We start from the raw sequence: 111,073 nt of genomic DNA on the forward strand, positions 1-111,073 counted from the left end.
CTCGGCGGCGTCATCGCCGCGCCGCTGCCCCCGCTGATGCCGGAGCCGGTCCCGGGCCCGCTGGTCCGCAAGTACTGATCGCAATTCCCAACGTTCGGACGGCCGGCGGCGCGGAGGTTTCCTCCGCGCCGCTGGCGTTTTGGGGAATGTTCGACGGTCACGGTGACGCACCGTTAGGGTTAAGCCGTTCATAACATCTTGCGTCTACAGTCTTGACAGGATGTGCGCGGGTGTTTCGCGCACGGCGTCGGAAACCGATCCATGCGTGCGTTCGCCCTCGTTCCCGCCTGCCTCGCCGCGCTGACCGTGACGGCGGGCGCGGCGGACCTGCTGCCGCCCCCGCCGCCGCCGGTCGTCGTCGCGCAGCCGGTCGGCACCGGCTGGTACCTGCGCGGCGACTTCACGCGGACCTTCTTCGACGCGCCGAGCGACGGCCTGCGGCCCGATACCTACGACCCCGACCGGCCGGCGCTCGTCGGCCTGCGCCTGAACGACACCAGCGGCGGCGGCGGCGGCGTCGGCTACCACGTCACCCCGTGGCTGCGCCTCGACGTGACGATCGATCAGCGCGCATCGAGCCGCTTCGCGGGCTTCTCCTCGCGCTCGGCCTTCGCGACGGGCGGCAACATCGAGACCGGCCGCGCGGACGTGCTGACCGGCCTGTTCAACGCCTACGCCGACCTCGGCACGTGGTGGGGGCTCACCCCGTATGTCGGCGCCGGCATCGGCTTCTCCGACACCCACGTGAACGGCGCCTTCACCCAGACCGCCTGCGCGGTCGACGCCTGCGACGGCGCCCCGGGCATCGGCCCCCGCATCGCCGTGCTCCGCCCGAGCCGCTCGGTCGCCTCGTTCGCCTACGCGCTGACCGCCGGCGTCTCCTTCGCCGTCGGCTACGGCTTCAGCATCGATGCGGCCTACCGCTACGTCGGCCTCGGCCCGATCAAGACGGGTGCCGACAGCTACGGCTACGCCACCCGCCTGAAGGACATCGCCGCCAACGAGTTCCGGATCGGCCTGCGCTACGACATCCCGGGCTTCGGCGACGTCGTCCGCGTCGGCTCCAACCCCTACGGCAACTGACCGCCTCTCGAGCTCGTCCCCGACCGGCCGCGCGGGCCCGGCATCCCCCGCCGGGTCCGTGGTCGTGCGCGCGTCCGCCCCGGCCTCTTCCGATCCGCCTGGCCGTATCGGGATGGTAACGGCCCCGGTCGCGGAACGGTTGATTAAGGTTACTCAGGTATCACGATCGGGCGGTCCGATCAGGTGCAAGTCCGGACACGCCGGGGACGGTTCCGATGCGTGCGCTCACCCTGTCGCTGCTGGCGGCCCTCGGCCTCGGCGCCGCGAGTACGGCCCGGGCCGCGGATCTCGACTACGATTACCTGCGCGGCGCGGATTACGACCCGGCGCCGGTCGCGGTGCTGGACTGGAGCGGCGTCTATCTCGGCGGTCACGGGGGTTACACGTCCGCGGCGGTGGGATCCAAGGGAACGCTGCAGTCTCTGATCTATCAGAGGAGCCACGACTCCACGGCGGAAACGGATTTTAGAGCTTCGACGCTCATCAATCCGAGCAACGCGCGCGTCGGAGACGTGACCTTCGGCGGGTACGTAGGCTACAATATGCAGTTCGATCAGTTCGTATTCGGAATCGAAGGCGATTACACATCTTTTGGACGTATGGCGGTGTCCGGCGATAGAATCGGTCGGTTCGGAACTAGTAGCACGGGCCTTTTTGAGACGGTAAGCCTGAACGGATACAGCGCAACACGGGTCAACGATTACGGCACGATACGGGGCCGCGCCGGGTACGTGCTCGGCAGCTTCATGCCTTATGTGACCGCCGGCTTGGCGATCGGCCGTGCCCGCATCGCCGACACCGTGGCCTATCGGGATTACGGATATAGTCTGACGGCCTATAACGCGACGCTCGCGGGTAATGCGACGTATGTCGATCGCTTCGGCTACACGAGCTTCAACCCCGCGTCGCCAGCGGATGGGACACCGGCGGTCAGCCTGCTGGCGCGGACACGCACCAGGGTGGTGGCCGGTTTCGCGGCAGGCGTCGGTCTTGAATATGCCGTCACCCCGAATATCCTGCTGCGCGGTGAGTACCAGTACGTGCTCCTGAACAATTTCGATGGGCGTAAAATCAATCTGAATACCGTCCGCGGCGGCGCGGCGGTCAAGTTCTGAAACCGTGACCGCTCGGACCGCCCGGGTGTCCGCACCCGCACGTCATCGCGAGCGGAGCGACGCGACCCAGGGCGGCGCGCGGCCGGCGGACGTGGCGCGACCGAACGGCTTCGCTCCGCTCGCAAGGACGGCGCGCGAGGTCGAACCCTCGAACCGGAGCCCCTGAGATGCCCGCCCGGAGCCCAGCCACGACCGCCCGCGCGCCGCGACCCCGCCGGGCGCTCGCCGGCCTCGCCGCCCTGCTCGTCGGCCTCCTGCCCCTGGCGGCGACGGCGGCGGACGATCCCTTCGGGGATCCCGGTCCCCGCCGGCTCCGCCAGCGCCGGCCGCCGCCCGCGCTGGTGCCGCCGCCACCCGGCCCCCCGATCATCTCCGGCTACCTGCCGCGCAACAACGCGGTGCCGATGTACAACCAGCCGCCGCGCCGGGCGCCGGTCTGGTAGCGCGCAGGCCTTCCGTCGCGGCCATCGACGCGGCACGCCCGGCTCTCAGCTCTCCAACTCGCTGTCCCAGTACAGGTAGTCGAGCCACGTGTGGTGGTACTGCCGGTGGTCGAACTCGGGCTGGCGGTGGTGCAACTCGTAGCGGGTCGGGCGCCGCGGGGCGTTAAGCAGCGGCATGGCCGCCTCGTCCGGGGTGCGGTTGGCCTTGCGCAGGTTGCAGGGGCTGCAGGCCGAGACGACGTTCTCCCAGTTCGACAGGCCGCCGCGGGAGCGCGGGATCACGTGGTCGAAGGTCAGGCCGCCCGAGGGCAGGCGTAGGCCGCAATACTGGCAACTGAAGCCGTCGCGCAGGTAGATGTTGTAGCGGGTGAAGGCCGGGGCGCGGGCGAGCGCCACGTAGTTCTTCAGGGCCACGACGCTCGGCACCTTGAGCGCGCGCGAGGGCGAGCGCGCCTCGATGTCGTAGCTCGCGACCAGGGTGACCCGGTCGAGGAACAGCGCGGTGAAGGCGTCCTTCCAGGACCAGAGCGAGAGCGGATTGTACGAGAGCGGCCGATAATCCGCGTTGAGCACGAGGGTCTGGAGATCCATCATCGGCGCGACTCGTATCCGGCTATCTCTGGCGCGCGCGGCGCGCGGGACGCCTGCCCGCCCGCGCGTCGCCACCCGGCGGGAGACGGCGCCCGGGGCGCCGGCTGGGTTGCGGCAGGGTTTGCTTCGCGATGAGCAACAGGGGGAGGGGCCGGCGCTGAGGGGTGCCGGTCGGGGCGGTCGCATCCGGTGCGCGGCCGGGCCGGGGCGGTGACGCCCCCGGCCGCGCCCTCTCGCGTGACGACGAAAAGGCCCTGTCCATCGGGGCTTAATCTAATCCCAGCGTGACACCCTTGTGAAGCTTTTCGCCCGGGAAGCGGCGACGCACCCACAGCCGCGGGTTCGGCGCGGGCGCCGGCGCGGGGTGGCGGCGGCACGCTTTCGCCCTATTGCTGGACCAAAGCCCCGCCCCTCCTCCCGCCCGCCGGACGCGAAGCCGCCGGGCCTTCCGGTGCCGGGCCCCGCGCCAGCGCGTCCGCCCCGACGAGAGGCTGCCCATGTTACGATTCCTGGACCGCGCCGCCTTCCTCCGTGAACGGCGGCAGGACGCCAGTCTTTGCAATCAGAAGCTGCTCACCCGGCGGAGTACCCCTGCGCGTCGGCCGGGAGCCGCGGCGTCCGGCCTCCTCGCCGCCGTGGGTCTCGGCATCCTGGGGCTCGGCATCCTCGATCTGGGAGCGCCGGTGCCCGCCCTGGCCCAGGGGGCGCCCGCGCAGGCCCCGGCCGCGCAGCCCGCCGAAGCAAAGCCGCACGAGTCCAAAGCCCACGAGTCGAAGGCCCCCGAGTCCAAGGCTCAGGACGCCAAGCCCCAGGACGCCAAGCCTCAGGATCCCAAGGCACAGGAGGCGAAGCCCACCCCGGCCAAGCCGGCGCTCCCGAAGCCCGAGATGTCCGACGCGCTGAAGGCGGTGCGGGCGCAGCTCGACGCCGCCAAGGGCGAACTCGACCGCAGCGAGAAGGCGCTGTCGCGCCCGGACCTGACCGCCCCCGAACTCTCGGCGATCCGCGACACCGCCGCCGCGGCCGGCGAGGAGATCCGGGCGCTGGTCACCCGCCTCGACGCGCCCCTGGAGGCGGCCCGCGAGCGGCTGACCCAACTCGGGCCGAAGCCCAAGGACGTCGAGGAGAGCGCGGACGTCGCCCAGGAGCGCGCGGAGCGCGAGGCCGCGGTGACCAGCATCGACGAGACCCAGCGGCTGGCGCGCTCGCTGGTGGTGCAGAGCGACCAGATCATCGACCGGGTGTCGAACCGGCGGCGCGAATCGTTCACCCGCGACCTGTTCCAGCGCTCGCAGCCGCTGGTCAGCCCCGGCCTGTGGACGAAGGTCGCCGCCGACGTGCCGCGCGACACGCGCTCCCTCCAGAGCGCGCTGGCCGATATCGGGCTGCTGTATTCCCGCAACGGCAACCTCGGGAACATGCTGTTCCTCGGCCTCGCCTTCGGCGTCTCGGTGGCGCTCTACTTCGGCCGCCGCAACATCGCCCCGCGCGCCGCCCGCCGCGACGCCGGCACGACCGAGCCGTCGCGCCGCGCCCGGCTGCTCGGCGCGTGGCGGGTGATCCTGCTCGGCACGGTGCCGGCGGTGGCGGGCTCCTACGCGGTCTACTACGCCCTCGACTCGACCAACCTCCTGCCCTCGCGGCTGCTGCCGGTGGCCGGCGCGATCCTCGGCGGCCTCGCCTTCATCGCCTTCGTCGAGGCGCTCTGCGACGGCCTGCTGTGCCCGGACAAGCCGGCGTGGCGGCCCACCCCGGTGAGCGACGCCGCCGCCCTCCGGCTGACCCGCCTCGCCGTCAGCATCGCCGTGGTCGGCACGGTTGTGAAGTCGGTGGAGGCGCTCAATTCCGGCATCTCGGCGGCCCTGCCGATCTCGATCGCCACCCGCGGCCTCGGGGCCGTCGCCACCGCCCTGATCCTCGCCATCGGCCTGCACCGCTTCGCCGACACCGACCAAGAGGAGGAGGCCTGCTTCGGCCCCTACGTGCCGACCAAGACCACCACCGGCATCGGCGGCCCGGCCCGGCTGATCGGCTGGGCCGCGGTCGGGGTGATCGGCGCCTCCGCCGTCGGGGGCTACGTCGCGCTGGCGACCTTCCTGATGGACCAGCTCGTCTGGGAGGCCTGCGTCCTCGTCCTGCTCTACCTGCTGGTGCAGAGCGTCGACGTGTTCGTCGGGCGCGCGCTCACCGAGGAGACGCGGCTCGCCACCGCGCTCCAGGCCAATACCGGCCTGCGCAAGCGCTCCCTCAACCAGATCTCGGTACTCGCCACCGGCGCCACCCGCGTCGTGCTGATCCTCGTGGCCGCGCTCCTCGTGCTCGCGCCCTGGGGGCTCGATTCCACCGACATCGTCTCCTCGGTCCGGCAGGCCTTCTTCGGCTTCACGGTCGGCGGCGTGACGATCTCCCTGTCCGCGATCGCGATCGGGATCGGCATCCTCGGCCTCGGCGTCGTCGTCACCCGCGCGGTGCAGCGCTGGCTGGAGGGGACCTACCTCCCGGCCACCGACCTCGATGCCGGCCTGCGCAACTCGATCTCGACGGTGGCGGGCTATTGCGGCTTCCTGCTCGCGCTGGCCTTCGCCTTCTCCTATCTCGGCCTCAGCCTGGAGAAGCTGACCATCGTCGCCGGCGCCCTGTCGGTCGGCATCGGCTTCGGCCTGCAATCGATCGTCAACAACTTCGTCTCCGGCCTGCTGCTCCTGTGGGAGCGGCCGATCCGGGTCGGCGACCAGGTGGTGATCGGCGATTCCGAGGGCATCGTGAAGCGGATCTCGGTGCGCTCCACCGAGATCCAGACCTTCGATCGCTCTGCGGTGATCGTGCCGAACTCGAACCTGATCTCGGGGATCGTCAAGAACCGCGTGCGCGGCGACCGCACCGGCCGGGTCAGCCTCACCGTCAGCGTGCTGCGCAACCAGGACCCGGTGAAGGCCGCCGAGATGATCACCGGCTGCGCGCAGGCGCATGCCGACGTGCTGAAGGAACCCGCCCCCCGCGTCGTGTTCAAGAAGATCGGCGACCCGTTCCTGGAGTTCGAGCTGCTGGTGTGGATCTCCGACGTCAGCCTCGGCCAGAAGGTGCTGACCGACCTGAACTTCTCGGTGTTCGACACCCTGTCGGGCGCGGGTTTCATCCCCCCGCTCGGCCCCGGCTCCAGCGTCGTCACGGTCCAGGGCCTCGACGGGATGCAGCAGGCGATGGGCGAGATCGCGAGCCGGTTCGCGCAGGCGCCCGCGGATGGCGGGGAATCGGTCCGGCGCGACCGCGCCCTGCGCAGCGCCGGCGCGTGAGCGCTCAGCAGGCGTCGAGGCGGACGGCATCCCGGCTGGTCACGGGCGGCGTCGGCCGCGGCACGACCGGACGCTCCCGCGACCCCGCCGATGCACGGTGAACGGCATCGGCGACGGAACCGGAACGGCTTTCCGGGTCGCGATGTTGTGGATGGGCCGTCGAGGGACTGGGGATCGCGCGCGGACAGCCGTCGTTCGGCCCGGCGCGGCGGGCTTGAGAGGCGTGCGGCCGCGGCGGACCGTCCCTATATGTCGGACGTGCGGAGACCGGGGGACGGTGGGCGACATGGCTGATCGGGGGACGGCTTCGGGGGGCGTCGGGCGGGGCGGCGTGCCGCGCCGGCTCGCGGCCCTCGCGGCCCTGGCCGGGACCGCCCTGCTCGGCGCCTGCACCACCGAGGCGCCGCGGACCACCGGCGCCCTGCCGAGCCTCTACCTGCCGCTCGCCAACGACACCGCCCACATCGACGTCGAGGCCGCCCGGGACATGATCTCGGCCTACCGCCGCAACCGCGGCGCGGCGCCCCTGGCCGTCGACCCCGACTTGCAGCGGCTGGCCGAGGCCGAGGCCGCCGCGATGGCCGCGGCCGACCGGCCGAGCCGGGCGCAGACCGTCAAGGCCGCCGTGTCCCATCTCGGCTACGCCGACGTGGGCGCCAACCTCTCGGCGGGCTACCACACGCTCGCCGAAGCGTTCTCCGGCTGGCGCGAGAGCCCGCCCCACGACGCGACGATGCTCGATCCGAAGGCGACGCGGATGGGCATCGCCACCGCCTACGCGCCGGGCTCGAAGTACAAGGTCTACTGGGCCCTGCTGACGGCGAAGTAGGCGGATCCTCGCCGCTTTGCAGGCGGCCCGGGTCGGCCTAACGTGCGCCGGTCCCGCAAGCCCGAGGCGCAAGGTCCCGGCGCAAGTCCCAGGCGCACGTTCGAGGTACAGGTGGCGGATCCCGAACTCGACGCCGTCGTCGCCGCGCTGCGGGCCTCCCCCCGGCCGGCCGATCCGGAGGGGCGCCGCGCCCGCATGGACGCCATCGGCGCGCGCTACCCGCTGCCCGCCGACATCCGCGTCGAGCCGGTGGCGGCGGGCGGCGTCCCGGCGGAGTGGACGTCGGCGCCGGGCGCCGACCCGGCGGCGGCGATCCTGTTCCTGCACGGCGGCGGCTACATGGCCGGCTCGCTCGCCAGCCATCGCCACGTCGCCGCGCAGGCGGCCCAGGAGGCGGGCGTGCGCACCCTCGCGCTGGCCTACCGGCTCAGCCCGGAGCACCCGTTCCCCGCGGCCCTCGACGATGCGCTCGCGGGCTACCGCTTCCTGCGCGCCTCGGGCATCGCGGCGGAGCGCATCGCGCTGGCCGGTGAGAGCGCCGGCGGCGGCTTGGCGCTGGCCGCGGCGATGGCGCTGCGCGCGGCCGGCGAGGCGCTGCCGGCCTGCCTGTGGCTGTCGTCCCCATGGGTCGACCTCGCCCTGACCGGCGCGAGCCTGCGGACCAAGGCGGCGGTCGATCCGCTGCTGCAGACGCCCTACCTCGCCGAACTCGCCGCCGCCTATCGCGGGCAGACCGACGCGCGCGACCCGCGCCTCTCCCCGCTCTACGCGGATCTGTCCGGCCTGCCGCCGACCCTGATCCAGGTCGGCTCCAGCGAGGTGCTCCTCGACGATGCGGTCCGCATCGCGGGCGCCGCGGGCGCCGCCGACGTACCGGTGACGCTGCGGATCTGGCCGCAGATGATCCACGCGTGGCACCTGTTCCACCCGCAGCTCGCGGCCGGGCGCGCCGCGCTGACGGAGGCCGGCCGCTTCGTCCGCGGGTGGATCGCGCCGGCGTGAGGGCGACCCTCAGGGCAGGGCGCGCACCGGCACCGGCGGCGCCTCCTTCAGGAGCGTCACGGTCACCCGGCGGTTGGCGGCGAGGTAGGGGTTGTCGGGGAACATCGGCTCGGTGTCGGCCTTGCCGGCGACCGAGGCGAAGCGGTCGTCCGGCACGCCCGCGCCGGCCAGGATCTCGCGCACGGTGATCGCCCGGTTGGCGGACAGTTCCCACGGCGGGGCAGGGGGGCGCTGCCCCGGCCGGCTCGTGGCGGTGAAGCCGGTCACCGCGATGCGGTTGGGCATCTGGCGCAGCGTCGGCGCCAGCGTCTCGAGGAGGCGCCGGGTCCGCTCGTTCGGCCGGCTCGACCCCTCCGGGAACATCGCGCGGCCGTCCTGATCGACGATCGAGACGTCGAGCCCCCGGACGGTGGGCACAATCATCACGTGCTTCGACACTTCGGCGAAGTCCGGCAGGTCCTGGAGCGCCTGCCGCAGCGAGGCCGCGGCGAGCCCGAAATTCTCCGGCTCGCCGCGATCGGTCAGCCCGACCTCGCTGGACTTGTCGATCTTGGGTGGCGTGGTGCGGTCGCTCGCCTGCTCCGGCGGCACCTCGCGCAGGTACTTCACGTGGTCGGCGGTCGGCAGCCCCTCGGACTCGACGATGCCGGCGAACCGCGACTCCCGGTTCACGCCGAAGGCGTCGCGCATCGAGCCCGCCACGGCCTGCATCTTCTTCTGGTCCTGCGTCGAGTAGGCGGCGATCATCACGAAGAAGCTCATCAAGAGCGCCATCAGATCGGCGAAGGTGACGAACCAGCCGTGACCGCCGTGGGCGCCGCCGCGCTTCTTCTTGGCCATCTCAGGCCGCCGCCTCCAGGAGCGACTCGCGGTGGTTGTGCGGGAGGTAGGCGACCAGCATCTCGCGCACCAGCGTCGGGCTCTTCTGGTCGCGGATCAGCAGGATGCCGTCGATGATCAGCGAGCGCGACACGTCCTCCTCCTCGACCTTCACGTGCAGCTTGTCCGCGATCGGCAGGGCGACGAGGTTGGCGATCAGCGCGCCGTACAGGGTGGCGAGCAGCGCGGTCGCCATCGCGGGCCCGAGCTTGGAGGGGTCGGACATGTTGGCGAACATCGTCACCATGCCGAGGATCGTGCCGATCATGCCCCAGGCCGGGGCGCAGTCCCCGAACGCCCGGTAGATCTTCGAGCCCTCGTCGAGATGCATCAGGAAGTTGTCGCGGTCGCGCTCCATCGTGTCGCGGATGAATTCGCGGTCGTAGCCGTCGGCGATGTAGCGCGCCCCCTGCGCCAGGAACGGGTCCGAGATCTCCATGTTCTCCAGCGCCATCGGGCCGCTCTTGCGCACCGTCTCGGCGATCCGGGTGATCTCCTCGATCAGGTCGTGCGGCTTCACCGCGCGCATGGTGAAGGCGTAGCGCAGACCCATCGGCACGCCGTGGGCGATGGTCGAGAACGGGAAGCGGATCACGGTGGCCATGACCGAGCCGCCGAAGATGACGATCACCGCGTGCTTGTCGAAGTAGGCGGCGAAGTTGCCGCCGTCGATCATGATCAGCGTGAACACCACGCCGACGCCGCCGAGCAGCCCGACACCGGTTGCGAGATCCATGGTGACGCCTGTCGCGATCCGTGCCGGGTGTGGCGCCCGTGCCGTTGCGGAGCGCGCGGGACCAGCCTTAGGAAAACGTGCTGAACGAACCGTAAAGACCGGCCGCTCCCTGCACGCGCCCGTCATCGCCCGTTCAGGCGGGCCCGCGCATAAGCCGTGCGGTCAGAGGGGGTTGGCGGTCCGATTCGGGTCGCAGGCCCGTAAAGGTTGAGCGCGAGACCCGGGTAACACGGGCCGCGCGAGGGTCGGCGTCGGAGCGGTGGCGATGGTTCGTCTGTACGGGCGGGTCCTGGGTTTCCTCCAGGCTGAGCGGGGACTGGCGGTGGCGCTGGCCGCCGCCAACGTGGCGCTGGCGGTGGCGGCCTTCGCCGAACCGCTGCTGATGGGCCGCATCATCGACGGGCTGACGCATCTCAAGCGCGGCGGCGACGCGATGGGCTCGATGCTGCCGCTGATCCTCGCCTGGGTCGGCTTCGGCTTCTTCACGATCGGGGCGGGGGTGTTCATCGCGCTCCACGCCGACCGGCTCTCCCACCGCAACCGGCTCTCCAGCATGGCGAGCTACTTCGAGCACGTGCTCGACCTGCCGCTGGCCTTCCACTCCGCCAACCACTCGGGCCGCGTCCTGAAGGCGATGCTGGAGGGCACCAACGGCATGGCGTGGCTGTGGCTCGGCTTCTTCCGCGACCACCTCGTCGCGCTGGTCTCGCTCGGCGTGCTGCTGCCGATGACCCTGTTCATCAACTGGCAGCTCGGCTCGATCCTCGTGGTGCTGGTGCTCGCCTTCACGGCGCTCACCACCTTCGTGATGCGCCGCACCGAGACGCTCCAGGGCCAGGTGGAGATGTTCAACTCGGGGCTGGCCGCGCACGCCTCCGACGCGCTCGGCAACGTCGCCGTCATCCAGTCCTTCACCCGCGCCAAGGCGGAGAAGGAGGCGATGCGCGACATCATCACCAACCTGCTCGCCGCCCAGATCCCGGTCCTGTCGTGGTGGGCGCTCGCCAACGTGGCGACCCGCGCCTCGGCGACGATCACCATGACGGCGATCTTCGTCACCGGCATCTCGCTCTACCAGGCCGGCACCACCACGGTCGGCGAGGTCGTGGCCTTCATGAGCCTCGCCACCGCCTTCGTCTCGCGCCTCGACCACGTGGTCGGCTTCGTCAACGGCCTGTTCCAGCAGGCGCCGAAGATCGCGGAGTTCTTCGAGATCTACGACACCGTGCCCGCCGTGCGCGACCGGCCGCACGCGAAGCAGGTGGCCCGCTTCGAGGGCGAGGTGTCCTTCGACGCGGTGACCTTCTCCTACGACGGCCGCCGCCGCGCCCTCGACGGCGTGTCGTTCTCGGCCAAGCCCGGCGAGACCGTGGCCCTGGTCGGCACCACCGGCTCGGGCAAGTCGACCACGCTCGGCCTCCTGCACCGCAGCTTCGACCCGGCCTCGGGCGCGATCCGGGTCGACGGGATGGACGTGCGCGACATCGGCCTCTCGTCCCTGCGCCACAACATCGGCGTGGTGTTCCAGGAGCCTATGCTGTTCGCTCGCTCGATCCGCGAGAACCTCCAGGTCGGCCGCCCCGACGCCACCGACGCCGAGATGCTCGACGCGCTGGAGCGCGCCCAGGCCGGCGAGTTCATGGCCCGCCAGCCGAACGGGCTCGACACGGTGATCGGCGAGCGCGGCCGCTCGCTCTCGGGGGGCGAGCGCCAGCGGCTCTCGATCGCCCGGGCGCTCCTGAAGAACCCGCCGATCCTGATCCTCGACGAGGCGACCTCGGCGCTGGACGCCGCCACCGAGCGCAAGCTCCAGGGCGCGCTGGAGGCGGTGATGGAGGGGCGGACCACGTTCGTGATCGCCCACCGCCTCGCCACGATCCGCGACGCCGACCGCATCCTGGTCTTCCACGAGGGCCGGATCGTCGAGGCCGGCACCTTCGACGAGCTGGTCGCGCAGGACGGCCGCTTCGCCGACCTCGCCCGCGCCCAGTTCATGGCGGCGCAGGCCGACGAGGACGAGCCGGGTTACGCGCTCGCCGCCTGAGAGCCGGGGGCCAGGGACGAGGGGGCCGTGCCGCGGGCCCCGCCCGGAGACGGGCGGGGCCCGAACGGCGTGCGGGGCGACGGATCCTGCCGGGTGTTGCCGTTTTCCCGTCGCCTCGCCCGCGGCGATGTGTGACAACCGACAGCCGAGCCTGCCCCAGGCCTGTGAACCGCCCCGCTCCCCGCCATGCACGCGCCCCAGCTCATCGTCCAGCCGGACCACGGCATCGAACCGGTCGTCGCGCTGATGCGCAGCGCCGGGCGAGAACTCCTGCTGAAGCAGTTCACCTTCGACCACCCCGTCCTGCTCGACGAGGTGCTGGCGCGCTACAGCCGCGGCGTGGCGGTGCGCGTCCTCTTGAACGGGGCCAAGGCCACGGGCGAGCGGATCAACGACGGCACCTTCACCCGGCTGGAGGCGGCGGGCGTGCCGGTGCGGTGGACGCCGCAGCACTTCCTCGTCACCCACGAGAAGTCGATGGTCGTCGACGGCGCCCGGGCGATGGTCGCGACGTTCAACTTCATGGAGAAGTACTTCACCAAGACCCGCGACTACGCGGTGGTCCTGTCCGATGCCGCCCGGGTGGAGGGCATCCGGAACTGCTTCGAGGTCGATTGGGAGGGGGCCACCTCCGAGCCCGACGGCGAGGCCGGCCTGTCCTGGAGCCCCGGCGGCGCGCGCGCGGTCCTGTGCGACCTGCTCGACAGCGCCGAGCGCAGCATCGACATCGCGCACCCGAAATTCGCGGAGCCGGTGATCTTCGAGCGGATCTTCGCCGCCCTGGGCCGCGGCGTCCGCGTGCGCCTGCTGTGCGGCGGCAAGCACGGCCTCCACCAGCCGGACATGATGTACTCCTTCGCCCTGTGGCGGCTGTTCCGCGAGGCCGGCGGCCGGCTGCACAAGCAGCGCGGCCTGCGCAGCCACGGCAAGATCGTGATCGTCGACGAGGAGCGCGTCTATCTCGGCACGCAGAACCTCGACCAGGCCGCCTTCGACCTCCGGCGCGAACTCGGCGTGACCGTGACCGACATCTCCGTGGTCGGGGCGATCTGCGCGGTCTACGAGGCGGACTGGGCGGAGTCGCGCCGCTACGAGCCGCCCTACCCGATCGAGGCGCCGGACGCGGCGGAGAACGCGGAGTTCGAGGCGGATGCCGACCTCCGGCACGGCTGAGGCCGCCCCGTCCGCGCCCGCACCCAGCCTTCAGGAGCTGTTCTGGCTGTTCAGCCGGCTGACGATGGTCAGCTTCGGCGGCGGCCTCACGGCCTGGGCGCGCAAGCTGATCGTCGAGGACAAGGGCTGGCTCGACGACGCCGAGTTCCTGAGCGCCTACGCGCTCGCCCGGGTGCTGCCCGGCGCCAACCAGGCGAACTTCGCGATCTACGTCGGGCACCGCTTCCGCGGCGTGCCCGGCGCGGTGGTGTCCCTGCTCGGCCTGACGCTGGTGCCGTTCTGCATCGTGGTCGGGCTCGCCTGGGCGTATTTCGGGTCCGGCGCGGCGCCCGCCGTGCAGGACGCCCTGCGCGGCGTCACCGCCGGCGCGGTCGGACTCGCCCTGGCCGCCGGCCTGAAGACGGGGGAGGCGTTCGCCCGCCAGCCCATCGCGCTGGGCTTCATCGTCCTGGCGTTCGGCGGCTCGATCCTGCTGCACCTGCCGCTGCTCGCCGTGCTGGCGATCCTCGCCCCGCCGGCCTTCCTGCTGGCGTGGCGGCAGGCGCAGCACAGCCGCGGAGAGGAGCCGTGAAGGTCTCCGACCTCCTCGCGCTGGCGACCTTCTTCAGCACCCTGTCGATCCTGTCGATCGGCGGCAGCAACAGCGTCGTGCCGGAGATGGCCCGCCACGCGGTGGGCGAGGCGCACTGGCTGACCAGCGACGCCTTCTCGGACATCTTTGCGATCTCCCAGGCCGCGCCGGGGCCGAGCAACCTGATCGTCGCGATGATCGGCTACAAGGTCGCCGGGATCACCGGCGCGGTGGTCGCGCAGGCGGCGATGATGCTGCCGGCGGGGCTCCTGATGATCGTCGTGTCGCGGATCTGGCAGTCCACCTCGGGCAGCGCGTGGCACGTCGCCCTGGAGCGGGCGCTCGGGCCGATCGCGGTGGGGCTGATCCTGGCGAGCGGCTGGACGGTGGCCGAGGGCGCCGGCTTCTCGATCCGCGGCTACGTCGCCGCGGCCCTGTGCACTCTGCTGTTCTGGCGCACCAAGTTCAGCCCGCTCCCGGTGCTGGCCGCCGCGGGCGTCCTGGGCTGGGCCGGCATCATCTGAGGCGCTGACCCTCAGGCCCAGCCGATCCGCGCGAAGAAGCCGCCGATCTCCGTAGCCGCCCGGTCGGGGTCCTCCCGGTGCGGGAAGTGGCCGACATCCGGGAACGGCGCGAGATCGAGGTCGGAGAAGGTCTCGCCGAGCCTGTCGGTCCAGGCGTAGGGGAAGAGCGGGTCGTGCTCGGCCCAGCGCACGCAGGTCGGCACCGCGATCGGCGGCAGCGGCGGCGCCTCCCCCGCCATCATCGCCACACGGGCCCCGTGCGAGGCGCGGTAATGCGCGAAGCCGCCCGCGAGGTTGCCGGGCTTGAGGAAGGTGTCGACGAAGGCGTCGAGCGCCGCGCCCTCCGCCCAGGGGCGGTGCGACCAGTGCCGCAGGATGTGGCCGATGTAGAGGGCGCAGGTCTCGCGGCTGGCGCCGACGAGCGCCGGAGCGAACGGCATCTGGTTGAAGGACTGATACCAGATCTCGTTGAGGCGGTCGGGCGCGCCCATCCGCGGGCCGATGCCGGGGTAGACGAAGTCGAACAGGAACAGGCCCGCGCAGCGCTCGGGCGCCGCGCGGGCGAGCGGCTGGATCACCCCGCCGCCGACATCGTGGCCGACGATGCCCGCGCACCCGATGTCAAGGACGTCGAGGAGCGCCACCATGTCGGCCGCGTGGTCGGGGGGGGCGAACGGGCCGTCCGGCTTGTCGCTGTCGCCGAAGCCGCGCAGGTCCGGGGCGATCAGGGTGTGGCGGGAGGCCAGGCGCTCCATCACCGGCTCCCAGGTCCACCAGAATTCCGGCCAGCCGTGGAGCAGGAGCAGCGGCGGCCCGGAGCCGAGGCGGGCCACGTGGAGGTTCGCGCCGTTGGCGGCGACGCTCAGGTGTTCGACCGTCATGCCCCCTCCCGTGTCGGTCCGGATGAAGACCCCGGTGCCGCGCCCTGCGCCGCCCCGGGTGCAGCCCCGGGGGCAGCCCCTTGCGCCGCCGCCTGCCGCGCCCGCATCCGCGCCTGGAGGCGGGTGCGGCGCGCCGCGATCACCGTGCCGTTCACCTCGCCGCCGAACAGGAACATGGCGGCGAGCCAGTAGACGAACACCAGGAACACCATCGCGGTGGCCAGCCCCCCGTAGGTGGAGGCGTAGGCGTTCGAGAACCGCTCCAGATAGTAGCCGAAGCCGAGCCCGGCGAGGAACCACAGCAGCAGCGTCACCGCGATCCCCGGCAGGACCGAGAGGATCGAGCGGCGCCCGGCCGCCACGAACTTGTGGGCGATGACGAGGATGACGGCGAGCAGGAGCGCGGTGATCCCGATCCGGGCGATGGCCACCGTCAGGCTCAGCGGCTCCAGCCCCGGCGCGACGAGCACGACGTTGCGCCAGATCAGCGGCCCGAGCACCACGAGCAGCGCGAAGGCCAGCATCGCGAAGGCGCCGCAGACGACGTAGCCGATCGATTCGAGCCGGGTCAGCCACCACGGCCGCATCTCGCGCAGGCCGTAGGCGCGGTTGAGCCCGACCCGCAGCGACTCGACCCCGGAGGAGGAGAAGTACAGGGCGAGGGCCGCGCCGAGCGTCAGCACCCCGCCGCGCTGCTCGGTGAGCACCCGGTGGACCTCCCCCGCGATCGGCCCGGCGATCTCCCGCGGCCACGCGTCGAAGATCAGGGTGCCGGCCTCGTCGGCCAGCGACTGCGTGCCGAACAGGCCGGCGAGCGCGGCGAGCAGGATCAGGAACGGGAACAGCGAGGTCAGGATCGACAGGGCGATGTGGCTCGCGATCGCCCAGCCGTCGTGGGCGACGAAGCGCTGCGCGGCGAGCCCCGCGACTTCGAGACCGGAGCGGAAGGGTTTCACGCGCTCGAACCGTCCTCGCGGCTCCGCGGCACCGTCGCGCCGCTCCGCGCCCGTCGATGGCCGCGGCGGGGCCGGCCCGTCAATGGCGCCGGGCGGCGCCCGGCGCGATCGGCCGGCGGTGACGCCTCCCGGCAACGCCGGGCCGCAGACGCCCGGTTCTGTCGCGGGGCGGGCGCGAACGCCGTTGCCGCCGGGCCCGGCGCCGTGCAGGCGTCGCCCCCGACATGCTCCGCTCCCCGATCCTGCCGCGCCGCGCCGCGGATCTCGCCCCCGGCCTGTTCGTCCTGATCTGGGCGACCGGGTTCATCGTCGCTCGGGGCATCGCCCCGCACATGGACGCCTTCACCTTCTCGGCCCTGCGCTTCGCGGCGGTGACGCTGGTGCTCGGCCTCGTGGCGCTCGCGGCCGGCGCGCGCTTCCCGGGCACCGGGGCGCGCTGGGGCGGCCCGCTGGTCGCCGGATTCCTGATGCAGGGGGTCTACCTGTGCGGGACGCTCTGGGCCGTGAGCCGCGGGCTGCCCGCGGGCATCGCCGCCCTCGTCGGCAGCCTGCAACCGCTGATGACCGCGGGGCTCGCCGGCCCGCTGCTCGGCGAGCGCGTCAGCGGCCGGCGGATCCTCGGCATCGTCCTCGGCTTCGCCGGGGCGGGCCTCGTGCTCGCCCCGAAGGTCGGCGCCGCGGACCCCGCCGGGATCCCGCCGACGGCGCTCGCCGTCTCCTTCGCGGCGGTCGTCGCGCTCACGCTCGGTACCCTGTGGCAGAAGCGGGCCGGCGGGGGCGGGGACGTGCTCGCCGACGCGGTGATCCAGTTTCTCGGCGGCCTTGCCTGCGCCGTGCCGCTCGCGCTCCTCCTCGGCAGCCGGACGATCGATCCCGCCCCGGCCCTGTGGTTCGGGCTCGGTTGGGCGGTGGTCGTCAACTCGGTCGCCGGAATCCTGCTGCTGCTGGCGTTGATCCGGCGCGGCGCGGTGGCGGGGGTCGCCTCGCTGTTCTTCCTCGTGCCGCCGGTCGCCGCGGCGATGGGCTACGCCCTGTTCGGCGAGGCCCTGACGCTCGTGCAGATCGGCGGCATGGTGCTGGCGGCGCTCGGCGTCGCCGTGGCGAGCCGGGGCTGAGCCGGCGCCGCATCGTCGCGGGTCGGCAACCTCCGCGGCGTCCGGGACTTACTGCGGCGGAACCGGGCGCGCGGGCGCCCGGCGGGGAGGGGGCGTCGAGGGCGCATGCCGCAGGAGATCCGGATCCGGCTCGATGCCATCCCCCTCGGCGGCAAGGCCGAGGGCGCGTCCGGCGACGACAAGGTCCTGTTCGTGCGCGACGCGGGGGGTGTTCGTGCCTTCCAGGCGACATGTCCCCATCTCGGCGCGCCGCTCGCCAAGGGCGAGATCTGCGGGAGCCGCCTCTACTGCCCCTGGCACAAGGCCGCCTTCGACCTCGCCGACGGCGCCCTCGCCGAGCCGCCCGCCCTCGAACCGCTGACCCGCTTCCCCGTCCGGATCGAGGGCGACGAGGCGGTGGCGACCCTGGCGCCCGAGCCCGCCGCCCCGAAGCCGGCCCGCGCCGAGGCCGGCAGCGTGCTCGTCGTCGGCACCGGCGCTGCGGCCGTCGCCTGCGTGACGAGCCTGCGCCGCGCGGGATTCGCGGGTCCGATCACGATGGTCGGCCGCGAGCCGCATCCGCCCTACGACCGGACCAAGCTGTCCAAGCAGTTCCTGGCCAAGCCGACCCCGCCGGAAAAGACGTGGCTGGAGCCCGACTTCGCCGCCGCGCACGGGATCGAGCGGATCGTGGCCGAGGCGGTCCGGATCGATCCCTCCGCCCGCAGCGTCGGCCTGGCGGACGGGCGCACCCGCGCGGCGGACGCCCTGGTGATCGCCACCGGCAGCCGCGCCGCGATCCCCGATTTCCCCGGCACCGACCTGCCCGGCGTGATGACCCTGCGCAGCCTCGACGACGCGGTCCGCCTCAGCGCGGCGGCGGAGGAGGCGAAGCGCGTCGTGGTGGTCGGCGCCGGCTTCATCGGGCTTGAGGCCGCGGCCTTCCTGACCAAGCGCGGGCTCGACGTGACCGTGCTCGCCCGCGAGCCGGTCCCGTTCGCCCAGCGGTTCGGCGAAGCGGTCGGCGCGGCGCTCAAGGCGTATCACGCCGGCAACGGCGTGCGCTTCGAGACCGGGCGCGTCGCCCGCGTCACCGGGAGCGGGCGCGTCGCGGCGGTGGAGACGCAGGACGGCCGCGCGCTGCCGGCCGACCTCGTTTTGATCGGCGCGGGCGCCGCCCCGGAGACGGGGACCATCGCAGGCCTCGCCCCCAACGAGAGCGGCGGCCTGCCGGTCGGCGGCGATCTCCGGATCGCCGAGCGCGCCTGGATCGCCGGGGACATCGCCGCCTTCCCCGAGCGCGGCAGCGGGACGCGGGCGCGCATCGAGCACTGGCGCCTCGCCCAGCAGCACGGGCTGCACGTCGCCCGCGCGATCCTCGGGGATCGGAGCGACTTCGCGGGCGCGCCGTTCTTCTGGAGCAACCAGGGCGACAAGCGCCTCGACTACGGCGGCTACGCCCCGGGCTTCGACCGGATCATCCTCCAGGGCGACGCGGACGCGCTCGACTTCATCGCCTTCTACGTCCGCGATGATCGGGTGACGGCAGCCTGCAGCATCGGGCGCAACGCCGCCTTCACGGCCTTCCTGCACCTGCTCGGCGAGGGACGGGTGCCGAGCCCGGCGGCGATCGAGGCAGGCGCCGACCTGCGGGCGCTCGCGTGACCGACATCCGGGGTCCGGCCGCCGGGCCCCCGCAAGCGCGCTTCGCGCGGGAGGAGACCGCATGAACTCCATCGTCGTCGTCGCCCTGGTCTGCGCCGCCTCGGTCCAGGCCCCGGACTGCTCGCGCGAGACCGCGCTCGACGTGATCACGGGGCCCGCCCACACCCTCCAGGAATGCCTGATCCAGGGGCCGGTGCTCGCCGCCAATGCCGGCTTCAAGGGCGAGGACGGGGCCTACGTGAAGACCCGCTGCGAGCCCAAGCGCTGACGCGCGTCTTCAACTTCAGTTCAAGACCAGAGCAACGGAATCTGTTTCGGGCCCGGCGCCGGACGCGGTAGAAGGCGCCCGAACAGATCGTCAGACGCGAGCCAACGCCATGTCCGCATCCCCCGCCGTCCAGTCCGAGCCGCAGGACGTCGTCGCCCTCGTGAGAGACGCGGGCCAGAGCGCCAAGAAGCTGGTGGCCGAGGCCACGCGGCGCGTGCGCGCCCGGGTGCTCGGCACCGACGGGCGGATCGACGCCGCCAAGCTCGAAGCGCAGCAGCACGCCGCCCACGGGCTGGCGTGGCTCGCGACCTACGCCGAGGCGGTGGCCGAACTCGGCGGCTACGCCGAGCGGCTGACCGCGGAGGGCCGCTTCGGGGAGACCGAGGCGCTGCTCGTGCGGATCGGCGCGGGCGAGTACCTGGAGCAGCTCTTCTCCGGCATCCCGATGAGCCAGGGCGAGATGGTCCGCCCGACCGGCTCGATCGGCCTGTCGGCGAAGGAAGTGGCGCAGTTCCGCACCGATGCGGTCGAGGCGGTGATCGCCGAGGGCAACACGCCGGAGAACCGCGCGGCCCTGGTCGCGCTGATGCGGGACGGCGGCGGCGCGGCGACGGTGGGCGCCTCCGGCCTCGACGAGGACATGGAGGCGATCCGCTCCGAGATGCGCCGCTTCGGCAAGGCCGAGGTGGTCGATCAGGCGCACGAGTGGCACTTGAAGAACGCCTACATCCCGATGTCCGTCGTCGAGAAGATGGCCGAACTCGGCGTGTTCGGGCTGACGATCCCCGAGGAGTACGGCGGCATGGGCATGCCCAAGGCCGCGATGTGCGTGGTCTCGGAGGAATTGTCTCGCGCCTATATCGGCGTCGGCTCGCTCGGCACCCGCTCGGAGATCGCCGCCGAGCTGATCCTGTGCGGCGGCACCGAGGAGCAGAAGAGCCGCTTCCTGCCGCGCATCGCCTCCGGTGAGATCCTGCCCACCGCCGTGTTCACCGAGCCGAACACCGGCTCCGACCTCGCGAGCTTGCGCACCCGCGCGGTGAAGGAGGGCGACGCCTGGAAGATCACCGGCAACAAGACCTGGATCACCCATCCCGTCCGCGCCGACATCATGACGGTGCTGGTGCGCACCAAGCCGGAGGAGAAGGGCCACAAGGGCCTCTCCATGCTGATCGCCGAGAAGCCGCGCGGGGACGACGCGAACCCCTTCCCGGTCGACGGCCTGTCGGGCGGCGAGATCGAGGTGCTCGGCTACCGCGGCATGAAGGAGTACGAGCTGGCCTTCGAGGGGTTCGAAGTGCCCGCCGCCAACCTCCTCGGCGAGGTCGAGGGCAAGGGCTTCGCCCAGCTCATGCAGACCTTCGAATCGGCCCGCATCCAGACGGCGGCCCGGGCCATCGGCGTCGCGCAGGCCGCCCTCGACGTGGCCTCGCGCTACGCCGAGGAGCGGGTGCAGTTCGGCAAGGCGCTGGTCAACTTCCCGCGCGTGTCCGACAAGCTCGCGATGATGGCGGTGGAGATCAACATCGCCCGCCAGCTCACCTACTTCTCCGCCCGCGAGAAGGACGCGGGCAAGCGCTGCGACCTCGAAGCGGGAATGGCCAAGCTGCTCGGCGCCCGCGTCGCCTGGGCGGCCGCCGACAACGCCCTCCAGATCCACGGCGGCAACGGCTTCGCCCTGGAGTACCAGGTCAGCCGCCTGCTCTGCGACGCGCGCATCCTCTCGATCTTCGAGGGCGCGGCCGAGATCCAGGCACAGGTGATCGCCCGGCGGCTGCTGGAGACCGCCTGAGGCGGTAAGGCCCGTCCCGGCCGGCCGGGGCGGGCCAACGGGCTTCCTACTTCGTCACCTTCACCGAGACCGGATCGCTCGACGGGAACGTCTCCTCCAGCGCCTCATCGAGCCGCTCGTTCATCTTCTCCTGCTTGTTGTCCGGGTTGGTCTTGTCGCCCGGCTTGGCGCTGCCCTGCTGGAAGCCGGGCTTGTCGGTCTGCGCCTTCTGATCGTCGGTCATCGCGTCTCCTCGGGTCGTCACGGGGGCACCCGCGCGGGGGGGCCGGTCGCGGTTCAACGCGAGGCGGCGCCGGTGTTTCCGTTTTTTCGGGGGACGCGGCGTTCACGCTGCGCCGCCGTCGGCGTGCCGGGTCAGGCGGGCACGGGCGCGGAGGCGTGGCGGGCCGGCGCGCCGCGCACGGTCGCGCCGCGCATCACCGCCTCGTAGACCGCGCTCAGCCGGTCGAGATGGGCGTCGGGGGTCAGCGGCGCCGCCCAGTAGCGGGCGTGCGCCGCCCGGCCCATCCGGCGGCTCACGCCGTCGTCGGACAGGCGGCGCAGGTGGGCGGCGAGCGCGTCCGCGTCGCCCGAACGGAACCAGAAGCCGGTCTCCCCGTCGACCACCGCCTCGCGGCCGGCGCAGGCGTCGCTGACGATCACCGGCGTCCCGCAGGCCAGCGCCTCGTAGACGGTGAGCGGCTGGCCCTCGTACCAGACGCTCGGGAAGACCAGCGCGCGGGCCTCCCGCATCAGCGCCTGCACCGCGCCCGCGTCCCGCCAGCCGAGCATCACCGCCTCGGGATAGCGCGCCTCCAGGTCCGCCCGCTCGGTGCCGTCGCCGACGAACACGGCCCGGACCCCGGCCCGACGCGCGGCCTCCGCGAAGACCGGCGCGCCCTTCTCGGTCGAGACCCGGCCGACGAACAGGAAATCGCCCGGCGCCCCCTCGCCCGGCGGGGCGGGCGCCACGGAGATCGGGTTGTCGACCCGGTGGAAGACGGTGCCGCGCGGCAGCAGAGGCCGGATCACGCTCTCTTGCAGGTCGCTGATCGTGATCACGTCGTGGAACAGCTCCGGGAGCCGCGCCACCTGCGCGAGGCCGACGTGGCGCAGCATCCGCGCCACCTTGCGGGGATAGCTGCGCATGTCGCAGTCGGTGGTGACGCAGGACGCCGACATCGGCGCCCGCCGACAGATCGCCTCCGCCCGGTAATCGTAGAAGCCGCCCGTGGGGCAGACCATGAAGAACTCGTGCATCGTGTAGAGGCACGGCAGGCCCGAGGCCCGCAGCGCCGGGCCGATCGCCGGCGACAGCGCCTTGGCGAAGGCGTGGACGTGGACCAGCGTGTCGCGGGCGTCGTACCGGGCGAGCTCGGCGGCCAGAGCCCGGGCCGCGCGCCCGTTCCAGATCGCCTGGGCGGCGAAGGCCAGCTTGTTGCGGGCGGTCGTCACGTCGTCCTGGTCGAGGCAGACGACGCGCACGCCGGCGGGCTCGAGGCGCGGATCGACCGGGCCGACCGCCGCGAACAGGCTGACGCGCACGCCTCGGCCGGCGAGGCCGAGGGCGGACTCGATCGCGACCTTAGCCTGGCCGCCGTTGATCGCGGCGTGGTCGGCGACGAGGACGACGTGCACGGCTTCGTTCCCCGTCCCGGTGGCTCCCGCGAGCGTAATCCCGGCGCGGTTGATCCCCCGTAAACCGGCCGCGCCTAGGCTGAAGGCACCTGTCCCCGGGGCGCCGCATGCACGTCGTGATCCTGGCCGAGTTCGCGTCCGCCAGCGGCGGTGCCGAGAAGGTCGCCCTCGAATCCGCCCGCGGCCTCGCCGAGTCCGGCGTCGACGTCACCTACATCCAGGGCATCACCGGTCCCGTGGACGATCTCCTCGACCACGCGCGGATCCGGCGGGTCGAGCTCGGGCTGCCGGACATCTGGTCGCTCGGGGCGGCGCGCGCGGCGGCGGCCGGGATCTGGCACGCGGCTGCCGCCGCGCGGCTCGCCGCCGCCCTCGACGGGCTGGCCCGGCGGCCGGACTGCGTCCACCTGCACCAGTGGACCCGCAGCCTGTCACCCGCCGTGTTCCCGGTCCTGTACCGCCCCGGTGCGCCGGTGGCGGTGACCCTGCACGACTACTTCCTCGCCTGCCCGAACGGCGTCTACTACCGGTTCGACCGGGGCGAGCCCTGCGCCCTGCGGCCGCTGTCGGCGGCCTGTCTCGCCGCGCCCTGCGACGCGCGCAGCCGCGCGCACAAGCTGGTGCGCGTCGCCCGCACCGCCGTGCTGAGCCGGGTCCTGGCGGGCCGGCCGCTCCACGCGGTGCACGTCTGCGACGCCAGCCGGCGTCGGATGGGCGACCTGCTCGGCGGCTACCGGCTGACCCATCACCGGATCGACAACCCGGTGCGGGCCGCGGACGGGCCGCCCGCGGCCCCGGCCTCGGGCGACGCCGTCGCCTATGTCGGCCGGCTCACCCGCGAGAAGGGCGCCGACCTCGTGGCCGAGGCCGCCCGCGCCGCCGGGCTGCCGGCCCTGTTCATCGGCGACGGCCCGCTCGCCGACGACCTGCGCGCCCGCCCCGGCGTCGCGGTGATCGGCTGGCAGAAGCCCGAGGCGGTGTGGGAGATCCTGCGGCGGCGCGCCCGCGCCCTCGCGGCACCCTCGCGCTGGTACGAGACCGGCCCGCTCACCGTCTACGAGGCGCTGGCGGCGGGCATTCCGGTGGTCGCCTCGGAGCGGTCGGGCGCCGCGGAGAAGGTCCGGCACGGGCAGACCGGGTTCGTGGTGGCACCGGAGGTCGGCCCCCTGGCCGAGGCCTTCGCGGCCCTGCGCGACGACGGGCGGGCCGCCGCCCTCGGCGCCGCGGCCCGGGAGTGGTTCCGGCGGGCGCCGATGGACCTCGCAACCCACGCCGCGGCGCTGCGGACTTTCTATGAGGGCATGGGATTTCGGTCTGACGCGGTGCAGCATGCGGCGCGCACCCTCGGACCAGCGGCGCCGCCAATCGGAATGCCCTAGTCGATCGCGCGCAAACTTTTTCGTGATCTCGCGGGCGCCCCCGGAGATCCGGGGACGCGGGATCACCGCCCTATTGCGGGTTCCAGCGGTCAGATCTCTCTAGGGCCGGCGCCAAGCCAGGGCGTTCTCGCCCGTGATCTGCGGGCGCGCTGCTCACGACTGTGTGAGACTGAACACCCATCCACCAAATCAGCCTCCGGCGAGGAACCGACGTCGAAATGGGCTATTGACATCCATTTTGCGCTGCAACATAACGGCCGGCGTCACCTCAGGGCGCTCGATCGCGCCCGGCAACGAAACCGTTCAGGAGACCGCCATGCAGACCCCGAACTTCGAGATCCCGGCCGAGATGCGCGACTTCGCCGAGAAGAGCGTCGATCAGGCCCGCACGGCCGTCGGCACCATGATGGCGAACGCCATCAAGGCCGCTGAGCAGGTCCAGACCAACAGCCAGACCTTCCAGTCGACCCTGGGTGCCGCGGTGGCCAAGGGCCTCGACCACGCCCAGACCAACGCCAACGCCACGTTCGATTTCGCCCAGAAGCTCGTCCGCACCAAGGACCTGCGCGAGGCGTTCGAGCTGCAGTCGGACTTCGTCCGCAGCCAGTTCGCCGCCCTCCAGGCCCAGGCCAAGGACATCGGCAGCCTCGCCCAGAACGCCGCGCGCTGAGGCGCGCCGCTCCGCATCGGCGGATCGACCTGAGCGGCGCTCGGCCCGGCCCACCGGACCGGGCGCCTTTTTTTCCGCGCCGCGCCCCGTGCGGGCCGGGCGGAATGGCCGTATCCTCGATGTCGCGGAGCCGTGACCCGACCTGACCGGGCCCGCGGCTTCGAGCCCTTTTCGATGCGCTCCCGCGCGCCGAACCGGCATGAGCCGCGGCGGGGAGCGCTCCAGGCCCCGGCCCGCGCCGGCGCGAGCCCTCTTCCGGTCCCCGACGCCCGGGACCGGCACGGGCTGCGATGAGGAGAACGCCCGATGGGAAAGCCGCGTCGACCGAGAAGCCCGCGCCCGGCCCTGGCGCCGAACCAGCCCTTCGAGGGGGATCCGCAGACGGAGACCGCCCTGCCGGCCGAGGCCGTCGGCGCGTCGGAGATCGCGCTCCCGCCCGAGCCTCCGTTCGAGGCCGAGCCGGCCCCTGCCTTCGAGGCGGCGCTGGAGGCGGCGACCGAGGGTGCAACTCACGACGCGCCGGCCGACACGATCCTGCACGTCGAGGCCGCCGCCGGGCAGCTCCCCACCGCCGAGCCCGCCCTTCAGGATCCCGCCGTTCCGCACGAGGCGGCGTCCGACGCGGTCACGTCCGACGAGGCGGCGTCCGAGGAGCCGGTCCTGCATGCGGTGGCCGACGACGCGCCGCGGCCTGAGACGGTGGCCGGCGAGCCGACCTTCACCGAGGCGCCGGTCCAAGAGTCCGCGGTCCAGGAGCCCGTGAGCGACGCTCCGGTCGCCTCCGAGCCCGCCGAAGCACCGGTCGCGGCCGCCGAGCCGGAGCCCGTCGCGCCGCCGGCCGTCCCGGAGCCGGTCCTGCCCGGGATCGCCCCGCTCGCGGCCGCGTTCGCGCCCGATGCCCAGGCCAAGGCCGCGTTCCAGTTCGTGTTCCTGCCGGAGCCGCCGGACTTCAGCGGCATCTACGCCGCGATCACCCGCTACATGCGCGGCGAGAGCGAGGCCGCGGCCGCCCACATGCGGGCGCTCGGCGAGGCCCGGTCCCCCGCCGACCTCATCCGGCTCCAGGTCGGCGAGTTCCAGCGGGCCGCAGACGCCTCGCTCACCTGCTGGAGCACCGTCGCCCACAAGGCCGGCTACAGCTTCAACGGCTTGACCGTCCGCTGAGGCGGTCACCGCGTCCCGCCCGGGCGAGTCCCAGTGCGGGGCGACCGGCGGGGCGTCGTTCCGGGGAGCCGGCACGGCGCCCCGCGCGCGTCCGGCCCCTGTCGCGCCCGGGCCACAACGCGGACCGGATCGAACCGGACGCGGTAAACTCCGGTTAACCCTGTCGGTCCTATGACGTAACCGAGGGCACGGGAAACGACACCGGACCGATGCCGAGCCGCGCGCACCTGATCCGCTCCGCCTGTATCGGCCTCGGTCTCGCCCTGGCCACCCTGTGCGCCGCGCCGTCGCGCGCGCAGGACGGGGTGAAGGCCGAGCATCGCGGCGAGGCGCCCGCCGTGGCCATCGCCGCCGAGCTGACCGGCCAGCCGGGCGGCAGCCGCCTGACCCTGGTGCTGTCGAAGGCGATCGAGGCGCGCGCCTTCGTGATGGAGCGGCCCGACCGGGCGGTGATCGACCTGCCCGAGGTCAACTTCCAGCTCGACGCCGAGACCGGGCGCCGCCGCGACGGCCTCGTCCAATCCTTCCGCTACGGCCTGTTCGCCCCCGGGCGCTCGCGCATCGTGATCGACCTCGCCGCGCCCGCGACCGTCGGCCGGATCGAGACCGCGACGCGGCCCCGCGACGGCGCGGTGGTGCTGACGATCCCGCTCCAGCGCGTCGACCGCGACGCCTTCCGCAAGGCCGCGGCGGTGAGCGATCCCGCGCCGGCGCAGGCGCGGGCCCCCGCCGCCGAACCGTCCGACCAGCGCCCGCTGATCGTCGTCGATGCCGGGCACGGCGGCACCGATCCCGGGGCGATCGCCGCGGGCGGCGTGTTCGAGAAGGACATCGTGTTCGGCTTCGCCCAGGACCTCGCCGACAAGCTCCGGGCCGCCGGCCGCTACCGGGTGCAGATGACCCGGGACCGGGACGTGTTCGTGCCGCTCGGCGAGCGGGTGCGCATCGCCCGGGACGCCAAGGCGGACCTGTTCGTCTCGATCCACGCGGACTCGATCTCGGCGGCGCCGCAGGTGCGGGGGGCGACGATCTACACGGGCTCGGAGAAGGCCACCGACGCCGAATCCGCCAAGCTTGCCGAGCGCGAGAACCGGGCCGACGCCGCCGCGGGCGCGGACACCGCCGAGGCGCCCCCGGACATCGCCGACATCCTCCAGGAGCTGACCCTGCGCGAGACCCGCGGCTTCTCGGCGGGCTTCGCGCGCAACCTGATGAAGCAGCTCAGTCCGGTGATCGAGATGAGCGTCAAGCCCCACCGCGAGGCGGGCTTCAAGGTGCTGCGCTCGCCGGACGTGCCGAGCGTGCTGGTGGAACTCGGCTACCTGTCGAGCAAGCGCGACCTCGAAATGCTCCAGAACCCCGAGTGGCGCGCCGGGGTGACCGGCTCGATGGCCAAGGCGATCGACCTGTTCTTTGCCGGCCGCGCCACCCTCGGGCGGCCCGCCTCCGGCACCCGGCGGGCGGCGGCCATCGCCCCAGTTTCACCATAGATCCGGTGTCGATACGGGGCGTCCGAACGCCCCGTCCATCGACGCCGCAGGACGGTATCCGACGGGGCTCCGAGAGGCGCGTCCGGGGCCGCCCAGCGTCGCGGGCTCCTGAGCCGGACGGGCCCCACCGGCCGCGCGGCCGGGCCAGCGACGAGCGGAACACCGGATGCGTCTGATCCTTCGTTTCTTCGGGATCCTGTTCAGTGCCGCCGCGGTGCTGTTCATGGTCGCCGCCGCGGCCGGAGGGTACTTCTACTGGAAGTACAGCCAGGACCTGCCGGACCACGCCGCGCTCGCCAACTACGAGCCGCCGGTGATGACCCGCATCCACGCCGCGGACGGCTCTCTGCTCGCCGAGTACGCCCGCGAGCGCCGGCTCTACCTGCCGATCCAGGCGATGCCGAAGGTCGTGGTCGCCGCCTTCCTCTCGGCGGAGGACAAGAACTTCTACAAGCACGGCGGCATCGATCCCGAGGGCATCGTGCGCGCGGTGCTGACCAACGCCAAGAGCGGCAAGAAGCAGGGCGCCTCGACCATCACCCAGCAGGTCGCCAAGAACTTCCTGCTGTCGGCCGAGCAGACCTACGACCGCAAGATCAAGGAGGCGCTGATCGCGCTCCGGATCGAGGCCGCATACTCGAAGGACAAGATCCTCGAGCTGTACCTCAACGAGATCTTCCTCGGCACCATCGTGCCGGGCCGCAACCTGCACGGGGTGGCCGCGGCCGCGCTCGACTACTTCGGCAAGTCGGTCCACGAGCTGACCATCAACGAGGCGGCCTACCTCGCCGCGCTGCCGAAGGGGCCGAACAACTACCACCCCTACCGCAAGACCCAGGCGGCGCTCGACCGGCGCAACGAGATCATCCGCCTGATGCGCGAGAACGGCTACATCACCCGCGAGGAGGAGGAGAACGCCAGGAAGCAGCCGCTCGGCGTGAACCCCCGCGTCGCCTTCCCGAACGCCGCCAACGCCAACTACTTCACCGAGGAGGTCCGCCGCGAGATCTCCGAGCGCTACGGCGAGAAGAAGCTCTACGAGGGCGGCCTCTCGGTGCGCTCGACACTCGACCCGAAGATGCAGGGCTGGGCGCGCAAGGCGCTCATCGACGGCCTCGTGCGCTACGACCAGTCGCACGGCTGGCGCGGGCCGGTCGCCCGCGTGGACCTCACGGGCCGCGACTGGGGCATGGCCGCGGTCGAGGTGCCGGCGCTCGGCGACGTGGCGCCCTGGCGGCTCGCGGTGGTGCTCGGCACCACGGGCGCCGGCGTCCAGGTCGGCCTCCAGCCCAAGCGCGAGGTCGGCGGCCAGATCTCCAAGGACCGCGACACCGGCGTGATCCCCCCCGAGGGCATGCGCTGGGCCGGCCGGCCGAACCTCCGCCCCGGGGACATGGTCTACGTCGAGGCGATGGACGGCGGCCGCGGCCAGTTCCGCCTGCGCCAGAAGCCCGAGGTCTCCGGCGCCATCGTCGCCATGGACCCCAACACCGGCCGCGTGCACGCGATGGTCGGCGGCTTCTCCTACGACGAGTCCGAGTTCAACCGCGCCACCCAGGCGATGCGCCAGCCCGGCTCGTCGTTCAAGCCGATCGTCTACTCGGCGGCGCTGGACAACGGCTACACCCCCTCGTCGATCGTGCAGGACTCGGCCATCACCATCGAGGCCGGCCCGGGCCAGGAGGCCTGGACCCCGTCGAACTACGACGGCAAGGCCGGCGGCCCGCACACCCTGCGCTACGGGATCGAGCACTCCAAGAACCTGATGACGGTGCGGCTCGCCAAGGACGTCGGCATGCCGCTCATCGCCGAGTACGCCCGCCGGTTCGGCGTCTACGACGACCTGCTGCCGGTGCTGCCGATGTCGCTCGGCGCGGGCGAGACGACGGTGATGCGCATGGTCACCGCCTACTCGATGCTCGCCAACGGCGGCCGGCGCATCCGCCCGACGCTGATCGACCGGATCCAGGACCGCACCGGCGAGACGATCTATCGGCACGACAACCGCAAGTGCATCGGCTGCGACGCCGAGAAGTGGTCGGGCCAGGACGAGCCGAAGCTGGTCGACGATTCCGAGCAGGTGCTCGATCCGCTGACTGCCTACCAGATGGTCTCGATCATGGAGGGCGTCGTCCAGCGCGGCACCGCCACGATCCTCAAGCAGATCGGCAAGCCGCTGGCCGGCAAGACCGGCACGACGAACGACGCCAAGGACGCGTGGTTCGTGGGCTTCTCGCCGGACATGGCGGTCGGGATCTATATCGGCTTCGACAAGCCGCGCTCGCTCGGCGACCGCGCCACCGGCGGCGGCCTCGCCGCGCCGATCGCCCTCGACTTCCTGAAGGTCGCCCTCAAGGACAAGCCGCCGACGCCGTTCCGCGTGCCCCCGGGGATCAAGCTGATCCGCGTCAACCTGGGCTCCGGCACCCGCGCCGGCTCGGGCGAGGGCGGCGGCACCATCCTCGAAGCGTTCAAGCCCGGCACCGCGCCGCCCGACGGCTACGTCGCCCCGGCGGGCGGGCAGGCGGCGGCTCCCGCCGCGGCGCCGGCCGATGCCGGCCGGGCCGCCCAGGCCGGCGGCGTGTACTGATCCCGGTCGCGCCGGGCGGGTGCAGGCCCGCCCGGCGCTGACACGGCGGCGCGCCCGGCTCGGGAGCGTGCATCCGAGCACGTCCGCCGCGACGGAATCGGTTCAGGATGAGCCCGCTCGAGGAGGTTCCATCCATGGCCGACATCGCCCCTTCCGATTCCGAGAAGCTCGTCCGCTTCGCGCTGTTCCAGGAACGCACCAACCCGGGCGGCATCGGCAACGAGTGCACGCACTTCGTCTACGCCGGGCTGCTGGAGATCAGGGCGTTGGACGGGATGGTCCGGAAGGACCCCCAGGTCGCGACCGACAACAACGCCGCCGCCCTGAGATGGGGCCGGAAGGTCGACGCCGCCGAGGCGATTCCCGGGGACGTCGTCCAGTACCGCGACCAGAAGGCCAGCATCGTGGTCTACTCGTCGCTCGTGGGCAGCGGCAACCTCTACGCCGCCTCGCGGATGCGCGGCCCGCAGCACACCGCGATCACCTACACGCGGCCGTATCAGGGCGACCTCATCGAGTTCGAGTGCCACCTCTCGAACGACGGGCCGGATCAGGCGAGCTACACGAAGATGCAGGTCCGCGAGAACCGCGTCTTCGTCGAGTCCTACGCCATCGAGATAGGCGAGGCGGCGCTCAATCAGCCGTCGAGTCTGATGACCTACATCCGCAACACCGGCGGAACCCCCGAGGCGCTGTTCCGGGCGGTCAACTGGGGCGCGCTGCGCCAGAACTTCACGCCGTCGGCGGCGCGGCTGGCGGAGATCCGGCGGTCGATCAAGGCCGGCCAGACACCCGCGGGCGTGGGCATCTTCTTCGAGGTGGTCGTGACGGGATCGACGACCTTCTACCGGCCGCAGATCAGCAATGAGCGCCGCACGATGGCGCCCGCCGCCCTCCAGGCCGAGAAGGCCAAGGTGGTCGACCGGATGAAGAAGACCGGCCGCAAGGGATCCGCGGCGACCGGCGATTCGAAGACGGATCGCATCGCGGCGGGAAGCTTCAACTGGGAGTTCCGGGACCAGTGAGCCCGGCCGGATGCGCGAACGCGGCAAGAAAAAAGCCGCCCGGTCAGGGGCGGCTTATGAGAGTCGTCAGGGAGGCATCAAACAGAGTGGACGGAAGGGTCACACTCGACATCCAGGAATCTGGATGTCTTCTTCATGATCTGAAAACGTTAAGGGACCCTTAACAGCCAGTGCCCCCGCCGAATCGCGGCCGGATCCGGGAGGCGTTGCCCCCGAACGCGTTGCGCTCCAGGGCTCCGAACTCGGTTTGACGCAGGCGTGGCAGCGGCGTTTGCGAGCGGCCCCGTCATTCCGGGACTGCGCAGCAGGGCCCGGAATCCAGAACCGCCCGGGCGTGCCAGGCATGGCGTAAGCCTCTGCGCGCAAGACTCGGCACTGTCGGCGGTTCTGGATTCCGGGCTCGCCTGCGGCGCCCCGGAATGACGGACTGAGTTTGAGAGAAGAGGTTGCATCCCTCACGGGTTGCAGGTCGTGAATCCGAGTTCCGAACCTTGCACTGCGCTCGACCGCAGTTGAAATCTCAGATTGATTAACATACCTCAGGTTGGTTTCAGGGCGACGGCTGCCCTGACCACCGGAGGGAGGCAAGCATGAGCACGTGCCGCGACAGCAACGGCGATACCTGGGAGATCTACCAGAGTTCGGGCGAATGGCGCTGGCGCCGCATCGCCGCGAACGGACGGATCGTCGGCGCATCGACCGAGGGGTACACCAACCGCTCGCACTGCATCGAGAACGCGCGCCGCAACGGAATGACCTGCACGCCCGCCTGACCCGCGCGGCGGCCCGAGCGCGCTCCGGGCGGGTTCAGGCCGCGAGGCTGTCGAACAGGCCGCGACCGCCGGTGCCGCCGATCAGGCCTTCGACGAAGTTCTCCGGGTGGGGCATCATCCCGAGGACGTTGCGCGCCTCGGAGAAGATCCCGGCGATGGCGTTGAGCGAGCCGTTGCGGTTGGCCTCGACGGTGATCTTGCCCGAGGCGTCGCAGTAGCGGAACGCCACCCGGCCCTCGCCCTCGACCCGGGCCAGCGTCTCGGGGTCGGCGAAGTAGTTGCCCTCGCCGTGGGCGACGCAGACGTCGATCACCTGACCGGCCGTGTAGGCGCTGGTGAAGCGCGTGTCGGTCCGCTCGACCCGCAGGGTCTGGCGGTGGCAGATGAAGCGCCGGTCGACGTTGCGCATCAGCACGCCCGGCAGCAGCCCGGATTCGCACAGGATCTGGAAGCCGTTGCAGATGCCGAGCACGAGGCCGCCGCGGGCGGCGTGGGCGCGGACCGCGTCCATCGCGGCGGCGCGGCCGGCGATGGCGCCGCAGCGCAGGTAGTCGCCGTAGGAGAAGCCGCCCGGCAGGACGGCGAGGTCGGTGCTCGGGGGCAGCGCGCTGTCGGCGTGCCAGACCTTGGTCACGCTGGCGCCGGACAGCCGCAGGGCGCGGACCACGTCCGCCTCGCGGTTCGAGCCCGGGAAGACGACGACCGCGGCGCGCATCAGGCGATCTCGATCGTGTAGGTCTCGACGACGGTGTTGGCGAGCAGCTTCTCGCAGGCGGTGCGCAGCGTCGCCTCGGCCGCGGCCCCGTCGGGGGCCGACACCTCCAGGTCGAACACCTTGCCCTGGCGCACGCTCTCGATCCCGGCGATGCCGAGCGACTTGAGGGCGGCCTCGATCGCCTTGCCCTGGGGGTCCAGCACGCCGGTCTTCAGGGTGACGGTGATGCGGGCTTTCATCGGCGCTCGGGACTCGTGCGGGACGGGGCGGGGCTCCGCCCTTGCGGCGTTGTTACGCGGGCGACCCGCGGTCTCTAGCAGGATCGTGCCGGGCCTGTCGAACCCGCTCTCGCTCCGTCCGCGTGTCCTAGCGGTGGGATTCGCGCGGCGCGCGCAGCGGCTCGATGCTCGTCGCCCGCCGCCAGAGCTGGACCATGATCCAGGCGGCGAACAGGCTGAACAGGCCCATCAGCACGTGGCCGATCCGGTCGCCGAGGTCGAACAGCCCGGCGATCGCCCACCCGGCGGCGATGGCCACGGCGAACACCTCGGTGCCGACCAGCACCATCATGCTGACAATGGTGAGCGTGTTGCGCGCGTTCACGGGCACCGTCCGGACGGAAAGACCGCCCGGACGGGCGTCCGGGCGGCCTGGAGCTAGCGCAGATGGGCGGGCGGGCGCAACCGAGCGCGTCGGCGCGGGGCGCAGATCAACGCGGGGCGCGCTTGGCGAGGATCCGCTGCAGCGTGCGCCGGTGCATGTTGAGCCGCCGGGCGGTCTCGCTGACGTTGCGGCTGCACAGTTCGTAGACGCGCTGGATATGCTCCCAGCGCACCCGGTCGGCCGACATCGGGTTCTCCGGCGGGTCGGCGCGCTCGCCCGGCTGGGCCATCAGCGTCCCGTGGATCTCGTCGGCGTCGGCGGGCTTGGCGAGGTAGTCGAACGCGCCGAGCTTCACCGCCGTGACGGCGGTGGCGATGTTGCCGTAGCCGGTGAGGATCACGCCCCGCGCCTCGGGTCGGCGCTCCTTCAGGCGGGCGATCACGTCGAGGCCGTTGCCGTCGCCGAGCCGCATGTCGATCACGGCGAAGGCGGGCGCGCGCGCCTCGACCGCGGAGACGCCCTCGGCCACGCTCTCGGCGACCTGGACGTGGTAGCCGCGGCCTTCCATGGCGCGGGCGAGCCGCGTGGAGAACGGCTTGTCGTCGTCGACGATCAGCAGGCTGCGGTCGGCGAAGGCGGCGAGCGGGTCGGTATCGGTGAGGACGGCAGCGTCGGCGGCCGCCGCGGTCCCGGTCTGCGTGAGCATCGGGGGATCCTTCTGAGCGGGTGTTCTCGATACGGTCTCATATAGGGAGCGACTCGCGCGATGGCAGGGGCGGAGGCAACTCCGGTTCGGGCGAGTGGCGCGGCACGGCCCCGCGCTCGAAGATGTGGCGGGCCCAGGAGACGCGCACCACGGCGCCGTGCCCGTCCTCAGCTCCGGACCCGTTCGACAGGGCGATCTGCGCGCCCGAGCGCTCGATGAGCGTCTTGGCGATGAACAGGCCGAGCCCGAGCCCGGCTCCGACGGTGCCTGCGCCCTGCGGCCGGTCGCTGCCGCGGCTCTCGGCGCCGCGCGTGGTGACGTAGGGCTCGCCCGCCCGCAGCAGCACCTCGGTGGAGAAGCCCGGGCCGTCGTCGCGGATCTCGATCCACACCCGGTCGTGGCTCCAGCGGCCGTCGACCGTGACGCGCGCGCCGGCGAAGTCGACCGCGTTGTCGAGGATGTTGGCGAGCCCGAACATCACGCCGGGGTTGCGGCGGCAGGCGGGCTCGGGACCGTCGCCGCGGGTCGACACGTCGAGGGCGATCCCCAGCGCCCGCTGCGGCGCCACCAGCTCCTCCACGAGGTGGCTGAAGGTGACGGTGGCCAGGAACCCGGCGCCGTCGCCGTCGAGCGAGGTGAGCTTGCCGAGGATGCCGCGGCAGCGGTCGACCTGCTCGCGCAGCAGGTTCAGGTCCTCGGCCACCGCGGGCGAGGCGGTCGGCCCGAGTTGCCGGATCAGCTCCTTCGACACCACCATGATCGTGCCGAGCGGGGTGCCGAGCTCGTGCGCGGCCGCCGCCGCCAGCCCGTCGAGCTGCGACAGGTGCTGCTCGCGCGCCAGCACCAGCTCGGTCGCCGCGAGCGCCTGGGCGAGCAGCCGGGTCTCCTCCGCCACCCGCCACGCGTAGACGCCGGTGAAGGCGGTCCCGAGCAGGATCGCGGTCCAGACCCCGGAGACGTAGAGGAACGGCAGCTCGATCCGCCCGTCGGCGAACCAGGGCAGCGGCCGGTGCACCAGGGCGAGCAGCGTCGCCAGCCCGATGGCGAGGAGGCCGAGCGCCAGGGTCCGCTCCGGCGGCAGGGCGGTCGCCGAGATCAGCACGGGGGCGAGGAACAGCAGCGAGAACGGATTCTGGAGGCCGCCGGTGAGGAACAGCAGGGCGGCGAGCTGGATGATGTCGAAGGCGAGGAGCAGCGCGGCCGAATCGTCGCTGAGCCGGTAGCTCGCCGGGAATCGGATCCGCAGGGCGAGGTTCAGCCAGGACGAGGCGGCGATCACCAGGAAGCACCAGCCGAAGGGCAGGGCGAGGCCGAGGCCGAACTGCGCCCCCACCACCGCCGCGCTCTGGCCCGTGATCGCGAGCCAGCGCAGGCGCACGAAGGTGTCCAGGCGCAGGTGCCGCGCGCCGCGGCCGAGGCCGGCGAGGTCGATGTCGTGCATGCCGGGGATCGTGAGAGCGTCACCGGGCAAGCGTCCGAGCGGGGCGGATGTTCCGCCCCCGTTCATCCCGGAACCTTATCCTCGCCCGCCCGGTTGCCTCTGTCTCCCCGAAAAGCCCCGGATGCGAGACCGCGCCGCCGTCACGGCGGCCCGGGGCCGCCGCCGCGTCGGGCGCCCCGCCGCGGGCGAGCGTGGCCGGGCCAGGTGCCCGGGCGAGGGGGGCGGCAAGGGGGCAGGAAGACAGTGCAGGAGAGACCGCGATGCTGATGGCCTACGCCATGTTCGAGGGCGCCCGCGCGATGATGGCGCCCGCGCGCCTCGCCGCGGACATCACCCGCTACAGCCTGAACATCCCCGGCAACCCGATGGCCTACTCGCCCTACGCGCGCTCGGTCGCGGCGGGCTGCGAGATGTTCGAGCGCGCCACCCGCCGCTACGGCAAGCCCGCGTTCGGGCTCGACGCCACGGTCGTCGACGGGCGGCGCGTGCCGGTCACCGAGCGGGTCGTCTGGGAGCGGCCGTTCTGCCGGGTGATCGGCTTCGACCGGGGCTTCCTCCAGCCGCCCGCCGCGCCCCAGCCCAAGCTGCTGATCGTCGCGCCGATGTCGGGCCACTACGCGACGCTCCTGCGCGGCACCGTGGAGGCGATGCTCCCGGACCACGCGGTGTTCATCACCGACTGGACGGACGCCCGGATGGTGCCGCTGCTCGCCGGCCGCTTCGACCTCGACACCTACATCGACTACCTGCAGGACATGTTCCGCGCCCTCGGGCCGGACCTGCACGTGATGGCGGTGTGCCAGCCCGCGGTGCCGGTGGCGGCCGCGGTGGCGCTGATGGAGGCCCGCAACGACCCGGCCGTGCCGGTATCCATGACCCTGATGGGCGGCCCCGTGGACACCCGCCGCTCGCCGACCGCGGTGAACTGCCTCGCGCAGGAGCGGGGACAGGCCTGGTTCGAGCGCAACACGATCAGCCTCGTGCCGCCGGTCTTCCCGGGCGCCCTGCGCCGGGTCTATCCGGGCTTCCTGCAACTCTACGGGTTCATGGCGATGAACCTCGACCGCCACGTCACCGCCCATTCCGACATGTTCGACCACCTCGTCACCGGCGACGGCGACTCGGCGGAGAAGCACCGGGACTTCTACGACGAGTACCTCGCGGTGATGGACCTGACGGCGGAGTACTACCTCCAGACGGTCGAAACCGTGTTCGTGGACCACGCCCTGCCGCGGGGCCTGATGCGCCACCGCGGCGAGCCGGTCGACCTCGCCGCCATCCGCCGCTGCGCGATCCTCGCGGTCGAGGGCGAGAACGACGACATCTCCGGGGTCGGGCAGACCAAGGCCGCCCTCGACCTGACGCCGAACCTGCCCGACGCGCGCAAGGCCTACCACCTCCAGGAGAAGGTCGGGCATTACGGCGTGTTCAACGGGTCGCGCTTTCGCGCGGTGATCGCCCCGCGCATCGCCGCCTTCGTGCGGGAGATGGCGGCGCAGCCGGCGGCGCGCATCCCGCACCTGCGCAGCGTCGGCTGATGCGCGCGCCGATCCGGCGGCCGTCCTAAAAAGAGGTGCCCGCCGGCCTCAGGCCGCCAGCGGCGGGGCCGCCGCTGCCGGGCCGGCGCCCGCCGGCTCCGATGACGCCGGGCCGAACAGCGACTGATAGAGGGCGGCCGGGGTGCGGGCGCGCCCGCAGCCGTCGACGATCAGCACGTCGGCCATCCCCGCCGCGAGGAGGCTCAGGCCCTGGTCCAGGGCGCTCAGCGCCGAGGCGTGACGGTAGTCGTAGCGGCCCGCGGCCCCGCGACCGGTGACGGTGAAGTTCACGACGTGATCCCGATGCGGCGCCGCGCCTCGACCGAGGGGCGCCCGTTGGACGATGGGGGAGGCCGGTGCGAGCACCGCGGCGGCACAGCCCATCGCCCGGGATAGCGGCGAGTCCTTGACGAAATCTTGGCCTGGGGGCGGGCGCGTTACAGACGACGCGTCCTGAAGACTGTCGATCGCTCCGCCGGGAGCGTCAGCCGGGGCTCCGGGCGTAGCGGCCGTCGTAGCGGCCCTCGCGGATCATCCGCAGGGCCTCGGCCTCCCGCGCGTCCTGGGCGCGCACCGCCTCGATCAGGGTCGGGGCGAGCGCGGGCGGGAAGGTCACCACGCCGTCGGCGTCGCCCACCACCACGTCGCCGGGATTCACGATCCAGCCGCCGACCGAGACCGGGCCGTTGATCGTCCCCGGGCCGACCTTGTAGGGGCCGCGGTGGATCGCGGCCCGGGCGTAGCAGGGGAAATCGGAGGCGGCGAAGGCGGCCACGTCGCGGATCGCCCCGTCGATGACGAACCCGGCCACGCCCCGGCTCTCGGCGATGGCCTTCATGATGTCGCCGACGAGCGCGCGGCTCGCGTCGCCGCCGCCGTCGACCATCAGCACGTCCCCCGGCCGCGCCTCCTCCAGAGCCTGGTGGATCGCGAGGTTGTCGCCCGCCCGCACCTGCACGGTCAGGGCCGTGCCGAGGAGGCGGCCGCCCCGGTGGAACGGGCGCAGGCCGACCGCGCCGGGCAGGCGATCGAGGTTGTCGCTGATCGTGGCGGTGGCCGCCTCGCGGAAGGCGGCGAGGATCGCGGGGTCGACGGGCGGAGCCGGCGGGTTGCGGGTGATGCCGGCCATGACCTCGATCCTCCCCGGACGACCGGGCCGCGCGCGGCCCCGCGCGGCTGCAACCGCGCTGCGAAGCGGGGTAGCACCCCCGTCACCGGCGCGGAAGCGCCGTTTCATTCGCCCCGCGATGGGGCCGCGGGGCCGTCCGGGCGGGAGACCGCCGGGACCGATCCGTGCGATGGAGGCGGGGCGGTTCAGGGAGGACGCGGATGGCGGCGGATCGGTCCGGACAGGGCGGGCGCGTGGCCTGCCTCGGGGAGTGCATGCTGGAACTGCGCACCCGGCCCGACGGGCTGCTGTCGCGGGCCTTCGGCGGCGACACCCTGAACACCGCGGTCTACCTCGCCCGCCTCGGCGTTCCGGTCGACTACGTCACCGCGCTCGGCGACGACGATTTCAGCGCCGAGATGCTCGCCGCCTGGGCGGAGGAGGGGGTCGGCACGGCCCAGGTCCAGCGCGTGCCGGGTCGGCTGCCGGGGCTGTACATCATCGAGACCGACCCGGCGGGCGAGCGGCGCTTCCTGTACTGGCGGGACGCGGCGCCGGTGCGCCAGCTCTTCGACGGACCCGGGGCGGAGGCCGCCGCCGCGGCGCTGGCGGGAGCGGGGCTCGTCTACCTCTCCGGCATCACCCTCTCGCTGTTCCGCGGCGAGAGCCGGGCGCGGCTGTTCTCGGCGCTGGAGGGCGCGCGGGCGGGCGGCACCCGGATCGTGTTCGACACCAATTTCCGCCCGCGCGGCTGGCCGGACCTCGCCGAGGCCCGCGCCGCCTACGCGCGGACCATCGCCCTCAGCCACACCGTGCTCGCGGGCTGCGAGGACTACGCCCTGCTCGACGGCGACGGCGCTCCCGAAGACATCCTGGCGCGGCTCGCGGCGGCCGGCGTCGCCGAGGCGGTGGTCAAGCTCGCCGAGCCCGGCTGCATCGTCGCCGCCGACGGCACGACCGAGACCGTCCCGGTGCCGGCCGCCGTGGTGCCGGTCGATACGACGGCGGCGGGCGACAGCTTCGCGGCGGCCTACCTCGCGGCGCGGCGCGCCGGGGCGCCTCCCGCCGAGGCCGCGCGCGCCGGCCACCGCCTCGCCGGCGCGGTGATCCGCCACCCGGGCGCGATCATTCCCCGGGCGGCGATGCCGCCGATCACGGAATGATGTGGACGGGCACGCAACCCTCGACGGGGTGCCGCTGTTTCCGGGGTCCAGAAACACGCCCGAAACAGGGATACCCCGCCATGATCACCCGTCTCACCGCCGCCGCCGGCTGGCTGGCGCTCTCGACCGGCCTCGCGCTGGCCCAGTCCGCCTCGCCGGGCACCGCCGCCCCGACCACGGGCACCGCGCCGCCCGCCACCGCCCCGTCCACGACCGCCCCCGCCACCCCCGCGCCTTCCACCACCGCGCCCGCCACCCCCGCGCCGGCTCCCGGCGCGCAGGCGACGAAGGCCACCGACGACATGAAGGAGTGGCAGGTCGCCAAGCTCGCCAAGGTGAACCTCGCCCAGGCGCTGACCACCGCCGAGTCGCAGGGCGAGGAGAAGGGCGGCCGGGCGATCGACGCCGACTTCGAGAAGGCCGACGGCAAGGACCCGGCCCATTACTCCATCAAGGTCGTCTACCCGAGCGGCAAGCTGGTCGAGTACGGCATCAACGCCGACACCGGCGCCGTCTACAAGACCGAGAACCAGCCGATCGAGCGCTACTTCACCTTCCTCAAGCCCGCGAACTTCAACGAGGCGAAGACCTCGCTGAAGGACGCGCTGATGATCGCCGAGCAGAAGGCCGGCGGCGGCAAGGCCTACGAGGCCGAGGTGTCGAAGGACGGCAAGGCGGTCCAGTACGAGATCAAGGTGGCCGGCGCCGACAAGGAGCAGACCGTCAAGATCGGGCCGGACGGCAAGGTCATGGACTGACGCGCCGCCGGTCCCGGTCGCCGCTCACCCGGCGGCCGGGGTCGGGGGAGCGGTGATCCAGCGGGTCGCGTCGCCCCGCGGCGCGACCACGTCGGTGTCGGTCCGCAACTGCGGGCTGAAGGCGGGGTCCTCCCGCAGCACGTCCCCCCAGCGCCGCAGGAAGCGCGCTACCTGCGCCCCCGGCGCGACGTTGGCCTGCCGCGAGGCGCTCTCGTGGTGGGTCATCTCGGCGAACGGCGTGTAGACGATGCGGTAGCCGAGCATCCGCAGCTTGAAGCACAGGTCGACGTCGTTGAAGTCGAGGGAGAACGTCTCGTCGAAGCCGTTCACCGCGTCGAGGACGGCGCGGCGGGTGGCGAACAGCGCCCCCGTCACCGCCGAGCAGTCCCGCTGCGCCAGCGCCCAGTCGCCGTAGGTCGGCTCGGCCGCGTCGCGGTTGTACCAGGGGTGGGCCACCACGTCGAAGATGCCGCCGGTCATGCCCGCGTGCTGGATCTTGCCGGTGGGGAACAGCAGCCGGCCGCCGACCCCGCCGACGCCGCGGTCGAGGGCGAAGGTCAGGAGCGCCTCGATCCAGCCGGGACGGCGCACGACGAGGTCGTCGTTCATCAGGATCACGAGGTCGGTCTCGGCCGCCCGCCACAGGCGGTTCATCTTGGCCGCGTAGTTGAACGGCTCGCCCGGCGGCCGCGCGGTCAGGATCCGGCGGACCGCGAACCGGTCGGAGCGGCCGCGGTAGATCGCGTCGTCCTCGCGGTCGTCGCCGACCAGCACGGTGACGCGGTCGAGCGGGTAGGTGCTGCGGCCGAGACTGTCGAGGAAGTTGAGCACGTGCGGCCGGCCCGCGTTCGGGCCGTCCTTCGGCGCGCTCTGGGCGGTCGGCACCACCAGCGTCACCGGCGGCGGGTCGGCGAGGGCGCGGCGGATCTCCAGGGTGTCCGGCGTCAGGCCGGCCCGGGCCTCCAGCGGCGCGCCCGCGGCCTTGAACCACGCGCCGAGGGCGCGGGCGCGGGCCTCGCGCGGCGCCTTCGGGCGCTTCCCCGCCGAGGCGATCAGCGTGTGCGGGATGCGGTCGATCCCGACGCCGGCCGAGAGCGCGTCGAGGCAGAACCGGAACCACGCGGCGCCGGCGTTCCGGCGCGGGAAGTCCGGCCGGGCGCCGGTCAGGGCCGAGGCGCGCACGACCAGGGGGAAGCCGACGTAGTCGTCGGCCATCATCAGCGCGCGGTTGAGGGCCGGCTTGCAGTGGACGCCCCGCACCCCGCCCTCGCGGTCGAGCACCGCGTCGTCGCCGTAGAAGATCCCGATGTCGGGCCGCCCGGCCATCGCCGCGGCGATGAGGGCGAGCAGGTCCGGGTGGAGGTCCGCCGCGGCGGGGGCGACGAACAGCGCCTGCCCGGGAGCGAGATGGGCGAGCCGCGCCGGGTCGAGGGGCCGGAACTCCGCGTCGAGCGGCAGCGGCACGAGCGCCTCGGGCCAGGGGATCGCGCCCCACGCGGTGGAGGGGGCGGGGACGGGCTGTCCCGCGGCGAGAGTCTTGAGGGCTTTCATGCGTGCTTGATCCGGAGCAGGCGGCCGAGGCTCGCCTCCATCGCCGCGGCAACCGCCTCCGTCGACAGCCGCTCGCGGATCCGGGCGCGGGCGGCCGCGCCGATCCGGGCCGCGTCCCCGCCGGTCACCGCCCGGGCGGCGTCGGCGAGCGCCCGGGCGAGGTCGTCCTCGTCCACCTGCCCCCACTCGGCGCCGCGCAGGTAGGGCCCCCAGGTCTGCTCCAGGGCCGTCACCTCGGCCCGGACCGGGAAGCCGCAGGTCGCGTCGAGGAAGTCGCGGCTGCCGCCGTAATCGGTGGCGACCACGACCTTGCCCATCTCCATCGCCTCGGCGATCGTCAGCCCGAAGCCCTCCGAGGAGTGCGAGGAGGCGTAGACGTCGCACAGCTCGAACAGGGCCGAGAGCTCGTTCTGGGAGAGCGGCTGGTCGATCACCCGCACGTCGCCCGAGGTCCCGACGAGGTCGAGCAGGCGCTGACCCTCCTCGGGCAGGTCGAAGACGTGCTTGGTCTTGAGCACGAGCTGCCAGCCGGCCTTGGCGAGGCCGGCGGCGCGGAACGCCCGGATCAGCGCGTGCGGGTTCTTGCGGGCGAGGTAGCTCGACCCGTCGAAGGCGTAGAGGATCACCCGCTTGGACGGGTCGACCCGGAACGCGTCCCGCAGGCGCGCCTTGGCGGCGGCGCTGGCCGGCTCGCCCGCCTCGGTCTCGACGACGTAGGGCACCACGTCGACCGGGATGTCGGTGATCTGGCGGAAGATCTGCGCGCAGAACTCGGTCGGCGCCCAGATCGCGTCGAGGCGGTCGACGGTGGGCAGCCAGCCGGCGGGCACGTAGGAGGTCTCCCACACGAACAGCCCGACCCGCAGCCGCGCCCGGGCGGCGAGGTCGAGATGCGCCTCGCTCATCAGCGCGTGCCAACTGTCGCCGTTGAACTGCACCAGCGCCACGTCCGCCGGCCCGGAGAACGTGCGCGCCTGCCAGTCCGGCGCGACCCGGGCGTGGACGTGGAACGGCCGCTGCATCGGGTGGACGTTGACGCTCCAGGGGGTGCGGTGCAGCGCCCGCACGTAGCTGCGCGCGGCGACGCCGAGGCCGTTGGCGAAGTTCATGGGTGCGATGAACGCGACGCGCGCCGCGCGCGTCGCGGCCACCGGGCGTTCGAGGTCGGCGCGAACGCTCGCGCCCGGGTAGACGTAGGTCGGCTCCAGGCGGTCGAGGTCGAAGCCGCGCTCCTCGATCGCCGCGCGCACCGCGGCGCCGCCGAGCGCCACGTGCTCGCCGAGCAGCGAGCGCTTCACGAAGGGGAAGCCCTGGCCGAGCAGGTTCTCCCAGTCGAACAGCGTGCGGTTGTTGCGCGGGTCGTTGCGCAGGGTCATGTGCTTGTTCTGCGTCGAGAACAGGCTCCGGGTGTTGAGCCCGGCCGCGCGCATCCGGCCGGTGAAGGTCAGCTCGTACTCGGTGATGATGGCGTTCTTGTCGGGCCAGCTCGTGATCGACTGGATGTAGGTGTTGAACGCGTAGGAGGACAGGCAGCGCTTCTTCAGGGCGAGGAAGAAGCTCTGGAGGTGCGGCGTGTAGTAGAAGTTGTCGGCCAGTCCGACCACGTCCTCGGAGCAGGCGTCGATCCGGGCGAGCAGCCCCGCGAAGTCGTCGCGGTCGAGGGGGCCGACGAGGCTGTCGTTGACGAGGTACAGGGTGCCGGCGTCGAGCAGGCTCTCGTCCTCCAGCAGGATATGCGCCCAGGCGTTGAAGTCGAAGCCGCGGTTCTCGCGGACATAGACGGAGGCGCACAGGTCGATGAGCGTCTGCGGCACCGCGGTCTTGCGCTGGTCGGCCGCCGCGATGAGGACGAGGTCGACCCCGTTCTCGGAAAACGCCCGCAGGTAGGGCTCGACATGACCGCGGATGCGGCCTTCGGGGGCGTGGGTGATGAACAGCGCGACCCGGCCCTGCCGACGGGGCGCCCGCTTCAGGCAGGTCAGCGGCGCGGCGGCCGGCTCGGTCGAGTCGCGCTCGGTGCCCGGGACGCGCCGGCTCCGGCACCCCTCGGTGAGGCCGAGGGTGACGTAGTGGACGAGCGGGTTGAGCCCGAGCGCCGCGACCCGCGGGTGGCGGCCGAGATACCAGGGCGCGTCGAAGCGCGGCGACGGGCTGGTGGTGCGGCCGCCGTCGGCGAGGAAGTGGGCGAGCGCGTTCTCCTCCGAGTCCGCGGCGAGATAGGTCTTGGCGTACCAGCGGGTGTCGAACCACGGCCCCGGATCGTGCCCGGCGGCGGCGCCGTGCTCTAGGAAATGCACCAGCGGGTTGAGGCTCTCGGCCAGGATCTCGGGGGCCTGGGCGGCGTACCAGTCGGGGTCGAACAGCGGGTGGGGCGCGTGGCGGCGGTGCCCGCCGGCCATCACGTAGTGCTCCAGCGGCTCCAGGCCGCTGCTCTCGGCCTCGGGGCAGCGCTGGCGGTAGAACGCCGGGTCGAAGATCCCGGAGGCGCGGATCAGGTCCACGTGCCGGGACAGGCCGGCGAATTCCTCGGCGTTGCGCAGGTAGCCCTGCTGCCGGCCGGAGATGAAGTAGTGGGCGAGCGCGTTGACCGGCTCGCGCCGGGCGTCGGGGTAGCGGCCGCGATACCACGCCGTGTCGAAGGCCGACGACGGGTCGGTCTCGCCGCTCTCCAGGAAGTGGAACAGCGCCCGCGCCCGCTCGGAGCGCCCGCCGAGGTAGCGCTCGGCGTACCAGTCGGGATCGAACAGCGGGTTCGGCGCTTGCCCCGCGGCGGCACCGTGCTCGACGTAGTGCAGCAGCGGGTTGATGCCCTCGGCCCGGAGCGTCGGGTTGGCGGCGAGGTAGAGGTCGCCGTGGAACAGCGGGTGCGGCCAGCGTCCCTCGCGGCCGCCGTGGACGGCGTAGTGCGTGGCCGGGTCGAGCCCCTCGGCGACCACGTCCGGGTAGCGCCGCCCGTACCACGCCGCGTCGAACAGGCCCGACTCCCGCACCATCCGGGCGAGGTCGGCGTGGCGGGGCGCGCCCGCGCCGCGGCGCGGCCGCCCGATCCGGCCGATCAGCGGCAGGGTCACGGCCTGCGCGGCGGCCGCAACCAGGGGCCCGGTTCCCGACGACCAGGCGACGAACGCATCTCGAAGGCTCATGGCATGTCCGGCAGGCGCGGGCTGTCCGCGGCGCGTCCTCTGGTCCTTGCGCGGGGATCCGGGCCGGAGGAAGGCGCGGCGAAGCGTCCCGGTCCGAGGGGTGGCCCTTCCTACCGGCGCCGGCGGCGGGAGCCAAGGCCCGGCGGCCCGGCGACGCTCTCCCGGCGGCGGGGCGTGCGGCGATGCCGACCTTGCCAGCCCGCCCGAAACCGGCCCACACTCGCGCCTTTCCTTCGGCCTTTCCCGAGCCCGCGGGTACGGAGACGGACAGCTTCATGACGCAAGCGGCGAGCCCGGCCACCAGCCTCGACGACGGCATCGTCGCCACCGCCGAGAGCTGCCTCGCGGCGGTGGGACAGGCCCGCGAGGCGATCCACGGGGTGATCTTCGGCCAGGAGCGCGTCGTTGACCTCGCCCTCGTCACGGTCCTCTCGGGCGGCCACGGCCTCCTCGTCGGCCTGCCCGGACTCGCCAAGACCAAGCTCGTGGAGACGCTCGGCACGGTGCTCGGGCTCGACGCCCGGCGCGTGCAGTTCACCCCCGACCTGATGCCCTCCGACATCCTCGGCACCGAAATCCTGGAGGAGGATGCCGAACGCCGCCGCGCCTTCCGCTTCGTGCAGGGGCCGGTGTTCACGCAGCTCCTGATGGCCGACGAGATCAACCGCGCGAGCCCCCGCACGCAGTCGGCCCTGCTCCAGGCGATGCAGGAGGGCCACGTCTCGGTGGCGGGCGAGCGCCACGACCTGCCGCGGCCGTTCCACGTGCTGGCCACCCAGAACCCGATCGAGCAGGAGGGCACCTACCCGCTGCCCGAGGCGCAGCTCGACCGCTTCCTCCTGGAGATCGACGTCGGCTATCCCGACCGGGCGGCCGAGCGGCGGATCCTCGTGGAGACCACCGGCGTCGAGGAGGCGCGGGCGCGGCCGGTGATGACCACCGAGCAGTTGCTCACCGCCCAGCGCCTCGTGCGGCGCCTGCCGGTGGGCGAGGCGGTGGTCGAGGCGATCCTCGACCTCGTGCGCGCCGCTCGGCCCGACGGCGGTGACGGGATCGTGAAGGGCAAGCTGCTCTGGGGGCCCGGCCCCCGCGCCAGCCAGGCGCTGACGCTCGCCGCCCGCGCCCGCGCGCTGATCGAGGGCCGCGTCGCCCCCTCGGTTGCCGACGTGAAGGCGCTGGCCGAGCCGGTGCTGAAGCACCGCATGGCGCTGAGCTACACCGCCCGGGCGGACGGCGAGACGATCGAGGGCCTGATCGCCCGCCTCGCGGAGAAGCTCTGATCCAACAGCATTTTCGAGTCAGGTGGATGCCGGCTAACGTGAAGAAAATGCGTGGCCCTGAGCCATACGCAGCGCGGACCGGTACGCGGGGGCTGCGCTGCGTATGATCGCGACCCGCGCCCTCGACGCCGCACGGCGGATCCCCGGGCGAGGGGAGAGCGAGGCCGCCGCGGCCTTATCGGAAAAAATGCCGCGGCTGGTGCTGGAGGCGCGGCGGGTGTCGAGCCTGCTCGCCCACGGCCTGCACGGGCGCCGCCGCGCCGGCCCCGGCGAGAGCTTCTGGCAGTTCCGCCCCTTCGTCACCGGCGAGGCGGCCGCCCGGGTCGACTGGCGCCGCTCCGCCCGGGACGACCGGCTCTACGTGCGCGAGCGCGAGTGGGAGGCCGCCCACAACATCTGGCTGTGGATCGACCGCTCCGCCTCGATGGGGTTCTCTTCGGACCTCGCGTCGGCGCCGAAGGTCGAGCGCGCCCTGGTGCTGGGTCTCGCGCTCGCCGACGCCTTCGTCGAGGGCGGCGAGCGGGTCGGCCTGCTCGGGCTGACCCGGGCGACCGCCTCCCGCGGCATCGTCGAGCGGATCGCGCGGGCGCTGGTCGCGGACGCGGCCGGCCTCACCCGGGACCTGCCGCCCCGGGCGCACCCGGCCCGGTTCGACGAGGTGGTGCTGATCGGCGACTTCCTGTCCCCCCCGGCCGCCGTCGCGGCCTCGGTCCAGGATCTCGCCGGCCGCGGCAGCCGCGGCCACCTCCTGATGATCGTCGATCCGATCGAGGAGACCTTCCCGTTCTCGGGGCAGGCGGTGCTGCACGACCTCGAAGGCACCCTCGCCCTCGACATCGGCGACGCCGACGCCTGGGGCGCGCGCTACCGGGCGCGGATCGCGGAGCACCGCGCGGCCTTGCAGGACATCGCCCGCGGACAGGGCTGGACGCTGACGCTGCACCGGACGGACCGGCCGGCGAGCGAGGCGGCCCTGCGGCTCGCGACCCTCGTCGCCGCCCGCGGGCAGGGATAGGCCGCCATGCTCGGCCTCACCTTCGCCGCGCCGCTCGCGCTCGCCGCCCTGATCGGCCTGCCGGCCCTGTGGTTCCTGCTGCGGGTGACGCCGCCGCGCCCGCGGCGGATCGACTTCCCGCCGCTCAAGCTCGTCGCCGACCTGATCCCGCAGCGGCAGACGCCGGCGCGCACGCCCCCCTGGCTCCTGATCCTGCGGCTGCTGATCGCCGCCGCGCTGATCCTCGCGGTGGCGGGGCCGGTGTGGAACCCCGGCGGCGTCGGTGCGGGCGGCGGGCGCAAGGCGCTCCTCGTCCTCCTCGACAACGGCTTCGCGGCCGCCCACGACTGGCGCGACCGGCTGCGGGTGGCGACCGATGCGGTCGAGGGCGCGGCCCGCGACGGCCGGCCGGTGGCCCTCGTCGGCCTCGCCGAGCCCGCCGCCGCCTTCGACGCGAAGACGCCCGCCGCGGCCCTGGAGCGGCTGCGGGCGCTCGCGCCCCGCCCCTATCTGCCGACCCGGGACGCACACCTCCAGGCGATCGGCGCCTTCCTGGAGAAGAACCTCGGCGCCGGAATCGTCTGGATCTCCGACGGGGTGGCGGGGGCGGGCGACGAGCGCTTCGCCAAGGGTCTCTCCGACCTCGCGGGCGAGGCCGGGGCCGCGCTGACGGTGCTCAAGGCCGACCGGCCCCCGGCCCTGGCGCTGGCGGGCGCCGAGACCGGCGGCCGGCTCACCGCCCGGGTGCTGCGCGCCGCGCCGAACGGCCGCGACGCGGGCGTGATCCGGGCGCTGGACCAGAAGGGCCTGCCGCTCGCCGAGCGCGACTTCGCCTTCAAGCCGGACGCGACCGCGGCCGAATCGACCTTCGAGATGCCGGTGGAGCTGCGCAACAGCATCAGCCGCCTGGAGGTCGCGGGCGAGCGCTCGGCGGGTGCGGTGGTGCTGATGGACGAGCGCGGCAAGCGCCGCCGGGTCGGCCTCGTCTTCGGCGGCACCCTCGATCAGGCGCAGCCGCTGCTGGCGCCGACCTACTACCTGTCGCGGGCCCTGCAACCCTTCGCCGACGTGCAGGAGCCGCGCGGCGCCAAGGGGACGGCCGAGTCGATCAACCAGCTCCTCGACAATCAGGTCTCGGTGCTGGTGCTCGCCGATGTCGGCGCGCTGGACGAGCGGACCACGGCGCGGGTGGAGAAGTTCGTGCAGGACGGCGGCCTGCTCCTGCGCTTCGCCGGCCCGCGGCTCGCCGCCGGGCACGACCCGCTGGTGCCGGTGCGCCTGCGCCGGGGCGGGCGCAACCTCGGGGGCACGCTGTCCTGGGACGCGCCGAAGACGCTCGCGCCCTTCGCCCCCGAGAGCCCGTTCGCCGGCCTCTCCCCGCCCGCCGATATCGGCGTGCGCCGCCAGATCCTCGCCGAGCCCGACGGCGACCTGCCGGGGCGGACCTGGGCCTCCCTCCAGGACGGCACGCCGATCGTCACGGCGCAGAAGCGGGGCGACGGCGAGATCGTGCTGTTCCACGTCACCGCCGACACCACGTGGTCGAACCTGCCGCTGTCCGGGCTGTTCATCGACATGCTGCGGCGGGTGGTGGCGCTGGCCGGCAGCGCCCCGCAAGGGGCCGGTGCGGGGCCGGGCGGGGAGGGCGCGCGCGCACCCGCCGCGGTGCTCGCCCCGCGCCTGACGCTCGACGGGTTCGGGGCGCTCGGCGCGCCGCCGCCCTCGGCCACCGCGGTGCCCGCCGACTACGCCGATCGCGCCGGTCCCGAGCATCCGCCGGGCTTCTACGGGCCGCCCGAGGGCGGCATCAGCGTCAACGCCCTGAAGCCCGACGACCGGTTGGCGGCGCTCGACTTCGCGGCGCTCGCGGGCGCGCGGATCGGCTCGCTCGCCGGCGCCGAGACCCTTGACCTGCGCCCCGGGCTCTTCACCTTGGCGCTGATGCTGCTCGCGCTCGACACGCTGGCCGGCCTGTGGCTCGGCGGCTTCCTGGGACGGCTGTCGCCCGCCCGCCTGCGCGGCCGGCCGGCGGTGCTGGTGCTCGCCGGCCTGCTGCTGGCCGGCGCGCTGCCGACGGGGCCGGCGCGGGCGGAGGAGCCGCCGGCCAACCGCCCGAACGGCATCGAGTCGGCGCTCGTCACCCGCCTCGCCTACGTGATCACCGGCGACGCGGCGGTCGACGAGGCGAGCCGCGCCGGGCTCACCGGCCTGACCCAGATGCTCGCCTCGCGCACCGCCCTGGAGCCCGGCGAGCCGGCCGGGATCGACCCCGCCAAGGACGAGCTGGCCTTCTACCCGCTGATCTACTGGCCGATCGCCCCAAGCCGGCCGCAGCCCTCGGAGACCGCGATCCGCCGGATCGACGCGTTCATGCGCAACGGCGGCACGGTCCTGTTCGACACTCGCGACGCGCTCACCGCCCGACCCGGCGGCCCGCCGACGCCGGAGGGCGCCTACCTGCGCAAGATGCTCGCGACCCTGGAGGTGCCCGAACTGGAGCCCGTGCCCTTCGACCACGTGCTGACCAAGGCATTCTACCTCGTCGACAGCTTCCCCGGCCGCTACAGCACCGGCCAGACCTGGGTCGAGGCGCTGCCGCCGGCCCCAGAGGGGGGCGAGCGCCGCCCGGCGCGGGCCGGCGACGGGGTCAGCCCGATCCTCATCACCGGCAACGACCTCGCCGCCGCCTGGGCGGTGGGCCGGCGCGGCGAGCCCCTGTACCCGATCGTCGGCGGCGACCAGCGCCAGCGCGAGATGGCCTTCCGTGGCGGCGTCAACATCGTGATGTACACGCTCACCGGCAACTACAAGGCTGATCAGGTCCACGTGCCGGCGCTGCTGGAGCGGCTGGGCCAGTGATTTTTTCGAGGGATATGCGAAGCGCCGCCACGCTCCCTCCCCCCTCTGCGGGGGAGGGTACCCTGCGCAGCAGGGGGGGAGAGGGGCGGCGCGACGAGAGCGGGCTCGGTCTCCGGCACGACCTCTCCGGATACGGCGTTTCCCTCTCCCGACCCCTGCTGACGCAGGGGCCACCCTCCCCCACGGATCTCGGGCTTGCCCGAGATCCGCAAGGCAGCCCAAGTCGGGCAAGCCCGACTTGGGTGGGGGGAGGGGTGCGCTGCGGGTCTGATCCATGCTGAGCCTCAGCTTCACCCCCCTGCTGCCCTGGCCGGTGCTGGCCGGGCTCGGCGTGCTGGTGCTGCTGCTCGCCGGGCTGGCGCTCGCGAGCCGCGGCCGCACGGCGCTCCTGCGCGCCCTGGTTCTGGCCCTGGTGCTCGCCGCGCTCGCCAATCCGGCGCTGGTGCGCGAGGATCGCGAGCCGGTGAAGGATGTCGCCGCGATCGTGGTCGACCGCTCCGGCTCGCAGGGGCTCGGCGACCGGCCGCAGATGACGGACCAGGTCCGGGCCGAGTTGCAGCGCCGCTTCGGCGCGCTGACCAACATCGAGCCGCGCTTCATCGACGTGCCCGACGCCCGCGAGGGCGACGACGGCACCAAGCTGTTCACGGCTTTGGGGCAGGCGCTCGCCGACGTTCCGCCGGAGCGGCTGGCGGGCATCGTCATGCTCACCGACGGCGTCGTGCACGACATCCCCGCCGCCATGGCGGCGCTGGGGTTGAAGGCGCCGCTGCACGTCCTCGTCACCGGGCGGCCGGACGAGCGCGACCGCCAGATCAAGCTGCTGGAGGCGCCGCGCTTCGGCATCGTCGGCAAGGACGTGACGGTGCGCGCGGAGGTGATGGAGCGCGGCGGCACCGGCCACGCGGTCGTGACCGTGCGCCGCGACGGCGAGGAGATCGGCCGCCGCGACGTGGCCACCGGCAAGCCGTTCACCCTCACCACCCGGATCGAGCACGGCGGCCCCAACGTCGTCGAGATCGAAGTCGAGCCGCTGCCGGGTGAAATGACGGGCGTGAACAACCGCGCGGTGCTCCCGATTGAGGGCATCCGCGAGAAGCTGCGGGTGCTGCTCGTCTCCGGCGAGCCGCACCAGGGCGAGCGCACGTGGCGCAACCTGCTGAAATCCGACGCCAACGTCGATCTCGTCCACTTCACCATCCTGCGCCCGCCGGAGAAGCAGGACGGCACGCCGATCTCCGAGCTGTCGCTGATCGCCTTCCCGACGCGCGAGCTGTTCGTCCAGAAGATCAAGGACTTCGACCTGATCATCTTCGACCGCTACGCCAACCAGAGCGTGCTGCCGGCGGCCTATTTCGACAACATCGCCCGCTACGTGCGCGAGGGCGGCGCGCTGCTGATCGCCGCCGGTCCCGAATACGCGGGCGCGGCGAGCCTCGCGCGCACGCGGCTCGCCGGCATCCTGCCCGGCGATCCCGACGGGCGGGTGGTCGAGCGGCCCTACAAGGCGACGCCGACGCAGGTCGGGCAGCGCCACCCCGTCACCCGCGCCCTGCCGGGCTCCGACGCGAGCCCGCCCGCCTGGGGCGACTGGCTGCGGATCATCCAGGCGCGGATGCGGCCGGGCGTGCAGCCGATCCTGTCGGGCGCCGAGGGGCTGCCTCTGCTGGCGCTGTCCCGCGAGGACAAGGGCCGGGTCGCCCTGCTGCTCTCCGACCACGCCTGGCTCTGGGCCCGGGGCTACCAGGAGGGCGGGCCCTATCTCGACCTGCTGCGCCGCCTCGCCCACTGGCTGATGAAGGAGCCGGCGCTGGAGGAGGAGGCGCTGCGGGCGCAGACCACGGGCCACGGCCGCGAGGTCCGCGTCGAGCGCCAGACCATGGCGGACACGGCCGAGCCCGTCACCGTCACCGGCCCGACCGGCGCGGTCGAGACCCTGACCCTGAAGCCCGCCGAGCCCGGCCTGTTCACCGCCACGTTCGACGCGAAGGAGCTGGGGCTGCACACCCTGCGCTCGGGCAACCTCGTGGCGTTCGTCAGCGTCGGCCCGGCCAACCCGCGCGAGCTCGCCGACGTGTTCAGCGACACAGAGCGCCTGCGGGCGGTGGCCGAGGGCTCCGGCGGCTCGGTGCGGCGCGTCGCCGAGACCGGCGGCGGCATCCAGGTGCCGCGCCTCCAGTCGGTGCGCAGCGGGCGGCTGGCGGGCGCCGACTGGATCGGCTTCCGCCCGAGCGACAGCGCCAACATCCGCGGCGTCGAGGTCTATCCCCTGGCGCTCGGCCTCGCCGCGCTCGCCGCGCTCGCGGCCGCGGTGCTCGCGATGTGGCTGGTCGAGGGCCGGCGCGGCCGCGCCGCCTGATTTCGCCCCGTCTCGCGCACAAGGTCTGACCGGACGCACCCCAAGTCTTCCGACACGGGCGTTGCCTCGCGGCTGCGATATGCCTATCTCCGGGGTGCGATCACGGTCGAACTCTTGACCTCGTGGCCGCGCCAGCGATTCGGTTGCACGGGAAGTCTGCGCAGGGCGCGGGAGCCTGATCATCGGATCGATGCTCGAAGACGTGGGGTGATCGGTCGGTGCAGCGAGAGGGCGACGACGGCTGCTACGAGCCGTACGAGGACCCGCGCGACCACTTGCGGGCGGCGCTCGATGCCTCCGGCGTGGTCGGCGCCTGGGACTGGGACTGCGTGCGCCACACCGCGCGCTACGATCGGGGCGCCGCCGGGCTGCTCGCCGGGGATCCCGATCTCGCCGGCCAGGACCTGCGCGCCGCCGCCGCGATGGCGTGCATCCACCCGGAGGACATGGGCTGGCTGCGAGCGAAGACCGAGCGCGCCATCGCCGACGGCGGCCTGATCCTCGCCGAGTACCGGATCCTGGTGCGGGGCCGCGGCATCCGCTGGGTGCTCAGCCGTGGACGGGTCTACCAGGACCAGCACGGCCGGCCGGTCCGCTGCAAGGGCATCCTGATCGACATCACCGAGAGCCGCGACGGCAGCCGGGGCTACCTCGCCCAGGCCGCGCCCGGGACGGCGAGCGGGATCGACTTCCTCGGGGAGGACCCGTTGAGCCGCGCGGCGGCGCGCTGCCTGGAGGCCCGCGACGCCCTCGACGCGGCGGACCGCGCGGCGCCGGATCACCTGCGCCTGATCCTCGACATGGCCCTCTACGAGATCGGCCGCCAGCTCGCGCGGCGCGCGCTGATGTGAGGCCGCGGCGACCGGTCCCGCTGCCGCACTCGACGCCCGCCCCCGACCCGTCCTAAGACCGCTGGGCTCGGCGGCCTCCCGGTCCGCCAGGATGGGAGACAGCCTGCCCGTGACGCCGCACGCCGTGACCGGACGCCGCCCGGAGCCCTCTTCGCCGCAACGGTTTCCGGCCCGGCGCGGGAGAGCGCGGCGCGGCGCCGCCCTGGCCGCGCTGCTCGCCGCGACCCTGCTGACGCTGCCGGCCCGGGCGCAGGCGCCGGCCACCCTGCCCGCCGCCGACGGCCAGTGGCGGCACGCGATCACGCTGATGGGCGAGCCGAAATACGGCCCCGGTTTCAAGCATTTCGACTACGCCGACCCGAACGCCCCCAAGGGCGGTCTCGTGCGCCTCGGCGCGCAGGGCGGCTTCGACAACTTCAACATCGTCGTGGCGGGCCTCAAGGGCGACCTCGAAGGCGGGATCCAGCAGATCTACGACACGCTGCTGACCGACTCGTCCGACGAGCCCTTCACCTCCTACGGGCTGCTCGCCGAGGCCGTGCGCGTCGCCCCCGATCTCGGATCGGTCGCCTACCGCCTGCGCGAGGGCGCCCGCTGGCACGACGGCCGGCCGATCACCCCGGAGGACGTGGTCTGGTCCTTCGACGTGCTGAAGGCGAACTCGCCGTTCTACGCCGCCTACTACCACACGGTCGCCAAGGCCGAGGCCACGGGCCCGCGCGAGGTGACCTTCACCTTCTCGGAGAAGGGCAACCGCGAGCTGCCGCAGGTGATCGGCCAGTTGCGGGTGCTGCCCAAGCACTGGTGGACGGGCAAGGACGCGCAGGGGCGCAGCCGCAGCGTCACCGAAACGACCCTGGAGATCCCGCTCGGCTCCGGGCCCTACAAGCTGGAGAAGTTCGAGCCCGGCCGCACCGCGACCTACACCCGCGTCGCCGATTACTGGGGCAAGGACCTGCCGGTGAACGCCGGCCGGTTCAACTTCGGCACCGAGCGCTACGAGTACTTCCGCGACGGCACCGTGCTGGTCGAGGCGCTGAAGGGCGACCTCTACGATTTCCGGGTCGAGAACATCGCCCGCAACTGGGCCACCGCCTACGACGACTTCCCCGCGGTGAAGGAGGGGCGGCTCATCAAGGAAGCGTTCCCCGACCGCGGCATGGGCATCATGCAGGCGTTCGTGTTCAACGCGCGCCGGGACAAGTTCAAGGACGAGCGCGTGCGCCGGGCGTTCAACCTCGCGCTGAACTACCAGGAGATGAACAAGGCGCTGTTCTACGGCCTGTACAAGCGCATCGACTCGTACTTCTTCGGCTCGGAACTGGCCTCGTCCGGCCTGCCAGAGGGTCAGGAGCGCGAGATCCTGGAGAGCGTCCGGGACAAGATCCCGGCCTCGGTCTTCACCACGCCCTACACAAACCCGGTCAACGACTCGCCGGAGGCGGTGCGCAAGAACCTGCGCGAGGCGGTGGGGCTGCTGCGCGAGGCGGGCTACGAGCTGCGCGACGGCAAGATGGTCGACAAGGCCACGGGCGAGCCGCTGACCGTCGAGTTCCTGGAGTTCCAGAACACCTTCGAGCGGGTGATCCTGCCGTTCTCGGCGCAGCTCAAGCTGATCGGCATCGGCACCACCCTGCGGGTGATCGACCAGGCGCAGTACCAGAACCGCATGCGCAACTTCGACTTCGACGTCACCACCGGCTCGTGGGGCGAGTCGCTGTCGCCCGGCAACGAGCAGCGCGAGTACTGGGGCTCGGCCGCCGCCGACAAGCCCGGCTCCCGCAACCTCATCGGCATCAAGGATCCGGGCATCGACGCGCTGATCGAGCGGGTGATCTACGCCCCCGACCGGGCGGGGGTGGTGGCCGCCACCCGGGCGCTCGACCGGGTGCTGCTCGCCCACAACTACGTCGTGCCGCAATGGGCCTCGAACAGCCAGCGGACGCTGCGCTGGAACCGGTTCGCCCACCCGCCCGTGCTGCCGCTCTACGCCAGCTCCGGCTTCCCGACGACGTGGTGGTACGATCAGGCGCTCGCCGCCAAGACCGGGGCGCCGCGTTGAGGCGCCGTCCCGGGAGCCCGACCCGCCGGGGCGTCGTCCTCGGCCTCGCCGCCGCCGGCCTGCCGTGGGATCTGCGCGCCGAGGATGTGCACGCCGAGGCGGGCGAGCGCCACGGCCTCTCCAGCTTCGGCGAGCTGAAATACGCGAAGACCTTCGAGAGGTTCGACTACGTGAACCCGATGGCGCCCCGGGGCGGGCGCTTCTCCGGGCAGCTCGCGTCGACGATCGGCAATCAGGCGCTCAACACCTTCAACACGCTCAACATCTACGTGCTGCGCGGCGAGGGTGCCGCGGGCATGAACCTCACCTTCGACAGCCTGATGACCCGGGCGCTCGACGAGCCGGACGCGGTCTACGGGCTCCTCGCCCGGGGGGTGACGGCGAGCCCCGACGGGCTGACCTACGCCTTCTCCCTCCGCCCGCAGGCTCGGTTCAGCGACGGTTCGCGGCTCACCGCCCGGGACGCCGCCTTCAGCCTGCTGCTGCTGCGCGAGAAGGGCCACCCGGAGATCAGCCAGGTCATCCGCGACATGACCGACGCGCGGGCCGACGGCGACGGGCGCCTCGTCGTCACCTTCGCGCCCGGCCGCGCCCGCGACCTGCCCCTGATCGTCGCGCAACTGCCGATCTTCTCCGCCGCCTATTACGGGGCGCGCGACTTCGAGGCCTCGACCCTCGAAGCGCCTCTCGGCTCGGGGCCCTACCGGGTCGGCGCCGTCGATCCCGGCCGCTCGATCGCCCTGGAGCGCGTGCCTGATTACTGGGGCGCGGACCTGCCCGTGAACGTCGGCCGGAACAACTTCGAATCCATCCGCTACGAGTACTTTCGCGACCGCACCGTGGCGTTCGAGGCGTTCAAGAGCGGCGCCTTCACCTACCGGGAGGAGTTCACCGCCCGGGTCTGGGCGACGGGCTACGATTTCCCCGCCGCCGCCGAGGGGCGGGTGACCCGCGAGACCGTCCCCGACGCGCGACCGACCGGAACCCAGGGCTGGTGGATCAACACCCGGCGGGACGCGTTCCGCGATTCCCGGGTGCGCGAGGCGATCGGCCTGTGCTTCGACTTCGAGTGGGCCAACCGGAACCTGATGTTCGGCGCCTACACGCGCACCGCCTCGTTCTTCGAGAACTCGGACCTCAAGGCCACCGGCAAGCCGTCCGCCGCGGAGCTGGCGCTGCTCGATCCGCTCAAGGACCTGCCCCCGGAGGTGTTCGGCGAGGCCTGGACGCCCCCCGTCTCCGACGGGTCGGGCCAGGACCGGGCGCTGCTCAAGCGCGCCGACGCGCTCCTGCGCGAGGCCGGATGCACCCGCTCGGGCAACGCCCTGCTCCTGCCGGGCGGCCAGCCGCTCACGATCGAGTTCCTCGACGACGACCCCGTCTTCCAGCCGGTCACCCAGCCGTTCATCCGCAACCTCGGGTTGCTGGGCATCCGGGCCTCGATCCGCCTCGTCGACGCCGCCCAGTACCAGTCCCGCCTCAAGGATTTCGACTTCGACCTGACGCCGCGCCGCTTCGGCAGCGGCGTCACCCCCGGGGCGGAGCTGCGCGAGACCTACGGCGCGCGGGCGGCGCGCACGGCCGGCTCCAACAACCTCTCGGGCATCGCCGACCCGGCCGCCGACGCGCTGCTGACGGCGGTCGCCGACGCCGGCTCGCGGGACGCGCTGACCACGGCCTGCCGCGCCCTCGACCGGGTGCTGCGCGCCGGCCGCTACTGGGTGCCGATGTGGTACGCGAGCCAGCACCGGCTGGCCCTGTGGGACATCTACGGCCGCCCCGCCAACCCGCCGCGCTACGACCTCGCCGCGCCGACCACGTGGTGGTTCGACGCCGACAAGGCCCGGCGGATCGGGCGGATCTGAGAGCATGCTGAGCTACATCCTCCGCCGGATCGGCCTGATGATCCCGACCCTGTTCGGGATCATGCTGATCACCTTCACGATCGTGCAGTTCGCCCCCGGCGGCCCGGTGGAGCGGGTGCTCTCGCAGATGCAGGGGCAGGGCGAGGGCAGCCTCTCGCGCATCACCGGGGGCTCGGGCGACCTCGGCGGCGGCGGGCGGCCGGTGGGCGGGGGCGAGGCCAATTCCCGCTACCGCGGCGCGCAGGGGCTCAGCCCCGAGTTCATCGCCAAGCTGGAGAAACAGTTCGGCTTCGACAAGCCCGCGCCCGAGCGCTTCGCCAAGATGCTGTGGGACTACGTGCGGTTCGATTTCGGCCGCAGCTATTTTCGCGATGTAACGGTGATCGACCTGATCAAGGAGCGGCTGCCGGTCTCGATCTCGCTGGGGCTGTGGATGACGCTCCTGTCCTACGCGATCTCGATTCCCTTGGGGATCCGCAAGGCGGTGAGCGACGGCGGCCGCTTCGACCGCGCGACCTCCGCCGTGATCATCGTCGGCTACGCGGTGCCGGGCTTCATGTTCGGGCTGATGCTGATCATCCTGTTCGCGGGCGGCTCGTTCTACCAGTGGTTTCCGCTGCGGGGGCTGACCAGCGAGGGCTGGGAAGGGTTCAGCCTCTGGCACAAGGTGACCGACTACGCGTGGCACATGGCCCTGCCGCTCACCGCCCTGGTGATCGGTGCCTTCGCCACATCGACCCTGCTGACCAAGAACTCGTTCCTCGACGAGATCCGCAAGCAGTACGTGATGACCGCACGGATGAAGGGCAACACCGAGGCCCGCGTGCTCTACGGCCACGTCTTCCGCAACGCGATGCTGATCGTCATCGCCGGCTTCCCCGGGGCCTTCATCTCGGCCTTCTTCACCGGCTCGCTCCTGATCGAGACGATCTTCTCCCTCGACGGGCTCGGCGAATTGTCGTTCCGGGCGATCGTCGGGCGCGACTACCCGATCGTGTTCGCGACCCTGTACATCTTCTCGTTGATCGGGCTCGCCGTGAACCTGCTCTCGGACCTGATCTACGTCTGGATCGACCCGCGGATCGATTTTTCCGCGCGGGCGACCTGAGGCTCGTCGGCAGCGGCGGTCAGCGCAGCGGCGAGCCCGGCTCAGGCAGGGCGACGGCCGAATGCGCCTCGGCGATCTGGTCCGGCCCGCCCTTCGGCGGCCAGTGGCCCGACGCGTAGGCCTCACCCCGCAGCCGGGCGCGCTCCTCGACGCTGGCGAAGCCCCAGATGTGCGTGATCCGCGGCGGACCGTCGAGGGCGTACAGGTTGACGACGAGGTGGTCCGTGTACGGCTTCGCCGCGGGGTAGGCCGCCTCCCAGGCCGCCAGGGTCGCCGGCAGGCCCCCGGGCTTCAGGCGGTAGGTCCGGAGCTCGTAGACGGCGCCGCGCTCCCCCGTGCGGAGCGGCGGCAGGAACGGGAACGGCGCGTAGCTGTCCATTTCCAATCCGGTCAGCACGTCCCCGGCATTGAACGGGTTTGCGCTCATCAGGGCCCGTCGGCGCTCGGCGGTCATGTCCTCGGGCGCCTCGAAGCCGCGCAGGATCAGCAGGCGGCCGAGCGCGCCGATCTCCGTCCGCCAGCAGCCGACCAGCGTGCCCTTCGCCTCGGGGTCGTCGGTCCAGGCGCGGGCGGCCGCGGAGACCGAGGCGACCGACAGCAGGGGGCAGGACAGCGCGGCGAGTTCATAGAGCATCGGGCGGGTCTCCGCTTCGTCACGGCGGGAGATGGCGCGCCGGGTTGCCCGCGCCCAGCACCCGCTCCACCGTCACCCGCAGCGCCTGCGGGCTGCGGTAGCCCACCGCCGCCGCCACCGCCCGCGGCGCCTGCCCCTCGGCGCCGAGCGCCAGCGCGCGGATCACCCGGGCCCGCGCCCGCCAGTCGCCGAAGCTGAGCCCCGTCTCCGCGCGAAAGCCCCGCGTGAGAGTGCGCCGGCTCGCGCCCGCGCGCTCGGCCCAGGCATCGAGGTCGCCGTCGTGCCCCGGATCGGCGATCAGCCCGAGGCAGACCTTCCGCAGCCGCGCGTCGCGGGGCAGCGGCAGGGTCAGCGGCGTCTCGGGGGCGCGGCCGATCTCGTCGAGGATCAGCGCCGCGAGATGGTCGCCGCGGGGGCCGTAGAGCACCGGCTCGGCCCCGAGCGCCGCGAGCGCGGCGGCGAGCAGCGGCGACACGGCGATGACCCGGCAGCGCGCGGGGAAGCCCGGGACCGCGGCCGCGTCGATGTAGGCCGAGCACATCGCCACCGGCCCGTGCATCGCCACCGCGTGCGGCAGCCGCGGCGGGATCCACAGGGCGTGGCCCCCGGGTACAACCCAGGTGCCGTCCTCGGCGGACGCCATCATCAGCCCGGCGGTGGCGTAGAGGAGCTGCGCCCGGGGATGGTGGTGGCGCTCCACCCGGGCCTGGGCCGGGTAGTGCTTCGGCATCACCGCCACCGCGCGCGGCACGTCCTGGTAGGCGGCGGCCTCGGTCGAGCGCGGCTCGGCGGAACTTGGCCCGTTCGCGTGCATCTGCGGCCCGACACCATCGATCGGGTCAGGCTACAACGCGTTCCGGAGGATCGCCAGGATGGATTCGGAAACCCTGTCCCGCCGCACGCTGCGCTTCGTCAACGTCGCGCACGCCCTCGACCACTTCGTGCTGCTGATCTACCCGACGGCGGTCATCGCCATCGCCGAGCAGACGGGGCTCGGCTACGGCGATCTGATCGGGCTCGCCACCGGCGCCTTCGTGGCCTTCGGCCTGTGCTCGCTGCCGATGGGCTCGCTCGCCGACCGGTTCGGGCGGCGCACCATGCTCGCGATCTTCTTCCTCGGCTACGGCGCGTCCTGCCTTGGGGTCGCCACCGCCACGGGCCCGCTCGCCTTCGCCCTGTGGCTGTGCGTGCTGGGGCTCGCCTCGGCGATCTACCATCCGGTCGGCTCGGCGATGCTCGTCACCCACGCCCGGCGGCTGGGGCGCGACCTCGGCGTCAACGGCGTGTGGGGCAATCTCGGCGCGGCCTCGGCCTCGGGCGTGACGGCGCTTCTCGCCGCGACCCTCGGCTGGCGGGCGGCCTTCGTGGTGCCGGGCCTCGTCTGCCTCGCCTGCGGGGCGGCCTTCATCGCCCTGGTGCCCGGCGACGGCGACGCGGCCGGCGCGAAGGGGCAGACCAAGGCGGTCATCCCGGTGGCGCGGCCGGTCGCGCTGATCGCGATGTTCGGGCTCGCGATCTTCGCGGGCGGCCTGACCTTCAACATGACGACGATCAGCCTGCCGAAGGTGATCGACGAGGGCGTCGGCCACGCCATGCCGCTGGCGCTGATCGGCTCGCTCGCCACCCTGGTGTTCCTGTTCGGCGCCCTGACCCAGCTCGCGATGGGCCGCCTGATCGACCGCTACAGCCTGCCGAGCCTGTTCGTGGCGCTCTCGGTGCTCCAGCCGCTCGGCCTCGGGATCGCGGCGGCGACCACAGGCCTGCCGCTGCTGGCCGGCCTCGTCCTGGCGATGGCGGCGATCTACGGGCAGGTGGTGATCAACGACGCGATGATCGCCCGCTACGTGCCGCCCGCCTACCGGGCGCGGGCCTACAGCCTGCGCTACTTCGTCGGCTTCACCGCCTCGGGCTTCGTGGTGCCGGGCATCGCCCTGCTGCACGAGCGCGGCGGGTTCACCCTGGTCCTGGGGGTCGCGGCGGCCTGCGGCGCGGTGATCTGGCTCTCGGCCCTGGGCTTCCGCGCCTTCGCCGGGGCAGGGCCCGCACCGGCGCTCGCCCCGGCCGAGTAGGCGAAGCCCTTGACGGGGCGCCCGACCGGGCGCCTCCTGCCGCGGGAGGGGCGAACGCCCCCGAGCCTCGTCCGGGAGGGGGCCCGTGTTCCACGCTTCGGATGCCGCGGCCGCCTGCGCGTGCTGCACCCCGCGCCGGGGCTTCCTGCGCGCCGCCGCTCTCGGCACCGCGGCGCTCGCCGCCGGCGGGGCCCGGGCGCAGCCGGCGCGTCCGCGCTACGACGGCCTCGTGGTCGATTGCCACGGCCACTACACCACCGAGCCGGCGGCGATGCTCGACTGGCGCAAGCGCCAGATCGCGGCGCTCAACGATCCCGGCCAGACACCGTCCCCCGACGCGCTGAAGGTCTCCGACGACGAGATCCGCGCGAGCGTCGCGAACCGGCAGCTCAAGCTCCAGGCGGAGCGCGGCATCGGACTCGCCCTGTTCTCGCCCCGGGCCGGCGGGATGGGCCACCATATCGGCGACGCGCGCACCAGCGCCGACTGGTCGCGCGTCTCGAACGACATGGTCTACCGGGTGGCGGGCCTGTTCCCGAAGAACTTCGCCCCCGTGTGCCAGTTGCCGCAATCCCCGGGGGTCTCGCCCGCCAATTGCCGGGACGAGCTGACCCGCTGCGTCACCGAACTCGGCTTCGTCGGCTGCAACGTCAATCCGGACCCGACCGGCGGCTACTGGCGCGACCCGCCCCTCTACGACCGCTCGTGGTATCCCCTGTGGGAGCGGATGGTGGAGCTCGACGTGCCGGGCATGATCCACGTCAGCGCCTCGGCCAACCCGAACTTCCAGGCCACCGGCGCGCACTACATCGCGGGCGACACCACCGCCTTCATGCAGTTCATCACCTCGGACCTGTTCCGGGATTTCCCGACCCTGCGGCTGATCATCCCGCACGGGGGCGGCGCGGTGCCCTACCATTGGGGCCGCTACCGGGGCCTCGCCCAGGACATGAAGCGGCCGCCGCTCTCGGACCTCCTGCGCAATGTCTGGTTCGACACCTGCGTCTATCACCAGCCGGGCATCGACCTGCTGACCCGGGTGATCCCGGCCGACAACATCCTGTTCGCCTCCGAGATGGTCGGCGCGGTCAACGGCGTCGATCCGGAGACCGGCCACGCCTACGACGACACCAAGCGCTACGTGGACGCCGCCGCGCTCTCGGATGCCGACCGCGCGAAGGTCTTCTCCGGCAACGCCCGCCGGGTCTACCCACGGCTCGCCGGGCGCCTGCCCGAATAGCCCCGCCACCGGCGCGCCGCCGCGGCGGGCGCGGGGGATCGCCTCGTCCGCGGTTTGCGGCCCTGGCCCGGCGCTGCTAGGCCACCGGCGTTCCGCCCAGGTCCGAAGGCAGCCGTGACCACACTCTCCCTCGTCCTGCGCCCCGAGCGGCCGGAGGATGACGCCGCCATCGGCCGGCTCGAAGCCCGCGCGTTCGGGCCCGGCCGCTTCGCGCGCACCGCCTACCGCCTGCGCGAGGGCGCGCCGCACCGGATCGACCTCGGCGTCACCGCCTCGGTCGGCAGCTTCCTGGCCGGCTCGGTCCGGATGAGCCCGGTGCGCGCCGGATCGGCGGCGTTCCTGATGCTCGGGCCGCTCGCCGTTGATCCGAGCTTCGAGGGCCGCGGCATCGGCACGGCGCTGACGACGGCCGCGATCGAGGCGGCGCGGGCGGCGGGGGAGGGGCTGGTGACCCTGGTCGGCGACGCGCCGTACTACGCCCGCTTCGGCTTCTCCGCCGTGCCGACCGGCCGCCTGACCCTGCCCGGTCCGGTCGACCCCGCCCGCTTCCTCTGGCTGGAGCTGGCCGAGGGCTTCTGCGCGGGCGTCTCGGGCCTCGTGGAGCCGGCGCGCTGAACCGGATCCCGCGCTGCGCGCGAATCCCGAGACCGATCAGGCCCGGCGCAGCGCCAGCGCGGCGATGAGCCCGGCGGCGAGCAGCGCCAGCGCCACGGGGGCTGCGGAGGTGGCCGGCCACGCGGTCGCGGCCGCCGTGAACACGGCGCCGAAGCTCATCTGCGTGAAGCCGTACAGGCTCGACGCCGAGCCGGCGGCGTGCGGATCGACGTTCATCAGCCCGGCCACCGCGTTCGGGCTGAGCAGGCCGACGCCGACCGCGTAGACGAACAGCGGGGCGATCAGGGTGACGACGGTGAGCATCCCCGTGCGGTCGATGGCCAGCAGCGCCAGCGCGGAGACGATGCACAGCAGGTTGCCGCCCCGCGCGGCCCGGCGGATCGGCACCCGCGCGGCGAGCCGGCTCGCGAGCACCGCGCCGCCGACCATCCCGAACACCACGATCAGGCAATCGAACCCGACCTCCTGGGCCGAGCGCCCGAGCCGGTCCACGAGCAGGAACGGCGCCACCGCCAGGAAGGCGTAGAGGCTGGTGCCGCCGCAGGCGCCGGCCACGAGGTAGGCGCGGAACGCCGGCACCCGCACGAGCCGCAGGTAGCCCGACAGGATCGCCGCCGCCCCCGGCAGCGCCACCTTGTGGCGGTTGGTCTCGGGCAGGGTGAACACCACCAGCGCCCCGAGGCCGGCGACGATTCCGGCGAGCACCACGAACACCGCCCGCCAGCCGAACGCCCCGCTCACCACGCCGCCGATCGCCGGGGCCAGCGCCGGCGTCAGGGTCATCGCGGTGGTCAGGATCGCGAGCTTCTTCGCGGCGTCCTCGCGGGTGGACACGTCGCGCACCATCGCCCGGCCGATCACCAGCGAGCCGCAGGCGCCGAGCGATTGCAGCACCCGCGCCACCAGCAGCAGGCCGATATTGGTGGCCGGGATCGCCAGCAGCAGGCCCGCGAGGTAGAGGGCCAGCCCGCCGATCAGCACCGGCCGGCGCCCGTAGCGGTCGGAGAGCGGCCCGTAGAGGAGCTGCCCGCCCGCAAGCCCGACGAGGTAGACGGTGATGGTCGCCTGCGCCGCCGCGGCGGTGGTGCCGAGATCGGCGGCGGCTGCCGCGAGCGCCGGCACGAAGATGTGCAGCGCCACCGTGCCGGTCATCGTCACCGCCACGAGGAGCGGCAGCGGGGCCTTGCGGTCCGCCTCGGGCCTTGCCTCCGGCACCGGGGTTCCTCGCGTGTCGGGCCGCCCGGGGCCCGGGGTGGACACGGAAAGGGCCGGGCTCTCGCCCGGCCCCTGACCGACGATCCCGCGGATCCTACGGCTTCGGCGCGTTCCCGTCCTGGGGCGCCTGGGGTTGAGGCACCGTGACGTCGAGTTCCTTGGCCCGCTCCACCGCCTCGGGGTTGGCCTGGGCCGGCGGCTCCACGGCGGCGGGCGAGGAGGGCGCGGTCGGCTCGGCGGGGATCAGGCTCGACGGGGTGCCCTGCTGGTCGCTGGCGTTGGCGTCGGCGGGCGGGGCCGGCGCGTTCTGGTCGTTCGGCTCGCCGCTCGGACGCGGGCTGCCCGGGGCCTTCGCCGGGCCCGGCTTGGCGGTCGAGGTGTCGGCGGGCTTGGCCGGGCTGTCCTTGCCCTCGGAGGGCTTGGCGGCGGCGGGCTGGTTGGCGGTCGGCTTCGCGTCGCCGGCCCCGGCGGCCGGGGCCGAGGGCTGGGCCGCGGGCTGAGCCGCCGGCTTCTCCTCGGTCTTCTCGACCGCGGGCAGCGGCTTCGGGTTGTCCGACAGGGTCCGCAGGTAGGCGATGACGTTGGCGCGCTCCTGCGGCGAGGCGATGCCGGCGAAGGCCATCTTGGTGCCCTTCACGTAGCCCTTCGGGTTCGTGAGGAAGGCGTCGAGGTCGGCGTAGGTCCAGTCGCCGCCCTTCTCCTTCAGGCCAGCCGAGTAGTCGAACCCGGCATGGCCACCCTTGTGGCGGTCGACCACGTCCCACAGGTCCGGGCCGACCTTGTTCGGGCCGCCCTTCTCGAAGCTGTGGCAGGCGTGGCACGCCTTGGTGCCCGCCTGGCCCTTCTCGACGTTGGCGCTCGCCAGACGCACCGCGATCGGCTCGACCTTGGCGGCCTCAGCCGGGGCGGCGGCGGTCTCGGGCTCCGGCTCCGGCAGGTCGTAGCCGGCCTTGCCGGCGGGCCTGGGGTGGTACAGCAGCTCCGCCACGAAGCCGGATCCCGCCGCGAACAGCAGGGCGCCGAGGATGGCGCCGGCGATCTTATTCACCTCGAACGCGTTCATGCGCCTCTCTCGGACTTGCAGGCCCGCGCCCCTTACGGCCCGCGCCCCTCGCGCGCCCGAGGCCGGCCGACGGGCCCGGGCACCGCACACTGGAAGGTTTCGAGGCTGCCCTTAGCCGCTCAGGGCCGACCTTGACAATGCCGGCGCGGGGTTCCGCGCGCCCGTGCCGCGATCGGCGCCCCGAATCCCGGGGCTTGTCACCCGTTCGCATCTGGCCGCCGTCCGGGGCGCGGGGGGAGGACATGAGGAGAGGACGCCGTGGAGGACAGCAGGGGAGGACAACCGGGGCCGCGCCTGCTAGACACCCGGCGCTCCCGCAAGGCCCCGCCCGTCCCCGCCGACCACGCATGTCCGATCCCCTCGTCCTGATCCCGGCCCGGCTCGCCGCCACCCGCCTTCCGGACAAGCCGCTCGCCGAGATCGCGGGCGAGCCGATGATCGTCCACGTCTGGCGCCGCGCGGTCGAGGCCGGGATCGGCCCCGTCGTGGTCGCCACCGACACGGACGCGATCGTCCGGGCGGTCGAGGCGGCGGGCGGGCTCGCGGTGATGACCCGCGCCGACCACCCGTCCGGCTCCGACCGCCTCGCCGAAGCGCTGGAGACCGTCGATCCGGAGGGCCGCCACGACGTGGTGGTCAACGTGCAGGGCGACCTGCCGACCATCGACCCGGCGATCATCGGCGCCTCGGTGGCGCCGCTCGCCGACCGGGGCGTCGACATCGTCACCCTGTGCGCGGCGATCACCGACCCGCACGAGGCCGACAACCCGAACGTGGTCAAGCTCGTCGGCCACGGGGTCGGCCCGCGGCGGCTGCGCGCCCTGTACTTCACCCGCGCCCGCGCCCCGTGGGGCGACGGGCCGCTCTGGCACCATATCGGCCTCTACGCCTACCGCCGCACGGCGCTGACCCGCTTCGTCGCCCTGCCGCCGGGCGAGCTGGAGACCCGGGAGAAGCTGGAGCAGTTGCGCGCGCTGGAGGCCGGCATGCGCATCGACGCCGTGATCGTCGACGACCTGCCGCTCGGCGTCGACACCCCCGCAGACCTGGAGCGCGCCCGCGCGCTGATGCGGGCCCGCCGCCTCAACTGACAGCCACGAGCCATGAGCACGCGAACGATCTCCTACCAGGGCGAGCCCGGGGCCAACTCGCACATCATCTGCGCCGAGGCGTTTCCCGACTGGACGCCGCTGCCCTGCGCCACCTTCGAGGACGCCTTCGCGGCGGTCACCGAGGGACGCGCGGGCCGGGCGATGATCCCGATCGAGAACTCGATCGCCGGGCGGGTCGCCGACATCCACCACCTGATCCCGACCTCGCCGCTGCACATCGTGGCCGAGCACTTCCTGCCGATCCACTTCCAGCTCCTGGTGCTGCCGGGCACGAAGCCGGACGCGCTGCGGACGGTCCACAGCCACATCCACGCGCTCGGCCAGTGCCGCCGGCTGATCCGGCGCCTCGGGCTCAAGGCGGTGATCGCGGGCGACACCGCGGGCGCCGCGCGCGAGATCAAGCAGGCCGGCGACCCGAGCCGGGCGGCGCTGGCGCCGGCGCTGGCGGCCGAGGTCTACGGCCTCGACATCCTGGAGCGCGACGTCGAGGACGAGGCGCACAACACCACCCGGTTCGTGGTGTTCTCCCCCGAGCCGGAGCCTGTCGCGGCCGACGCGGGCGCCTGCGTGACGAGCTTCATCTTCCGCGTGCGCAACATCCCGGCGGCCCTCTACAAGGCGCTCGGCGGCTTCGCCACGAACGGCGTCAACATGTCGAAGCTCGAGAGCTACATGATGGAGGGCGAGTTCACCGCCACCCAGTTCTACGCCGAGGTCGACGGCCACCCCGACGACCCGGGGCTGGCGCGGGCGCTCGACGAGCTGCGGTATTTCTCGCGCGAGTTGCGGGTGGTGGGGACGTATCCGGCGCACCCGTTCCGCGAGGCGGCGCGTCCGGCGGCGGAGTAGGGACTTGGATCCGCGGCAGGCGGGCACCAGGAGCCTTGCGTAGCGACGGAACGTAACTACACTCTGCCATGGGTTTTCAGTGGGATCCGGACAAGGATGCGGCCAACCGGGCCAAGCACCTCGTCGGTTTCCGGCAGGCGGTCGAGATCTTTCGCGGCTTCCGTCTGGAGCGTGAGGACACCCGTCGCGATTACGGCGAGCGTCGCTTCATCGCCCTGGGAGAGTACGACGGGGTCATTCTGCGCGTCGTCTACATGCACCGTGACGGCGACATCCGCATCATCTCGGCGTGGAGGGCGAGTCGGCATGACAGGCAAGTCTACGCGGCAGCGCGAGCGGCACGTTCGGTTTGACAGCCTGGACGACGTGCCGGCGGCCGAGCCGCTGCGTGCCGATGTCCGGGCCTTGGACGACGCGGAGATCGAGAGACGCGCGGCGGAAGATCCCGACGCGGGTCTCGTCCCGCCCGGCTTCTGGGACGAGGCGCGCGTCGTCCCACCCGAGCCGAAGGAACAGATCACGCTACGGCTCGACGCGGATGTGCTGCGGCACTTCCGGGCCTCGGGCAAGGGCTACCAATCTCGCATCAACGCTGTGTTGAAGAGCTACGTCCTGGCGCAGGAAAAGGCGTCCTAGGAACTACTCCCGCCGCAGCACCCGGTCGACCATCGCGTCCGACCAGAAGCCCGGCCGGAAGTCGCGCTTCAGCGCCTCCGGGTCGTAGACGGTCTCGACCCAGGTCAGGAAGTCCAGCCCCCGCGCCTCCCCCTCGACCCGGTAGCGGGCGAAGAAGGCGTCGAGGATGCCGGTCTTGGCGAAGCGGAAATGGCCGTAGCGGGCCGAGAGCTGGCGGGCGGCCTCGGCGACGGGGCGCCCCTCGTGCAGGATCAGGTAGAGGGCGGAGGCGAGGCCGGCGCGATCGGCGCCCGACTTGCAGTGCATCACCGCCGGGTAGGTGATCCCGTCGAAGAACGCCTTGGCGGCGAGGATCGTGGCGCGGTCGGGGGCCTCGCGCGAGCGCAGCACGAACTCGACGAGCGTGAGCCCGTGGCGCTCGCAGGCCTCGCGCTGGAGCGGCCAGGAGCCGTGCTCGCGGCCGCCGCGCAGCGAGATGATCGTGCGCACGCCCTCGGCGCGGAACCGGGCGAGGTGGTGGGGGCCGGGCTGGGCCGAGCGCCACAGGCCGCGGGTGCCGACCGCGTGCCGGTTGAGATAGGCGAGGCGGAACACGCCGTGGTCGATGAGCAGCATGTTCGCCCAGGCCCGCAGCCGCGCGCCCGGCCCGTCGATCGGGCGCTCGAAGCGGGCGATCCGGGCCATGCGCCGGGCGTAGCGCGTCTCGGGCTTGAGGAAGCGGTTGAACACGGAGCTTTCGGGCGGCGGGGGGCGCCCGGCTCTACCAGCCGCCCCCCGCACGGGCAAACCGCGGCATAGCGGATCGGGTGTCCCGCACCGCCTTGGCCGCGGCACCGCCATCCCTTGTCAACCCGCGCGGCCGGACCCGAAAAAACGGCGCCGTTCTTGCCAGGAGTCCTGCCTCGGGTTCCCGCCTCGGGTTTGCCGGCATCGGGATCGAACCTCCGGCGGCGGGAACGGTTGTCAGCCGGACGAGCGAGGGAGGGGCGGGGGCCATGAGCACGCGCACGACGAGCATCCGCCGGGCCCGGGAGGGGGATATCGGCGGCGTGTCGCGGGTGTTCGATGCGGCGTGGCGCGAGGCCTATCGCGGGATCATCCCGGGGGTCGCCCTGGAGCGTCTGATCGCCGGACGCGACCGGGCGTGGTGGCGCGGCGCCCTGCGGCGGGGGCGGCCGGTGGCGGTGGTGGAGACCGGCGAGGCGGTGGTCGGCTACGCCTCCTACGGGCGCACCCGCAGCCGGACGCTAGCGAGCGACGCGGAGATCGACGAGCTGTACCTGATGCCGGAATACCAGGGCGTCGGCCTCGGGCGGCGCCTGTTCCGGGCGGTGCGCAACGATCTGGCCGACCACGGTCTGACCCGGCTCGGGGTCTGGAGCCTGGAGGACAACGTCCGGGCGGGCGCGTTCTACGAGGGTCTCGGCGGCCGGGCCGGCCCGCGGACGCTCGACCGGATCGCGGGCGTGCCGCTGCCGAAGGTCGGCTACCTGTTCGGCTGACGTTTCCCCGCCCCCGTCGCCGGGCGCGATTTGCATCGCCCGGCGGTCTCTCTAAGAAGCGGGCGGAAGGGGCGCGCAGACGCGCGCCCGGGAGCGGAACGCCATGAATCTCGACGCCATCTCGATCGGCAAGAACCCGCCGCAGGACGTCAACGTGGTGATCGAGGTGCCGCTCGGCGGCGAGCCGATCAAGTACGAGATGGACAAGGATGCCGGCACGCTGGTCGTCGACCGGTTCCTGTACACGCCGATGTTCTACCCGGGGAACTACGGCTTCATCCCCCACACCCTGTCGGGCGACGGCGACCCCTGCGACGTGCTGGTGGCCAACACCCGCGCGGTGATCCCCGGCGCGATCATCAGCGCGCGCCCCGTCGGCGTGATGGTGATGCGCGACGAGGGCGGCGAGGACGAGAAGATCATCGCCGTGCCCTCGCGCCACCTGACCAAGCGCTACGACCGGGTGGAGAACTACACCGACCTGCCCGAGATCACGATCCTCCAGATCCAGCACTTCTTCGAGCACTACAAGGACCTGGAGCCCAACAAGTGGGTCAAGTTCGTCCGCTGGGGCGACAAGGAGGAGGCGCAGCGCCTGATCCAGGAGGGCATCGAGCGTGCCAAGGCGGGCAAGAAGTAAGGCGACCACAGCCTTGCCCTCTCCCGCGGACGGGAGAGGGAGACCGGTGCCGGCCTACAGCTTCTCCCCCCGCAGCAGCCGCGGCGACGCGCCGCCCAGGCCCGCGGCCTCGGTGGCGAAGAACCGCTTGAGGCCGGGCATCCGGTCGACGAGGCCGAGGCCGAGGTCGCGGGCGAGCCGCACCGGCAGGGCGTCGTTCGAGAACAGCCGGTTCAGCCCGTCGGTCATCGCGGCCATCGCCACGGTGTCGAAGCGGCGCGCCCGCTCGTAGGCGCGCAGGGTGCCCGGGCCCCCCGGGTCGAGGCCGAGCCGCAGCGCCTCGGTCACCGCCTCGGCGAGCGCGGCGGCGTCGGCGAGCCCGAGGTTGAGGCCCTGGCCGGCGATCGGGTGGATGACGTGGGCGGCGTCGCCGAGCAGCGCGAGGCGGTCGGCGGAGAAGCGCCGGGCGATGCCGACCGCGAGCGGATGGCGGCTCGGACCGTGCTCAAGGCCGAGCTGCCCGAGGTCGAGGGTGAAGCGGCGCTCGATCTCGGCCAGCACCTCCCCCGGATCCCCGGCGAGCAGCGCCTCGGCGTCCGCCGCCCGCTCCGTCCAGACGATCGAGGAGCGGTGGCCGAGCGCGCCCCCGTCCGGCAGCGGCAGGATCGCGAAGGGCCCCGACGGCAGGAAGTGCTCGAAGGCCCGGCCGCCGTGCGGGCGGGCATGGCCGATCGTGGCGACGATGCCGACCTGGCTGTAGTCCCGCCCGACCCAGCCGATCCGGGCCGCCTCGCGCAAGGCGGAGCGGGCGCCGTCGGCGGCCACCAGCAGGTCGGCGGAGCGGGTCCCGCCGCCCGCCAGCGCCGCCCGGATCGCCGCGCCCTCGACCCGCGCGGACACGACGGATGCGGCCTCGATCGCGACGCCGGCCGCGACGCAGGCGTCGCGCAGGGCCGCGGCCAGGGGCTCCGCCTCGACCATGTGGGCGACCGGCTCGTCCCCGCCGCGATCGGCCTCCGCGCCGAAGGTCAGGAAGACCGGGCGGATCGGGTCGGCGAGCCGGCTGTCGCTGACGATCATCTCGGTGATCGGCTCGGCCGCCCCGGCCAGACGGTCCCAGATTTCGAGCCGCTCCAGCATCCGGCGCGGGCCGGGGGCGACGGCGTAGGCGCGGCCGCGGTGGCGCGCCGGCTCGGCCCCGCCGGGGTCGAGCACCGTCGCGTCGAGCGCCGGCCCGTGGGCGCGCTTGAGCGCCAGCGCCAGCGCCAGGGCGGGGAGCCCGCCCCCGGCCACGAGCACGGCGCGGCTGCCGGGGCGGGGCGTGCTGGCCGTCATCGTCGCGGATCTCCTCCAACCGTCCCGGCGCTGCGATCGTGGACCGCTGCGCCGGCTCAACCTATGTCGCGCGGGCGTCCTGAACGAAAACCCCGCCGCGCACGAGTCTTCCAGCCATGCCCGATACCGACGCGATGACCGAGGCGGTCACCGAACTCCTGGCCGTCCTCGACCTAGAGCGGCTGGAGATCGACCTGTTCCGCGGCGGCAATCCGAAGACTGGCTGGAAGCGGGTGTTCGGTGGGCAGGTGGTGGCGCAGGCCCTGGTCGCGGCGACCCGGACGGTGCCGGACGACCGCCCGACCCATTCGCTCCACGCCTACTTCCTCCTGCCGGGCGATCCGCGGGCGCCGATCGTCTACGAGGTCGAGCGCATCCGCGACGGCCACAGCTTCACCACCCGGCGGGTCAAGGCGATCCAGCACGGGCGCGCGATCTTCGCCACCACCGTGTCGTATCAGGTCGTCGAGGACGGGTTCGCCCACCAGCCGCCGATGCCGGCGGTCGCCGATCCGGAGGGGCTGGCGGACGGGCGGGATCTGGCGCGCGACGGCCGCATCCCCGCGGCGGTGGCCGCCTATTTCGGCCGGCCCCGGCCGATCCTGCTGCGGCCGGTGGACCTGCGCCGCTACAGCGACGGCGAGGCCCGCGAGGCGGCGTTCAGCGTCTGGCTGCGCGCCGCGGCAACGCTGCCCGACGATCCCGCCCTGCACCGGGCCGTGCTGGCCTACGCGTCCGACATGACCCTGCTCGACGTCTCGCTGATCCCGCACGCCAAGTCGGTGTTCGACGCCGACGTGCAGGCCGCGAGCCTCGACCACGCGCTGTGGTTCCACCGGCCCGCCCGCGCCGATGACTGGCTGCTCTACGCGCAGGACAGCCCGGCCGCGGGGGGCGCCCGCGGCTTCGCCCGCGGGCAGATCTTCGACCGCGCGGGCAACCTCGTCGCGTCGGTGGCACAGGAGGGTTTGATCCGTCCGCGCGGGGAATAAAGCTCGTCGTCCGACGTGCGTTGCGTTCCTGCCACAGGCTGGGATGCGCCGTTTCGTGCAAAATGCCTACTCTATGGGCATAATTCCGCCTGCCGCGATCGTCGCGCGCCCGGCGAGGCCAATTCGCGGGCAGAATCGCACCCCTCCGAAAAGTTCCCGGTCGAGCTTGGGTGGCATAGTCCTTGAATAGGACGGCGCGACCGCGGGGCCATTCCGGCCGCGCGGGCTTCCCGGACCGGGGCGCCGTGCGGCCACGGCAACGGTTCCCAAAGACTCTGAAAGGGGCGCCGCCCATGAAGATCGTGATGGCCATCATCAAGCCGTTCAAGCTGGAGGAGGTGCGCGACGCGCTCACCGGCATCGGCGTGCACGGCCTGACGGTGACGGAAGTGAAGGGCTACGGCCGCCAGAAGGGCCACACGGAGATCTACCGCGGCGCCGAGTACGCGGTGAGCTTCCTGCCCAAGCTCAAGATCGAGGTCGCCGTCCCCTCCGATCTCGTGGCGAGCGTCATCGACGCGATCGCGGGCGCCGCCCGCACCGGCCAGATCGGCGACGGCAAGATCTTCGTGATGCCCCTGGAGAAGGCGGTGCGCATCCGGACCGGCGAGACCGACGCCGACGCCCTCTGACGCCCCGGTCCGCCGGCCCCTCGCACCAGCCCCCGCACGATCCCCGCAGCGGCGTCCCCGCCGCGCGGAGACCCCTCGAACGCCCCTCGAACACCCTCACGCGACAGCGCGATCCGGAGCCCCGTGCCCATGAAACCACGTCACGCCCTCATGCTCGGCCTGGGAGGTGCGGCGCTCGCCCTCCTCCTGGTCGAGCCGTCCCTGGCGCAGACGCCGACGATGGAGGCCGCCTCGGCCCCGCCGCCGGCCGCGCCCCTGCCCAACAAGGGTGACACCGCCTGGATGCTGATCTCCTCGGCGCTCGTGCTGATGATGTGCGTGCCGGGGCTGGCCCTGTTCTACGGCGGCCTCGTGCGCACCAAGAACATGCTCTCGGTGCTCACCCAGGTCTTCGCGATCGTCTCGATCGTCGGCCTGCTGTGGGTGTTCTACGGCTACAGCCTCGCCTTCACCAACGGCGGCGGCCTCAACGACTTCATCGGCGGCTTCTCGAAGGCGTTCCTGAGGGGCGTCGACCCGAACTCGACCGTCGGGACCTTCTCCAACGGCGTCGTCATCCCCGAATACGTCTACATCTGCTTCCAGATGACGTTCGCGATGATCACCCCGGCGCTGATCGTCGGCGCCTTCGCCGAGCGGATGAAGTTCTCGGCGCTGGTGGTGTTCATGATCCTCTGGGTCACGATCATCTACTTCCCGATGGCGCACATGGTCTGGTACTGGGCCGGCCCCGACGCGCTGGGCAACGCGGCGAAGGCGCTCGCCGCCGCCACCGACGATGCGAGCAAGGCGACCGCCCAGGCCGCGCTCGACGCCGTCAACAAGGATGCGGGCTTCCTCTTCCAGAAGGGCGCGCTCGACTTCGCCGGCGGTACCGTGGTGCACATCAACGCCGGCATCGCGGGCTTCGTCGGCTGTCTGCTCCTCGGCAAGCGCATCGGCTACGGCCGCGACCTGCTCGCCCCACACTCGCTGACCATGACCATGATCGGCGCCTCGCTGCTGTGGGTCGGCTGGTTCGGCTTCAACGCCGGCTCGAACCTCGAAGCCAACGGCACCGCCGCGCTCGCCATGCTCAACACCTTCGTCGCCACCTGCGGCGCGGCGGTGGCGTGGCTGTTCGCCGAGTGGGCGCTGAAGGGCAAGCCGTCGCTGCTGGGCATGGTCTCGGGCGCGATCGCCGGCCTCGTCGCCGTCACCCCGGCCTCGGGCTTCGCCGGCCCGATGGGCTCGATCGTGCTCGGCCTCGTGGCGGGCGTGGTCTGCTTCGTGATGTGCTCGACGGTGAAGAACGCGCTCGGCTACGACGACTCGCTCGACGTGTTCGGCGTCCACTGCGTCGGCGGCATCCTCGGGGCGCTCGCCACCGGCATCCTCGTCGATCCGAGCCTCGGCGGCGTCGGCATCCCGGACTACACCTCGAAGCCCGGCGAGCTCGCGGTCGGCGCCTACAGCATGATGGGGCAGGTCATCACCCAGGCGGAGGCGGTCGGCCTCACCCTGCTGTGGTCGGGCATCGGCTCGGCGATCCTCTACAAGCTCGTCGACCTGACGATCGGCCTGCGCGTCACGCAGGAGGAGGAGCGCGAAGGCCTGGACATCGCCGATCACGGCGAGCGCGCCTACAATTACTGATCCGGCGCGGCCCCATGCGGGGCCGCTCCCACGGTCCGAACGAGAGAAGCCCCGGCTCGCCAGAGCCGGGGCTTCCTTGCGTTCCGGTCGCCGCCTGCCTCGGACGGGCCCTGTTCCGTCCTACCCGGCGACGACGCGCTCCAGGCGCATGCGGGTGATCGCGGCGATCTCGTCGAGGGCGGTGGCCTCCTCCTCCGCCCGCCCGCGCGCCAGCCGCTCCTCGAACAGCGCCAGGATCTCCGTCCGTCCGCGGCCGCGCACGGCGACGATGAACGGGAAGCCGAACTTCTCCCGGTAGGCCGCGTTCAGCCGGTCGAAGGCGGCGGCGTCCGCGGCGGTGAGCCGGTCGAGGCCGGCGCTGCCCTGCTCGGATTCCGAATCCGCCGTCATCGCCTTGGCCCGCGCCTCGGGGCCCGCGAGCTCCGGGTGGCCGTTGAGGAAGGCGAGGCGCGCCGCCTCCGGCGCGGCCCGCACCGCCTCCATCATCGCGTCGTGCAGGCCTGCGCGGTCGGCGAAGGGCCGGGCCGCGTGCGCCGCCTCGGCGACCCAGGCGGCGTGCTCGAACACGCCGCCGAGCTTCGCGACGAAGGCGTCCCGGTCGAGCCGGTTGATCGCGTCGAGATCGCTCAATGCTCAGCTCCCGCGGTAGGTCGCGCAGTTGCCGGGCGTGCACAGCATCGGCACATGGTAGTGCTGCTTGGCGTCGAAGATCGCGAAGCGCACGACCGGGTTGTCGACGAAGATGTCGGCCTCGCTGATCCCCGGCTTGCCGCGCAGGTACGCGTCGATGTGGAATTCGAGCTGGTACTGCCCGACCTTCGCCTCGTCGCCGGGCAGGATCGGCTTGTCGGTGCGCCCGTCGGCGTTGGTGACGACGCTCTTCACGAGGCGCCACGCCCCGTTCTCGAAGGCGGAGAAATCGATGCGCACGCCGGGCGCCGGGCGCCCCCGGTCCGCGTCGAGCACGTGGGTGGTGATGCCGGCCATCGGTTTCGGATCCTGAGCGGGGCGGGCGGCGGGCCGCGCGTGGAGCGAACTCCGCCGACGGGAATACCGGTCCGGCGCGCGGGAGCGCCGGGGCGAAGGGGCTAGCTGCCGCGGTAGTAGGAGTAGCCCCAGGGCGTGAACAGCACCGGCAGGTGGTAGCGCTGGCCCGCGTCGCGGATCTGGAAGCGGATCGGCACGAGGCCGAGGAAGTTGGGGCTCGGCAGCTTGACCCCGATCTTGGCGAAGTACTCCTCGAAGTGCATCAGCAGCTCGTAGCGGCCGACCTTGACGGCGTCGTCGACGAGGATCGGCTCGGCGGTGCGGCCGTTCGGGGCGGTGGTGACCGTCTTGATCGGCTTGTAGCCGGACCCGTCGTGCATCGACAGGTCGCAGATCATCCCGGCGCCGGGCGTGCCGTGGAACTGGTCGATCGCGTGCATCGTCAGCCGCGGCCCCAGGCCCGCCTGCGAGACCGGGGCCGTGGTGAGCGCGCCGGGCTGGGCCGGGGCGTTGGCGGGCGGGGTTCCTTGGGCGAAGGCCGCCGAGGTTGCGGCCGCCGCCGCGACGCCGCCGAGTCCGGCCCCGACGAGGCTGCGGCGCGTCAGGGCGTGCCGGTCCGAGGGGTGATCCAAAGGGAACTCCTGTCGCGAGGGGATGGGGCCGCCGGGTCCGATCCGGGCGGGCGCGTTCAAGCGGGCTCGATTCAAGCGGGTTCGTGGGCGGCGCGGGCGGCGGCGCGCCGCTCCAGCTCCGGCGTCGCCCGCGGGACGAAGGCGAGGATCAGCACGAGGGCCAGCGCCTCGACGGCGGCCACCAGCCACAGCCCGGTCGAGACGGAGCCCGTGTGCTCGCGCAGGTAGCCCATCACCGCCGGCGCGCCGAAGCCCGCGAGGTTGGCCACCGAGTTGATCAGGGCGATGCCGGCCGCCGCCGCCGAGCCGGCGAGGAAGCGGCCGGGGATCTGCCAGAACACCGGGATCGCGCTCATCGTGCCGACGATCGCCACCGCCAGCGCGACCATCGCCAGCCCCGGGCTCGCCGGCACGAGGAAGCCGAGGATCGCGATGGCCACGGCGCCGACGAAGGCCGAGATGCCGCAATGCAGCCGCGCCTCGCCCGAGCGGTCGGAGTGGCGGCCGTTCAGGATCATCCCGGCGCCGCCGCACAGGTAGGCCGCCGACATGATCCAGCCGACGGTGAGCGGGTCGGTGAACCCGGCCTCGCGCACCACGCTCGGGCCGAAGAAGGTGAGCGCCGAGTTCGCGGTGATGACGCAGAAGAAGATCGCGATGCACTGCCAGACCCGGACGTCCTTCAGGGACGCCATGATCCGGTGCTCGCGGGGGCCGAGCGCCGCGGCGTCGCGGGCGAGGTCGGCCTCGATCAGGGCCCGCTCCTCGGCGCTGAGCCAGCCGGCCTTGGCCGGCCGGTCGGTGAGGTAGAACAGGGTGGCGACGCCCGCGAGCACCGAGGGGATGCCCTCCAGCAGGAACACCCACTGCCAGCCGGCCCAGCCGTTGACCCCGTTCATCCCGGTCATGATCGCGCCCGCGAGCGGTCCGCCGATCACCCCGGCGAGCGCCGAGGCCGACATGAACAGCCCGAACACCTTGGCCCGCCGCTCGGTCGGATACCAGTAGGTCAGGTAGAGGATCACGCCCGGGTAGAACCCGGCCTCGAACACGCCGAGCAGGAAGCGCAGCACGTAGAACAGCGTCGATGTCGTGACGAACATCATCGCCACGCAGCAGATCCCCCACAGGAAGGTGATCCGCGCGATGGTCTTGCGGGCGCCGATGTGTTCCAGCAGCAGATTGCTCGGCACCTCGCAGAGGAAGTAGCCGATGAAGAAGATCCCCGCGCCGATGCCGTAGACCGTCTCGCTGAACTTCAGGTCGGACAGCATCTGAAGCTTGGCGAAGCCGATGTTGACCCGGTCGATCCAGGACAGGATCCACAGGACCATCAGGAACGGCAGCAGGCGCCACGTGATGCGGCGGTAGGTGGCGTCGAGGGTGGGGGGCGCGGCGGTGGCCATCACGCGACGCCCAGACCTGTCGCGCGGCGCGGACCGGCCGCGCGCGCCCTCGAACCCCGTCCCATGTCGCCCCCTCCGGCGTCGGAACGGCGCGCGACATCAGATCTCGCGCCGAGCCGGGGGAAGGCTAGGCAATTCACGCACCACGAACAAGCTGTCGCGGCCGGACACCGCAAGGCATCCGGCCGCGCTTGTCACTCCGGCGGCGCCTCGTCCACGGGATGCGCCGGATCGGCCGCCCGGCGCTTGTCGCGCTCCGAGCGCAGCTCCCGCTCGGCCAGCAGCCAGAACTCGATCTCCAGGCCCTCGGGCCGGTGGTTGCGCTCCCACAATTCGTAGGCGCGCTCGCGGATCTGCTCGAAGGTGAGGGCGTCCGGGTTCCGCGGGCGCGGCGCCTCGTGTCGGCTTGCTTTCGCGTCGTCTGCCACCGGCATCTACCCCGCGCGCAGCCCGCCCGCGCGGGGGCGAGCGGCCACCGTCATCCGTCGATCCTGTCCGGCGCGCGCCGTCAGGGGGCCGGCCGGTCGAGGTAGGCGGCGATGCTGGTGATGCGCTTGCCCACCATCGAGACGGCCTTGCGCAGGCGCTGCTCGGTGACGCCGAAGCGCTGTGCCCAGGCCTCGCGGGAGGCGCGGTCGTAGATGTCGATGTGGGTCTTCGCGCGTGTCTCGGTCGACATGGCGGTTCGCTCTGGTGCTGAGGGGAAGCCCGGCCGGACCGGGCGATCTGCAAGGACAAACACGCGTCGCGGCGTTCGGTTTCCGTTCAGGAAGCGCGCGGATCGGTCCGGCCTGTGGATGGTGGGGAGAGCGCCTCCGGTACGGCCTCGCAGACCAGCAGCGAGCCGGTCGGCAGGGGCGGCGCGAGGACGCCCCGCCAGCGGCCGTAGGCCCAGGGGCGATACCACGCGGCGCCCGCGGGCGGGCGCTCGGGCACGAGGTCGATGCCGTGGGTGCCGAACGGCCCGCAGCGGCAGACCCGCGCGAGACCCATCCAGGCGCCGGGCCAGAGACCGTGGCGGGCGATCGCCTCGTCCGCGTAGGCCGAGCAGCTCGGCCAGTGCCGGCACTGGCGGCCGACGAGGCCCGACAGGGTGAGCTGGTAGCCGCGGATCGCGAGGTGCGCGGCCCGGCGCGCGAGGCTCACGCCGCCTGCCGCTTGGCCGCGATCTGGTCGAGCGCGTCGACCACCGCGTCGAAGGTCAGCAGCGTGGAGGCGTGGCGCGCCTTGAAGTCCCGCACCGGCTCCAGCACGGCGAAGTCGGCCCACGGGCCGCCGGGCGGGGGCGCCCCCTCCTTCAGCATCGCCCGCACCGCCGCGCGCAGGGCCCGCAGCTCGTCGGCGGAGGCGCCGACCGCGTGCCGGCCCATCAGCGAGGAGGAGGCCTGCCCCAGGGCGCAGGCCCGCACCTCCTGGGCGAAGTCGGCGACCCGGTCATCGGGCCCGAGCGCGAGGTCGACGGTCACGGTGGAGCCGCACAGGCGGGAATGGGCGGTGGCGCTGGCGTCCGGCCGCTCCAGCCGCCCGAGCCGGGGGATGTCGGCCGCCAGTTCGAGGATGCGGCGGTTGTAGATGTCGTCGAGCATCGGGTCCTCGGCTCGGGCCGCCGGAAAAATCGCGCGGCGCCCGCCCACGGGGCGCTGCCGCGCGGAGGGCGCATTGCGCCTTTGCCCGCGAACGATGATATAGGCCGCAGGCGGCCCCTTCGCGAGGAGGCGGCCCGTCGACCGGGTCCGCGCCCAGGGCCAAGGTCGGGTCGCGCGGGTTGCGTTCCTTAGCCCGCGTCCATCCGGGGCACCGGCCCGGAACCGTTCCGGGCGCGGGTCCTTCCCTGATCCGGCAATGGTCCGGCAAGCCCGACTCGGTCCGACGATGTACGCCAAGCCCGACAGCTCCACGATGAAGTCCCGCGTGGCCCGGGCCGGAGATGCCATGGATGCCGCGCTCAAATCCCTGTCCTACCGCGTCGACGACCGCGATCTGACGGGCATGCGCAACGACAACGCCCCCACGGACAACGCCCCATCGGACAACGCCCCCACGGACGAGGCCCCCGCGGAGATCGCTCCGGAGCCCGCCTCCGCCACGCGGGTGCCGCAGGGGCTGGCCGCGGGCCGCCCGAGCCGCGAGGAGGCCGAGGCCGCCGTGCGGGTGCTCCTGCGCTGGGCCGGGGACGACCCGGCGCGCGAGGGGCTGGTCGACACCCCCGCCCGGGTGGTGAAGGCCTACGAGCAGCTCTTCGGCGGCTACAAGGTCGATGCCGACGCCCTGCTCGCGCGGGTGTTCGAGGAGGTCGAGGGCTATTCCGACATCGTGCTCGTGCGCGACATCCCGTTCTACTCCCACTGCGAGCACCACATGGTGCCGTTCATGGGGCTCGCGCACATCGCCTACTACCCGACGCGCGGCGTGGTCGGCCTGTCGAAGCTCGCCCGGGTGGTGGACACCTTCGCCAAGCGCCTGCAGACCCAGGAGACGATGACCGCCCAGGTCGCCGACGTGATCGAGAGCGTCCTCAAGCCCCGCGGCGTCGCGGTGATGGTGGAGGCCGAGCACCTGTGCATGGCCATGCGCGGCGTGCAGAAGGCCGGCGTCTCGACGATCACCACCCAGTTCCGCGGCGCCTTCAAGGACGATGCGAGCGAGCAGGTCCGCTTCCTCTCGCTGGTCCGCGGCGGCAGCAAGTAGGCGTTCGGGATCGGAGCGATGTCCACCCGCGCAGCCGCCTTCGACGCGCCCGGCGCCCGCGCCGAGGTTGAGGAGGGCACCGCCTTCACCCCGCGCTTCGACCGCGACGGTCTGGTCGCCTGCATCGCGGTCGACGCCCGCGACGGTCGGGTGCTGATGCTCGCCCACATGAACGCCGAGTCCCTGGCGCGCACCCTGGAGACCGGCGAGGCGTGGTACTGGTCGCGCTCGCGGGGCGAGCTCTGGCACAAGGGCGCCACCAGCGGCCAGATCCAGCGCGTCGTCGAGATGCGCACCGACTGCGACCAGGACGCCCTGCTGATCACCGTGGAGGTCGGCGGCGACGGCGGCTGCTGCCACACCGGCCGCCGCGCCTGCTTCTACCGGACGGTGTCCTGGGACGCCGCGGCGGGGCGGGCCGCCCTCGCGCCCGCCGGGGCATGAGCCGGACCGGAGGCGCGGCGCGCGCGGCCCGTCCGGACGACGCCGGCATCCCCCACGGCGCGGTCGAGCCGGTGCGGCCGGCCGCCTCCGGCCCGCGGCTCGGCCTCGCGCTCGGGGGCGGCTCGGCCCGGGGCTGGGCGCATATCGGGGTGATCCGCGCCCTGGAGGAGGCCGGCCTCGCGCCGAGCGTGGTGGCGGGTTGCTCGATCGGCGCCGTGGTCGGCGCCTGCTACGCCGCCGGGCGGCTCGACCGGCTGGAGGCCTTCGCCCGCTCGCTGACCCGGCGCCGGGTGGTCGGGCTGATCGACCCGCGCCTGCCGGGTGCGGGCCTGATCGCCGGCAACCGCCTGCGGCGGCGGCTGGAGGCCGATCTCGGCGCGCGCCGGATCGAGGACCTGCCCGTGCGGTTCGCCTGCGTGGCCACCGAGTTCGGCACCGGCCGCGAGATCGGCCTCGACGACGGCCCGGTGATCGACGCGGTGCGCGCCTCCTACGCCATCCCCGGCCTGTTCCCGCCGGTTCCCCACGGCGGCCGGCTGCTGATGGACGGGACGCTGGTGAACCCGGTGCCGGTGGCGCTCGCCCGGGGGCTCGGGGCGGAGATCGTGGTCTGCGTCAACCTCAACGGCGACACCGGCGGCCCGGTGATCCGCGAGGTGCCGGCCCCCCGCCGCGGCCTGCTGCACGCGGTGCGGGCCCGCCTGCCCGGGCGGCCCCGGGCCCCGGCCGAGGCGGCCCTGCCCGGGGTGGCGCGGGTGGTGCTCGACGCCTTCAACATCACCCAGGACCGGATCTCCCGCGCCCGCCTGGAGCGCGACCCGCCGGACGTGGCCGTTGGGCCGGATGTCGCCGCCTTCGGCCTGTTCGACTTCCACCGGGCCGCCGAGGGGATCGCCCTCGGCCACCGGGCGGCGCGGGCGGCGCTGCCGCGGATCCGCGCGGCGCTGGAGGGCGCGGCCGCGCGGGTGTGACGGCGCCTCGGCCCCGCCCGGACGGCGCTCAGGCGGTGGTGATGTAGTCGCGCAGCGCCTGGTGCTCGGCCTCGACGGTGGCGATGCGCCGGGCGACCACGTCGCCGATCGAGATCAGGCCCGCCAGCCGCCCGTCCTCGCAGACCGGGACGTGGCGGAAGCGCTCGTTGGTCATCATCTCCATGACCTCCTCCATGGTCGCGGACTTGCCGCAGGTGGTGACCTTGGTGGTCATGTGGTCCGAGACCGGGGCATCGAAGGTGGCCGCCCCGTGCTGGGCGAGCGCGCGCATGATGTCGCGCTCCGAGATGACCCCGGCGACCGAGCCGTCGGGATGGGCCACCACCAGGGCGCCGATGCGCTTCTCGGCCAGGATCTGGATCACGTCCTCAAGGGTCTTGTCCGGCGCGACGGTGGCGACGGAGCTGCCCTTCTCGGCGAGGATGCGTGCGACGGTCATGAACCTCTCCCTGTGAACGCGGGTCTGGCGCGCCTCAGCCCGGGGCGCGCCGGTTGCGCTGGCGGCCGGGTTGCGGCCCCGGCTCGTCGGAATGCGGCGAGTGTGTGGCCGTTCCCGAAGGTTGGCAAGCGCCGCCGCGGCGTTCGCGCGGGATCGGCGGCCGTCCTTCAGCGCGGCGCCGTCGCCCGCGGCGGCTGCCGGGGATCGATGTAGGGGAACAGCAGGAAGCCGGCGACGAACCCGCCGAGATGCGCGTCCCAGGCGATCGCCGAACTCTCGGTCAGCAGCGGCATGCTGACCACGCCGAACAGCAGGTTGGTGACGAGCCAGATCGCCAGGAAGGACACCGCGGTGCGGTTGCGCAGCAGCTCGGGGATCGTCTCGGCGGGCCGGTGCGGGGGCGTCTGCCCGGGCGGCGCGTAGGCCGAGACCGGCGGCTGGAACACGAACCGCGCGGCGGCGGCCATCAGCGCCGAGACCCCCGCCGAGGCGCCGATCAGCGGCGCGGCGCTCAACGGGTCGATCGCCACGTGCAGGAACGCGCCCGCCACCGTCCCGGCGAGCCCGATCAGGCCGTAGCGCCACGCGCCGCAGCGCCGGGCCACCGGCGAGCCGAAGGCGGCGAGCCAGACGGTGTTGAAGATCACGTGCATCCACGAGCCGTGCAGCAGCGCGTAGCTCGCGAGCGTCCACGGCTCCAACGCGTGCTCGCCGGCGATGTAGCGGGCGAAGGCCTCGCGCGCGGCGGCCATCTCGGGATCGCCGGCGCCGGCCGCCTGGATCACCTCGGCGGCGCGGCCGGGATCGAACCACACCGTCCAGCGCGCCGGCACCAGGGCGAGGTCGAGCACGACGCGGATGTCGAGGGTGTCGGGCAGCAGGTACTCGCGCACGCCCTGGATGGCCAGCAGCACGCCGATCGAGGCCGTGACCACGCCGGGCATGTTGAACACGGGGGCGCGGCGCTGGCGCGGGAAGTCGGGGGAGGCGTCCATGCGCCACCATGTCGGGACGCGGCCCGCGCGGGCAAGCCCCGGCGCGCGTCCCGGCCCCGATCCCAGCTCCCGATCCCAGGTCCCGATCCCCGGCCCCGATCCCCGGCCCCGATCCCAGGCACGCCCCGTGCGACCCGGCCTCCCGAACGCCCCGGATCGCCCCGCCGCATCGCCCGATGTGCCGGAACGGGCCGGCGGCGGACCATCCGGCGTACCGTTTCGGGGCACCCATGAAGCATCCCACGAGCCGCAAGCTGCACGCCTACTGGGAACGCCTGCGCGGCGAGCGCTCGGCGCCCGAGCGGGCCGAGATCGAACCCGGCGAGATCCGCCACCTGCTCGCCGACAGCCTGATCCTCGAACTCGACATGGCCGCGCGCGAGGCCACGGTCCGGCTCGCCGGCACCCGGGTCTGCGCACTCTACGGGCGGGAGCTGAAGGGCCTGCCCTTCGCCCAGCTCTGGGGAAGCCCGGCCGCCGAGCCGTGGCGGCTCGTCGAGATCGTCGCCCAGGACACGCTCGGCGTCGTCGCGGGCCTGCGCGGCACCAACGCGGCGGGCGAGTCGCTGGACCTCGAACTGCTGCTCCTGCCCCTGCGCCACCGCGGCCGCACGCAGATCCGGGCCCTCGGGACGCTGACCCCGGAGGGGACGCCGCACTGGATCGGCCTGCGGCCGCTCGCCCGGGCCGACACCACGTCCCTGCGCATCCTGGCCCGGCCCGAGCCGGCCGACGTCCGGCCGGATCAGCCCCCGGCCAACGACACCGGGCCGATGCGCCGCGGCCACCTCCTGGTCCATACCGGGGGACGCGCCTGACGGGATGGGCGTCGCCGCAAGGCAGGTTCGCCCGTGACGGACATCCATCTGCGCCTGAGCAGATAAGTTGTAGTAACTCTGGGTTGTGCAACCATTCCGTGCAGCAACGCGTGGCCGGACACGTGCAACCGTCTAAATTCGACCCCCGCGGCCCTCTCGGAGAAGGCTTTCGTAACCTTGCAGGGTTTAGCGTCCGGCTCCTCACCCGCCCGCGAGGCCAGCCAAGCGTTATGAGCGCGGTCTACGCCACAGCAGCCCTGCTTCCGAGGGGCCCCGTCGTCGGCGGCGATGCCTCGGACCAGCGCCGCCACCAGCGGGTGCGGGTGGCGCTGCTCGGCCGCTACATGCTCGCCGACCGGCGCGAGTTCCCCTGTCAGACCGTGGACATGTCGCCGGGCGGCGTCCGCCTGACCTGCGCCGTGGCGGGCGAACTCGGCGAGCGCGTGGTGCTCTACCTGGAGCATATCGGCCGGCTCGAAGGACTGGTGGTGCGCCAGACCCGCGGCGGCTTCGCGGTGCATCTGGCCGGGAGCCCCCGCAAGCGCGACAAGATCGCCTCGCAGCTCACGTGGCTCGCCAACCGCGACCTGCTCGGCCTGCCCGAGGGACGCACCCACGAGCGCCTCGTCCCCCGGCAAACGGCGGTGATCCTGCGCCTCGCCGGCCGCGACGTCCCGGCCCGCCTCGTCGACATCTCGCCGTCCGGCGCGGCGCTCGCCTGCGAGGTCCGGCCGCCGCTCGACACCCTGGTCACGGTCGGCAGCACCCCGGCCCGGCTGGTGCGCTACTTCGACGACGGTTTCGGCGTGCAGTTCCTGCTGCCGCTCTCCCCCGACCGCTTCCACGCCGGCATGGTGCTGTGAGGGACGGCCGCCGCGCCTGCGCGCGGCGGATCGGATCGGCTCAGATCTTCTTGGTCAGATCTTCTTGGCGAGCTGCGCCGCGGTCTGCTCGGGCGGCCGCGAGAGGTCGAGGGCGCCGAGGAAGCGGTTCTGGGCGTCCATCACGTAGACGAGCGCGGTGTGCTCCATCACGTAGTCGCCGTCCTTGCCCGGGACCCGCTTGGCGTAGCCGCGATAGGCCTTCACCGTGGCGGCGACCTGCTCCGGGCTGCCGGTGAGCCCGGTGATGCGCGGATCGAAGCTCGACAGGTAGGTCTTCAGGCTCGCCGGGTCGTCGCGCTCGGGATCGACCGTCACGAAGGCCACGCGCATGCCCTTCGCCCGGGGGCCCAGCGCGGCGAGCACGTCGGAGATCTGCTGGAGCGTCGTCGGGCACACGTCCGGGCAGTGGGTGAAGCCGAAGAACACGAGGTGCGTCGCGCCCAGGAAGTCCCGGTCGGTGACCGTGCGCCCGTCCTGGTCGGTCAGCGTGAAAGGACCGCCGACCGACGGGGTGCCGATCGGCGCCTTGTCCGGGATGAAGGCGAACACCGCCGCCCCGGTGATGCCGACGAGGCCGAGACAGAAGGCGAGGAGGGGCACGAGGGCGCGTCGCATGGGTCCGGACCGGGTCTCTTCGCGCGCACGTCGCGCGCAAAGTCTGGGGGATGCGCGACGCCGTGCGGGCGCGCGAGGCACAGCACGGATCGCCCGGGCGGGGCAAGCCGGCCGGGTGCCGCGGCTTTGACGGCGGCTTGCGCCCGGGCGATGGCTCGGCATGCTCCGCCTCGCCCTCTACCAGCCCGACATCCCCCAGAACGCCGGCACGATGCTGCGCATGGCCGCCTGCCTCGGCCTCGCCGTCGAGATCGTCGAGCCGGCGGGCTTCGACGTCTCCGACCGGCACCTGCGCCGCTCGGGCCTCGACTACCTCGACCATCTCGCCGTGACCCGGCACCGGTCCTGGGCGGCGTTCGAGGCGTGGCGGCGGGAGGCCGGCCCGCGGCTGGTGCTCGCCACCACCACGGGGGCGACCCCCTACACCGCCTTCGCCTTCCGCCCCGGCGACTGCATCTTGGTCGGGCGCGAATCGGCCGGCGTCCCCGACGCCGTCCACGCCGCGGCGGACGCGCGGGTGGTGGTGCCGATGCGGCCGGGGATGCGCTCGCTCAACGTCGCGGTCGCCGCGGCGATGATCGTCGGCGAGGCGCTGCGGCAGACGGGGGCGGCCGGCTGACCCGCGCCCTCCGCCGCTCACTCCTCCGGGAGGCCCTCGGCCGCGCGCCGCCGCGCCTCGGCGTGGCCCGCGTCGATGGCGAGGTCCATCAGCCGCCGGGTCAGCCGGAAGGCCAGGACGAACAGGACGAGGCAGAAGACGACCGCCGCGGCGGCCTTGAGCGGGTCCACGATATGCCCTCGGGAAACGTCATCGGCTCCGCGGCGACGCGGCGGCTTCGCGCGCGACCGGCGGCATCCTATCTCTGCCGCTCCTCATAGAACGGGCGGACCCGGTTGCGCGAGACCTTCCACATCGAAGTCATCGGTCCCGACGGCGCCGAGGTCGTCACCCGCGTCTCGGTGCGCGTCGGCAGCCTGGAGGGCGCGCAGGAGCGGGCGCTGCGCCTGTTCGCCCGCGCCCGGGTGCCGCAGCGCCGGGAGGAGCCGGCCCAGGCGGTGCGGGTGATCGACGGCGCCGGCCGCGAGGTATTTTTTCGGAGTCGCTTCGACGAGCGGGACTGAGCGCTCACCGAGCGCCTCGCCGGGCCCGGGCGACGCGCTCGCGCGCGCGCTCGAGGGCCGCCGCCACCGGGAACAGCGGGTCGCGCCCCGCCTCGACGAGGAGGTGGGCGATGTCCCGCCGCCCGGTCCAGAAGGTGGTGCCGAGGGCGAAGTCCGGCGGCGCGCAGGAATCGATCCGCGCCCAGGCGGGGTCGGCCAGCGCCGCTTCGGTGAGGCGGTGGACGAGCTGAACCCCGGGGGCGGCCTCCGGCTCGGTCTCGTCGTGGGCGATCTTCAGGACCCAGCCCTCGGAGCCGGTCAGCGGCACGATCGCCGAGGCGAGCGTGCGGTCCCCCCGGCGCAGGCGCGCGATCCGCATCCGGCCCTCCGCCCCGAGATCGGCGGCGAGCGCCCGCAGGAAGGCGGCCTCCTCCGGCCGCTGGCCGAGGCCGGTGCCGGCCCGGCCCTTCCAGCCCGCCGCCTCCAGGGCGACGTGGTCGTCGAGCGCCGCGCCGAACGCCTCGGGCGCGTCGAGGATCTCCAGGGTCACCGGCCCGCCCGCCTCCAGGCGCTCGCGGGCGAGCCGCAGCTTGCGCCGCCGCTTGCCCGAGAGGTGGCCGAGATAGCCGGCCCGCGCCGCGGGCGTCAGGCCTTCGAGGTCGAGCATCCCGCGGGCGTGCGGCCAGTAGGCGGCGCGGCGCGCGCCCAGCCGGTCGAGGAGCGCGGGCAGCGGCCCGTCCGCGGGGGCGTTGGGCATCAGCAGCCGCGGCGGCAGGCCGAGCGCCCGGGGCGCGGCGAGCAGGGCGGCGAGCGCCCGCTCGGGCGCGGCGGCATCGAGCAGCGGCGCCCCGAACGGGCCGTAGCCGTGCGTCCAGCCCATCAGCAGCGGCAGCGGCAGGCCCCAGCGGCGCCGGTCCCGCCGGAACGGCCACGCGGCGACGATCCGCGCGCCCGACTCCTCCGGCGGCCGGTCGGCGACGAGGAGCAGCCGCACCCCCGCGCCGAACGCGGCGCGGGCGGCGAGCGCGCAGCCCGCCTCGTAGAACGGGTTGGGGATCGCCGCCGCCCGCCCCAGCGCCCGCCAGGCCGGGATCCACGGCGCGCCGGGATCGAGCGGCCGGACCGCCGCGACGGCGCCGCCCGGCAGCGGGGCGTGAGCCGCGCCGGTCACGAGGCGAGCCGCCGGCGCAGCGCCCCCGCGAGGCCGAGCACGTCGTAGCGCCACGCGACCATCAGGGCGCCCCCCGCGAGCACCGCCAGCCGCAGCACCTGCCCCGCGGCGGTCAGGCCGCCGGGCAGCAGGCCGATGGCGACCACGGTCAGCCCGCAGGCGAGCGCGCCGCCGGCGATGCCCGCCATGTCCGCGAGCGGCAGCGGCAGGGCGGTGCCGGCCCGGCGGGCACCGAGCACCAGCACGAGGCAGGCGGCCGCCTGCCCCCCGGCGAAGGCGAAGGCGGCCCCCATCGCGCCCAGCGGCGGGATCAGCGCCAGCGACGCCGCGGCGACGGTGGCGAGCGTGGCGAAGGCGGCCCAGGCCTCCAGCCGGCTGGAGCGGGTGAAGTAGATCACCTGCCCGAAGTAGTAGGCGCGGAACATCATCAGGATGCTCGCCAGGATCAGCACCGGCGCCAGCGCCTGGGCCTCGGCGCGGTAGTCGGGCCCGAGCAGCACGCCGATCACGAGGTCGTCGAAGCACAGGAAGAACACCGCGCCGAAGGCGGCGATCAGGCCCATGGCGCGGGCCGCGTCGCGCAGCACCCCGCCCGCCGCGGCCATGCCCCCCGCCCGCGCCTCGCGCTTGGCGATCGAGATCAGCGACAGGGCGATCGCCTCGCCGAACACGACGAAGCTCTGCTTCAGGAAGTCGGCGATGGCGCCGTAGGCCCCGAGCCCGGCCGGCCCGACCGTCTCGGCGACGATCAGCCGGTCGAGGGTCTGGCCGAGCGCGGCAGTGCCGAAGGACAGGACCAGCGGCCAGCCGTAGGCGAACAGGCGCAGCGCCTCGGCCCGGCTGCCGCGGCCGGGCATCAGCGGGATGATGGTCAGCGCCGCCGGCAGGGCGCCGAGCGCGTTGGCGCAGGCCACCGCCAGGGCGAGGTGCAGGGGATCCCCCGAGGCGTGGAGCGACAGGCTGCCGAGCCCGAGGATCAGCACGGCCCGGCTGATCACCGAGGCCGCCACCGCCCCCGCCTTGAGCCGGGTGCGGGCGATCTCGGTGGAGCCCTCGAACAGGGTGGTGCCCATCGCCAGCGCCAGGATCGCCGCCGCCGCGCGCGGCGAGACCAGCCCGAGGGCGGAGGCCGCCGCCGCGCCGAGGCCCGCGAGCAGCAGGGTGCCGCCGAGGATGCGCACGACGGTGCCGACCTGCGCCGGCTCCCGGGCCTCGTCGTAGAGGGCGAAGAACGCGAATTTCGGCCACTGGCAGGTGGCGCCGTAGAGCACCAGCGCCCAGGACAGCAGGTAGAGGTAGCCGCCGTAGCTTTCCACCGGCGCGAGCCGGGTGAACACCGCCACCGAGCCCATGTTGAGCGCCGCGGCGAAGCCGCGCGAGCCGACGTAGATCAGGCTGTGCCGGGCGATCATCGGCGCGCGCCCGCGCGCGCGCCGTCCCGGTTCGGGGCGGGGCTGTCCCAGATCGGCACGGGGGGCGAGGGCGAGCGGCATGGCACGGCCGGTGGTTGCAGGCGCCGTGCCCGCCGGACCGCGCCGGGACGGGCCGGCGCGCCTACTCCGCGGCGGCGCCCACCGTGTCGGCCATGTGCGCCTCCCGGGTGCCCAGCGGCTGCGGGGCGCCGACCGTGGTGTCCTCGGCGGTCTGGTGCTCCATCTCGGCGTTGAGCTGCGCACCGGCGAGGATGATCGTCGTCGAGAGCCAGATCCAGGTCATGAACCCGATCGCCGCCCCGAGCGAGCCGTAGGTCTTGTCGTAGCTTCCGAAGTTGGCGACGTACCACGAGAACAGCAGCGAGCAGACGAGCCACAGCCCGGCGGCGAGCAGGCCGCCGGGGGTCACCCAGCGCCAGCGCGGCGCGTCCCGGCTCGGGCCGTATCGGTAGAGGACCGCCAGCCCGAGCAGCACCGCGAGGAGCAGCGCCGGCCAGCGCAGCAGGGCGAGCCACCACCCGCCCTCACCGAGGCCGATATAGCGCAGCGCGATCGGCACGGCGACGACGGCGGTGAGCGCCAGGATCAGGAACAGCAGGGCGCCGGCGGTGAAGGCGAGGGAGATGAGGTTGAGCTTGATGAAGCCCCGCTTCTCGCGCTCGTTGTAGACGAGGTTGAGCGCGTCGAACACGTGCTTCACGCCGCCGTTGGCGCTCCACACCGACAGGGCGATGCCGGTGACGAGGCTCAGGCCCAGCGTGGCGTCGCCCTTCTCGTTCAACCGCCGGACCTGCTCGCCGACGATGTCCAGCGCCCCCTGCGGCAGCACCCCCTGCAGGCTGGCGAGCTGGTCGTTGATGGTCGCGGCGTCGGCGATCAGCCCGTAGGAGGAGACCAGTGCGGCGATGGCCGGGAAGATCGCCAGCAGGGTGAAGAACGTGACCCCGGCCGAGACCAGGGTGACCCGGTTCTCGCCCACGTCGCGGTAGGTGCGTAAGCCGATGTCCTTCCAGCCCTTGGCCGGGATCTCGCCCGGGTGCGCGGCGCGGCGCCCGCGGTCGGCCTCGGCGTGGGCGGTCGCCCGGGCATCCGAGCCCGCGTGCGAGGGCGCCGTGCGGCGGGCCGCATCATCGCCCTGAGGCGATCTCGCGGAGCGCCGGGGCGCGGCGTCCGCGCCGCCGCGACGGGGGAGGGCGACGAGGCCGAGCAGCGCCGTGGCCAGCGCCAGGGTCCACACGGTCGAGGCGCGCGCGTCGGCGCGGTCCGGGCGGGGGGAGGGCATCGACGGGTCCTTGCCTCGCGTTCAGGGTGCGGCTGCAACGACGAAACAACTTCTTCGGGACGCTCCCGTATCCTCGCGCTTCGCGTCCTTCCTGCGCCGGGCTTTTCCGGCGGGAGACGGCGGCCGCGCGGATCGCCGCAGGCCGGATCGGCTGGCGCCGCCGCGGGAACAGGTGTTCCCCGGGGCGGGTTCGCCGACCGTGATCCGGATGCGGACGGGGGACGGGCATGGCGCATCTGCGCGGCAGGACGGTGGTGATCACCGGGGCGTCGAGCGGGATCGGCCGCGCCGCCGCGGAGGCCTTCGCGGCGCGCGGCGCCCGGGTGGTGCTGGCGGCCCGCCGCGGCGCGGTGCTCGACGACATCGCCGGGGCGATCCGGGCCCGCGGCGGCGCCGTGCAGGCGATCCCGACCGACGTCACCGATCCGGACGCCGTCGCCGCCCTGGCGGAGGGGGCGCTCCGCGCGTTCGGCGGCCTCGACGTCTGGATCAACAACGCCGGCGTCGGGGTGTTCGGCCCCTATCTCGACGCGCCCCTCGACCTGCACCGGCGCACCGTCGAGGTGAACCTGTTCGGCGCCATGCACGGCGCCTACGCCGCCCTGCCGCATTTCCTGCGCCGGGGGCGCGGCACGCTGATCAACACCGTCTCGATGGGCGGCTGGGCGCCGACGCCGTTCGCGGCGGCCTACACCGCGAGCAAGTTCGGCCTGCGCGGCTTCTCGGCGAGCCTGCGCCAGGAACTCGCCCGCCACCGGGACGTCCACGTCTGCGCGGTGTTCCCGGCCATCGTCGACACGCCCGGGCTGGAGCACGGCGCCAACGTCTCGGGCAAGCGCCTCAACCCCGGCCACCTGTACTACGCCCCCGAGGACGTGGCCCGGACCTACCTGCGCCTCGCCCTGCGCCCGCGCGACGAGACGGCGGTGGGCTGGCCGGCCCGCCTCGCCCAAGTCGGCTACGCGCTGGCCCCGTACCCGACCGAGCACCTGATGGGCCTGGGATTCCGCCTCGCCCTCGACCGGGCCGATCCCGGGCCGCGGGACAACGGCGCCCTGCGGGAGCCGGTCGCGCGGGGCACGACCGCCGACGGCGGCTGGCGGGCGCGCAAGGGCGTGCCCTCGGCCGGGGCCCTGAGCGTCGGGCTGCTCGCGGCCGGCGCCGGCGCGGCCCTGCTGCTCGGCGCCGCGCTGGGCGCCCGCCGGGCGTGAGCCGCGACGCCGCATCCCGCGCGCCTGGATCCCGCGCGCCTGGATCCCGCCCGTGGCCCGTGCGATCTTCTGGTTGTGGGACGGCGCGAGATGGGCGTGGGCGGGTCGAGGCTTGAGCACGCGCGCCACCCGCTCTGGGTGCGCGCCGCCCACTGGATCGGCGCCGCCGCCTTCCTCGGGCTGGCCGTGAGCGGGGTCGCGATCCTGCTGGCGCTGCCGAAGCTGTTCTGGGGCGAGACCGGCGCCAACGACGCGCCGGCCTGGGTGAGCCTGCCGCTGCCGGTGAACCTCGAACAGACCGGCTGGGGGCGCAACCTGCATTTCCTCTCGGCCTGGGCCTTCGTGATCGCCGGGGGCCTCTACCTCGCGGCCGCCGCCCTCGGCGGGCGCCTGTACCGGCGGCTCTGGCCCGACCGCGACCAGGTCCGCCCGGCCCATCTCGCGGGCGAGGTCCGCGACCACCTGAGCCTGGGGGGCGACCCGCGGGCAGCCTACGCGCCGCGCTACAACGCCCTCCAGAAGCTTGCCTATCTCGCGGTGCTGCTGGTGCTGGCCCCGACCATGCTGCTGTCCGGGCTGACGATGGCGCCCGGGGTGACGGCGGCGTTCCCCGAGCTGTTCACGCTGTTCGGCGGCCGGCAATCGGCGCGCACCGTCCACTTCCTCACCGGGTGCGGGCTGGTGCTGTTCCTGGCCGTCCACCTCTGGCAGGTGCTCGCCAACGGCCCCCGCGCGCTGATGCGGGCGATGATCCTGGGACGGCCCGAGCGGAGGGACCGGCGATGAGCGATGTGACCCGCCGCGGGCTTCTCGTCGGCGCGACCGGCCTCGCGGCGGCCGGGCTCGGCGGCTGCGACCTCGTCGCGGACGGGCCGGGCCGGGGCGGCCTCTACGGCGCCAGCGACTGGCTGACCTTCCACGTGCAGCGCTGGCTGCTGCGCCACCAGCCGCTGGTGCGCGAGTTCGGCCCCGAGGCGATCTCGGCGGTCTTCCCGACGATCAACACGGTCGACCCGGACGATCCCGCCTATCGCCGCTCGAAGGCCGCGGGCTTTTCCGACTGGCGCCTGCCGGTGACCGGGCTCGTCGCGCGGCCGATGGCCTTCTCCCTTGCGGACCTGAAGGCGATGCCGGCCCGCACCCAGATCACCCTGCACGCCTGCGAGCAGGGCTGGTCGGCGATCGGCCAGTGGACCGGGGTGCCCCTGTCGCAGGTGCTGCTGGCGGCGGGTCTGAAGCCGGAGGCGCGCTTCCTCGTGATCCGCACCGTCGACGGCTGGTGGGACACCTACGACCTGTTCGACGCCCTGCACCCGCAGACCATCCTCGCCTACGGCATGAACGGCGGCGACCTGCCGGTGAAGCACGGCGCCCCGGTGCGGCTGCGGGTCGAGCGCCAGCTCGGCTACAAGTCGCTGAAGTACCTCGCCAGCATCGAGGCGGTGGACCGGGTCGACGGGATCGGCCAGGGCCGCGGCAGCATGGTCGGCGAGCTGGGCTTCAGTTGGTACGCGGGGATCTGAGCGCCCCTCACGGCCACAGCCGATGGACCGGCGCCCCCGCGTCGTGGACGTAGGCGGCGGCGCGGTCGAGCGCGTAGTCGGGGCCGGGCTGCCGCAGGTAGGTGGCCAGGTCCCGGATCAGCCGCTCCAGGGGGTGGGTTTCGAGGAAGCCCTGGAGGCCGACCGAGCGCTGGGCCAGCGCGATCGCGTCGAGCCCGGCGCGCTCCACCGCCCCGCGGGCGAGGTTGACGTAGGCGACCACCCGCTCGGGATCCTCGTCCGCCTCGGCCGCGGCGATCCGCGCCGCGCCGCGCACGAACAGCCGGGCGGTCTCGGCCGCCTGCGCCGCCTGCCCCAGCCGGGCGCGCTGGTGCGGGTCGCCGCCCCGGCCGGTGGCGCGCAGGTGCGCCCGGTGCGCCTCGACCACCGCCTCGATGCCGCCGAGCTGGACCGCCAGGAAGCGCCACGCCCCGGCCGAGAAGAACGGCTGCCGGAAATAGGCGTCCGGCTCGCCGACCGCGTGGGCGTCGGCCGCGCGCAGGCCGGAGAAATCCACCGTGCCGGTGGCGGAGGCACGCATGCCGTGCGCGCGCCAGTCGGCGAGGTCGGCGCGCGTTCCCCGCTCCAGCGGGACGACCAGCATCTGCCGCCGTCCGTCGGGGAGCCGGGCGGTGACGAGGGGGCGCGTGACGTGGCCCGCCCCCGAGGCGAGGCTCTTGGCGCCCGCGAGCTCCGGACCGTCGAGGGTGAGACCGCCGGGGTCGGGCTCGGTGTTCCAGACGCCGAACAGGTGGCCGTCGCGGGCGTCGCGGGCCAGCGCGTCGCGGGCGTCGTCCGACCCGTAGCGCAGCACCAGGGCGAGGGCGTTGACGTGGCCCTCGTAGAGCCGGCCCAGGGCGAGGCTGCCGCGGCCGACCGCCGCGAGCACCGCCGCCAGGGCGTCGGCCGAGCCCGCCTCGCACAGCCCGGCGCCGCCGAGCGCCACCGGCAGCGGCGCGGCCAGCAGCCCGGCCTCGCGCAGGCCGTCGATGTCCTCGCGCGGGAAGGCGCCGTGCCGGTCGTGCCGCGGGGCGCGCTCGGCGAAGACCGCCGCCGCGGCCTCCGCGGCCCGGACGATGGCCGGGGGTGGGAGCATCGCGGGGATCATCCGCGACCCCGACCGGCGCGACGGCCGCGCTTCGCCCCCGGGTGCCGCCCGAACGCCTGATCCACCCCCATCCCCGTCCCCCCGAAGCGCCGCGTCCCCTCAGGTCTCGCCCTCAGGCCTCGCCCTCAGGTCTCGGCGCGCAGGCTCTTGATGAAGCGCCGCGCGATCGCCCGCACCGCCTCGTCGTCGCGCGCCGTGCCCTCCGACTTGTCCCACAGATGGTCGAGACTGCCGTCGAGGGCGTCCAGCAGCTCCGGGTGCCGGGCCGCCACGAAGCGGATGGTGCCGAACAGCAGGTGCTCCACCGCCATCTCGCGCCGGCGCGCGTCGACCACCTCGCCGGCGATCGCGTCGGGATCGGGATCGAGGGTTGCAGGATCGGTGGTTGCATGAGCGCTCATGGCCGCACAACCGGCCGCGGACCGTCCCGGTTCGCACGCCGTTCGAACGCCGATGCCGCACCCCGCGCGTCAGCGGGCGCGGTCGCGGGCGATCTCCTCCGGCACCTGCTCCGCCGCGTCCTGGCGCCGGATTAGGGCGTCGAGGGTCACCGGCCGGTCGTCCCAGGCGTCGACGCCGACGTCGCAGGACATCCGGGTGTCGGGCAGGGTGGCGTGGCTGTGGCCGTAGAGGTGGCGCGTCTCCCGCCACAGGCCGGGCCAGGCGCGGTGGGCGTAGTGCGCGAGGTAGAGTCGCCGCTCGCGGCCCCCGCCATCGGCCACCGTGATCCGGGCGCTCTCCACGGGCGGCGCGGCCCAGGGCAGGTCGAGCACCCGGTTGGTGTCGTGGTTGCCCCGCACCAGGAACTTGCGGCCGTTGAGGGCGGAGAAGATCTCGGCGCAGCGGGGGCGGCTCGCCCCGGCGGCGAAGTCGCCGAGGTGCCAGACCGTGTCGTCGGGCCCGACGACCGCGTTCCAGGCGGCGATCAGGCCGGCGTCGTGCGCCTCCAGGCTCGCGAAGCGCGCGGCCCGGTGGCGGAGGATGTGGGCGTCGCCGAAATGCGTGTCGGCGGTGAAGAAGGTCGCCATCTGCGCCGAACGCTCGGGGGCGCGGCGGCTCAATTGCGCAGCGGCTTGGCGCCGATCTCCATGCGGTAGACCGTGGTCGGGAACTTCACCGCCGAGGCCTCGCCGCCGTTCATCGCCGGCGTGCGGTTCATCTGCGCCGCGGGGATCCACAGGCCGCCCGTCTCGTCGATCCACAGCGCGTCCACCCAGACGAGGCGCGGGTCCTGCACCAGCGTACTCGTCGTGCCGTCGGGGGCGATCTTCAGGATCCGCAGGCCGTCGGTGTCGCTCGCGTAGATCGTCCCGTCCGCGTCGATCGCGGTGCCGCCCGTCGCCACGGTGGGGGCGAAGAGCTTCACGTGCCGGGCGCGCTCGGCGTCGCTCGCCCCCGCGTCGTCGAGCCATCGGGTCTCGATGCTGTAGAGCGGGCCGGTGCAGGCCTGATAGTAGAACGTCTTGCCGTCGGGGGAGACTTCGAGCTGGTCGGCGTGGATGAACAGGAGCTTGCCCTTGTCGTCCCGCAGCACCCGGCCCTGGCCGGTCAGCGGGCGCTGGGCGATGGTCGACCAGTGCCCGTCGAGGACGCGCCGCGTCCGGCCCGAGTCGAGGTCGAGCACCACGAGGCCGGGCTGGCCGGCATCGGTCAGGTAGACGTTGCGGCCGTTGAAGCGGAAATCGTCGATGAAGCTCCGCTCGGTGGTCGCCGCCCCGAGCGGGTAGACCCGCCGCACCGTGTTGCCGGCGAGATCGATCTGCACGAGCTTGGGGCCGCCGGGCAGCGGCGCCTCGCCCATGCCCGGCGCGCCCTTGTCGACCACCCAGAGGTCGCCGTCCGGGCCGATCCGGATGGCGTTGACGGCGACGAACGCCTTGGCCGGGTCGTCGCCGGGCTTCCAGGCGTTCCAGGCCTCGTCGGGGTAGGCGACCGGCTTGCCGTCGCGCCACTCGCCGAGTTCGAGCCCCTTGCCCTTCGTCTGCCGCTGGAACGGCGAGAACAGCCGCCCGTCCCGCGACCGGGTGATGCCGTTGAACACGAGGTCGTCGCTGCGCAGCATCGGCTTCAGCGCGTCGGCGCCGGGCTGCGCCGTTTGCTGCGCGGCGTCCTGCGCGGCGTCCTGGGCCGCCTCCGCACCCCGGCAGACCGGGGCGAGCGCGAGGGTCACCAGGAGAGCGGCGGCGATGCGGAGCATGGGCTGTCTCGCGTCCGGAGGGGGCGTCCGGCCCGGCAATCGCGCGCGGGCCCGCCCTGTTCCGGCGGCCCGGCCGCGGGCCTCGCGGCATCGGGACGCTCCGGCAGGACCGCCGGCCCGCCCTTCGTCCGACCGATCGTGCGGAATCCCGGATTGACGGCGTGCTACTGGGCCGGCGCGGCCTTCCCGGCCGGAGGGGTCTTCGGAGCCGTCCCAACGGCGGGTCTGGCCGCCCATTCCGGGTCGAGGCGGGGGCCGTCCGGCGCGCCGGTGGCGCCGCGGAGCTGGCCCGGCGCGGGCTCGGTCACCCGCGTCCAGGTCTGCGAGCCGCAGAACACCGTCAGCATGCAGCCCTTCACCGTCAGCGCGGTGGGGGTCTCGCTCCACACCGTCACGTCGTAGAACTTGCCGTTGTCGCCGTTGTAGATCCGGCCCGCGTAGCGCCCCTCGGCGGTCGCGCCCAGGCCAAGCAGCATCTGGTGGCCGAGGACGGGGCGGGCCTGCCGGCGCGGGTCGGGGTTGTAGCGGTCGCGGCGCGGCCGGCCGTCCTCGTCGAGGGGCTTCTGCAACCAGACGACGGTGCCGCACAGGCGGGCGGCGTCCGCGGCGCAGGGCTCTGTCCGCACCCGGGCGCGCCCATCCTCCGTCAGCCACGTGCCGACCGGCTCCGCGGCCCGGGCCGGGCCGCCGCAGGCATAGGCCAGGAGCGCGACCAGGGCGGCGGTGGCGAAGCGGGTGAGGATCGGGGTCAATCGGTTCTCCGTCGAAGGGGCCGCCGTCATCGGGCGGCGGAATGCGGTAGCGGCGCGCTCCCCGCCTCGTCGCGGGGGCCGACCAGGCGGCCGAGGCCGCGCCCGAGCCGGCGCGACAGGCCGTCGACCAGCAGGAACACCGCCGGCACGAACACCAGCGAGAGCAGCGTCGAGACGATCAGGCCGCTGATCACCGCCACCGCCATCGGCGCGCGGAACTCGCCACCGACCCCGAGCGCCATCGCCGAGGGCACCATGCCGGCGGCCATGGCGATCGTGGTCATCACGATCGGCCGCGCCCGCTTGCGGCCGGCATCGACGATGGCGGTGACCGGATCGACGCCCGCGCGCATCTCCTCGACGGCGAAGTCGACGAGCATGATCGCGTTCTTCGTCACCAGCCCCATCAGCATCAGGATGCCGATCACCACCGGCATCGAGATCGGCATGCCGAGCAGCAGCAGGCCGAGGATCGCCCCGCCGATCGACAGGGGCAGCGAGAACAGGATGGTCAGCGGCTGGAGGAAGTTGCCGAACAGCAGCACCAGCACGGCGTAGACCATCATGATCCCGGCCCCCATCGCCATCAGGAAGCCGGAGAACACCTCGCCCATGATCTCGGCGTCGCCGGTCTGCTTGATCGTCACGCCCGGCGGCAGGGCCTTGGCGGTCGGCGTCGCGAGCGCCTGCTGGATCAGCGAGCCGAGCGCGTCCGAGCCCTCCATGTTGGCCTCCACGGCGACGCGCACGGCGCGGTCGTAGCGGTCGATGGCGCCCGGGCCCTGGTCGAGGGCGATGTCGGCCACCGCGGCCAGCGGCACCGCCGCCCCGTCCTTGGCCTGGACCTTCAGGTTCTCCAGCCGCGAGACGGCGCCGCGGGCGCTCTCGGGCAGTTGCACCCGGATCGGCACCTGCCGGTCGCCGGCGTTGAACTTGGCCAGATTCATGCCGATGTCGCCGATCGTGCCGACCCGGACCGTCTCGGCCAGCGCGTCGGTGGTCACGCCGAGGTCGGCGGCCGCGCCGGGCTTCGGGCGGATGCGGATCTCGGTGCGGTCCAGCGGCGCCGTCGACATCACCGCCACGAGGTGCGGGATCGCGGCCATGTCGCGCTGGAGGCGGGCGGCCACGTCCTTGACCACCCCCGCGTCGGGGCCGCTCACCACGAGCGCGAGGTCGCGGTTGCCGTTCTCGCGCAGGGTCCAGGAGCGGATGTCGGGCTCGTCGGCGAGCAGGCCGGCGACCTCGGTCTCGACCGCGGCCTGCGACTTCGCCCGCGCGGCCTTCGGCGTGAGGTTGACCACCAGGGTGGCGAGCCGCGTCTCCTTGCGGCCCCCGGCCTGCCGGCCGCCGTCGACGAAGACCGAGGTCACCTCCGGCAGGGCGCGGATCCGCGCCGCGAGCCGGTCGGTCACCGCGATCGTGTCGGCGAGGCGGGCTCCGGGTGCCAGCTCGACCATGAACAGGGTGCGGGCGTTGTCCTGCTTGGGCAGGAAGCCCGAGGGCAGCAGCGCCGTCGAGGCGAGCGAGGCGGCGAACAGGCCGAGCCCGGCGAGCAGCGTGATCACCCGGTGGCGCACCGACCACCCGACGATCCGGCCGTAGGCGCGCATCACCGGCCCCTCGCGCTCGTGCTCCGGCCCGTGGTCGCGCAGGAAGTAGGCGGCGAGCATCGGCGTGATCAGGCGCGCCACCAGGAGCGACATGAACACCGACACGGCGATGGTCAGCCCGAACTGGACGAAGTAGCGCCCGGCGATGCCGCCCATGAACGAGACCGGGGCGAACACCGCGATCAGGGTGGCGGTGATGGCGATCACCGCGAGCCCGATCTCGTCGGCGCCCTCGATCGCCGCCCGGTAGGGGGATTTGCCCAGCCGCATGTGCCGGACGATGTTCTCGATCTCGACGATGGCGTCGTCGACGAGGATCCCGGTCACGAGCGTGATCGCGAGCAGGCTGATGCCGTTGAGGGTGAAGCCCAGCGCGTCCATCGCCCAGAAGGTCGGGAAGACCGAGAGCGGCAGGGCGGTCGCGGCGATCAGGGTGGCGCGCCAGTCGCGCAGGAACAGCAGCACCACGATCACCGCGAGCACGGCCCCCTCGACCAGGGTGTGCATGGCCGAATCGTAGCTGCCGAGCGTCGCGGCGACCGAGGAATCGATCCGGTCGAACCGGATCTCGGGGAATTCCGCGCGGAAGGCGTCGATGCGCGCCTCGACGCCTTCGGCCACCGCGGCGTCGCTCGCCCCCGAGCCGCGCGAGACCGCGAAGGCGACCACCGGCTCGCCGTCGAAGCGGGCGAAGGTGCGCGGCTCCTCGACCCCGTCCTCGACCCGCGCCAGCTCGTCGAGGCGGACCTTGCGGCCGCCCGGCAGGACGATCGAGGTGGCCTTCAGGTCGGCCACGCTGCGGGCGGCGGCCAGCGCCCGGATCGACTGCTCGCGGCCGCCGACCTCGCCGCGCCCGCCCGCCATGTCGGCGGCGGTCAGGCGCACCTGCCGGTTCACGTCCGCGGCGGTGATGCCGAGCGCGAGCAGCCGGTCCGGCTTCAGGACGACGCGGATCTCGCGGGCGACGCCGCCGAGCCGCTCGACGCCGCCGACCCCCTTAACCCCCTGGAGGGCGCGGGCGACCCGGTCCTCGACGAACCACGACAGGTCGGCGGGGGTCATCGCCGGCGCCCGCACCCCGTAGGTCAGGATCGGCAGGCCGGTGATCTCGACGCGCTGTATCACCGGCTCGTCGATGGTGCGCGGCAGGTTCACCCGGATCTTGGAGATTGCGTCCTTCACGTCGTTGACGGCGCGGTCGGTGTTCACCTCCAGGCGGAACTCGACGGTGGTGACCGACGAGCCCTCGGTGATGGTCGAGGTGATGTGCTTCACCCCGCGCACGCCCGCGATCGAGTCCTCGACCCACTTCGTCACCTGGGGCTGAAGCTCGGACGGCGCGGCGCCCGCCTGCGTGATCGACACCGAGACCACCGGCACGTCGACGTTCGGCATGCGGGTGACGGCGAGCCCCCGGAAGCTCACGAGGCCGAGCACGACCAGCACGAGGAACAGGACCAGGGGGGCGATCGGGTTGCGGATCGCCCAGGCGGAGACGTTCAGGCGCATGGCGACCCGTTCGAGACGATGACGAGGGGAGGGGCGCGCCGGCTCAGGGCGCGGCGGCGTCGGCGGTGTCGCCGGGGGCGGGCGCGGCCGCCACCGCGGGCGGCGACAGGGCCTCCAGCACCGGGCGCACCCGGTCGCCGTCGCGCAGGAAGGAGCCGGCCCGCGCCACGATGCGCTCGCCGGCGCTGAGGCCGCCGCGGATCTCGACCGCGTCGTCGTCGGCGAGCCCCGTGCGGACCGCGCGCGCCTCGACCCGGTCGCCCGCGACGACGAGGACGCTGCTGCGCGTCGTGCCGCCGGTCGCGCCATAGAGCACCGAGGCCTGCGGCACGGTCACGCCGCGGACCCGGGCCAGCTCGACGGTGCCGCGGGCGAAGGTGCCGATGCGCAGGCGCGGGTCGGCGTCGAGGCGGACGCGGACCTTGCCGAGCCGGGTCGCCCGGTCGACCTCCGGGTAGACCGCGCGGACGCGGCCCTGGACGCGCGGCCCGTCGCCGATCTCGATCTCCGCCGGGGCGCCCTCGCGCAGCAGCGGCAGCCGGGTCTCGACCACCTCGCCCTCCAGCTCGATCTCGCCGCGGGCGATCAGCCGGAACAGCGGCTCGGCCGCGGCCGAGGCGGTGAGCCCGACCCGCGCCGTGCGGCGGCTGACGATTCCGGCCTCCGGCGCGCGGATCTCGGTTCGGGCGAGCCGCAGGGACAGCTCGTCGCGCACCGCCCGGGCCTGGGCGAGTTCGGCCTTGGCGATCGCCAGCCCGTTGCGGGCGAAGGCGACCCGGCCCTCGGCCTGGCGCAGGGCGGAGGTGCGGGTCTCGATGACCGCCGCCGTGGTGTTGCCGGTCTGCATGAGCTGGCGGGCGCGGTCGAAGGCGAGGCGCGCCTCGGTCTCGGTGGCCTCGGCCTGTTCGATGCTGCTCTGGGCCTGCGGCACGGCCGCCGCGGCCTTGTCGAGCAGCGCGTCCTGCTGGGCGATCTGCCGGTCGATCAGGTCGTGCGACAGGCGCGCCAGCACCTGCCCGCGCGCCACCCGCGCGCCCTCCTCGACCAGCACCTCGGTGATCCGGTAGCCGTCGATCTCCGGCGTCACCAGGATCTCGTCGCGGGGCACCAGCGTGCCGGTGACGACGACGCTCTCCACCACCTCGCGCCGGGCCGCCTCTACGACGCTGACCGCGGGGACGAGGGCGGCGTGCGAAGGGGTGGGCGAAGAGGCGGACGAAGGGGCGGGCGACGCGGCAGCGGGGACGGGCAGCGCGAGGCCCAGCGCCAGCAGCGCCGGCGCGGCGGCCGTGCGCGTGGGCCTCATCGGACCGCCTCCCCGGCGGCGGGACCGGTCAGGCCCGCCTCGATCAGCGCGCGGAGTTCGGCCACCGCCGGTCCGACGTCGTAGCCGGCGTCGAGGGCCTTGTTCACGAGGATCCCCTTCATCAGCGGGTTGAGCGCCGCGTAGAGCGCGGCGGCGTCGCAGCCCGGCGCGGCGAGCGCCGCGAGCGTCTCGGTGAACCACGCGCGGGCCTCGTCCTCGCCCTGCTGGACGATGGCGGCGATGGCGGGGTTGCGGGTGGCCTCGCACCAGAGATCGAGGCGCAGGATCGCGCCCGCGCGGGTGGCCTGGGTGAAGTAGCGCTCGATCACCCCGGAGAGGGCGCCCCGGCGGTCGCCGGCCCGCTCCATGGCCTCGACGAGGATCTCCCCGCGGGCCCACTCGCGGTCGGCCAGCCCGATGACCACCGCCTCCTTGGATTCGAAGTAGCGGTAGATGTTGCCCGGGCTCATCGCCGCCTCGCGGGCGAGGTCCTGCATGGTGGTGCGGTGGAAGCCGTTGCGCACGAAGCAGGCCTCGGCGGCGTCGAGGATGTGCTCCCGCCGCGCCGCGGCGCCGCTCCGGGCGTCGATGACGGTGCCGGCGGCCGCGCTCACGACGCGACCCGCGCGCCGGCGAGGTGCGGGGCGACCCGGCTCGGATCCTTCACCGGATCCTTGGGCGCGCGGAGGGCGCCGCAGGCCGGCACCGACCCGTCGAGGCCGGCGCAGGTCCGCGCCTGCCACGAATCGGGGCCCGCGCCGGTCCAGGCGATCAGCGCGAGCCAGCCGGCGACGATCGCCGCGGCGAGTACGAGGTTGGCCGGGGCGCAGACCGCCCGGAGGAAAGCCGCGGCCGACAGGGCGCCGGGGGCCTGCGCCGCCGGGGCGGGCCACGCGCCGGGCACCGTGTGCATGAACCGATCCGCCAGCATGGAACACTCCCTCGCACGACCGACGATCCAAACTGTAGTGAACGTTCATTCTCATGTCAATGAACGTTCATTCTCATGCTCGGCGCTCTGGCGGCGGAGGCCGGCGCGACGCCTCGCCCGGGATCGATCGCCCGCCGCCGGGATCGTGTATGGTCCCCCCGAGGCCCGCCGTCGGCGCGGCCGGTGCGCCCCCACCCGGGGCGCGGTTCCCGAGGTGATCCGATGGCTGACCCGCGCACGGGATCGCACGCCACCCTGCCGGACCGCCCGGGGGCGGACGGCGATCCGGGCCCGGTGTTCCGTCCCGCCCGCGCCGACGATCTGCCGGCCATCGTCGCCATGCTGGCGGACGACCCGCTCGGCGCCGCGCGCGAAGATGCGGGCGACCCGCTCGACCCGCGCTACGCGGCGGCCTTCGCCGCGATCGAGGCCGACCCCAACCAGCTCCTCGTCGTCGCCGACCGGGGCGGCGCGGTGATCGGCTGCCTCCAGATCACCGTCGTCCCCGGCCTGTCGCACCGCGGCATGCGGCGCGGCCAGATCGAGAGCGTGCGCGTGGCGAGCTCCGAGCGGGGCCGCGGGATCGGGGAGCGGATGATCCGCTTCGCCGTCGAGATCTGCCGCGACCGGGGCTGCGGCATGGTCCAGCTCGCCACCAGCAAGACCCGCCGGGACGCGCAGCGCTTCTACGCCCGCCTCGGCTTCGCCGCGAGCCACGAGGGGATGAAGCTCGTCCTGTAGGGGCGGCGGCGCCGAACGCGGCCCGGTCCGCGGGTCGCCGCGATCCGGTCGCCAATTCGCCCGAAACCGCCGTCAGCACGTCGGCGGAGACCCGCGCGGCGCGGGACTTCCTGCACTCCGCAACCCTCGTCTCCCCGCGGGACGCGCCGCGGCGACGGCACCGTCGCCCGGCGGGGACCGCTGCCCGCGATCGCGCATGGTCCACACCGGCTACAATCCCGCCCTCGTGGCCCTCTCGATCGCGGTGGCGGTGTTCGCCTCCTACACGGCGCTGGACCTCGGCGCCCGCGGCCGCGCGGGCGGGTCGGGGCCGCGCTGGGCCTGGGTCGCGGCCGCCGCGGTGGCGATGGGCGGCGGCATCTGGGCGATGCACTTCGTGGGCATGCTCGCCTTCGAGATGGGCCTGCCCGCCGCCTACGATTCCGGCCTCACCCTCCTGTCGCTGCTGATCGCGGTGGGCGTCACCGGCGCCGCCTTCGCCTGGGTGAGCCGGCCCGGCTCCGGCACCCGCGCCCTGCTCGTGGCCGGCCCGGTGATGGGGCTCGGCGTCGCCCTGATGCACTACACCGGCATGGCCGCGATGCAGGTCCCCGGCGACCTCGCCTTCAGCGCGCCCATCGTGCTCCTGTCGGTGGCCATCGCGGTCACCGCCGCCACCGCCGCCCTGTGGCTGACCGTCCGCCAGACCAGCGTCGCGCAGAAGCTCGCCGCCGCCTGCGTCATGGGCCTCGCGGTGGCCGGCATGCACTACACCGGCATGGCGGCGGCGACGATCACCGCGGAGGAGGCGGGCGCCCACGCCGCCCACACCGCGGCGCTCGGCGCCGGCCAGCAGAACCTCGCCCTCGGCGTGGCCGGGGCGACCTTCCTGATCCTGTTCCTCGGCATGCTCGCCGGCTCGATCGACCAGCAGCGGGTCCAGGCGGAGCTGCGCGCCAGCGAGGGGCGCTTCCGCGCCGCCGTCGCCGCCGTGCGCGGCGTGCTCTGGACCAACGATCCGGAGGGGCGGATGGTCGGCGACCAGCCCGGCTGGGCGGCGATCACCGGACAGACCCGGGACGAGTACCAGGGCTTCGGCTGGGCCGACGCGGTGCACCCCGACGATGCCGCGGCCAGCGTCGCGGCCTGGAACGCCACGGTCGCGGCGCGGAAAACCTTCGTGTTCGAGCACCGCGTGCGGTCGCGCGAGGGCGGCTACCGGCACTACGCGATCCGCGCGGTGCCCGTGCTCGCCCCGGACGGCGCGATCCGCGAGTGGGTCGGCGTGCACACCGACATCACCGAGCAGCGCGAGGCCGAGGCCGAGCTGCGCGAATCGAACGAGGAGATCCAGCGCTACGCCTACATCGTCAGCCACGACCTGCGGGCGCCGCTCGTCAACGTGATGGGCTTCACGAGCGAGCTGGAGGCGACGCGGGAGGACGTGCGGGCGGCGCTCGCCGGCCAGCCGCAGGCGGAGCGCATCGATGCCGACTTCACCGAGGCGCTGGGCTTCATCCGGGCCGCGGTGAACCGGATGGAGGGCCTGATCGCCGCCATCCTGAAGCTGTCCCGCGAGGGGCGGCGGACCTTCGACCCGCGTCCCCTCGACATGACCGCCCTGCTGCGGGGCCTCGCCGACGCCCAGCGCCACCAGACCGAGGCGCGCCGGGCGGTGGTCACGATCGCCCCCGACCTGCCGACGATCGTGGCCGACCGGCTGGCGGTCGAGCAGGTGTTCGGCAACCTCCTCGACAACGCCGTGAAGTACCTCGACCCCGACCGGCCGGGGCAGGTCACCGTCACCGCCCGGCCGGCGGGCACGGGGCGCGTCCGCTTCGAGGTCGCCGACAACGGCCGCGGCATCGCCCCGCGCGACCACGCCCGGGTGTTCGAGCTGTTCCGCCGCGCGGGCACCCAGGACCAGCCGGGGGAGGGGATCGGGCTCGCCCACGTCAAGGCGCTGGTGCGCGCGCTGGGCGGCCGGATCGAGCTCGCCTCCGAGCCCGGGGCCGGCGCCACCTTCGGCGTGACGCTGCCGGTCGGGGCGGCTACAGGTCGCACCGCGACCGAGGCGCCGACGCGGCTCGCCGCGGAATGAGCGAGGCCGCCATGCACCCCGTCTGCATCGTGATGATCGAGGACGACGAGGGCCACGCCCGGCTCATCGAGCGCAACATCCGCCGCGCGGGCGTGAACAACGACATCGTGCCGTTCCGCGACGGCACCTCGGCGCTGGACTACCTGTTCGGGCCGGACGGCACGGGCGAGGCGAGCGCCCGCCGCCACCTGCTGATCCTGCTCGACCTCAACCTGCCGGACATGACTGGCATCGACATCCTGGAGCGGGTCAAGGCCAACCCGCACACCAAGCGCTCGCCCGTGGTGGTGCTCACCACCACCGACGACGCCCGCGAGATCCAGCGCTGCTACGACCTCGGCGCCAACGTCTACGTGACCAAGCCGGTGAACTACGAGGGCTTCGCCAACGCGATCCGCCAGCTCGGGCTGTTCTTCTCGGTCATGCAGGTGCCCGAGAACCCATGATCACCAACTCGTGGTCACCAACCCGATGACCACCATCCCATGATCGCCATCCCATGACGACCGCCCCACGACTGACCCGCTCATGACCGGCACCGCCCCCGGCGCGGAGGGCTCCCCGGCCGCCGCCCGCATCCTCTACATCGACGACGATCCCGGCCTCGCCCGCCTCGTGCAGCGGACGCTGACGGCGCGCGGGTACGCGGTCGAGGCGGCGGCGGACGGCGAGGGGGGCCTCGCGCGGCTCGCCCAGGGCGGCATCGACCTCGTGGCCCTCGACCACCACATGCCCGGCCGGACCGGGCTCGACCTGCTGCCGGCGATCCGGGCGCTGCCCGACGCGCCCCCCGTCGTCTACGTCACCGGATCCGACGACAGCCGCGTCGCGGTGGCGGCGCTCAAGGCCGGCGCGGTCGACTACGTGTGGAAGGACGTGCAGGGCCAGTTCCGCGAACTGCTGGCCGAGGCGGTCGGCACCGCCCTGCGGGCGGAGGCCCTGCGGCGCGACAAGGAGCGGGCCGAGGCCGCCGTGCGCGCCGCCCGCGACCGGGCCGAGCTGCTGCTGCGCGAGGTCAACCACCGGGTCGCGAACTCGCTCGCGCTGGTCGCCGCGCTGGCGCACATGCAGACCAGCGCCGTGTCCGACCCCGCCGCCAAGGCGGCGCTGGAGGAGATGCAGGCGCGCATCTCGGCCATCGCCGGCATCCACCGGCGGCTCTACACCTCGGAGGATGTCGAGGCGGTGGAACTCGACGCCTACCTCGCCAGCCTCGTCGAGGAGTTGCAGGCGGCGATGAAGGCTGCGGGCCGCGACCACGCGATCCGTCTCGACGCCGTGCCGGTGCGGCTCGCCACCGACAAGGCGGTGTCGGTGGGCGTCGTGGTCACCGAACTCGTCACCAACGCCTACAAGTACGCCTACCCGGCGGACGCGTCGGGGGAGATCCGGGTCGCGCTGCGGCGGCAGGAGCCCGACCTCCTGGAACTCGCGGTGGAGGACGACGGCGTCGGCTGGTCCGGCGAGGGCCGGCCCCGCGGCACCGGGCTCGGCTCGCGCATCGTCAAGGCGATGGCGGCGAACCTGCGCACCGCCCTGGTCTACGGGACGGGCGGGAGCGGCACCCGCGCCTCGTTGTCGTTCCAGGCCTGAGCCCCGGCGGGCCTGAGCCCCGGATCGCCGTCGCGGCCGTCGGGGAGCGCGGTCGAGGGCCGCACCCCGGGAGCCGGGCCGCCGGGCGTGAGTCGCGCGCCATCCTTTCGCCTTGCGGTGCTGGCGGGATGGGTCCAGTGTCCCCAGCGTTTTTTAGACCCGCCCGTTTTCGGCGCCCGGCCTCGTCGAGGGGGCGCCCAGGAGCCGCGATCGGTTCATGATCAAGACACGCGCCCGCCGGACCGCCTCGGCGCTCGCCCTGCTGCTCGCCGTCGGCCAAGTCCCCGACCTCCTCGTCTCGGGCGCCCGCGCCGCGCAGCCGAAGGAATCGAGCCCGGCGACCGACTACGAGCCGGCGGAGTCGCTGGAGGGCAACTTCCTCTCCGCCTACATCGCCGGCGCCGCCCGCGACACGGCCGCGGCCGCGACCTTCTACCGGGAGGCGGTCAAGGCCGACCCGCGCAACGCCGAGTTGGTCGAGCGCGCCTTCATCTCGCTGCTCGCCGACGGGGCCCTGCCGGACGCGTTCCGCGCGGCGGAGAAGCTCGTCGCGCGCGATCCCACCAACGGGCTGGCCAACCTCGCCCTCGGCGTGCGCCAGATCAAGGCCGGCCAGTGGGCCGCCGCCCGCCAGAACTTCGGGCGCAGCGGCCGCGGGGCGGCCAACGACCTCACCGCGACGCTGCTCACCGCCTGGGCCTTTGCCGGCGCGGGCGACGGCAAGAAGGCGCTGGAGACGGTCAACCGCCTGCGGGGCGAGCGCTACTACAACACCTTCCGCGACTACCACGCCGGGCTGATCGCCTCGGTGACCGGCGACAACGCCGAGGCCGAGCGGCGCCTGAAGGCCGCCTACGACGCCGACAAGAACACCCTGCGGATCGTCGACGCCTACGCCCGCCTGGAGGCGAGCCTCGGCCGCACCGACCTCGCGATCCAGGCCTATTCCGACTTCGACCAGCTCTCGCCCCGCCACCCGCTGGTGCGCGACGCCCTGGAGAAGCTGAAGGCGGGCAAGCCGCTCACCCGGCTCATCACCAACGCGCAGGAAGGCGCCGCCGAGGTGCTCTACGGGCTCGGCTCCGCCGGCTCGACGCAGGGGGACGAGCTGCCGGCGGTGATCTACCTGCGGCTCGCCCTCTACCTCGCCCCCGACCACGCGCTCGCCCGGCTGACGCTCGCCGACACCCTCGACCGGATGAAGCAGCCCGAGCGGGCCAACGAGGCCTACGCCCAGATTCCGGCCGCCTCGCCGCTCAAGCTCAACTCCGACATCCAGATCGGCCTCAACCTGGAGCAGATGGGCAAGGGCGACGAGGCGCTCGCCCATCTCGACGCGGCGATGAAGGCGCATCCCGACGACATCGACGTGATCACCGCCCTCGGCAACGTCCAGCGCGCCCGCAAGAAGTACGACGAGGCCGCCGCCACCTACACGCGAGCGATCGACCTGATCGGCAACCGGCCGTTGTCCAATTACTGGACGACCTTCTACTTCCGCGGCACCGCCTACGAGCGGGCCAAGCAGTGGCCGAAGGCCGAGGCCGACCTGAAGAAGGCTCTCTCCCTGGTGCCGCCGAACCAGCCGGCGGCCAAGGCGCAGGTGCTGAACTACCTCGGCTATTCCTGGGTCGACCAGAAGATCAACATCGAGGAGGCGTTCAAGCTCCTCCAGCAGGCCGCCGACGCGAGCCCGCGGGACGGCATGATCGTCGACAGCCTCGGCTGGGCCTATTACCGCCTCGGCCGCTGGGACGACGCGGTGCGCGAGCTGGAGAAGGCGGTCGAGCTGAAGCCCGGCGACCCGACCATCAACGACCACCTCGGCGACGCCTACTGGCGCGCCGGCCGGCGGCTCGAAGGCAAGTTCCAGTGGCAGCACGCCAAGGACCTGAACCCCGAGCCCGACGACCTCGAGCAGATCAACGAGAAGCTCAAGAACGGCCTGCCGGACACCGAGAAGCCGACCGCCACCGCCGAGAACCCGCCCGCGCCGGTGGCCGCGCCCCACTCGGCCGAGAACCCGGAACTGCCCAAGGGCGCGCCCCAGCCGCACGAGGCGCCCGGCGCCGCCGACAAGGCGAAGAAGTCGGGGGGCTGAGGGTTTCCCCTTCCCCTTGTGTGGAGGGGTGGTTGTGGTGCCGGATGAGGCTCGGCGATCCGTTCTGAACCACCCCCACCTCCGGCTCCTCCCCGCAAGGGGGAGGAGAGGGCGTGGCGACGCATTCTCTCCGACAAGTCCTTTTTGTCGGCCGGCTGAGAAAATTCGACGGGCAATTCCCCCCGCTTTGACGCAGAGTGCCGCCGCGGTTCGCGCCGGGCGGCCTCGCCGCCGCGTCGGTACCCGCGGACACCGCACGGCGAAGGCCGGCGGCCGGGCCTCCGCGCCCGCGAGCCAGGGAGGAAACCATGCCGTCCGACATCGAGATCGCCCGCGCCGCGACCCTGAGGCCGATCGCGCAGGTCGCCGAGAGGCTCGGCATCCCCGACGAGGCGCTGCACAATTACGGCAAGCACATCGCCAAGCTCGACCACGGCTACATCGCCGGGCTCGACGCGCGGCCGGAGGGCAAGCTCGTCCTCGTCACCGCGATCTCGCCGACGCCGGCGGGCGAGGGCAAGACCACCACCACGGTCGGTCTCGGCGACGCCCTGAACCGCATCGGGCAGAAGACCATGATCTGCCTGCGCGAGCCCTCGCTCGGCCCCTGCTTCGGCATGAAGGGCGGTGCCGCGGGCGGCGGCAAGGCGCAGGTCGTGCCGATGGAGCAGATCAACCTGCACTTCACCGGCGACTTCCACGCCATCACCGCGGCGCACAGCCTCGCGGCGGCCCTAATCGACAACCACGTCTACTGGGCGAACGCGCTGAACATCGACGTGCGCCGCATCTTCTGGCGCCGCGTCGTCGACATGAACGACCGGGCCCTGCGCCACATCAACCAGTCGCTCGGCGGCGTCGCCAACGGCTTCCCGCGCGAGGACGGGTTCGACATCACCGTCGCCTCCGAGGTGATGGCGGTGTTCTGCCTCTCCAAGAACCTGGAGGATCTGGAGGAGCGCCTCGGCCGGATCGTGATCGCCGAGACCCGCGACCGCAAGCTCGTCACCCTCAAGGACGTGAAGGCCACGGGGGCGATGACCGTGCTCCTCAAGGACGCGCTCCAGCCGAACCTCGTGCAGACGCTGGAGGGCAACCCGGCCCTGATCCACGGCGGCCCGTTCGCCAACATCGCCCACGGCTGCAACTCGGTGATCGCCACCCGCGCCGGCCTGCGGCTCGCCGACTTCACGGTGACGGAAGCGGGCTTCGGCGCCGATCTCGGGGCGGAGAAGTTCCTCGACATCAAGTGCCGTCAGGCCGGGCTCGCGCCCGCCGCGGTCGTGGTCGTGGCCACCGTCCGCGCGCTCAAGATGCATGGCGGCGTCGACAAGAAGGGGCTCGGTGCCGAGAACGTCGCGGCGCTGGAGAAGGGGTTCGCCAACCTCGCCCGGCACGTGGGCAACCTGCGCCGGTTCGGGCTGCCGGTGGTGGTCGCCGTCAACCACTTCCACGCCGACACCGACGCCGAGCACGCCCGGCTCAAGGAGCTGTGCCGCCAGCACCTCGACGTCGAGGCGATCACCTGCCGCCACTGGGCGGAGGGCGGGGCCGGCGCCGAGGAACTGGCCCGCGCCGTGGTCAAGCTCGCCGAGGCCGGCCCGGCGGCGATCCGCTACGCCTACGAGACCGAGGCGCCGCTCGCCGACAAGATCCGGGCGATCGCCACCGGCCTCTACGGCGCGGCCGACATCCAGATCGAGGCGAAGGCGCAAGGAAAGCTCGTCGAGTTCGAGAAGGAGGGCTACGGGAACCTTCCGATCTGCATGGCCAAGACGCAGTACTCGTTCTCCACCGACCCGGGCCTGATGGGCGCCCCCGAGGGCCACGTGGTCGGCGTGCGCGACGTGCGCCTGTCGGCCGGCGCCGGCTTCATCGTGGCGATCTGCGGGGAGATCATGACCATGCCGGGCCTGCCCCGGGTGCCGGCCGCCGACTCGATCCGCCTCGACGCCAACGGGCAGATCGACGGGCTGTTCTGACGGATGAGCCCGCGCCTCCCCCGTTCCGGCGCCGGCCCGTCTTCCGACGGTAGACGAGATCCCGGTCGTGCAACCCGGACGCGCGGCCCGCGCCGGGGCCGGGGTTGACGGGCCCCGGCCGGGCTGAGACATCTCGGCCGCGCCGGCCACAGTTGCGTGCCGGTCCGACCGGGGACGGTCCCGACGTGACAAGTTCAGCCCCGCGCGACGGTCTCGCCCGCCCGGTGCCTCCGGCCAAGTCCAGCGCCTTCGAGTCCAGCGCCTTCGAGACCGGATCTCTGAAGCCCGGTTCCGTCGAGCCGGTCCGCGTCCGGCCCGCGCCGCCGGATCCGGCGGGCGACCCCCGCAGCGACGACCTGATCGAGCTCCTGTTCTTCGCCTACCGCGACTTCGTCGGCGATCCCGACCGGATCCTGGCCGCCTACGGGTTCGGCCGGGCCCACCACCGGGTGCTGCACTTCGTCGACCGCTACCCCGGTCTGACCATCGCCGAGCTGCTCGACATCCTGCGCATCACCAAGCAGAGCCTCAACCGGGTGCTGAAAGACCTGATCGATCAGGGCTACGTCGCCCAGCGCCCGGGGGTCAGCGACCGGCGCCAGCGCCTCCTGACCTGCACCGC

General features: G+C 73.3%; 108 protein-coding genes (2 of these 108 cut by a window edge). 62 read left to right on the forward strand and 46 right to left on the reverse strand.

Annotation, left to right across the window (positions count from 1 at the left end; translation table 11 throughout):
- The 4 genes from Q8W71_RS03370 to Q8W71_RS03385 form a co-directional block, all read left to right on the forward strand.
- Positions 1-78: the final stretch of an outer membrane protein gene (locus Q8W71_RS03370; protein ID WP_305523911.1), read on the forward strand. Its footprint begins 915 nt before the window's first position; the window shows 78 of its 993 coding nt (coding positions 916-993); its start codon lies beyond the left edge, outside the window; it ends in the stop codon at positions 76-78.
- 183 nt (positions 79-261) lie between these two features.
- On the forward strand, positions 262-1,083 hold the full coding sequence (locus tag Q8W71_RS03375) for an outer membrane protein (RefSeq protein ID WP_305523912.1): 822 nt from the start codon (positions 262-264) through the stop codon (positions 1,081-1,083).
- 215 nt (positions 1,084-1,298) lie between these two features.
- Complete coding sequence (locus Q8W71_RS03380) at positions 1,299-2,198, forward strand: outer membrane protein (RefSeq protein WP_305523913.1); 900 nt, start codon at positions 1,299-1,301, stop codon at positions 2,196-2,198.
- Positions 2,199-2,365: 167 nt separating this feature from the next.
- Positions 2,366-2,641 carry a hypothetical protein gene (locus tag Q8W71_RS03385; RefSeq protein WP_305523914.1) on the forward strand — a complete coding sequence of 92 codons (276 nt, stop codon included), beginning with the start codon at positions 2,366-2,368 and terminating at the stop codon, positions 2,639-2,641.
- 45 nt (positions 2,642-2,686) lie between these two features.
- Here the strand turns inward: Q8W71_RS03385 and Q8W71_RS03390 are convergent, their stop codons facing one another.
- On the reverse strand, positions 2,687-3,235 hold the full coding sequence (locus tag Q8W71_RS03390) for an HNH endonuclease (protein WP_305523915.1): 549 nt from the start codon (positions 3,233-3,235) through the stop codon (positions 2,687-2,689).
- 494 nt (positions 3,236-3,729) lie between these two features.
- Here Q8W71_RS03390 and Q8W71_RS03395 point away from each other — a divergent pair, with 494 nt between their 5' ends.
- The 3 genes from Q8W71_RS03395 (at position 3,730) to Q8W71_RS03405 (ending at position 8,356) form a co-directional block, all read left to right on the forward strand.
- Entirely contained in the window at positions 3,730-6,525 is a 2,796-nt protein-coding gene (locus tag Q8W71_RS03395) for a DUF3772 domain-containing protein (RefSeq protein ID WP_305523916.1), read from the forward strand.
- Between the two features lie 286 nt (positions 6,526-6,811).
- The gene (locus Q8W71_RS03400) at positions 6,812-7,354 is read left to right on the forward strand and encodes a CAP domain-containing protein (protein WP_305523917.1); all 543 of its coding nucleotides are present in this window, start codon (positions 6,812-6,814) and stop codon (positions 7,352-7,354) included.
- Between the two features lie 111 nt (positions 7,355-7,465).
- The gene (locus tag Q8W71_RS03405; RefSeq protein WP_305523918.1) at positions 7,466-8,356 is read left to right on the forward strand and encodes an alpha/beta hydrolase; all 891 of its coding nucleotides are present in this window, start codon (positions 7,466-7,468) and stop codon (positions 8,354-8,356) included.
- A 9-nt stretch (positions 8,357-8,365) separates the two neighbouring features.
- Here the strand turns inward: Q8W71_RS03405 and Q8W71_RS03410 are convergent, their stop codons facing one another.
- Both Q8W71_RS03410 and Q8W71_RS03415 read right to left on the reverse strand, forming a co-directional pair.
- Positions 8,366-9,196: an OmpA/MotB family protein gene (locus tag Q8W71_RS03410; RefSeq protein WP_305523919.1), complete on the reverse strand. Its 831-nt coding sequence runs from the start codon at positions 9,194-9,196 to the stop codon at positions 8,366-8,368.
- A 1-nt stretch (position 9,197) separates the two neighbouring features.
- The gene (locus tag Q8W71_RS03415; protein WP_305523920.1) at positions 9,198-9,971 is read right to left on the reverse strand and encodes a motility protein A; all 774 of its coding nucleotides are present in this window, start codon (positions 9,969-9,971) and stop codon (positions 9,198-9,200) included.
- A gap of 259 nt (positions 9,972-10,230) precedes the next feature.
- On the opposite strand from Q8W71_RS03415, the gene Q8W71_RS03420 reads away from it, so the two are divergent.
- The 4 genes from Q8W71_RS03420 (at position 10,231) to Q8W71_RS03435 (ending at position 14,283) form a co-directional block, all read left to right on the forward strand.
- The gene (locus tag Q8W71_RS03420) at positions 10,231-12,015 is read left to right on the forward strand and encodes a glucan ABC transporter ATP-binding protein/ permease (RefSeq protein ID WP_305523921.1); all 1,785 of its coding nucleotides are present in this window, start codon (positions 10,231-10,233) and stop codon (positions 12,013-12,015) included.
- Positions 12,016-12,201: 186 nt separating this feature from the next.
- Positions 12,202-13,188, forward strand: coding sequence for a phospholipase D-like domain-containing protein (locus Q8W71_RS03425; protein ID WP_305523922.1), 987 nt, complete (start codon positions 12,202-12,204; stop codon positions 13,186-13,188).
- The gene (locus tag Q8W71_RS03430) at positions 13,166-13,759 is read left to right on the forward strand and encodes a chromate transporter (RefSeq protein ID WP_305523923.1); all 594 of its coding nucleotides are present in this window, start codon (positions 13,166-13,168) and stop codon (positions 13,757-13,759) included. The genes Q8W71_RS03425 and Q8W71_RS03430 overlap by 23 nt, the downstream gene beginning before the upstream one ends.
- Positions 13,756-14,283: a chromate transporter gene (locus Q8W71_RS03435; RefSeq protein ID WP_305523924.1), complete on the forward strand. Its 528-nt coding sequence runs from the start codon at positions 13,756-13,758 to the stop codon at positions 14,281-14,283. The genes Q8W71_RS03430 and Q8W71_RS03435 overlap by 4 nt, the downstream gene beginning before the upstream one ends.
- Before the next feature lie 11 nt (positions 14,284-14,294).
- Here Q8W71_RS03435 and Q8W71_RS03440 read toward each other — a convergent pair whose 3' ends face one another.
- Both Q8W71_RS03440 and Q8W71_RS03445 read right to left on the reverse strand, forming a co-directional pair.
- The gene (locus tag Q8W71_RS03440; RefSeq protein ID WP_305523925.1) at positions 14,295-15,164 is read right to left on the reverse strand and encodes an alpha/beta fold hydrolase; all 870 of its coding nucleotides are present in this window, start codon (positions 15,162-15,164) and stop codon (positions 14,295-14,297) included.
- On the reverse strand, positions 15,161-16,120 hold the full coding sequence (locus tag Q8W71_RS03445; RefSeq protein ID WP_305523926.1) for a YihY/virulence factor BrkB family protein: 960 nt from the start codon (positions 16,118-16,120) through the stop codon (positions 15,161-15,163). Before Q8W71_RS03445 ends, Q8W71_RS03440 begins: the two co-directional genes overlap by 4 nt.
- 224 nt (positions 16,121-16,344) lie before the next feature.
- On the opposite strand from Q8W71_RS03445, the gene Q8W71_RS03450 reads away from it, so the two are divergent.
- The 4 genes from Q8W71_RS03450 (at position 16,345) to Q8W71_RS03465 (ending at position 20,939) form a co-directional block, all read left to right on the forward strand.
- Entirely contained in the window at positions 16,345-17,235 is an 891-nt protein-coding gene (locus tag Q8W71_RS03450) for a DMT family transporter (protein WP_305523927.1), read from the forward strand.
- Between the two features lie 105 nt (positions 17,236-17,340).
- A complete protein-coding gene (locus tag Q8W71_RS03455) occupies positions 17,341-18,879 on the forward strand; it encodes an FAD-dependent oxidoreductase (RefSeq protein ID WP_305523928.1) in 1,539 nt (512 codons plus the stop codon).
- Between the two features lie 61 nt (positions 18,880-18,940).
- Positions 18,941-19,147, forward strand: a complete 207-nt coding sequence (locus Q8W71_RS03460; RefSeq protein WP_305523929.1) for a hypothetical protein — start codon at positions 18,941-18,943, stop codon at positions 19,145-19,147.
- Between the two features lie 109 nt (positions 19,148-19,256).
- Positions 19,257-20,939, forward strand: a complete 1,683-nt coding sequence (locus tag Q8W71_RS03465; RefSeq protein ID WP_305523930.1) for an acyl-CoA dehydrogenase family protein — start codon at positions 19,257-19,259, stop codon at positions 20,937-20,939.
- Positions 20,940-20,985: 46 nt separating this feature from the next.
- On the opposite strand, the gene Q8W71_RS03470 is transcribed toward Q8W71_RS03465, so the two are convergent.
- Positions 20,986-21,162 carry a hypothetical protein gene (locus Q8W71_RS03470; protein WP_305523931.1) on the reverse strand — a complete coding sequence of 59 codons (177 nt, stop codon included), beginning with the start codon at positions 21,160-21,162 and terminating at the stop codon, positions 20,986-20,988.
- A 131-nt stretch (positions 21,163-21,293) separates the two neighbouring features.
- Positions 21,294-22,556, reverse strand: coding sequence for a glycosyltransferase family 4 protein (locus Q8W71_RS03475; protein ID WP_305523932.1), 1,263 nt, complete (start codon positions 22,554-22,556; stop codon positions 21,294-21,296).
- A 107-nt stretch (positions 22,557-22,663) separates the two neighbouring features.
- On the opposite strand from Q8W71_RS03475, the gene Q8W71_RS03480 reads away from it, so the two are divergent.
- The 7 genes from Q8W71_RS03480 to Q8W71_RS03510 all read left to right on the forward strand — a co-directional run bounded on the left by Q8W71_RS03480 (position 22,664) and on the right by Q8W71_RS03510 (position 31,647).
- Positions 22,664-23,935, forward strand: coding sequence for a glycosyltransferase (locus Q8W71_RS03480; RefSeq protein WP_305523933.1), 1,272 nt, complete (start codon positions 22,664-22,666; stop codon positions 23,933-23,935).
- Positions 23,936-24,251: 316 nt separating this feature from the next.
- Positions 24,252-24,605: a phasin gene (locus Q8W71_RS03485; protein ID WP_305523934.1), complete on the forward strand. Its 354-nt coding sequence runs from the start codon at positions 24,252-24,254 to the stop codon at positions 24,603-24,605.
- Between the two features lie 306 nt (positions 24,606-24,911).
- A complete protein-coding gene (locus Q8W71_RS03490) occupies positions 24,912-25,769 on the forward strand; it encodes a hypothetical protein (RefSeq protein WP_305523935.1) in 858 nt (285 codons plus the stop codon).
- Positions 25,770-25,978: 209 nt separating this feature from the next.
- Positions 25,979-27,259, forward strand: a complete 1,281-nt coding sequence (locus Q8W71_RS03495) for an N-acetylmuramoyl-L-alanine amidase (protein ID WP_305523936.1) — start codon at positions 25,979-25,981, stop codon at positions 27,257-27,259.
- Positions 27,260-27,425: 166 nt separating this feature from the next.
- Entirely contained in the window at positions 27,426-29,849 is a 2,424-nt protein-coding gene (locus Q8W71_RS03500) for a penicillin-binding protein 1A (RefSeq protein WP_305523937.1), read from the forward strand.
- 134 nt (positions 29,850-29,983) lie between these two features.
- Complete coding sequence (locus tag Q8W71_RS03505) at positions 29,984-30,874, forward strand: hypothetical protein (RefSeq protein WP_305523938.1); 891 nt, start codon at positions 29,984-29,986, stop codon at positions 30,872-30,874.
- 590 nt (positions 30,875-31,464) lie between these two features.
- Complete coding sequence (locus tag Q8W71_RS03510) at positions 31,465-31,647, forward strand: YegP family protein (protein WP_305523939.1); 183 nt, start codon at positions 31,465-31,467, stop codon at positions 31,645-31,647.
- A gap of 34 nt (positions 31,648-31,681) precedes the next feature.
- Here the strand turns inward: Q8W71_RS03510 and purQ are convergent, their stop codons facing one another.
- The 5 genes from purQ to Q8W71_RS03535 all read right to left on the reverse strand — a co-directional run bounded on the left by purQ (position 31,682) and on the right by Q8W71_RS03535 (position 35,112).
- A complete protein-coding gene (purQ, locus tag Q8W71_RS03515) occupies positions 31,682-32,362 on the reverse strand; it encodes a phosphoribosylformylglycinamidine synthase subunit PurQ (RefSeq protein ID WP_305523940.1) in 681 nt (226 codons plus the stop codon).
- Entirely contained in the window at positions 32,362-32,601 is a 240-nt protein-coding gene (gene purS, locus Q8W71_RS03520; RefSeq protein ID WP_305523941.1) for a phosphoribosylformylglycinamidine synthase subunit PurS, read from the reverse strand. Before purS ends, purQ begins: the two co-directional genes overlap by 1 nt.
- Positions 32,602-32,728: 127 nt before the next feature.
- Complete coding sequence (locus tag Q8W71_RS03525) at positions 32,729-32,965, reverse strand: hypothetical protein (RefSeq protein ID WP_305523942.1); 237 nt, start codon at positions 32,963-32,965, stop codon at positions 32,729-32,731.
- A 106-nt stretch (positions 32,966-33,071) separates the two neighbouring features.
- Positions 33,072-33,671, reverse strand: coding sequence for an ActR/PrrA/RegA family redox response regulator transcription factor (locus Q8W71_RS03530; RefSeq protein ID WP_305523943.1), 600 nt, complete (start codon positions 33,669-33,671; stop codon positions 33,072-33,074).
- Between the two features lie 37 nt (positions 33,672-33,708).
- Positions 33,709-35,112, reverse strand: coding sequence for an ActS/PrrB/RegB family redox-sensitive histidine kinase (locus Q8W71_RS03535; RefSeq protein WP_305523944.1), 1,404 nt, complete (start codon positions 35,110-35,112; stop codon positions 33,709-33,711).
- A gap of 260 nt (positions 35,113-35,372) precedes the next feature.
- Here Q8W71_RS03535 and Q8W71_RS03540 point away from each other — a divergent pair, with 260 nt between their 5' ends.
- The gene (locus Q8W71_RS03540; RefSeq protein ID WP_305523945.1) at positions 35,373-36,650 is read left to right on the forward strand and encodes a polyhydroxyalkanoate depolymerase; all 1,278 of its coding nucleotides are present in this window, start codon (positions 35,373-35,375) and stop codon (positions 36,648-36,650) included.
- Between the two features lie 48 nt (positions 36,651-36,698).
- On the opposite strand, the gene Q8W71_RS03545 is transcribed toward Q8W71_RS03540, so the two are convergent.
- On the reverse strand, positions 36,699-36,941 hold the full coding sequence (locus tag Q8W71_RS03545; RefSeq protein ID WP_305523946.1) for a hypothetical protein: 243 nt from the start codon (positions 36,939-36,941) through the stop codon (positions 36,699-36,701).
- A 193-nt stretch (positions 36,942-37,134) separates the two neighbouring features.
- Complete coding sequence (locus tag Q8W71_RS03550; RefSeq protein WP_305523947.1) at positions 37,135-37,779, reverse strand: RraA family protein; 645 nt, start codon at positions 37,777-37,779, stop codon at positions 37,135-37,137.
- A gap of 200 nt (positions 37,780-37,979) precedes the next feature.
- On the opposite strand from Q8W71_RS03550, the gene Q8W71_RS03555 reads away from it, so the two are divergent.
- Together Q8W71_RS03555 and Q8W71_RS03560 are read left to right on the forward strand one after the other, a co-directional pair.
- Positions 37,980-38,921: a sugar kinase gene (locus Q8W71_RS03555; RefSeq protein WP_305523948.1), complete on the forward strand. Its 942-nt coding sequence runs from the start codon at positions 37,980-37,982 to the stop codon at positions 38,919-38,921.
- A gap of 80 nt (positions 38,922-39,001) precedes the next feature.
- Positions 39,002-39,679: a PepSY domain-containing protein gene (locus tag Q8W71_RS03560; protein ID WP_305523949.1), complete on the forward strand. Its 678-nt coding sequence runs from the start codon at positions 39,002-39,004 to the stop codon at positions 39,677-39,679.
- Between the two features lie 24 nt (positions 39,680-39,703).
- On the opposite strand, the gene Q8W71_RS03565 is transcribed toward Q8W71_RS03560, so the two are convergent.
- Together Q8W71_RS03565 and Q8W71_RS03570 are read right to left on the reverse strand one after the other, a co-directional pair.
- Entirely contained in the window at positions 39,704-41,230 is a 1,527-nt protein-coding gene (locus Q8W71_RS03565) for a glycosyltransferase family 2 protein (protein WP_305523950.1), read from the reverse strand.
- Positions 41,227-44,373 carry a rhamnan synthesis F family protein gene (locus tag Q8W71_RS03570; RefSeq protein ID WP_305523951.1) on the reverse strand — a complete coding sequence of 1,049 codons (3,147 nt, stop codon included), beginning with the start codon at positions 44,371-44,373 and terminating at the stop codon, positions 41,227-41,229. The genes Q8W71_RS03565 and Q8W71_RS03570 overlap by 4 nt, the downstream gene beginning before the upstream one ends.
- A 275-nt stretch (positions 44,374-44,648) precedes the next feature.
- Between Q8W71_RS03570 and Q8W71_RS03575 the strand changes: the two genes are divergently transcribed.
- The 8 genes from Q8W71_RS03575 (at position 44,649) to Q8W71_RS03610 (ending at position 57,751) form a co-directional block, all read left to right on the forward strand.
- Positions 44,649-45,653 (forward strand): AAA family ATPase, encoded by a 1,005-nt coding sequence (locus tag Q8W71_RS03575; protein ID WP_305523952.1) that lies wholly within the window; start codon positions 44,649-44,651, stop codon positions 45,651-45,653.
- Between the two features lie 103 nt (positions 45,654-45,756).
- Positions 45,757-46,668 carry a DUF58 domain-containing protein gene (locus Q8W71_RS03580; RefSeq protein ID WP_305523953.1) on the forward strand — a complete coding sequence of 304 codons (912 nt, stop codon included), beginning with the start codon at positions 45,757-45,759 and terminating at the stop codon, positions 46,666-46,668.
- Positions 46,669-46,674: 6 nt separating this feature from the next.
- Positions 46,675-49,506, forward strand: coding sequence for a DUF4159 domain-containing protein (locus tag Q8W71_RS03585; RefSeq protein WP_305523954.1), 2,832 nt, complete (start codon positions 46,675-46,677; stop codon positions 49,504-49,506).
- 274 nt (positions 49,507-49,780) lie between these two features.
- Positions 49,781-51,865: a hypothetical protein gene (locus tag Q8W71_RS03590; protein ID WP_305523955.1), complete on the forward strand. Its 2,085-nt coding sequence runs from the start codon at positions 49,781-49,783 to the stop codon at positions 51,863-51,865.
- Positions 51,866-52,083: 218 nt separating this feature from the next.
- Positions 52,084-52,716, forward strand: a complete 633-nt coding sequence (locus Q8W71_RS03595; RefSeq protein WP_305523956.1) for a PAS domain-containing protein — start codon at positions 52,084-52,086, stop codon at positions 52,714-52,716.
- A gap of 202 nt (positions 52,717-52,918) precedes the next feature.
- Entirely contained in the window at positions 52,919-54,778 is a 1,860-nt protein-coding gene (locus Q8W71_RS03600) for an extracellular solute-binding protein (protein WP_370875334.1), read from the forward strand.
- Positions 54,775-56,643 (forward strand): extracellular solute-binding protein, encoded by a 1,869-nt coding sequence (locus Q8W71_RS03605; RefSeq protein WP_370875328.1) that lies wholly within the window; start codon positions 54,775-54,777, stop codon positions 56,641-56,643. Before Q8W71_RS03600 ends, Q8W71_RS03605 begins: the two co-directional genes overlap by 4 nt.
- Before the next feature lie 4 nt (positions 56,644-56,647).
- Positions 56,648-57,751, forward strand: coding sequence for a microcin C ABC transporter permease YejB (locus Q8W71_RS03610; RefSeq protein WP_305523957.1), 1,104 nt, complete (start codon positions 56,648-56,650; stop codon positions 57,749-57,751).
- A gap of 19 nt (positions 57,752-57,770) precedes the next feature.
- On the opposite strand, the gene Q8W71_RS03615 is transcribed toward Q8W71_RS03610, so the two are convergent.
- Complete coding sequence (locus Q8W71_RS03615) at positions 57,771-58,385, reverse strand: NIPSNAP family protein (protein ID WP_305523958.1); 615 nt, start codon at positions 58,383-58,385, stop codon at positions 57,771-57,773.
- 19 nt (positions 58,386-58,404) lie between these two features.
- On the reverse strand, positions 58,405-59,199 hold the full coding sequence (locus Q8W71_RS03620) for an AraC family transcriptional regulator (RefSeq protein WP_305523959.1): 795 nt from the start codon (positions 59,197-59,199) through the stop codon (positions 58,405-58,407).
- A gap of 58 nt (positions 59,200-59,257) precedes the next feature.
- Here Q8W71_RS03620 and Q8W71_RS03625 point away from each other — a divergent pair, with 58 nt between their 5' ends.
- From Q8W71_RS03625 to Q8W71_RS03635, 3 genes are all read left to right on the forward strand, one after another.
- Positions 59,258-60,454 (forward strand): MFS transporter, encoded by a 1,197-nt coding sequence (locus tag Q8W71_RS03625; protein WP_305523960.1) that lies wholly within the window; start codon positions 59,258-59,260, stop codon positions 60,452-60,454.
- Positions 60,455-60,683: 229 nt separating this feature from the next.
- Positions 60,684-61,694, forward strand: a complete 1,011-nt coding sequence (locus tag Q8W71_RS03630) for an amidohydrolase family protein (RefSeq protein ID WP_305524079.1) — start codon at positions 60,684-60,686, stop codon at positions 61,692-61,694.
- Positions 61,695-61,808: 114 nt separating this feature from the next.
- Positions 61,809-62,309 carry a GNAT family N-acetyltransferase gene (locus Q8W71_RS03635; RefSeq protein ID WP_305523961.1) on the forward strand — a complete coding sequence of 167 codons (501 nt, stop codon included), beginning with the start codon at positions 61,809-61,811 and terminating at the stop codon, positions 62,307-62,309.
- Between the two features lie 36 nt (positions 62,310-62,345).
- Here the strand turns inward: Q8W71_RS03635 and Q8W71_RS03640 are convergent, their stop codons facing one another.
- Positions 62,346-63,524, reverse strand: a complete 1,179-nt coding sequence (locus Q8W71_RS03640) for a multidrug effflux MFS transporter (RefSeq protein ID WP_305523962.1) — start codon at positions 63,522-63,524, stop codon at positions 62,346-62,348.
- Positions 63,525-63,618: 94 nt separating this feature from the next.
- Complete coding sequence (locus tag Q8W71_RS03645; RefSeq protein ID WP_305523963.1) at positions 63,619-64,587, reverse strand: c-type cytochrome; 969 nt, start codon at positions 64,585-64,587, stop codon at positions 63,619-63,621.
- 347 nt (positions 64,588-64,934) lie between these two features.
- Here Q8W71_RS03645 and Q8W71_RS03650 point away from each other — a divergent pair, with 347 nt between their 5' ends.
- From Q8W71_RS03650 to Q8W71_RS03665, 4 genes are all read left to right on the forward strand, one after another.
- The gene (locus Q8W71_RS03650) at positions 64,935-65,678 is read left to right on the forward strand and encodes a 3-deoxy-manno-octulosonate cytidylyltransferase (RefSeq protein WP_305523964.1); all 744 of its coding nucleotides are present in this window, start codon (positions 64,935-64,937) and stop codon (positions 65,676-65,678) included.
- 12 nt (positions 65,679-65,690) lie between these two features.
- Positions 65,691-66,548 (forward strand): prephenate dehydratase, encoded by an 858-nt coding sequence (locus tag Q8W71_RS03655; protein ID WP_305523965.1) that lies wholly within the window; start codon positions 65,691-65,693, stop codon positions 66,546-66,548.
- 68 nt (positions 66,549-66,616) lie between these two features.
- Complete coding sequence (locus tag Q8W71_RS03660; protein WP_305523966.1) at positions 66,617-66,901, forward strand: BrnT family toxin; 285 nt, start codon at positions 66,617-66,619, stop codon at positions 66,899-66,901.
- Positions 66,855-67,184, forward strand: a complete 330-nt coding sequence (locus Q8W71_RS03665; RefSeq protein WP_305523967.1) for a BrnA antitoxin family protein — start codon at positions 66,855-66,857, stop codon at positions 67,182-67,184. The genes Q8W71_RS03660 and Q8W71_RS03665 overlap by 47 nt, the downstream gene beginning before the upstream one ends.
- 3 nt (positions 67,185-67,187) lie before the next feature.
- Here the strand turns inward: Q8W71_RS03665 and Q8W71_RS03670 are convergent, their stop codons facing one another.
- Positions 67,188-67,913: a tyrosine-protein phosphatase gene (locus Q8W71_RS03670; RefSeq protein WP_305523968.1), complete on the reverse strand. Its 726-nt coding sequence runs from the start codon at positions 67,911-67,913 to the stop codon at positions 67,188-67,190.
- Positions 67,914-68,179: 266 nt separating this feature from the next.
- Here Q8W71_RS03670 and Q8W71_RS03675 point away from each other — a divergent pair, with 266 nt between their 5' ends.
- Positions 68,180-68,686, forward strand: a complete 507-nt coding sequence (locus Q8W71_RS03675; protein ID WP_305523969.1) for a GNAT family N-acetyltransferase — start codon at positions 68,180-68,182, stop codon at positions 68,684-68,686.
- A gap of 103 nt (positions 68,687-68,789) precedes the next feature.
- On the forward strand, positions 68,790-69,326 hold the full coding sequence (gene ppa / locus Q8W71_RS03680) for an inorganic diphosphatase (protein WP_305523970.1): 537 nt from the start codon (positions 68,790-68,792) through the stop codon (positions 69,324-69,326).
- 54 nt (positions 69,327-69,380) lie between these two features.
- On the opposite strand, the gene Q8W71_RS03685 is transcribed toward ppa, so the two are convergent.
- Positions 69,381-70,640 (reverse strand): FAD-dependent monooxygenase, encoded by a 1,260-nt coding sequence (locus Q8W71_RS03685; RefSeq protein WP_305523971.1) that lies wholly within the window; start codon positions 70,638-70,640, stop codon positions 69,381-69,383.
- 134 nt (positions 70,641-70,774) lie between these two features.
- On the opposite strand from Q8W71_RS03685, the gene Q8W71_RS03690 reads away from it, so the two are divergent.
- The 3 genes from Q8W71_RS03690 to Q8W71_RS03700 all read left to right on the forward strand — a co-directional run bounded on the left by Q8W71_RS03690 (position 70,775) and on the right by Q8W71_RS03700 (position 73,899).
- Positions 70,775-71,632, forward strand: coding sequence for an acyl-CoA thioesterase (locus Q8W71_RS03690; protein WP_305524080.1), 858 nt, complete (start codon positions 70,775-70,777; stop codon positions 71,630-71,632).
- A gap of 293 nt (positions 71,633-71,925) precedes the next feature.
- The gene (locus Q8W71_RS03695) at positions 71,926-72,264 is read left to right on the forward strand and encodes a P-II family nitrogen regulator (protein WP_305523972.1); all 339 of its coding nucleotides are present in this window, start codon (positions 71,926-71,928) and stop codon (positions 72,262-72,264) included.
- Between the two features lie 129 nt (positions 72,265-72,393).
- Positions 72,394-73,899 carry an ammonium transporter gene (locus Q8W71_RS03700; protein WP_305523973.1) on the forward strand — a complete coding sequence of 502 codons (1,506 nt, stop codon included), beginning with the start codon at positions 72,394-72,396 and terminating at the stop codon, positions 73,897-73,899.
- Positions 73,900-74,019: 120 nt separating this feature from the next.
- On the opposite strand, the gene uraD is transcribed toward Q8W71_RS03700, so the two are convergent.
- From uraD to Q8W71_RS03740, 8 genes are all read right to left on the reverse strand, one after another.
- Entirely contained in the window at positions 74,020-74,529 is a 510-nt protein-coding gene (uraD, locus tag Q8W71_RS03705; RefSeq protein WP_305523974.1) for a 2-oxo-4-hydroxy-4-carboxy-5-ureidoimidazoline decarboxylase, read from the reverse strand.
- A gap of 3 nt (positions 74,530-74,532) precedes the next feature.
- Entirely contained in the window at positions 74,533-74,886 is a 354-nt protein-coding gene (gene uraH, locus Q8W71_RS03710; RefSeq protein ID WP_305523975.1) for a hydroxyisourate hydrolase, read from the reverse strand.
- A 101-nt stretch (positions 74,887-74,987) separates the two neighbouring features.
- Positions 74,988-75,518, reverse strand: a complete 531-nt coding sequence (gene uraH / locus Q8W71_RS03715; protein WP_305523976.1) for a hydroxyisourate hydrolase — start codon at positions 75,516-75,518, stop codon at positions 74,988-74,990.
- A gap of 71 nt (positions 75,519-75,589) precedes the next feature.
- Entirely contained in the window at positions 75,590-76,924 is a 1,335-nt protein-coding gene (locus Q8W71_RS03720; protein WP_305523977.1) for an MFS transporter, read from the reverse strand.
- A 194-nt stretch (positions 76,925-77,118) separates the two neighbouring features.
- Positions 77,119-77,352, reverse strand: a complete 234-nt coding sequence (locus Q8W71_RS03725) for a DUF2934 domain-containing protein (RefSeq protein ID WP_305523978.1) — start codon at positions 77,350-77,352, stop codon at positions 77,119-77,121.
- Between the two features lie 80 nt (positions 77,353-77,432).
- Positions 77,433-77,603 carry a DUF3606 domain-containing protein gene (locus tag Q8W71_RS03730; protein WP_305523979.1) on the reverse strand — a complete coding sequence of 57 codons (171 nt, stop codon included), beginning with the start codon at positions 77,601-77,603 and terminating at the stop codon, positions 77,433-77,435.
- 86 nt (positions 77,604-77,689) lie between these two features.
- Positions 77,690-78,070: a membrane protein insertion efficiency factor YidD gene (gene yidD / locus Q8W71_RS03735; RefSeq protein WP_305523980.1), complete on the reverse strand. Its 381-nt coding sequence runs from the start codon at positions 78,068-78,070 to the stop codon at positions 77,690-77,692.
- Entirely contained in the window at positions 78,067-78,510 is a 444-nt protein-coding gene (locus Q8W71_RS03740; RefSeq protein ID WP_305523981.1) for an iron-sulfur cluster assembly scaffold protein, read from the reverse strand. The genes yidD and Q8W71_RS03740 overlap by 4 nt, the downstream gene beginning before the upstream one ends.
- A 286-nt stretch (positions 78,511-78,796) precedes the next feature.
- On the opposite strand from Q8W71_RS03740, the gene folE reads away from it, so the two are divergent.
- From folE to Q8W71_RS03755, 3 genes are read left to right on the forward strand one after another with little or no spacing between them, the layout of a single operon-like run.
- Entirely contained in the window at positions 78,797-79,612 is an 816-nt protein-coding gene (folE, locus tag Q8W71_RS03745; protein WP_305523982.1) for a GTP cyclohydrolase I FolE, read from the forward strand.
- 18 nt (positions 79,613-79,630) lie between these two features.
- Complete coding sequence (gene hisI / locus Q8W71_RS03750; RefSeq protein ID WP_305523983.1) at positions 79,631-80,056, forward strand: phosphoribosyl-AMP cyclohydrolase; 426 nt, start codon at positions 79,631-79,633, stop codon at positions 80,054-80,056.
- The gene (locus tag Q8W71_RS03755) at positions 80,053-81,027 is read left to right on the forward strand and encodes a patatin-like phospholipase family protein (protein WP_305523984.1); all 975 of its coding nucleotides are present in this window, start codon (positions 80,053-80,055) and stop codon (positions 81,025-81,027) included. The genes hisI and Q8W71_RS03755 overlap by 4 nt, the downstream gene beginning before the upstream one ends.
- 28 nt (positions 81,028-81,055) lie before the next feature.
- Here Q8W71_RS03755 and Q8W71_RS03760 read toward each other — a convergent pair whose 3' ends face one another.
- Together Q8W71_RS03760 and Q8W71_RS03765 are read right to left on the reverse strand one after the other, a co-directional pair.
- Positions 81,056-81,487, reverse strand: coding sequence for a CBS domain-containing protein (locus Q8W71_RS03760; protein ID WP_305523985.1), 432 nt, complete (start codon positions 81,485-81,487; stop codon positions 81,056-81,058).
- A gap of 167 nt (positions 81,488-81,654) precedes the next feature.
- Entirely contained in the window at positions 81,655-82,482 is an 828-nt protein-coding gene (locus Q8W71_RS03765) for a rhomboid family intramembrane serine protease (protein ID WP_305523986.1), read from the reverse strand.
- Between the two features lie 230 nt (positions 82,483-82,712).
- Here Q8W71_RS03765 and Q8W71_RS03770 point away from each other — a divergent pair, with 230 nt between their 5' ends.
- Both Q8W71_RS03770 and Q8W71_RS03775 read left to right on the forward strand, forming a co-directional pair.
- Positions 82,713-83,300 (forward strand): PAS domain-containing protein, encoded by a 588-nt coding sequence (locus Q8W71_RS03770; protein ID WP_305523987.1) that lies wholly within the window; start codon positions 82,713-82,715, stop codon positions 83,298-83,300.
- Between the two features lie 230 nt (positions 83,301-83,530).
- Positions 83,531-84,163 (forward strand): PilZ domain-containing protein, encoded by a 633-nt coding sequence (locus tag Q8W71_RS03775; protein WP_305523988.1) that lies wholly within the window; start codon positions 83,531-83,533, stop codon positions 84,161-84,163.
- Between the two features lie 54 nt (positions 84,164-84,217).
- Here Q8W71_RS03775 and Q8W71_RS03780 read toward each other — a convergent pair whose 3' ends face one another.
- Positions 84,218-84,799, reverse strand: a complete 582-nt coding sequence (locus tag Q8W71_RS03780) for an SCO family protein (RefSeq protein WP_305523989.1) — start codon at positions 84,797-84,799, stop codon at positions 84,218-84,220.
- 160 nt (positions 84,800-84,959) lie between these two features.
- On the opposite strand from Q8W71_RS03780, the gene Q8W71_RS03785 reads away from it, so the two are divergent.
- On the forward strand, positions 84,960-85,418 hold the full coding sequence (locus Q8W71_RS03785; RefSeq protein ID WP_305523990.1) for a tRNA (cytidine(34)-2'-O)-methyltransferase: 459 nt from the start codon (positions 84,960-84,962) through the stop codon (positions 85,416-85,418).
- 17 nt (positions 85,419-85,435) lie between these two features.
- On the opposite strand, the gene Q8W71_RS03790 is transcribed toward Q8W71_RS03785, so the two are convergent.
- Entirely contained in the window at positions 85,436-85,588 is a 153-nt protein-coding gene (locus Q8W71_RS03790; RefSeq protein WP_305523991.1) for a hypothetical protein, read from the reverse strand.
- A 105-nt stretch (positions 85,589-85,693) separates the two neighbouring features.
- Between Q8W71_RS03790 and Q8W71_RS03795 the strand changes: the two genes are divergently transcribed.
- Positions 85,694-85,921: a hypothetical protein gene (locus tag Q8W71_RS03795; RefSeq protein WP_305523992.1), complete on the forward strand. Its 228-nt coding sequence runs from the start codon at positions 85,694-85,696 to the stop codon at positions 85,919-85,921.
- A gap of 4 nt (positions 85,922-85,925) precedes the next feature.
- Here the strand turns inward: Q8W71_RS03795 and Q8W71_RS03800 are convergent, their stop codons facing one another.
- The 3 genes from Q8W71_RS03800 to Q8W71_RS03810 form a co-directional block, all read right to left on the reverse strand.
- The gene (locus Q8W71_RS03800) at positions 85,926-87,071 is read right to left on the reverse strand and encodes a GNAT family N-acetyltransferase (RefSeq protein WP_305523993.1); all 1,146 of its coding nucleotides are present in this window, start codon (positions 87,069-87,071) and stop codon (positions 85,926-85,928) included.
- Positions 87,068-88,483: a lipopolysaccharide biosynthesis protein gene (locus tag Q8W71_RS03805; RefSeq protein WP_305523994.1), complete on the reverse strand. Its 1,416-nt coding sequence runs from the start codon at positions 88,481-88,483 to the stop codon at positions 87,068-87,070. The genes Q8W71_RS03800 and Q8W71_RS03805 overlap by 4 nt, the downstream gene beginning before the upstream one ends.
- 142 nt (positions 88,484-88,625) lie before the next feature.
- Positions 88,626-89,786 (reverse strand): YihY/virulence factor BrkB family protein, encoded by a 1,161-nt coding sequence (locus Q8W71_RS03810; protein ID WP_305523995.1) that lies wholly within the window; start codon positions 89,784-89,786, stop codon positions 88,626-88,628.
- 227 nt (positions 89,787-90,013) lie between these two features.
- On the opposite strand from Q8W71_RS03810, the gene Q8W71_RS03815 reads away from it, so the two are divergent.
- The 3 genes from Q8W71_RS03815 to Q8W71_RS03825 all read left to right on the forward strand — a co-directional run bounded on the left by Q8W71_RS03815 (position 90,014) and on the right by Q8W71_RS03825 (position 92,520).
- Positions 90,014-90,997: an SDR family oxidoreductase gene (locus tag Q8W71_RS03815; protein ID WP_305523996.1), complete on the forward strand. Its 984-nt coding sequence runs from the start codon at positions 90,014-90,016 to the stop codon at positions 90,995-90,997.
- A 96-nt stretch (positions 90,998-91,093) separates the two neighbouring features.
- The gene (locus Q8W71_RS03820) at positions 91,094-91,783 is read left to right on the forward strand and encodes a cytochrome b/b6 domain-containing protein (protein WP_305523997.1); all 690 of its coding nucleotides are present in this window, start codon (positions 91,094-91,096) and stop codon (positions 91,781-91,783) included.
- Positions 91,780-92,520 carry a molybdopterin-dependent oxidoreductase gene (locus tag Q8W71_RS03825; RefSeq protein ID WP_305523998.1) on the forward strand — a complete coding sequence of 247 codons (741 nt, stop codon included), beginning with the start codon at positions 91,780-91,782 and terminating at the stop codon, positions 92,518-92,520. Before Q8W71_RS03820 ends, Q8W71_RS03825 begins: the two co-directional genes overlap by 4 nt.
- A 7-nt stretch (positions 92,521-92,527) precedes the next feature.
- Here Q8W71_RS03825 and Q8W71_RS03830 read toward each other — a convergent pair whose 3' ends face one another.
- From Q8W71_RS03830 to Q8W71_RS03870, 9 genes are all read right to left on the reverse strand, one after another.
- Positions 92,528-93,634 (reverse strand): acyl-CoA dehydrogenase family protein, encoded by a 1,107-nt coding sequence (locus Q8W71_RS03830; protein ID WP_305523999.1) that lies wholly within the window; start codon positions 93,632-93,634, stop codon positions 92,528-92,530.
- A 137-nt stretch (positions 93,635-93,771) separates the two neighbouring features.
- Positions 93,772-93,957 (reverse strand): hypothetical protein, encoded by a 186-nt coding sequence (locus tag Q8W71_RS03835; protein ID WP_305524081.1) that lies wholly within the window; start codon positions 93,955-93,957, stop codon positions 93,772-93,774.
- A gap of 159 nt (positions 93,958-94,116) precedes the next feature.
- A complete protein-coding gene (locus Q8W71_RS03840) occupies positions 94,117-94,674 on the reverse strand; it encodes a metallophosphoesterase (RefSeq protein WP_305524000.1) in 558 nt (185 codons plus the stop codon).
- A 29-nt stretch (positions 94,675-94,703) separates the two neighbouring features.
- Positions 94,704-95,843, reverse strand: a complete 1,140-nt coding sequence (locus tag Q8W71_RS03845) for an SMP-30/gluconolactonase/LRE family protein (RefSeq protein ID WP_305524001.1) — start codon at positions 95,841-95,843, stop codon at positions 94,704-94,706.
- Positions 95,844-96,007: 164 nt separating this feature from the next.
- Positions 96,008-96,595, reverse strand: coding sequence for a DUF2147 domain-containing protein (locus tag Q8W71_RS03850; RefSeq protein WP_305524002.1), 588 nt, complete (start codon positions 96,593-96,595; stop codon positions 96,008-96,010).
- 26 nt (positions 96,596-96,621) lie between these two features.
- Positions 96,622-99,717 (reverse strand): efflux RND transporter permease subunit, encoded by a 3,096-nt coding sequence (locus Q8W71_RS03855; protein WP_305524003.1) that lies wholly within the window; start codon positions 99,715-99,717, stop codon positions 96,622-96,624.
- A gap of 43 nt (positions 99,718-99,760) precedes the next feature.
- A complete protein-coding gene (locus Q8W71_RS03860; RefSeq protein ID WP_305524004.1) occupies positions 99,761-101,023 on the reverse strand; it encodes an efflux RND transporter periplasmic adaptor subunit in 1,263 nt (420 codons plus the stop codon).
- A complete protein-coding gene (locus Q8W71_RS03865; RefSeq protein WP_305524005.1) occupies positions 101,020-101,637 on the reverse strand; it encodes a TetR/AcrR family transcriptional regulator in 618 nt (205 codons plus the stop codon). Before Q8W71_RS03865 ends, Q8W71_RS03860 begins: the two co-directional genes overlap by 4 nt.
- On the reverse strand, positions 101,634-101,954 hold the full coding sequence (locus Q8W71_RS03870) for a hypothetical protein (RefSeq protein ID WP_305524006.1): 321 nt from the start codon (positions 101,952-101,954) through the stop codon (positions 101,634-101,636). The genes Q8W71_RS03865 and Q8W71_RS03870 overlap by 4 nt, the downstream gene beginning before the upstream one ends.
- A 339-nt stretch (positions 101,955-102,293) precedes the next feature.
- On the opposite strand from Q8W71_RS03870, the gene Q8W71_RS03875 reads away from it, so the two are divergent.
- The 7 genes from Q8W71_RS03875 to Q8W71_RS03905 all read left to right on the forward strand — a co-directional run.
- Complete coding sequence (locus Q8W71_RS03875) at positions 102,294-102,695, forward strand: GNAT family N-acetyltransferase (protein WP_305524082.1); 402 nt, start codon at positions 102,294-102,296, stop codon at positions 102,693-102,695.
- 196 nt (positions 102,696-102,891) lie between these two features.
- The gene (locus Q8W71_RS03880; protein ID WP_305524007.1) at positions 102,892-104,775 is read left to right on the forward strand and encodes an MHYT domain-containing protein; all 1,884 of its coding nucleotides are present in this window, start codon (positions 102,892-102,894) and stop codon (positions 104,773-104,775) included.
- 11 nt (positions 104,776-104,786) lie between these two features.
- Positions 104,787-105,221: a response regulator gene (locus tag Q8W71_RS03885; protein ID WP_370875329.1), complete on the forward strand. Its 435-nt coding sequence runs from the start codon at positions 104,787-104,789 to the stop codon at positions 105,219-105,221.
- Positions 105,222-105,303: 82 nt separating this feature from the next.
- Positions 105,304-106,368 carry a sensor histidine kinase gene (locus Q8W71_RS03890; protein ID WP_305524009.1) on the forward strand — a complete coding sequence of 355 codons (1,065 nt, stop codon included), beginning with the start codon at positions 105,304-105,306 and terminating at the stop codon, positions 106,366-106,368.
- A 217-nt stretch (positions 106,369-106,585) separates the two neighbouring features.
- Positions 106,586-108,469, forward strand: coding sequence for a tetratricopeptide repeat protein (locus tag Q8W71_RS03895; RefSeq protein ID WP_305524010.1), 1,884 nt, complete (start codon positions 106,586-106,588; stop codon positions 108,467-108,469).
- Between the two features lie 308 nt (positions 108,470-108,777).
- Entirely contained in the window at positions 108,778-110,451 is a 1,674-nt protein-coding gene (locus Q8W71_RS03900) for a formate--tetrahydrofolate ligase (RefSeq protein ID WP_305524012.1), read from the forward strand.
- A 278-nt stretch (positions 110,452-110,729) separates the two neighbouring features.
- Positions 110,730-111,073: the 5' portion of a MarR family winged helix-turn-helix transcriptional regulator gene (locus Q8W71_RS03905; RefSeq protein WP_370875335.1), read on the forward strand. Its footprint extends 175 nt past the window's final position; only the first 344 of its 519 coding nucleotides appear in the window; it begins with the start codon at positions 110,730-110,732; its stop codon lies off the right edge, out of view.

The organism is Methylobacterium amylolyticum, assembly GCF_030700245.1.
GTDB lineage: Bacteria > Pseudomonadota > Alphaproteobacteria > Rhizobiales > Beijerinckiaceae > Methylobacterium.

Excerpts from the sequence above, each read along its gene's own strand:
- Q8W71_RS03380 (WP_305523913.1), top strand. The coding sequence starts at position 1,299 with ATGCGTGCGCTCACCCTGTCGCTGCTGGCGGCCCTCGGCCTCGGCGCC.
- Q8W71_RS03560 (WP_305523949.1), top strand. The coding sequence starts at position 39,002 with ATGATCACCCGTCTCACCGCCGCCGCCGGCTGGCTGGCGCTCTCGACC.
- Q8W71_RS03700 (WP_305523973.1), top strand. The coding sequence starts at position 72,394 with ATGAAACCACGTCACGCCCTCATGCTCGGCCTGGGAGGTGCGGCGCTC.
- Q8W71_RS03570 (WP_305523951.1), bottom strand. The coding sequence starts at position 44,373 with ATGAGCCTTCGAGATGCGTTCGTCGCCTGGTCGTCGGGAACCGGGCCC.
- Q8W71_RS03730 (WP_305523979.1), bottom strand. The coding sequence starts at position 77,603 with ATGTCGACCGAGACACGCGCGAAGACCCACATCGACATCTACGACCGC.
- Q8W71_RS03430 (WP_305523923.1), top strand. The coding sequence starts at position 13,166 with ATGCCGACCTCCGGCACGGCTGAGGCCGCCCCGTCCGCGCCCGCACCC.
- Q8W71_RS03590 (WP_305523955.1), top strand. The coding sequence starts at position 49,781 with ATGCTGAGCCTCAGCTTCACCCCCCTGCTGCCCTGGCCGGTGCTGGCC.
- Q8W71_RS03870 (WP_305524006.1), bottom strand. The coding sequence starts at position 101,954 with ATGCTGGCGGATCGGTTCATGCACACGGTGCCCGGCGCGTGGCCCGCC.
- Q8W71_RS03440 (WP_305523925.1), bottom strand. The coding sequence starts at position 15,164 with ATGACGGTCGAACACCTGAGCGTCGCCGCCAACGGCGCGAACCTCCAC.
- Q8W71_RS03575 (WP_305523952.1), top strand. The coding sequence starts at position 44,649 with ATGACGCAAGCGGCGAGCCCGGCCACCAGCCTCGACGACGGCATCGTC.
- Q8W71_RS03650 (WP_305523964.1), top strand. The coding sequence starts at position 64,935 with ATGTCCGATCCCCTCGTCCTGATCCCGGCCCGGCTCGCCGCCACCCGC.
- Q8W71_RS03375 (WP_305523912.1), top strand. The coding sequence starts at position 262 with ATGCGTGCGTTCGCCCTCGTTCCCGCCTGCCTCGCCGCGCTGACCGTG.
- Q8W71_RS03530 (WP_305523943.1), bottom strand. The coding sequence starts at position 33,671 with ATGCTCACGCAGACCGGGACCGCGGCGGCCGCCGACGCTGCCGTCCTC.
- Q8W71_RS03690 (WP_305524080.1), top strand. The coding sequence starts at position 70,775 with ATGACCGAGGCGGTCACCGAACTCCTGGCCGTCCTCGACCTAGAGCGG.
- Q8W71_RS03675 (WP_305523969.1), top strand. The coding sequence starts at position 68,180 with ATGAGCACGCGCACGACGAGCATCCGCCGGGCCCGGGAGGGGGATATC.
- Q8W71_RS03830 (WP_305523999.1), bottom strand. The coding sequence starts at position 93,634 with ATGCTCCCACCCCCGGCCATCGTCCGGGCCGCGGAGGCCGCGGCGGCG.
- Q8W71_RS03900 (WP_305524012.1), top strand. The coding sequence starts at position 108,778 with ATGCCGTCCGACATCGAGATCGCCCGCGCCGCGACCCTGAGGCCGATC.
- Q8W71_RS03400 (WP_305523917.1), top strand. The coding sequence starts at position 6,812 with ATGGCTGATCGGGGGACGGCTTCGGGGGGCGTCGGGCGGGGCGGCGTG.
- Q8W71_RS03760 (WP_305523985.1), bottom strand. The coding sequence starts at position 81,487 with ATGACCGTCGCACGCATCCTCGCCGAGAAGGGCAGCTCCGTCGCCACC.
- Q8W71_RS03780 (WP_305523989.1), bottom strand. The coding sequence starts at position 84,799 with ATGCGACGCGCCCTCGTGCCCCTCCTCGCCTTCTGTCTCGGCCTCGTC.
- Q8W71_RS03880 (WP_305524007.1), top strand. The coding sequence starts at position 102,892 with ATGGTCCACACCGGCTACAATCCCGCCCTCGTGGCCCTCTCGATCGCG.
- Q8W71_RS03580 (WP_305523953.1), top strand. The coding sequence starts at position 45,757 with ATGATCGCGACCCGCGCCCTCGACGCCGCACGGCGGATCCCCGGGCGA.
- Q8W71_RS03490 (WP_305523935.1), top strand. The coding sequence starts at position 24,912 with ATGGGAAAGCCGCGTCGACCGAGAAGCCCGCGCCCGGCCCTGGCGCCG.
- Q8W71_RS03785 (WP_305523990.1), top strand. The coding sequence starts at position 84,960 with ATGCTCCGCCTCGCCCTCTACCAGCCCGACATCCCCCAGAACGCCGGC.
- Q8W71_RS03895 (WP_305524010.1), top strand. The coding sequence starts at position 106,586 with ATGATCAAGACACGCGCCCGCCGGACCGCCTCGGCGCTCGCCCTGCTG.
- hisI (WP_305523983.1), top strand. The coding sequence starts at position 79,631 with ATGTCCACCCGCGCAGCCGCCTTCGACGCGCCCGGCGCCCGCGCCGAG.
- Q8W71_RS03485 (WP_305523934.1), top strand. The coding sequence starts at position 24,252 with ATGCAGACCCCGAACTTCGAGATCCCGGCCGAGATGCGCGACTTCGCC.
- purQ (WP_305523940.1), bottom strand. The coding sequence starts at position 32,362 with ATGCGCGCCGCGGTCGTCGTCTTCCCGGGCTCGAACCGCGAGGCGGAC.
- Q8W71_RS03885 (WP_370875329.1), top strand. The coding sequence starts at position 104,787 with ATGCACCCCGTCTGCATCGTGATGATCGAGGACGACGAGGGCCACGCC.
- Q8W71_RS03775 (WP_305523988.1), top strand. The coding sequence starts at position 83,531 with ATGAGCGCGGTCTACGCCACAGCAGCCCTGCTTCCGAGGGGCCCCGTC.
- Q8W71_RS03860 (WP_305524004.1), bottom strand. The coding sequence starts at position 101,023 with ATGAGGCCCACGCGCACGGCCGCCGCGCCGGCGCTGCTGGCGCTGGGC.
- Q8W71_RS03455 (WP_305523928.1), top strand. The coding sequence starts at position 17,341 with ATGCCGCAGGAGATCCGGATCCGGCTCGATGCCATCCCCCTCGGCGGC.
- Q8W71_RS03425 (WP_305523922.1), top strand. The coding sequence starts at position 12,202 with ATGCACGCGCCCCAGCTCATCGTCCAGCCGGACCACGGCATCGAACCG.
- ppa (WP_305523970.1), top strand. The coding sequence starts at position 68,790 with ATGAATCTCGACGCCATCTCGATCGGCAAGAACCCGCCGCAGGACGTC.
- Q8W71_RS03875 (WP_305524082.1), top strand. The coding sequence starts at position 102,294 with ATGCTGGCGGACGACCCGCTCGGCGCCGCGCGCGAAGATGCGGGCGAC.
- Q8W71_RS03740 (WP_305523981.1), bottom strand. The coding sequence starts at position 78,510 with ATGCTCGACGACATCTACAACCGCCGCATCCTCGAACTGGCGGCCGAC.
- Q8W71_RS03665 (WP_305523967.1), top strand. The coding sequence starts at position 66,855 with ATGACAGGCAAGTCTACGCGGCAGCGCGAGCGGCACGTTCGGTTTGAC.
- Q8W71_RS03500 (WP_305523937.1), top strand. The coding sequence starts at position 27,426 with ATGCGTCTGATCCTTCGTTTCTTCGGGATCCTGTTCAGTGCCGCCGCG.
- Q8W71_RS03855 (WP_305524003.1), bottom strand. The coding sequence starts at position 99,717 with ATGCGCCTGAACGTCTCCGCCTGGGCGATCCGCAACCCGATCGCCCCC.
- Q8W71_RS03685 (WP_305523971.1), bottom strand. The coding sequence starts at position 70,640 with ATGACGGCCAGCACGCCCCGCCCCGGCAGCCGCGCCGTGCTCGTGGCC.
- Q8W71_RS03890 (WP_305524009.1), top strand. The coding sequence starts at position 105,304 with ATGACCGGCACCGCCCCCGGCGCGGAGGGCTCCCCGGCCGCCGCCCGC.
- Q8W71_RS03810 (WP_305523995.1), bottom strand. The coding sequence starts at position 89,786 with ATGCCCTCCCCCCGCCCGGACCGCGCCGACGCGCGCGCCTCGACCGTG.
- Q8W71_RS03835 (WP_305524081.1), bottom strand. The coding sequence starts at position 93,957 with ATGGCGGTGGAGCACCTGCTGTTCGGCACCATCCGCTTCGTGGCGGCC.
- Q8W71_RS03555 (WP_305523948.1), top strand. The coding sequence starts at position 37,980 with ATGGCGGCGGATCGGTCCGGACAGGGCGGGCGCGTGGCCTGCCTCGGG.
- Q8W71_RS03540 (WP_305523945.1), top strand. The coding sequence starts at position 35,373 with ATGCTGATGGCCTACGCCATGTTCGAGGGCGCCCGCGCGATGATGGCG.
- Q8W71_RS03505 (WP_305523938.1), top strand. The coding sequence starts at position 29,984 with ATGGCCGACATCGCCCCTTCCGATTCCGAGAAGCTCGTCCGCTTCGCG.
- Q8W71_RS03660 (WP_305523966.1), top strand. The coding sequence starts at position 66,617 with ATGGGTTTTCAGTGGGATCCGGACAAGGATGCGGCCAACCGGGCCAAG.
- Q8W71_RS03565 (WP_305523950.1), bottom strand. The coding sequence starts at position 41,230 with ATGAAAGCCCTCAAGACTCTCGCCGCGGGACAGCCCGTCCCCGCCCCC.
- Q8W71_RS03815 (WP_305523996.1), top strand. The coding sequence starts at position 90,014 with ATGGCGCATCTGCGCGGCAGGACGGTGGTGATCACCGGGGCGTCGAGC.
- Q8W71_RS03460 (WP_305523929.1), top strand. The coding sequence starts at position 18,941 with ATGAACTCCATCGTCGTCGTCGCCCTGGTCTGCGCCGCCTCGGTCCAG.
- Q8W71_RS03510 (WP_305523939.1), top strand. The coding sequence starts at position 31,465 with ATGAGCACGTGCCGCGACAGCAACGGCGATACCTGGGAGATCTACCAG.
- Q8W71_RS03765 (WP_305523986.1), bottom strand. The coding sequence starts at position 82,482 with ATGGACGCCTCCCCCGACTTCCCGCGCCAGCGCCGCGCCCCCGTGTTC.
- Q8W71_RS03825 (WP_305523998.1), top strand. The coding sequence starts at position 91,780 with ATGAGCGATGTGACCCGCCGCGGGCTTCTCGTCGGCGCGACCGGCCTC.
- Q8W71_RS03695 (WP_305523972.1), top strand. The coding sequence starts at position 71,926 with ATGAAGATCGTGATGGCCATCATCAAGCCGTTCAAGCTGGAGGAGGTG.
- Q8W71_RS03770 (WP_305523987.1), top strand. The coding sequence starts at position 82,713 with ATGAAGCATCCCACGAGCCGCAAGCTGCACGCCTACTGGGAACGCCTG.
- purS (WP_305523941.1), bottom strand. The coding sequence starts at position 32,601 with ATGAAAGCCCGCATCACCGTCACCCTGAAGACCGGCGTGCTGGACCCC.
- Q8W71_RS03615 (WP_305523958.1), bottom strand. The coding sequence starts at position 58,385 with ATGCTCTATGAACTCGCCGCGCTGTCCTGCCCCCTGCTGTCGGTCGCC.
- Q8W71_RS03495 (WP_305523936.1), top strand. The coding sequence starts at position 25,979 with ATGCCGAGCCGCGCGCACCTGATCCGCTCCGCCTGTATCGGCCTCGGT.
- uraH (WP_305523975.1), bottom strand. The coding sequence starts at position 74,886 with ATGGCCGGCATCACCACCCACGTGCTCGACGCGGACCGGGGGCGCCCG.
- Q8W71_RS03645 (WP_305523963.1), bottom strand. The coding sequence starts at position 64,587 with ATGAACGCGTTCGAGGTGAATAAGATCGCCGGCGCCATCCTCGGCGCC.
- Q8W71_RS03480 (WP_305523933.1), top strand. The coding sequence starts at position 22,664 with ATGCACGTCGTGATCCTGGCCGAGTTCGCGTCCGCCAGCGGCGGTGCC.
- Q8W71_RS03410 (WP_305523919.1), bottom strand. The coding sequence starts at position 9,196 with ATGGCCAAGAAGAAGCGCGGCGGCGCCCACGGCGGTCACGGCTGGTTC.
- Q8W71_RS03470 (WP_305523931.1), bottom strand. The coding sequence starts at position 21,162 with ATGACCGACGATCAGAAGGCGCAGACCGACAAGCCCGGCTTCCAGCAG.
- Q8W71_RS03755 (WP_305523984.1), top strand. The coding sequence starts at position 80,053 with ATGAGCCGGACCGGAGGCGCGGCGCGCGCGGCCCGTCCGGACGACGCC.
- Q8W71_RS03450 (WP_305523927.1), top strand. The coding sequence starts at position 16,345 with ATGCTCCGCTCCCCGATCCTGCCGCGCCGCGCCGCGGATCTCGCCCCC.
- Q8W71_RS03390 (WP_305523915.1), bottom strand. The coding sequence starts at position 3,235 with ATGATGGATCTCCAGACCCTCGTGCTCAACGCGGATTATCGGCCGCTC.
- Q8W71_RS03620 (WP_305523959.1), bottom strand. The coding sequence starts at position 59,199 with ATGCACGCGAACGGGCCAAGTTCCGCCGAGCCGCGCTCGACCGAGGCC.
- Q8W71_RS03720 (WP_305523977.1), bottom strand. The coding sequence starts at position 76,924 with ATGGCCACCGCCGCGCCCCCCACCCTCGACGCCACCTACCGCCGCATC.
- Q8W71_RS03845 (WP_305524001.1), bottom strand. The coding sequence starts at position 95,843 with ATGCTCCGCATCGCCGCCGCTCTCCTGGTGACCCTCGCGCTCGCCCCG.
- Q8W71_RS03415 (WP_305523920.1), bottom strand. The coding sequence starts at position 9,971 with ATGGATCTCGCAACCGGTGTCGGGCTGCTCGGCGGCGTCGGCGTGGTG.
- Q8W71_RS03550 (WP_305523947.1), bottom strand. The coding sequence starts at position 37,779 with ATGGCCGGCATCACCCGCAACCCGCCGGCTCCGCCCGTCGACCCCGCG.
- Q8W71_RS03655 (WP_305523965.1), top strand. The coding sequence starts at position 65,691 with ATGAGCACGCGAACGATCTCCTACCAGGGCGAGCCCGGGGCCAACTCG.
- Q8W71_RS03535 (WP_305523944.1), bottom strand. The coding sequence starts at position 35,112 with ATGCACGACATCGACCTCGCCGGCCTCGGCCGCGGCGCGCGGCACCTG.
- Q8W71_RS03585 (WP_305523954.1), top strand. The coding sequence starts at position 46,675 with ATGCTCGGCCTCACCTTCGCCGCGCCGCTCGCGCTCGCCGCCCTGATC.
- Q8W71_RS03840 (WP_305524000.1), bottom strand. The coding sequence starts at position 94,674 with ATGGCGACCTTCTTCACCGCCGACACGCATTTCGGCGACGCCCACATC.
- Q8W71_RS03610 (WP_305523957.1), top strand. The coding sequence starts at position 56,648 with ATGCTGAGCTACATCCTCCGCCGGATCGGCCTGATGATCCCGACCCTG.
- Q8W71_RS03805 (WP_305523994.1), bottom strand. The coding sequence starts at position 88,483 with ATGATCGCCCGGCACAGCCTGATCTACGTCGGCTCGCGCGGCTTCGCC.
- Q8W71_RS03625 (WP_305523960.1), top strand. The coding sequence starts at position 59,258 with ATGGATTCGGAAACCCTGTCCCGCCGCACGCTGCGCTTCGTCAACGTC.
- Q8W71_RS03385 (WP_305523914.1), top strand. The coding sequence starts at position 2,366 with ATGCCCGCCCGGAGCCCAGCCACGACCGCCCGCGCGCCGCGACCCCGC.
- Q8W71_RS03465 (WP_305523930.1), top strand. The coding sequence starts at position 19,257 with ATGTCCGCATCCCCCGCCGTCCAGTCCGAGCCGCAGGACGTCGTCGCC.
- folE (WP_305523982.1), top strand. The coding sequence starts at position 78,797 with ATGTACGCCAAGCCCGACAGCTCCACGATGAAGTCCCGCGTGGCCCGG.
- Q8W71_RS03395 (WP_305523916.1), top strand. The coding sequence starts at position 3,730 with ATGTTACGATTCCTGGACCGCGCCGCCTTCCTCCGTGAACGGCGGCAG.